At 66.6% G+C, this 110814-nt stretch carries 108 protein-coding genes, 1 tRNA gene and 3 pseudogenes (2 of these 112 cut by a window edge); 53 read left to right on the forward strand and 59 right to left on the reverse strand.

The genetic code is table 11. The annotated features are described in order from the left end of the window. On the forward strand, positions 1-783 hold the 3' portion of the coding sequence (locus ACFQRC_RS10255; RefSeq protein ID WP_379960849.1) for a tetratricopeptide repeat protein. 123 nt of this gene lie to the left of the window's left edge; only the last 783 of its 906 coding nucleotides appear in the window; its start codon lies off the left edge, out of view; its stop codon occupies positions 781-783. 31 nt (positions 784-814) lie between these two features. On the opposite strand, the gene ACFQRC_RS10260 is transcribed toward ACFQRC_RS10255, so the two are convergent. Together ACFQRC_RS10260 and thiS are read right to left on the reverse strand one after the other, a co-directional pair. After that, positions 815-2782, reverse strand: coding sequence for a protein-L-isoaspartate(D-aspartate) O-methyltransferase (locus tag ACFQRC_RS10260; protein ID WP_379960851.1), 1968 nt, complete (start codon positions 2780-2782; stop codon positions 815-817). A gap of 72 nt (positions 2783-2854) precedes the next feature. Continuing rightward, positions 2855-3073, reverse strand: coding sequence for a sulfur carrier protein ThiS (gene thiS, locus ACFQRC_RS10265; RefSeq protein ID WP_379960853.1), 219 nt, complete (start codon positions 3071-3073; stop codon positions 2855-2857). A gap of 47 nt (positions 3074-3120) precedes the next feature. On the opposite strand from thiS, the gene aroQ reads away from it, so the two are divergent. The 3 genes from aroQ to accC are packed head-to-tail and all read left to right on the forward strand — an operon-like array spanning position 3121 to position 5431. Then, complete coding sequence (gene aroQ / locus ACFQRC_RS10270) at positions 3121-3561, forward strand: type II 3-dehydroquinate dehydratase (protein ID WP_379960855.1); 441 nt, start codon at positions 3121-3123, stop codon at positions 3559-3561. 31 nt (positions 3562-3592) lie between these two features. Continuing rightward, positions 3593-4075 carry an acetyl-CoA carboxylase biotin carboxyl carrier protein gene (gene accB / locus ACFQRC_RS10275; RefSeq protein WP_379960857.1) on the forward strand — a complete coding sequence of 161 codons (483 nt, stop codon included), beginning with the start codon at positions 3593-3595 and terminating at the stop codon, positions 4073-4075. A 6-nt stretch (positions 4076-4081) separates the two neighbouring features. Then, the gene (gene accC / locus ACFQRC_RS10280; protein WP_379960859.1) at positions 4082-5431 is read left to right on the forward strand and encodes an acetyl-CoA carboxylase biotin carboxylase subunit; all 1350 of its coding nucleotides are present in this window, start codon (positions 4082-4084) and stop codon (positions 5429-5431) included. Between the two features lie 164 nt (positions 5432-5595). On the opposite strand, the gene ACFQRC_RS10285 is transcribed toward accC, so the two are convergent. The 5 genes and pseudogenes from ACFQRC_RS10285 to ACFQRC_RS10305 all read right to left on the reverse strand — a co-directional run bounded on the left by ACFQRC_RS10285 (position 5596) and on the right by ACFQRC_RS10305 (position 13062). Next, on the reverse strand, positions 5596-8019 hold the full coding sequence (locus ACFQRC_RS10285) for a beta strand repeat-containing protein (RefSeq protein WP_379962418.1): 2424 nt from the start codon (positions 8017-8019) through the stop codon (positions 5596-5598). Positions 8020-8190: 171 nt separating this feature from the next. Continuing rightward, positions 8191-9129, reverse strand: a pseudogene (locus ACFQRC_RS10290) (hypothetical protein); the annotation flags it as partial. Positions 9130-9330: 201 nt separating this feature from the next. Continuing rightward, positions 9331-11724, reverse strand: a complete 2394-nt coding sequence (locus tag ACFQRC_RS10295; protein ID WP_379960861.1) for a protein kinase — start codon at positions 11722-11724, stop codon at positions 9331-9333. Continuing rightward, on the reverse strand, positions 11717-12277 hold the full coding sequence (locus ACFQRC_RS10300) for an ECF-type sigma factor (RefSeq protein ID WP_379960863.1): 561 nt from the start codon (positions 12275-12277) through the stop codon (positions 11717-11719). Before ACFQRC_RS10300 ends, ACFQRC_RS10295 begins: the two co-directional genes overlap by 8 nt. A gap of 98 nt (positions 12278-12375) precedes the next feature. Further along, on the reverse strand, positions 12376-13062 hold the full coding sequence (locus tag ACFQRC_RS10305; protein ID WP_379960865.1) for a L,D-transpeptidase family protein: 687 nt from the start codon (positions 13060-13062) through the stop codon (positions 12376-12378). A gap of 196 nt (positions 13063-13258) precedes the next feature. On the opposite strand from ACFQRC_RS10305, the gene ACFQRC_RS10310 reads away from it, so the two are divergent. From ACFQRC_RS10310 to aat, 6 genes are all read left to right on the forward strand, one after another. Continuing rightward, positions 13259-15325 (forward strand): TonB-dependent siderophore receptor, encoded by a 2067-nt coding sequence (locus ACFQRC_RS10310; protein WP_379960867.1) that lies wholly within the window; start codon positions 13259-13261, stop codon positions 15323-15325. A gap of 2 nt (positions 15326-15327) precedes the next feature. Next, a complete protein-coding gene (locus ACFQRC_RS10315) occupies positions 15328-16494 on the forward strand; it encodes a PepSY-associated TM helix domain-containing protein (RefSeq protein ID WP_379960869.1) in 1167 nt (388 codons plus the stop codon). Next, positions 16491-16676, forward strand: a complete 186-nt coding sequence (locus ACFQRC_RS10320; protein WP_379960871.1) for a hypothetical protein — start codon at positions 16491-16493, stop codon at positions 16674-16676. The genes ACFQRC_RS10315 and ACFQRC_RS10320 overlap by 4 nt, the downstream gene beginning before the upstream one ends. 49 nt (positions 16677-16725) lie before the next feature. Beyond that, entirely contained in the window at positions 16726-17073 is a 348-nt protein-coding gene (gene arsC / locus ACFQRC_RS10325) for an arsenate reductase (glutaredoxin) (RefSeq protein WP_379960873.1), read from the forward strand. 133 nt (positions 17074-17206) lie between these two features. Then, entirely contained in the window at positions 17207-17950 is a 744-nt protein-coding gene (locus tag ACFQRC_RS10330; RefSeq protein WP_379960875.1) for a ParA family protein, read from the forward strand. Between the two features lie 32 nt (positions 17951-17982). Further along, on the forward strand, positions 17983-18702 hold the full coding sequence (aat, locus tag ACFQRC_RS10335; RefSeq protein WP_379960877.1) for a leucyl/phenylalanyl-tRNA--protein transferase: 720 nt from the start codon (positions 17983-17985) through the stop codon (positions 18700-18702). Between the two features lie 35 nt (positions 18703-18737). Here the strand turns inward: aat and ACFQRC_RS10340 are convergent. From ACFQRC_RS10340 to ACFQRC_RS10365, 6 genes and pseudogenes are all read right to left on the reverse strand, one after another. After that, positions 18738-19124: pseudogene (locus ACFQRC_RS10340) on the reverse strand (DUF2155 domain-containing protein); the annotation flags it as partial. After that, positions 19121-19645, reverse strand: coding sequence for an outer membrane lipid asymmetry maintenance protein MlaD (locus ACFQRC_RS10345; protein ID WP_379960879.1), 525 nt, complete (start codon positions 19643-19645; stop codon positions 19121-19123). The pseudogene ACFQRC_RS10340 and the gene ACFQRC_RS10345, both read right to left, overlap by 4 nt. 3 nt (positions 19646-19648) lie before the next feature. Further along, positions 19649-20029: an NADH:ubiquinone oxidoreductase subunit NDUFA12 gene (locus tag ACFQRC_RS10350; RefSeq protein ID WP_379960881.1), complete on the reverse strand. Its 381-nt coding sequence runs from the start codon at positions 20027-20029 to the stop codon at positions 19649-19651. A gap of 47 nt (positions 20030-20076) precedes the next feature. Beyond that, positions 20077-20574, reverse strand: a complete 498-nt coding sequence (locus tag ACFQRC_RS10355) for a DUF192 domain-containing protein (protein ID WP_379960883.1) — start codon at positions 20572-20574, stop codon at positions 20077-20079. Beyond that, positions 20571-21176 carry a cold shock domain-containing protein gene (locus ACFQRC_RS10360; protein WP_379960885.1) on the reverse strand — a complete coding sequence of 202 codons (606 nt, stop codon included), beginning with the start codon at positions 21174-21176 and terminating at the stop codon, positions 20571-20573. The genes ACFQRC_RS10355 and ACFQRC_RS10360 overlap by 4 nt, the downstream gene beginning before the upstream one ends. A 75-nt stretch (positions 21177-21251) precedes the next feature. Next, entirely contained in the window at positions 21252-21788 is a 537-nt protein-coding gene (locus ACFQRC_RS10365; protein ID WP_379960887.1) for a regulatory protein RecX, read from the reverse strand. A 117-nt stretch (positions 21789-21905) separates the two neighbouring features. On the opposite strand from ACFQRC_RS10365, the gene ACFQRC_RS10370 reads away from it, so the two are divergent. The 6 genes from ACFQRC_RS10370 (at position 21906) to ACFQRC_RS10395 (ending at position 27835) form a co-directional block, all read left to right on the forward strand. Next, positions 21906-23681 carry a fatty acyl-AMP ligase gene (locus ACFQRC_RS10370; protein WP_379960889.1) on the forward strand — a complete coding sequence of 592 codons (1776 nt, stop codon included), beginning with the start codon at positions 21906-21908 and terminating at the stop codon, positions 23679-23681. Between the two features lie 57 nt (positions 23682-23738). After that, complete coding sequence (locus ACFQRC_RS10375; protein WP_379960891.1) at positions 23739-26075, forward strand: putative bifunctional diguanylate cyclase/phosphodiesterase; 2337 nt, start codon at positions 23739-23741, stop codon at positions 26073-26075. Positions 26076-26148: 73 nt separating this feature from the next. Then, positions 26149-26224, forward strand: a tRNA-Trp gene (locus ACFQRC_RS10380). 131 nt (positions 26225-26355) lie between these two features. After that, entirely contained in the window at positions 26356-26559 is a 204-nt protein-coding gene (gene secE, locus ACFQRC_RS10385) for a preprotein translocase subunit SecE (RefSeq protein ID WP_379960893.1), read from the forward strand. A 16-nt stretch (positions 26560-26575) separates the two neighbouring features. Beyond that, positions 26576-27115, forward strand: coding sequence for a transcription termination/antitermination protein NusG (gene nusG, locus ACFQRC_RS10390; protein ID WP_379960895.1), 540 nt, complete (start codon positions 26576-26578; stop codon positions 27113-27115). 75 nt (positions 27116-27190) lie between these two features. Beyond that, a complete protein-coding gene (locus ACFQRC_RS10395; protein WP_379960897.1) occupies positions 27191-27835 on the forward strand; it encodes a YoaK family protein in 645 nt (214 codons plus the stop codon). A 292-nt stretch (positions 27836-28127) separates the two neighbouring features. On the opposite strand, the gene ACFQRC_RS10400 is transcribed toward ACFQRC_RS10395, so the two are convergent. Then, a complete protein-coding gene (locus tag ACFQRC_RS10400; RefSeq protein ID WP_379960899.1) occupies positions 28128-28418 on the reverse strand; it encodes a hypothetical protein in 291 nt (96 codons plus the stop codon). Between the two features lie 261 nt (positions 28419-28679). Here ACFQRC_RS10400 and ACFQRC_RS10405 point away from each other — a divergent pair, with 261 nt between their 5' ends. Both ACFQRC_RS10405 and ACFQRC_RS10410 read left to right on the forward strand, forming a co-directional pair. Continuing rightward, positions 28680-29750, forward strand: a complete 1071-nt coding sequence (locus tag ACFQRC_RS10405; protein WP_379960901.1) for a type ISP restriction/modification enzyme — start codon at positions 28680-28682, stop codon at positions 29748-29750. After that, on the forward strand, positions 29747-30187 hold the full coding sequence (locus ACFQRC_RS10410) for a hypothetical protein (RefSeq protein ID WP_379960903.1): 441 nt from the start codon (positions 29747-29749) through the stop codon (positions 30185-30187). The genes ACFQRC_RS10405 and ACFQRC_RS10410 overlap by 4 nt, the downstream gene beginning before the upstream one ends. 226 nt (positions 30188-30413) lie before the next feature. Here ACFQRC_RS10410 and ACFQRC_RS10415 read toward each other — a convergent pair whose 3' ends face one another. Further along, positions 30414-31442 (reverse strand): hypothetical protein, encoded by a 1029-nt coding sequence (locus ACFQRC_RS10415; protein WP_379960905.1) that lies wholly within the window; start codon positions 31440-31442, stop codon positions 30414-30416. Between the two features lie 140 nt (positions 31443-31582). Here ACFQRC_RS10415 and ACFQRC_RS10420 point away from each other — a divergent pair, with 140 nt between their 5' ends. From ACFQRC_RS10420 to rplL, 10 genes are all read left to right on the forward strand, one after another. After that, the gene (locus ACFQRC_RS10420; protein WP_379960907.1) at positions 31583-32068 is read left to right on the forward strand and encodes a hypothetical protein; all 486 of its coding nucleotides are present in this window, start codon (positions 31583-31585) and stop codon (positions 32066-32068) included. A gap of 186 nt (positions 32069-32254) precedes the next feature. After that, entirely contained in the window at positions 32255-32686 is a 432-nt protein-coding gene (gene rplK / locus ACFQRC_RS10425) for a 50S ribosomal protein L11 (protein WP_379960909.1), read from the forward strand. 2 nt (positions 32687-32688) lie between these two features. Next, positions 32689-33387, forward strand: a complete 699-nt coding sequence (gene rplA, locus ACFQRC_RS10430) for a 50S ribosomal protein L1 (protein ID WP_379960911.1) — start codon at positions 32689-32691, stop codon at positions 33385-33387. 90 nt (positions 33388-33477) lie between these two features. Beyond that, positions 33478-33813, forward strand: a complete 336-nt coding sequence (locus ACFQRC_RS10435; RefSeq protein ID WP_379960913.1) for a DUF6894 family protein — start codon at positions 33478-33480, stop codon at positions 33811-33813. After that, on the forward strand, positions 33810-34529 hold the full coding sequence (locus ACFQRC_RS10440) for a Crp/Fnr family transcriptional regulator (protein WP_379960915.1): 720 nt from the start codon (positions 33810-33812) through the stop codon (positions 34527-34529). Before ACFQRC_RS10435 ends, ACFQRC_RS10440 begins: the two co-directional genes overlap by 4 nt. 155 nt (positions 34530-34684) lie before the next feature. Then, positions 34685-35176, forward strand: a complete 492-nt coding sequence (locus ACFQRC_RS10445; RefSeq protein WP_379960917.1) for an Hsp20 family protein — start codon at positions 34685-34687, stop codon at positions 35174-35176. A gap of 281 nt (positions 35177-35457) precedes the next feature. Next, the gene (locus ACFQRC_RS10450; RefSeq protein WP_379960919.1) at positions 35458-37758 is read left to right on the forward strand and encodes an EAL domain-containing protein; all 2301 of its coding nucleotides are present in this window, start codon (positions 35458-35460) and stop codon (positions 37756-37758) included. Positions 37759-38771: 1013 nt separating this feature from the next. Then, a complete protein-coding gene (locus tag ACFQRC_RS10455) occupies positions 38772-39224 on the forward strand; it encodes a CHRD domain-containing protein (protein WP_379960922.1) in 453 nt (150 codons plus the stop codon). Between the two features lie 329 nt (positions 39225-39553). Beyond that, the gene (gene rplJ, locus ACFQRC_RS10460) at positions 39554-40069 is read left to right on the forward strand and encodes a 50S ribosomal protein L10 (RefSeq protein WP_379960924.1); all 516 of its coding nucleotides are present in this window, start codon (positions 39554-39556) and stop codon (positions 40067-40069) included. 130 nt (positions 40070-40199) lie between these two features. Further along, positions 40200-40574, forward strand: a complete 375-nt coding sequence (gene rplL / locus ACFQRC_RS10465; protein WP_379960927.1) for a 50S ribosomal protein L7/L12 — start codon at positions 40200-40202, stop codon at positions 40572-40574. Positions 40575-40749: 175 nt separating this feature from the next. Here the strand turns inward: rplL and gspN are convergent, their stop codons facing one another. From gspN to ACFQRC_RS10525, 12 genes are all read right to left on the reverse strand, one after another. Continuing rightward, positions 40750-41466 (reverse strand): type II secretion system protein N, encoded by a 717-nt coding sequence (gene gspN, locus ACFQRC_RS10470; protein ID WP_379960929.1) that lies wholly within the window; start codon positions 41464-41466, stop codon positions 40750-40752. After that, positions 41466-41948 (reverse strand): type II secretion system protein GspM, encoded by a 483-nt coding sequence (gene gspM / locus ACFQRC_RS10475; protein WP_379960932.1) that lies wholly within the window; start codon positions 41946-41948, stop codon positions 41466-41468. Before gspM ends, gspN begins: the two co-directional genes overlap by 1 nt. Further along, entirely contained in the window at positions 41945-43069 is a 1125-nt protein-coding gene (gene gspL, locus ACFQRC_RS10480) for a type II secretion system protein GspL (protein WP_379960934.1), read from the reverse strand. The genes gspM and gspL overlap by 4 nt, the downstream gene beginning before the upstream one ends. Next, positions 43066-44058, reverse strand: a complete 993-nt coding sequence (gspK, locus tag ACFQRC_RS10485) for a type II secretion system minor pseudopilin GspK (protein WP_379960936.1) — start codon at positions 44056-44058, stop codon at positions 43066-43068. The genes gspL and gspK overlap by 4 nt, the downstream gene beginning before the upstream one ends. A 2-nt stretch (positions 44059-44060) precedes the next feature. After that, positions 44061-44666: a type II secretion system minor pseudopilin GspJ gene (gene gspJ / locus ACFQRC_RS10490; protein WP_379960938.1), complete on the reverse strand. Its 606-nt coding sequence runs from the start codon at positions 44664-44666 to the stop codon at positions 44061-44063. Then, complete coding sequence (gene gspI / locus ACFQRC_RS10495; RefSeq protein WP_379960940.1) at positions 44663-45070, reverse strand: type II secretion system minor pseudopilin GspI; 408 nt, start codon at positions 45068-45070, stop codon at positions 44663-44665. The genes gspJ and gspI overlap by 4 nt, the downstream gene beginning before the upstream one ends. Continuing rightward, the gene (locus ACFQRC_RS10500) at positions 45057-45596 is read right to left on the reverse strand and encodes a GspH/FimT family pseudopilin (RefSeq protein WP_379960942.1); all 540 of its coding nucleotides are present in this window, start codon (positions 45594-45596) and stop codon (positions 45057-45059) included. Before ACFQRC_RS10500 ends, gspI begins: the two co-directional genes overlap by 14 nt. After that, positions 45574-45957 carry a type II secretion system major pseudopilin GspG gene (gene gspG / locus ACFQRC_RS10505; protein ID WP_379960944.1) on the reverse strand — a complete coding sequence of 128 codons (384 nt, stop codon included), beginning with the start codon at positions 45955-45957 and terminating at the stop codon, positions 45574-45576. The genes ACFQRC_RS10500 and gspG overlap by 23 nt, the downstream gene beginning before the upstream one ends. 107 nt (positions 45958-46064) lie before the next feature. Then, positions 46065-47288, reverse strand: coding sequence for a type II secretion system inner membrane protein GspF (gene gspF / locus ACFQRC_RS10510; protein WP_379960946.1), 1224 nt, complete (start codon positions 47286-47288; stop codon positions 46065-46067). 96 nt (positions 47289-47384) lie between these two features. Next, positions 47385-48935, reverse strand: coding sequence for a GspE/PulE family protein (locus ACFQRC_RS10515; RefSeq protein WP_379960948.1), 1551 nt, complete (start codon positions 48933-48935; stop codon positions 47385-47387). Further along, positions 48932-51103: a type II secretion system secretin GspD gene (gspD, locus tag ACFQRC_RS10520; RefSeq protein ID WP_379960950.1), complete on the reverse strand. Its 2172-nt coding sequence runs from the start codon at positions 51101-51103 to the stop codon at positions 48932-48934. Before gspD ends, ACFQRC_RS10515 begins: the two co-directional genes overlap by 4 nt. Beyond that, positions 51100-51942 (reverse strand): type II secretion system protein N, encoded by an 843-nt coding sequence (locus tag ACFQRC_RS10525; RefSeq protein ID WP_379960953.1) that lies wholly within the window; start codon positions 51940-51942, stop codon positions 51100-51102. The genes gspD and ACFQRC_RS10525 overlap by 4 nt, the downstream gene beginning before the upstream one ends. A 124-nt stretch (positions 51943-52066) precedes the next feature. On the opposite strand from ACFQRC_RS10525, the gene ACFQRC_RS10530 reads away from it, so the two are divergent. Continuing rightward, positions 52067-52684: a prolyl hydroxylase family protein gene (locus tag ACFQRC_RS10530; protein WP_379960955.1), complete on the forward strand. Its 618-nt coding sequence runs from the start codon at positions 52067-52069 to the stop codon at positions 52682-52684. Between the two features lie 81 nt (positions 52685-52765). Here the strand turns inward: ACFQRC_RS10530 and ACFQRC_RS10535 are convergent, their stop codons facing one another. From ACFQRC_RS10535 to ACFQRC_RS10590, 12 genes are all read right to left on the reverse strand, one after another. Continuing rightward, positions 52766-55009 (reverse strand): calcium-binding protein, encoded by a 2244-nt coding sequence (locus ACFQRC_RS10535; protein WP_379960956.1) that lies wholly within the window; start codon positions 55007-55009, stop codon positions 52766-52768. Between the two features lie 537 nt (positions 55010-55546). After that, positions 55547-58246 (reverse strand): TonB-dependent receptor domain-containing protein, encoded by a 2700-nt coding sequence (locus ACFQRC_RS10540; protein ID WP_379960958.1) that lies wholly within the window; start codon positions 58244-58246, stop codon positions 55547-55549. A 65-nt stretch (positions 58247-58311) separates the two neighbouring features. Continuing rightward, the gene (locus ACFQRC_RS10545) at positions 58312-59832 is read right to left on the reverse strand and encodes a hypothetical protein (RefSeq protein ID WP_379960960.1); all 1521 of its coding nucleotides are present in this window, start codon (positions 59830-59832) and stop codon (positions 58312-58314) included. Positions 59833-60032: 200 nt separating this feature from the next. After that, positions 60033-60794 carry a PDZ domain-containing protein gene (locus tag ACFQRC_RS10550; RefSeq protein ID WP_379960962.1) on the reverse strand — a complete coding sequence of 254 codons (762 nt, stop codon included), beginning with the start codon at positions 60792-60794 and terminating at the stop codon, positions 60033-60035. A gap of 57 nt (positions 60795-60851) precedes the next feature. Continuing rightward, a complete protein-coding gene (locus tag ACFQRC_RS10555; RefSeq protein ID WP_379962419.1) occupies positions 60852-61586 on the reverse strand; it encodes a prepilin peptidase in 735 nt (244 codons plus the stop codon). Between the two features lie 3 nt (positions 61587-61589). Then, positions 61590-62432: an HpcH/HpaI aldolase/citrate lyase family protein gene (locus ACFQRC_RS10560; RefSeq protein ID WP_379960964.1), complete on the reverse strand. Its 843-nt coding sequence runs from the start codon at positions 62430-62432 to the stop codon at positions 61590-61592. A gap of 106 nt (positions 62433-62538) precedes the next feature. Continuing rightward, the gene (locus ACFQRC_RS10565; RefSeq protein ID WP_379960966.1) at positions 62539-62991 is read right to left on the reverse strand and encodes a MaoC family dehydratase; all 453 of its coding nucleotides are present in this window, start codon (positions 62989-62991) and stop codon (positions 62539-62541) included. Positions 62992-63193: 202 nt separating this feature from the next. Next, positions 63194-65083 (reverse strand): acetyl/propionyl/methylcrotonyl-CoA carboxylase subunit alpha, encoded by a 1890-nt coding sequence (locus ACFQRC_RS10570; RefSeq protein WP_379960968.1) that lies wholly within the window; start codon positions 65081-65083, stop codon positions 63194-63196. Further along, positions 65080-65565 carry a DUF4262 domain-containing protein gene (locus ACFQRC_RS10575; protein ID WP_379960970.1) on the reverse strand — a complete coding sequence of 162 codons (486 nt, stop codon included), beginning with the start codon at positions 65563-65565 and terminating at the stop codon, positions 65080-65082. Before ACFQRC_RS10575 ends, ACFQRC_RS10570 begins: the two co-directional genes overlap by 4 nt. Next, a complete protein-coding gene (locus tag ACFQRC_RS10580) occupies positions 65565-67160 on the reverse strand; it encodes a carboxyl transferase domain-containing protein (RefSeq protein ID WP_379960972.1) in 1596 nt (531 codons plus the stop codon). Before ACFQRC_RS10580 ends, ACFQRC_RS10575 begins: the two co-directional genes overlap by 1 nt. A gap of 115 nt (positions 67161-67275) precedes the next feature. Beyond that, a complete protein-coding gene (locus tag ACFQRC_RS10585; RefSeq protein WP_379960974.1) occupies positions 67276-67530 on the reverse strand; it encodes a hypothetical protein in 255 nt (84 codons plus the stop codon). A gap of 121 nt (positions 67531-67651) precedes the next feature. Continuing rightward, positions 67652-68803, reverse strand: coding sequence for an isovaleryl-CoA dehydrogenase (locus ACFQRC_RS10590; protein ID WP_379960976.1), 1152 nt, complete (start codon positions 68801-68803; stop codon positions 67652-67654). 222 nt (positions 68804-69025) lie between these two features. Here ACFQRC_RS10590 and ACFQRC_RS10595 point away from each other — a divergent pair, with 222 nt between their 5' ends. Next, complete coding sequence (locus ACFQRC_RS10595; RefSeq protein WP_379960979.1) at positions 69026-70210, forward strand: acetyl-CoA C-acyltransferase; 1185 nt, start codon at positions 69026-69028, stop codon at positions 70208-70210. 88 nt (positions 70211-70298) lie between these two features. Then, positions 70299-71366 (forward strand): mechanosensitive ion channel family protein, encoded by a 1068-nt coding sequence (locus ACFQRC_RS10600; RefSeq protein WP_379960981.1) that lies wholly within the window; start codon positions 70299-70301, stop codon positions 71364-71366. Here ACFQRC_RS10600 and otsA read toward each other — a convergent pair. Genes otsA through otsB form a run of 3 tightly spaced genes read right to left on the reverse strand, consistent with a single transcriptional unit; the run spans position 71363 to position 75287 of the window. Next, positions 71363-72766, reverse strand: a complete 1404-nt coding sequence (otsA, locus tag ACFQRC_RS10605; protein ID WP_379960983.1) for an alpha,alpha-trehalose-phosphate synthase (UDP-forming) — start codon at positions 72764-72766, stop codon at positions 71363-71365. The two genes, ACFQRC_RS10600 and otsA, sit on opposite strands and share 4 nt — an antisense overlap. Beyond that, positions 72763-74553, reverse strand: a complete 1791-nt coding sequence (locus ACFQRC_RS10610; protein WP_379960985.1) for a glycoside hydrolase family 15 protein — start codon at positions 74551-74553, stop codon at positions 72763-72765. Before ACFQRC_RS10610 ends, otsA begins: the two co-directional genes overlap by 4 nt. Beyond that, on the reverse strand, positions 74550-75287 hold the full coding sequence (gene otsB / locus ACFQRC_RS10615; RefSeq protein WP_379960987.1) for a trehalose-phosphatase: 738 nt from the start codon (positions 75285-75287) through the stop codon (positions 74550-74552). Before otsB ends, ACFQRC_RS10610 begins: the two co-directional genes overlap by 4 nt. 204 nt (positions 75288-75491) lie before the next feature. Here otsB and ACFQRC_RS10620 point away from each other — a divergent pair, with 204 nt between their 5' ends. After that, positions 75492-75962, forward strand: a complete 471-nt coding sequence (locus ACFQRC_RS10620; protein ID WP_379960989.1) for a DUF6916 family protein — start codon at positions 75492-75494, stop codon at positions 75960-75962. A 4-nt stretch (positions 75963-75966) separates the two neighbouring features. Further along, positions 75967-76476: a GNAT family N-acetyltransferase gene (locus ACFQRC_RS10625; protein ID WP_379960991.1), complete on the forward strand. Its 510-nt coding sequence runs from the start codon at positions 75967-75969 to the stop codon at positions 76474-76476. Here ACFQRC_RS10625 and ACFQRC_RS10630 read toward each other — a convergent pair. From ACFQRC_RS10630 to ACFQRC_RS10640, 3 genes are all read right to left on the reverse strand, one after another. Then, positions 76473-76754 (reverse strand): DUF6916 family protein, encoded by a 282-nt coding sequence (locus ACFQRC_RS10630; RefSeq protein WP_379960993.1) that lies wholly within the window; start codon positions 76752-76754, stop codon positions 76473-76475. The two genes, ACFQRC_RS10625 and ACFQRC_RS10630, sit on opposite strands and share 4 nt — an antisense overlap. Before the next feature lie 22 nt (positions 76755-76776). Further along, the gene (locus ACFQRC_RS10635) at positions 76777-77256 is read right to left on the reverse strand and encodes an SH3 domain-containing protein (RefSeq protein WP_379960995.1); all 480 of its coding nucleotides are present in this window, start codon (positions 77254-77256) and stop codon (positions 76777-76779) included. 86 nt (positions 77257-77342) lie between these two features. Further along, positions 77343-77792 (reverse strand): RrF2 family transcriptional regulator, encoded by a 450-nt coding sequence (locus tag ACFQRC_RS10640; protein WP_379960997.1) that lies wholly within the window; start codon positions 77790-77792, stop codon positions 77343-77345. Between the two features lie 84 nt (positions 77793-77876). Between ACFQRC_RS10640 and ACFQRC_RS10645 the strand changes: the two genes are divergently transcribed. Genes ACFQRC_RS10645 through ACFQRC_RS10655 form a run of 3 tightly spaced genes read left to right on the forward strand, consistent with a single transcriptional unit; the run spans position 77877 to position 78892 of the window. After that, the gene (locus tag ACFQRC_RS10645) at positions 77877-78311 is read left to right on the forward strand and encodes a group III truncated hemoglobin (RefSeq protein WP_379960999.1); all 435 of its coding nucleotides are present in this window, start codon (positions 77877-77879) and stop codon (positions 78309-78311) included. After that, the gene (locus ACFQRC_RS10650) at positions 78308-78562 is read left to right on the forward strand and encodes a hypothetical protein (protein ID WP_379961001.1); all 255 of its coding nucleotides are present in this window, start codon (positions 78308-78310) and stop codon (positions 78560-78562) included. The genes ACFQRC_RS10645 and ACFQRC_RS10650 overlap by 4 nt, the downstream gene beginning before the upstream one ends. A 60-nt stretch (positions 78563-78622) precedes the next feature. After that, positions 78623-78892: a YMGG-like glycine zipper-containing protein gene (locus ACFQRC_RS10655; RefSeq protein ID WP_379961003.1), complete on the forward strand. Its 270-nt coding sequence runs from the start codon at positions 78623-78625 to the stop codon at positions 78890-78892. Between the two features lie 41 nt (positions 78893-78933). On the opposite strand, the gene ACFQRC_RS10660 is transcribed toward ACFQRC_RS10655, so the two are convergent. Continuing rightward, positions 78934-80340, reverse strand: a complete 1407-nt coding sequence (locus ACFQRC_RS10660) for an NAD(P)H-dependent flavin oxidoreductase (protein WP_379961005.1) — start codon at positions 80338-80340, stop codon at positions 78934-78936. Between the two features lie 92 nt (positions 80341-80432). Next, positions 80433-81572 carry a glycosyltransferase gene (locus ACFQRC_RS10665; protein WP_379961008.1) on the reverse strand — a complete coding sequence of 380 codons (1140 nt, stop codon included), beginning with the start codon at positions 81570-81572 and terminating at the stop codon, positions 80433-80435. Positions 81573-81733: 161 nt separating this feature from the next. Here ACFQRC_RS10665 and ACFQRC_RS10670 point away from each other — a divergent pair, with 161 nt between their 5' ends. Further along, positions 81734-83902, forward strand: coding sequence for a putative bifunctional diguanylate cyclase/phosphodiesterase (locus ACFQRC_RS10670; RefSeq protein WP_379961010.1), 2169 nt, complete (start codon positions 81734-81736; stop codon positions 83900-83902). Between the two features lie 8 nt (positions 83903-83910). On the opposite strand, the gene ACFQRC_RS10675 is transcribed toward ACFQRC_RS10670, so the two are convergent. Continuing rightward, a complete protein-coding gene (locus ACFQRC_RS10675) occupies positions 83911-84663 on the reverse strand; it encodes a hypothetical protein (protein WP_379961012.1) in 753 nt (250 codons plus the stop codon). Between the two features lie 285 nt (positions 84664-84948). Between ACFQRC_RS10675 and ACFQRC_RS10680 the strand changes: the two genes are divergently transcribed. Further along, positions 84949-85791, forward strand: coding sequence for a hypothetical protein (locus ACFQRC_RS10680; protein WP_379961014.1), 843 nt, complete (start codon positions 84949-84951; stop codon positions 85789-85791). Between the two features lie 70 nt (positions 85792-85861). Here ACFQRC_RS10680 and ACFQRC_RS10685 read toward each other — a convergent pair whose 3' ends face one another. Further along, positions 85862-86719 carry an alpha/beta fold hydrolase gene (locus ACFQRC_RS10685; RefSeq protein ID WP_379961016.1) on the reverse strand — a complete coding sequence of 286 codons (858 nt, stop codon included), beginning with the start codon at positions 86717-86719 and terminating at the stop codon, positions 85862-85864. 36 nt (positions 86720-86755) lie between these two features. On the opposite strand from ACFQRC_RS10685, the gene ACFQRC_RS10690 reads away from it, so the two are divergent. Together ACFQRC_RS10690 and astD are read left to right on the forward strand one after the other, a co-directional pair. Next, positions 86756-88237 carry a protein adenylyltransferase SelO family protein gene (locus ACFQRC_RS10690; RefSeq protein WP_379961018.1) on the forward strand — a complete coding sequence of 494 codons (1482 nt, stop codon included), beginning with the start codon at positions 86756-86758 and terminating at the stop codon, positions 88235-88237. Between the two features lie 48 nt (positions 88238-88285). Then, complete coding sequence (gene astD / locus ACFQRC_RS10695) at positions 88286-89722, forward strand: succinylglutamate-semialdehyde dehydrogenase (protein ID WP_379961020.1); 1437 nt, start codon at positions 88286-88288, stop codon at positions 89720-89722. A 17-nt stretch (positions 89723-89739) separates the two neighbouring features. Here astD and ACFQRC_RS10700 read toward each other — a convergent pair whose 3' ends face one another. Then, positions 89740-91251 (reverse strand): replicative DNA helicase, encoded by a 1512-nt coding sequence (locus tag ACFQRC_RS10700; protein ID WP_379961022.1) that lies wholly within the window; start codon positions 91249-91251, stop codon positions 89740-89742. Between the two features lie 96 nt (positions 91252-91347). Here ACFQRC_RS10700 and ACFQRC_RS10705 point away from each other — a divergent pair, with 96 nt between their 5' ends. The 4 genes from ACFQRC_RS10705 (at position 91348) to ACFQRC_RS10720 (ending at position 93150) form a co-directional block, all read left to right on the forward strand. After that, complete coding sequence (locus tag ACFQRC_RS10705; RefSeq protein WP_379961024.1) at positions 91348-91812, forward strand: UPF0262 family protein; 465 nt, start codon at positions 91348-91350, stop codon at positions 91810-91812. Positions 91813-91880: 68 nt separating this feature from the next. Next, a complete protein-coding gene (locus tag ACFQRC_RS10710; protein ID WP_379961026.1) occupies positions 91881-92285 on the forward strand; it encodes a hypothetical protein in 405 nt (134 codons plus the stop codon). Continuing rightward, complete coding sequence (dcd, locus tag ACFQRC_RS10715) at positions 92285-92839, forward strand: dCTP deaminase (RefSeq protein WP_379961028.1); 555 nt, start codon at positions 92285-92287, stop codon at positions 92837-92839. The genes ACFQRC_RS10710 and dcd overlap by 1 nt, the downstream gene beginning before the upstream one ends. Before the next feature lie 8 nt (positions 92840-92847). Continuing rightward, positions 92848-93150: a hypothetical protein gene (locus tag ACFQRC_RS10720; protein WP_379961030.1), complete on the forward strand. Its 303-nt coding sequence runs from the start codon at positions 92848-92850 to the stop codon at positions 93148-93150. 10 nt (positions 93151-93160) lie between these two features. Here the strand turns inward: ACFQRC_RS10720 and ACFQRC_RS10725 are convergent, their stop codons facing one another. Then, positions 93161-93724: an NADPH-dependent FMN reductase gene (locus ACFQRC_RS10725; RefSeq protein ID WP_379961032.1), complete on the reverse strand. Its 564-nt coding sequence runs from the start codon at positions 93722-93724 to the stop codon at positions 93161-93163. Between the two features lie 89 nt (positions 93725-93813). On the opposite strand from ACFQRC_RS10725, the gene ACFQRC_RS10730 reads away from it, so the two are divergent. Beyond that, on the forward strand, positions 93814-94212 hold the full coding sequence (locus tag ACFQRC_RS10730) for a DoxX family protein (protein WP_379961034.1): 399 nt from the start codon (positions 93814-93816) through the stop codon (positions 94210-94212). A 3-nt stretch (positions 94213-94215) separates the two neighbouring features. Here the strand turns inward: ACFQRC_RS10730 and ACFQRC_RS10735 are convergent, their stop codons facing one another. The 6 genes and pseudogenes from ACFQRC_RS10735 to ACFQRC_RS10760 all read right to left on the reverse strand — a co-directional run bounded on the left by ACFQRC_RS10735 (position 94216) and on the right by ACFQRC_RS10760 (position 101101). Continuing rightward, on the reverse strand, positions 94216-94902 hold the full coding sequence (locus tag ACFQRC_RS10735; protein ID WP_379961036.1) for a hypothetical protein: 687 nt from the start codon (positions 94900-94902) through the stop codon (positions 94216-94218). Beyond that, the gene (locus ACFQRC_RS10740; protein WP_379961038.1) at positions 94899-95555 is read right to left on the reverse strand and encodes a hypothetical protein; all 657 of its coding nucleotides are present in this window, start codon (positions 95553-95555) and stop codon (positions 94899-94901) included. Before ACFQRC_RS10740 ends, ACFQRC_RS10735 begins: the two co-directional genes overlap by 4 nt. 113 nt (positions 95556-95668) lie before the next feature. After that, a complete protein-coding gene (locus ACFQRC_RS10745) occupies positions 95669-96019 on the reverse strand; it encodes a DUF2171 domain-containing protein (protein WP_379961040.1) in 351 nt (116 codons plus the stop codon). Positions 96020-96672: 653 nt separating this feature from the next. Next, positions 96673-98034 (reverse strand): annotated as a pseudogene (locus ACFQRC_RS10750) (RNB domain-containing ribonuclease); the annotation flags it as partial. A 605-nt stretch (positions 98035-98639) separates the two neighbouring features. Next, positions 98640-100046, reverse strand: coding sequence for a M28 family metallopeptidase (locus tag ACFQRC_RS10755; RefSeq protein WP_379961042.1), 1407 nt, complete (start codon positions 100044-100046; stop codon positions 98640-98642). Positions 100047-100093: 47 nt separating this feature from the next. Continuing rightward, the gene (locus ACFQRC_RS10760) at positions 100094-101101 is read right to left on the reverse strand and encodes a fumarylacetoacetate hydrolase family protein (protein ID WP_379961044.1); all 1008 of its coding nucleotides are present in this window, start codon (positions 101099-101101) and stop codon (positions 100094-100096) included. 239 nt (positions 101102-101340) lie between these two features. On the opposite strand from ACFQRC_RS10760, the gene ACFQRC_RS10765 reads away from it, so the two are divergent. The 7 genes from ACFQRC_RS10765 (at position 101341) to mmsB (ending at position 107717) form a co-directional block, all read left to right on the forward strand. After that, positions 101341-102771, forward strand: coding sequence for an aldehyde dehydrogenase family protein (locus ACFQRC_RS10765; protein ID WP_379961046.1), 1431 nt, complete (start codon positions 101341-101343; stop codon positions 102769-102771). 90 nt (positions 102772-102861) lie between these two features. After that, positions 102862-103107: an AbrB/MazE/SpoVT family DNA-binding domain-containing protein gene (locus ACFQRC_RS10770; RefSeq protein ID WP_379961048.1), complete on the forward strand. Its 246-nt coding sequence runs from the start codon at positions 102862-102864 to the stop codon at positions 103105-103107. Continuing rightward, complete coding sequence (locus ACFQRC_RS10775; RefSeq protein ID WP_379961050.1) at positions 103104-103532, forward strand: PIN domain-containing protein; 429 nt, start codon at positions 103104-103106, stop codon at positions 103530-103532. Before ACFQRC_RS10770 ends, ACFQRC_RS10775 begins: the two co-directional genes overlap by 4 nt. Next, positions 103529-104671: an acyl-CoA dehydrogenase family protein gene (locus ACFQRC_RS10780; protein WP_379961052.1), complete on the forward strand. Its 1143-nt coding sequence runs from the start codon at positions 103529-103531 to the stop codon at positions 104669-104671. The genes ACFQRC_RS10775 and ACFQRC_RS10780 overlap by 4 nt, the downstream gene beginning before the upstream one ends. A 37-nt stretch (positions 104672-104708) precedes the next feature. Further along, positions 104709-105758, forward strand: coding sequence for an enoyl-CoA hydratase/isomerase family protein (locus tag ACFQRC_RS10785; protein ID WP_379961054.1), 1050 nt, complete (start codon positions 104709-104711; stop codon positions 105756-105758). A 102-nt stretch (positions 105759-105860) separates the two neighbouring features. Continuing rightward, positions 105861-106637, forward strand: coding sequence for an enoyl-CoA hydratase (locus ACFQRC_RS10790; protein WP_379961056.1), 777 nt, complete (start codon positions 105861-105863; stop codon positions 106635-106637). Positions 106638-106778: 141 nt separating this feature from the next. After that, on the forward strand, positions 106779-107717 hold the full coding sequence (mmsB, locus tag ACFQRC_RS10795) for a 3-hydroxyisobutyrate dehydrogenase (protein ID WP_379961058.1): 939 nt from the start codon (positions 106779-106781) through the stop codon (positions 107715-107717). 104 nt (positions 107718-107821) lie between these two features. On the opposite strand, the gene wecB is transcribed toward mmsB, so the two are convergent. Then, positions 107822-108928: a non-hydrolyzing UDP-N-acetylglucosamine 2-epimerase gene (wecB, locus tag ACFQRC_RS10800; RefSeq protein WP_379961060.1), complete on the reverse strand. Its 1107-nt coding sequence runs from the start codon at positions 108926-108928 to the stop codon at positions 107822-107824. A 34-nt stretch (positions 108929-108962) separates the two neighbouring features. Then, complete coding sequence (locus tag ACFQRC_RS10805) at positions 108963-110429, reverse strand: FGGY family carbohydrate kinase (protein WP_379961062.1); 1467 nt, start codon at positions 110427-110429, stop codon at positions 108963-108965. Positions 110430-110532: 103 nt separating this feature from the next. Between ACFQRC_RS10805 and glpD the strand changes: the two genes are divergently transcribed. Then, positions 110533-110814, forward strand: partial view of a glycerol-3-phosphate dehydrogenase gene (gene glpD / locus ACFQRC_RS10810; RefSeq protein ID WP_379961064.1) — the 5' portion only. 1179 nt of this gene lie beyond the right edge of the window; 282 of the gene's 1461 nt are visible here — the first part of the coding sequence; the start codon lies at positions 110533-110535; its stop codon lies beyond the right edge, outside the window.

Raw genomic sequence — 110814 nt, forward strand, 5'->3', positions numbered from 1 at the left:
ACGGAAGAGAAAATGACGGCCGCCGAGGAGCCCGCGGCCGAAGGCGAATCGCTCGCCGCGCTGGACGCTGGCGCGGAGGCGGGGAACGCCCTGGCGACGAAGCTCGCATCGCTGGCGGCCGAGGGCAATGGCGAGGCCGCCTACCATCTCGGCATCATGCATCTCGCCGGAATGAACGGCCTCGCCAAGGATCCGCAGCGCGCGTTCGAATTGTTCCAGGCATCGGCCGAGGCCGGCGATCCGCTCGGCGCCTACCGGCTCGGCGCCTTATACGATGGCCAGGGCGAAGGCGTTGTCGAGGACGATCCGGCGCTGGCGCTGAAGCACAAGCTGGTCGCCGCCGAGGCGGGCTATGCCCTCGCCCAGCACGACGTCGCGCGCTTCTTCTACGAGCAGGGCGATACCGACAAGGCGCTCGAATATCTGCTGGCGTCGGCCAAGCAGGGTTACCAACCGTCGCTGCAGGCGCTCGCCTCGCTTTACAGCGGCGAGGGCAAGGTCGCGAAGGATCCGGTCAAGGTCTATGCCTATGTCGCCTTGCTCCAGGCCAGCGACAAGGGCCTTCCCTCCAAGCGGCTGGAGGAATGGCGTGACAAGACGCAGGCCGAGCTCGGCCCCGAGCAGGTCGCCGAGGCGGTCGAGATCGTGACCAAGTGGAAGGAGACGCCGAGCGCGCTGACCCTCAAGGCGCTGGCCGGGGAAGCCTCGGCGATGCGGCTCGCGGGCCTCGATGACGCCGCCCTGATCGCCCCCGCCGATGGCACGAAGCCCGAGGGACGGTAACGCGGCGCTCGATCCGCCGGCGCTGCCGGTACTACAGGCCGAAGGGGTAGGTCTCGTCCTCGCCCGCCTCGACCGCGCCGGATAGCGGCGTCACCGCCTCGGTTTCGTCGAACCAGACCCAGGCATCGAACTGGCCGGGCAGGATCGCCCGCGAATAATGGCTCCAGCGCTCGGTTTCCGGGCGGTAGATGACGCCGATGAAGCGCTCCAGCCTGGGTTCTTCCAGGAGGCCGCGAAGATTCTCTTCGGCGCCGCGCAAGTCGAGGAGGAAAGACTCCAACTCCGCCTCGTGGGACAGCCTTTCGTAGCTGCCCGGAAGCGACGGCTTCACCTTCTTCACCTCCATCGGCCCGTCCCAGTCGGTCGCGGCGGCGACGGTGCCTTTATGGGTGCCGAAGCCGATCAGCGCCGCGTCCTTGCCGAACCGCTCCCGGCAGAGCTGGCCGATATTGAGCTCCTCCCGCACCTGCCCCATCTCGGTGTGCGAGGCGTCGCCGATATGGCTGTTGTGCGCCCAGACCACCGCCTTGGCGTCCGGCCCCTTCGCATCGAGTATCTGGCAGAGCGTCTCGAACATGTGGGTGTCGCGCAGGTTCCAGCTCTCGGCGGCGCCGTGATACATGATCCGATAATATTCCTCGGCATTCTTGACGAGCCGGGCATTGGCCGCGGCGTCCAGCCACTCGTCGCCATCCTCCGCCATATAATCCAGGCGCTTGCGGTGCATCTCGCGAAGCATTTCGACGACCGGCTGCTCGCACCGCGCATATCCTTCGGTGATCGCCATCCGGCCATAGCCCTGCGGATTGCGGGCATAGGGCATAAGGCAGCCATAACGTTCGCGCGCCGCCGCCGCCGCTTCGGGATCGACGCCGTCGAGATAGTCTATCACCGCCCGCATGGAACCGCCAAGATTGTAGAGATCGAGCCCGTAAAAGCCCGCCATCCGGTCGGGTGCGCATCCCTCATTGTGCCGCCGCAGCCAGCGGATGAAGGCATCGACGTCGGTGTTGCGCCACATCCAGGTCGGGAAGCGCTGGAACGCCGCCTCCTCGCCGTCACGGTGAGGACGATGGCGAACATAGCGGTCGATCGCGGCGGCGTCGGGCCAGTCGGCCTCGACCGCGACGATCGAGAAGCCGTGATGCTCAATGAGGCGCTGCGTGATCGCGGCGCGGGCGCGGTAGAATTCTGACGTGCCATGGCTCGCTTCGCCGAGCAGCAGCACCCGCGCGCCGGCATAGCGGTCGAACAAGGCGCCGAACGCCGGGTCGCCGATGGCCGGGAGCGGTTCGGCGGCGTCGCGGACCATCCGCGGCAGCGACGGCGGCGCGCCGCCCTTGCCGGCGGCCTCCCGCCAGCCATGCGCGCCGATCAGCGGCACGAAGCGGACGGCGCCCAGATCCTCCTGCTCATATTCCTCCTCGCTCACCCGAAACACCCTGACGAGGCTCTGGACGGAATGCGGCTCGCCGACCGGCATCACCAGCCGCCCGCCGATCGCCAGCTGCTCGACCAGGGCTTCGGGCACATGGCTCCCGCTCGCCGCCGCGATGATCGCGTCGAACGGCGCTTCCTCGGGCAGGCCTTCGGAGCCGTCGCCTTCCAATATGTCGACATTGGAATAGCCGAGCTTCGCCAGCCGCGCGCCGGCGAGCATTGCGAGCTCGTGGTGGCGCTCGATGGCGAGCACCTCGCCGGCCACCTGCCCCATCACGGCCGCCGCATAGCCGGAGCCGGCGCCGATCTCGAGCACCCGGTCGCCGGGCTTCACCCCGGCCGCGTCGATCATCAGGGCGACGATATAGGGCTGCGAGATGGTCTGGTCGGATTCGATCGGAAGCGGCGAATCGTCATAGGCGAATTCGGCGAGGTCGGGCGGCACGAACAGCTCGCGCGGAACCTTGCGCATCGCGTCGAGCAGAAAAATGTCGGATATGCCGCGCCCGGCGATCTGGCGCGCGACCATCTTCTCGCGCGCGGCGGCGAAGTCGGCCATGATCGGCTCCTCTTCGGCTGGGTTCCGATCCTACAACCTGCCGCGCCGGGTGCCGTTCCGAATTCCGCTCCTTCAGCCGCCGCCAACGAAGGTCACAATCTCGAAATCGTCGCCATCCTCGACCCGCACGTCGGTCAGCGTCGAGCGCGGCACGATCTCCATATTGCGTTCGACCGCGACCTTGGTCGGCTCCAGGCCGAGCTCCGCGGCGAGCTCGGCGATCGTCATGCCGGCCATCACCCGGCGGTGCCCGCCATTGACGCTGATCGATACCGTGCCGTCGTCGTGCATATGCTTGCCTTTGCCTAACCGAACCCATCGCCATATAGGATGCCGCCATGGCGAAACCACCGACAGTCTATGTCCTCAACGGCCCCAACCTCAACCTGCTGGGCGTACGCGAGCCGGAAATATACGGCACGGACACGCTCGACGACATCGCCGGCGCGCTGGAAGACCGGGGCCGAGAACTGGGCCTCGGCATCGACATGCGCCAGTCAAACCATGAGGGGCATCTTATCGACTGGCTGCACGAAGCGCAGGCCGAAGGCGCCCGGGCGGTGATCCTAAACGCCGGCGCCTTCACCCATACTTCGGTGGCGCTGCACGATGCGGTGAAGGCGATTTCGGTGCCGGTGATCGAGGTTCACCTCTCCAATCCGCAGGCGCGCGAATCCTTCCGTCGCCGCAGCTTCGTCGCGCCGGTCGCCCAAGGAACAATCGCCGGCTTCGGGGCGCTGGGCTACCAGCTTGCTCTGGACGCCGCCGCCCGTCTCTGACAGGACGCGCCGCAAACAGGGATAGAATATGATGACCGACAAGACCGAGGCCGAAGGGGCGATGCGGGTCGATACCGATCTGGTGCGCCGCCTCGCCGAGATGCTGAGCGAGAACGACCTGACCGAGATCGAGGTCGAGGATGGCGAGCGCAAGATCGTGGTCAAGCGCAAGATCAGCGCCGCCGCCGCGCCGATGATGATGCAGGCCGCTCCGCCGATGGCCGCGCCGGCTGCGGCAGCCGCCGCGCCCGCCGCCGACGCGGCGTCGCCGGCCGCGCATCCCGGCGTCATCAAATCGCCGATGGTCGGCACCGTCTTCCTTGCCGGCGAGCCCGGCGCCAAGCCGTTCGTCACCGCCGGCCAGAAGGTCAATGCCGGCGATACCCTGCTCATCGTCGAGGCGATGAAGGTGATGAATCCGATCGTCGCGCCCAAAGCGGGAACCGTCAGCCAAATGCTCGTCCAGGACGCGCAGCCGGTCGAGTTCGATCAGCCGCTCGTCATCGTCGAGTAAGCGGCGATGGCCATCAAGAAGGTCCTGATCGCCAATCGCGGCGAGATCGCTTTGCGCATCCACCGCGCCTGCCACGAAATGGGCATCAAGACGGTCGCGGTCCATTCCACCGCCGACGCCGACGCGATGCATGTCCGCCTCGCCGACGAGGCCGTCTGCATCGGCCCGCCGCCGGCCGGCGAGAGCTACCTCAACGTCCCCAACATCATCTCGGCGGCCGAGATCAGTCACGCCGACGCGATCCACCCGGGCTACGGCTTCCTCAGCGAGAACGCCCGCTTCGCCGAGATCGTCGAGCTCCACAACATCATCTGGATCGGCCCCAAGCCCGAGCATATCCGCGTGATGGGCGACAAGGTCGAGGCCAAGCGCACCGCCGCTCGGCTCGGCCTGCCGCTGGTTCCGGGCTCCGACGGCCCGGTCGACGGGGTCGAGGAGGCCCGCGCGGTCGCGGCCGAGACCGGCTACCCCGTCCTCATCAAGGCCGCGTCGGGCGGCGGCGGGCGCGGCATGAAGGTGGTGCGATCGGAGGACGAGCTCGAAACGCAGATCAGCCAGGCACGCTCCGAAGCCAAGAACGCCTTCGGCGACGACACCGTCTACATGGAGAAATATCTCGGCGACCCGCGCCACATCGAGTTCCAGATTTTCGGCGATGGCGAGGGCAACGCCATTCACCTGGGCGAGCGCGACTGCTCGCTCCAGCGGCGTCATCAAAAGGTGCTGGAGGAAGCCCCCTCCCCCGTTATCACGCCCGAAGAGCGCGACCGTATGGGCGGCATCGTCGCCAAGGCCATGGCCGACATGGGCTATCGCGGCGCCGGCACGATCGAGTTCCTCTACGAAAATGGCGAATTCTACTTCATCGAGATGAACACCCGTCTCCAGGTCGAGCATCCGGTGACCGAGATGATCACCGGCATGGACCTGGTCCGCGAGCAGATCCGCATCGCCGAGGGCAATCCGCTCTCCTGCACCCAGGATCAGGTGCGCTTTTCCGGCCATGCGATCGAATGCCGCATCAACGCCGAGGATCCGCGCACCTTCGCGCCTTCGCCCGGCACCGTCACCGGCTTTCACGCGCCGGGCGGCATGCACGTCCGCGTCGATAGCGGCCTGTATGTCGGCTACAAGGTGCCGCCTTATTACGATTCCATGATCGCCAAGCTGATCGTCTACGGCAAGACCCGCGAAGGCTGCATCATGCGCCTCCGCCGCGCGCTCGAAGAGTTCGTCATCGAGGGCATGAAGACGACCATCCCCCTCCACCAGAAATTGATCGACGATCCCGAATTCCAATCGGGCGACTATACAATCAAATGGTTGGAGGACTGGCTGAGCCGCGACAGCGGGTAGGGACGTCCGGGGGACGACCCTAAAGCCATTCTTCCAACCATCTGGAGGAATGGTTGGCCCGCGACGGCGAATAGGGCGGTTCACAGGACCGGTCCCGTCTAACCGTCGGATACGCAGCCGACTGGCCGGAGACGCAATAGGCCCCCGGCCAGCGCCGGCTTGCTTCAGCCCGTATAAGCGACGAAATCGAGCTCGGTGAGGACCGTGCCCGCCGCCACCCTGGCGAACAGCACGGCCGCCCCGGCGCCGGAGCCGTCGGCATCGTAGAAGATTCTGCCCATCGCCTCGTCATAGACGATCCGGTCGTCGGCATCCTCGGCCCTCTTTCCCAGGTTGAAGGCATCGGCGCTGAGGACCCCGTCCGTGACGATGGCGGCGAAGATGTCTCTGTCCAACTGGATGCTGTCGTTGCCTGTGAAGCTCACGATCCTGTCGACATTGCCCGCGCCGAGCGCCGCGTCGAAGAAGAATTTGTCGGAGCCGCCGCCGCCGCTCAGGCTATCGTTGCCGGCGCCGCCGAACAGCTCGTCATTGCCGCCGCCGCCCGTCAGCCGGTCGTTCGCGCCTCCGCCGTTCAGCACGTTGGCGCCAGCATTGCCGGTGAGGCTATTAGCGAGATCGTTTCCGGTCCCGCTCAACGCCGGGCCGGTCAGGATTAAATTCTCCACATGGGCCCCGAGCGTGAAGCTCGCCGTGCTGCGAACGACGTCCCGGCCGGCTCCGGCGGTCTCCACGACCACATCGCCGACATTGTCGACATAATAAGTGTCGTTACCGGCGGCGCCCACCATCTGGTCGGCGCCACCAAGGCCGTTGAGGACATTCGCGCCCGCATTGCCGCTCAGGACGTTGTCGAGACCGTTGCCGGTGCCGCGAAGCGCTCCGTCGGCCAGGGTCAGATTCTCGACATTGTTGCCGATCCTGAAATTCACCGAGCTCGTGACCGTGTCGATGCCCACGTCGGCAGCCTCGATAACCCGGTCGAGGGCATGATCGACCTCGTAGCTGTCATTCCCCTCGCCGCCGTACATCCGGTCGGCGCCGGTCCCGCCGATCAGACTGTCATTCCCCGTTCCGCCCTCCAGCCTGTCCGCGCCCGCGCCGCCGTCGAGCGCGTCGTGGCCGGCAAAGAGCGAGATGACGTCGGCGCCGGCGCCGGTGCTGATGATTTCATTGTAGGCGCGGGTCTCCGAGCCGTAGATGGTGAAATGCTCGACGCTGGCGAACGTGACCTGCTCGGATCCCGTCCGTGAAACCACGGCTCCCCGGAGGCCGCCATCCTCGTCGGCTTCCATGGTCATCCTGAGGGCGCCATAAGCATTGCCATTGGCGCGATAATCGACAACCAGCCGGTCGCTTCCCCGGCCTCCGTCAAAATCGTCGACGCCGCCGAAGAAGGTAGCAATATCGGAGCGCGCGCCGGTCGAGACCGTGTCGGCGTAGCTGCCGCTGCCGCTAACGATCCTGTCCGCGCCCGAACCGGTCTCGAGATCAAGGAAATATTCCAGATTGGTAAAGTCGCCGGCTACCGACAGCGCGCCAGTGGAGAGATTCCACGAGATGGCCTCGGCCCGGTCGGAGAAGTCCTTGGCAATGCCGTCCACGCCGACACCGCCATCGACGCTGTCGACGCCGCGACCGACATCGATCCTGTCGTTGCTGATAAAGCTGGCGACGATATCGTCGCCGTCGCCGGTCACGATATTGTCGGCGAGGTTGGACCCGTTGCCGCCGCTGGTCCGGGTCATGATAGTGAAATGCTCGACTCCCGCGAATATCGCGTTGGCGGCGCTGGGATCGCCGTTGAAGGTCCCCGAGAAGCTGCCGCCGGCATCGCGGTTCAGGACCATGTTGGTGTTGCCGGTGAAGCTCGCATTCCTGTAATCCAGAATGAGCCGGTCGTCGCCGAGGCCGAGGTCGACGGTGTCGGTGCCGTTCATCAAGGTCAGCAGGTCGTCGCCGCCGCGCGTGTGGATGACCTCGTCGCCACGCCCGCTCGAATCGTTCGCCAGCGACGTGACGATCACGTCGTTGCCGTTGGTGGCGCGCAGGTCGATGAACCAATCCAGGTTGGTGTAGCTGCCGGGGCCTGAATAGGTGTTGGCGGCAAGATCGATCTGAATGCCCGCGGCGGCTTCGCCAAAGTCCTTGGCGAGGCCGTCGGTGCCGACGCCGCCGTCGACGCTGTCCACTCCGCGCCCGACATCGATCCGGTCGTTGCTGATATAGGTCGCGACAATATCGTTGCCGTCGCCGGTCACGATATTGTCGATGAGATTGGTGCCGTTGCCGCCGCTGATGTTGGTCAGGATGGTGAAGTGCTCGGCGCCGGTGAACGTCACGCGCGGCGCATCGCTATGGGTCCCGGCGTAGGACCCGGAATAGCTCCCGTCCGAGCTCCTTTCCAGAGTCATGCTGGCATCGCCGGTGAAGCTCGAAGTCTCGTAATCGATAATGAGACGATCGTCCCCGCCGCCGAGGTGAACGGTATCCGCGCCGTTCATCACAGTGACCGTGTCCCGGCCGCCGCGCGTGCGTATCAGGTCGTCGCCGAGGCCGGAGCTGTTATTGGCCTCCGTCGTCACCACGGTATCGCCGGCGTTACCGGTACGCAGGTCGATGAACCATTCGAGGTTGGTATAGGCGCCATGCCCCGAATAGGTGTTCGCCAGCAGGTCGATCGCGATTGCCGCCGATCCGGTGCCGAACTCCTTGGAAAGGCCATCGATTCCGGCGCCTCCGTCGACCCGATCGACGCCCCGGCCGACATTGATGATGTCGTTGCTGATGAACGTCGAGATCACGTCGTTGCCGTCACCGGTGACGATATTGTCGACGAGGTTGGTGCCGTTGCCGCCGGAGACGGTGGTGGAGATGGTGAAATGCTCGACTCCGGAGAAGGTCGCGCCCGCCGCGTCGGCGAAGACGCCCGTCAGGGTCCCGGAATAGCCGCCGCCCGCGTCGGGCGTGAGCGTCATCGTCGTGTCGCCGCTGAACGGGGCTCCGGTCCAGTCGAGGATCAGGCGATCGTTGCCGGCGCCCATATGCGCGGTGTCTTTTCCGCTGAAGAACGTGACCTCGTCATTGCCCCCGCCGGTCGAAACCAGATCGTCGCGATTGATGCCGCCGCCGTCGCGCACGTTCATCGTGACAATCGTATCGGCGCCCGAGCCCGTGATCAGGTTCGTGAAGAATTCGACATTGGTGAAAGCGCCAGGACCGGCAAAGCTGTTCGCCGACAGATCCCAGACGATCGCCGTCTCACGATCCGAAAAGTCCTTGGCGATGCCGTCAATCCCCTTGCCGCCGTCGACATCGTCATCGCCCTTGCCGGAATCGATGAAATCCACGCCGGCAAAGGTCTTGATAACATCGTTGCCGAACCCGGTGCGGATAATGTCCTCGCTGCCGTGGTCGTAAACATTGCCGTCGGTCCAGGTATAGGTGTTGGCCGTCAGGATGGTGACGTTCTCGATATTCGTGATCGTCACGACTTCGGCGGGATTGCTGCTGGTGTTGAAATTCCGGTAGGTGGCGCTGAAGGTGCCGTCGACATTCTCCGTGAACTCGGTCACCACCTGCGGACCCGTTGCGTATCCGGAGCCGAAATCGGCCACCAGCCTGTCATTGCCGTCGGCCCCGTCGAACGTCACGACATGCTGCGGCCCGAAGGTGTCGAAATGAAAAATTTCGTCCATGTCCTGATCTCCCCTGGCGCTCGCGCGCAGCCCGTGGTCGGAGACGTCAGCCGCCTCTCAACAGAGTAAGCGGCGCCGCGAGCGATTCCGGATCAGCAACCGGCGAATTTTTTGAAGAAATCGGTTTCGACAGCCCTTCCGAGGTCCCGCCGGCGATCCGCGCCTTGGGAGAGGCGGGAGGGAGAGCCACCGGCGCGCCGGTCAGATCTCCTCGCCCAAGCCAGCGCGGGGCGGGCCGTTCTCGCAGCTTTTGGCGAGATAATTCCTGAGGTCAGCGAGGCTGGTCTTGTGGAATTCGGACAGGTTGCCGCTCTTGTCGAGACGCCCATAGATCGCCGCGGCCTCGCGCCAGGCGCCGCAGGCCTGGGCATAGTCGCCGCCATTGTAGAAATTGCCGCCGCGGGTGGTGATCGCGTCCGCCATGCTGCGCACCGCGCCCGGCGCGTCCTCGGCCAGCTCCACCAGCCGGCGGTGGGCGTCGATCACCTGATCGCTGACGGCGTAGCTTTCCCGGAAGCGGCCGAGATCGCCAAGCACCTGCGCCTGGACCTCGGAGGTGATCGCGAAGAGTTGCAGGCCACCGGCGTCGTTCCGGTCGCGGTCGCGGAGCTGGCGCGCAAAATCCACCGCCTCCTCGATCGACTGCCTGGCGAGTTCGTCGCGCTCGTCGGTGCGGTGGACGACGGCGCGGTACCACAAGGCGATGGCCAGCTTTCGGACCAGCGCCGGATCATCGGGGTCGGCGCGCACCAATTGCCGGTTCAGCGCGACGGCCTGATCGAGCACGCGCCTGGCGTCGTCATGCTGGTCGAGATTGTGATGCGCCTCGCCGAGGAGCCGGAGGATGGCCGATCGCACCATCAATATCGGCTGCTGCGCCTGCATCGCCGGCGGGAGGCTGGCGATGAACGCCTCGCCGCGAAGGTGCGCCGCCCGGGCCTTGGTATAATCCTCGTCCCAGCCGTAGGTGTCGGCCTCGCCCTGGACCGCGGTCGCGTAGATGCGCGCCGTCTCGACGTTGCTCTCGGCGATGCCCGCGAGCATTTGCTGAGCCGCGATCGCCTGTTTCCGGGCGAGCGCTATCTCGTTATTATTGTAGAGATTGGCCGCCGCCTGCTCGAGAAGCAGCAAGGCCGTCGCCTGACGGACGCGCGGATCGTCCGGATAGCGTTGGCGCGGACCGCTGAGGATCGACTCGGCACGGGCGAGCAGGGCGTCGGCATTTTTATACTGGCCGAGCTGGCTCGCCTCGCCCCCGCCGAGCACCTTGGCGAGCCGGATGAAGCCGGTTGCGGCCTCGAGCCGGACATCGAGTGGAGCGTCCCCGTCGGCCGCCAGCGCTTCCAGATAGGCGAGGCCGGTCTTGGCCAGCGTCTCGCGCGCCGCGGTCGAGCCGGGAACCCGACTGACCTGATCGAACGCATCGAACAGCATCGCCTTGGCGATCGACCGGGTTTCCTGAAACCGACCCTCCGCCTCCGCCCGGGCCTCCAGCGCCCGCGCATTCGACACCAATGCCGCCGTGAGCGCTCCGACCAGCATGAGCAGGGCCAGGCTCGCGGCGGCGACGCCGAGGCGGTGCCGGCCGATGAACTTGCGCGCGCCATAAAGCTTTCCGGCGTTGAAGGCGGCGACGGGGAAGCCGCGGTGCCAGGCGTTGACGTCGGCGCCCAGCGCTTCGGCGGTCGGATAGCGCGCGGCGGGATCCCGCGCCGTCGCCCGTTCGACGATTGCCCGGAATTCCCGGTCTCCCGGACTGGCCGGGATCAGCCTTTCGAGCAGCTTGCCGAGCGAATAGGTGTCCGCCGCCGTCGTCACGTTGGTGCTGGTCATCCGCTCCGGCGCGGCGAAACCGGGCGTGAGGCTGAGGCCGCCGACCGAAGCCGATCCCCCATCGTCGCCCCTTCCGTCCTCGCCGTCGGCGATCTTGGCGATTCCGAAATCGATGAGCTTGGCGACCCCGTCGCGGGTGACGAGCACGTTGGAGGGTGTGAGGTCGCGATGGACGATGAGGTTGCGGTGCGCGAATGCGACCGCGCCGCATATGTCCTCGAACAGGCGCCTGCGCTCGTCGCGGGAGGGCTGGCGTTCGTCGACCCATTGGAGGAGGGGCAGCCCGTCGACATATTCCATGATGATGTAAGGCGATCCCGCCTCGATCTCGCCCCCGTCATAGAGGCTGGCGATGTTGGGATGGGTCAGTCCGGCCAGCAGCTGCCGCTCGCGCTGGAACCGGTCGACCAGCGCCTCCGAGAGAAGACCCGGCTTGATGATCTTGATCGCGACCGCGTGGGCGAAATCTCCGGTCTCCCGCTCGCCGCGATAGATGGAGCCCATGCCGCCGCGGCCGATACGCTCGACGATGCGATAGGCGCCGATCCGTTCCGGCGCTTCCTCCTCGTCGAGCGAATCCACCGCCGCCCCCGTCCGCATCGCCGCCAGACGGTCGGCGTCGCGCAGGGCCTGGATGCGGCTCAGCAATTCGGGCCGTTCGGCCGCGACCCGCGCCAGCCAGGCGTCACGCTCCGGCTCTGGGATTTCGAGCAACTGCTCGAACAGCCCGATCGCCTCGCGCTCGAGGGTCGAGTCAGGCATCGTCGATCGGATTTTCGAGCGCGTCGGTCAGCCAGGCGCGCGCCGTCTGCCAGCGCCGCTTGATCGTTGGTTCGGACAGTCCCGTGACGATGCCGATGTCGGCCACCGTCATGCCCCCGAAATAGCGCATCTCCACCAATTCCATCAGCTGTTCGTCGATCGCCCCCAAACGGATAAGCGCGGATTCGAGGCAATTCAGATCAAGCCGCTGTCCGCCCTCGACTGCCGTGCAGAGCTCGACCTTGACGTGCCCGCGTTTGGCGGAGCTTTTCAGCCGGGCATGATCGACCAGGATATGCCGCATCATGCGCGAAGCGAGCGCGATCAGGTGCGCGCGATCGGCCAGGTTGTTCTGGTCCATCGCCATGATCTTGAGGACGGCATCGTTGATGAGATCGCCGGTCGAGAGGGAGGAGTCGCGCTCGCCGCGCAGCCGCGCCGCCGCGATCATGACGAGCTCCGGATGGAGCCGGGCGATCAGCCGGTCGCGGGCGCTGCTCTCGCCATTTTGCCAGCGGGCCAGCAGTATGTTCGTTTCCGGCTCGCTCCCCATGCGGCCTCCCCGATCGACAGCCTAGGGCCGCTCTCCCGCTACCGCAAGATGGACCCCGTTTCCCCTCGACGCGCGGGGCCTGGACGATCCTGGACCGGTCACGCCCCGGAGCCGTAGATGTCCGTCATCCACCCGTGGGTGACCATCACGCGGTCGCCGAGCTCGGCCTCCGAGAACAAAATCTCGGCGAAAGGTTCGGGAATGCCGACGCAGCCATGCGTCGCATATTCCTCGTCGACCTCGCTGCCGTGGATGGCGACGCCATCCCAGGTCAGCCGCAGCATGTACGGCATCGGCGCGCCGTCATAGATGTTGGACACATGATCCGCATTCTTCTGCAGGATGGGAAAAGTGCCGGTAGGCGTCGGCTTCTCGTCGGCGCCGTAGATGAGCGACGATCGCCCGATCTCGACGCCCGCGCGATAGACGTACAGCCGCTGCACCGCGAGATCGACGACGATCGTGGTCGGCCCCTCGGGCGCGCCCTCCCCGTTCCAGGCATAATCCCCCGCCTCGATCGGCTGATCCAGCGAGAGCACGGTGTTGACCGGGAAACCCTTGTCCGGCGCGCCATAGGTGATGACAGGCGCGGGGGGCGCGGCCGCCGCAACCGGCGCGGCGGCGGGCTTCAACAGAGCCACGGCCGGATCGGCCGCGGGGGAAGGCTCGGTCGCGAACATCGAGGGGATGACCGGCGAAGCCGGCGAGCACGCCGCCGCCAGGGCGATGAACAGGAACATCCAGCAGCGTTCGGATACGCGGCGGCGGGTCAGCTTCCTTGCCATCGAAATCTCCTCCTTTCTGGCGGATTATCGCGGAAGCGCGGGCTCTGGCTACAGGGCTGTCCGGGCTGTGCCCGTTCGGGACGGTCGCCGTCCCATTGCTGAACGCGACTGGCGGTTCAGACAGCTGCCAGCGCCGCCGGCTTCGATTGCTATTGCGAAAGAGTTGCAATAAGAGGCGCGAAACGGGAGGTTCTTCATGCAGTTTCGCTTCGTCACCCTCATGCTGCTCGGCGCGGCGACTTCGGCTCTCGCGCAACCGGCCGCCGACGAGGCGAGCGAGGATATCGTCGTCACCGCCGGACGCGCGGTCACGGCGACCAAGACCGAGACCCCCATCATCGAGACGCCGCAGGCGATCAGCGTCGTGCCGGCCGAGCTGTTCCTCGATCGCGGCGCCCGCAATGTGCAGGAGACATTGCGCTATTCCGCTGGGGTCACCGCCGAGGCGTTCGGCCTCGACACCCGATCCGACACCATCTCGGTCCGCGGCCTCGATCCCGTCCAGTATCAGGACGGGATGCGCAAGAACTACAATTTCAGCCCCATTCCCCGCATCGACGTCCACACGCTGGATCGCGTCGAGGTTCTGCGTGGCCCGTCCTCGGTCCTCTACGGCCAGGGCGCGAGCGGCGGCATCGTCAATATCGTCAGCAAGCGTCCTCTGTTCGAGACCGAGGGTGAGGTCGCGGTCGAATATGGCAGCTTCGACCGCAAACAGGCGCGAATCGACGTCACCGGTCCGCTCGACGAGGCCGGCATCCTCGCCGGACGTCTCGTCGCCGTCGTGCGGGATGCGAACCAGCAGACGGACCGGATCGGCGACGACCGGATCGGCGTCTCGCCGTCGCTCACCTGGAACATCGGCGATCACACGACGCTGACCGCCATCGGCCTCTACCAGCGCGACCGGAGCGCTTCGAGCCAGCAATTCCTGCCCGTCGTCGCGACCCTCGCCGCCCCGCCCGGCCGCCGCGTCGACATCGACACGTTCCTGGGTGACGAGGATTATGACCGTCTGAACGCACGCCAGTTTACGGGCACCTTGCTCGCCGAGCACAGGTTCAGCGACGCCGTGACCTCGCGCAGCCGGCTCCGCTTCGTCGATGCGAAGACGACGTTCCAGGAGATTTTCCCGGATGTCTATTCCAACCCGCTCGACCCGTTCATCGACGACGAGGACCGGGTGGTCAATCGCGACGCCTACCAGATCAAGCCGCGCATCCGCGTTTTCACGAACGACAACAATCTGGAGCTGGACTTCGCCACCGGGCCGTTCACGCACAAGCTGCTGGTCGGCGTCGATTACAGCGACTTCCGCCAGCGCTCCCGCTCGGGCTTCGGTCGGGTGACCCCGATCGACATTTACGATCCCGTCTCGGCCGGCGTCGTCTCGCCCGATTATTTCGACGATCCCCGGCAGCGCAACACGCAGCTCGGCATCTATGTGCAGGACCAGATACGCTATGCGGATCGGGTGACCCTGGTGGTCGGCGCCCGCCGCGACAGGGCGCGATCCAAGACGGAAGGCAGTGCCGGGCAGGTCGACCAGGCGACGACCTTCCGCGCGGGCCTGATCGGCGAGATCGGCTGGGGCGTCGCGCCTTATGTCAGCTATTCGGAATCCTTCCTCCCCGTCGCGGGCCTGGATTTCAACAACGTCGCTTTCGTGCCCGTCCGTGGTCGCCAATATGAGGCCGGGGTGAAATGGCAGCCGGCCCGCGGCGCCCTGCTCACCGCGAGCGTCTATGACATCGTCGAAAGCAATCGCCCGACCAACGATCCCGAGAACGTGCTGAACACCGTCCAGACCGGCGAGATCCGGTCGCGCGGCTTCGAGCTGGAGGGCGCCTGGGCGGTCGCCGACGATTTCCTGGTCACCGCCGCCTACAGCCACACCGACGCGGAAGTAACGAAAAGCAATTTCGCGCCGGAGGTCGGCCAGCGGCTCAGCGACGTGCCGCGCGACCTCGCCTCCTTGTGGGGAATGAAAAGCTTCGCGATCGGCGGCGACAGCGAATTGCGGCTGGGCGGCGGCGTCCGCCATGTCGGCGCGACCGTCTCCACCGGCGTCGCCGGAGCGCTGCGTACGCCGAGCTACACGCTCGTCGATGCGCTCGCCGAGTTCGACTGGCGGCAATGGACGGTATCGCTGAGCGCCACCAACCTGTTCGACGAGACCTATTACGCGCCCTGCCGCGCCTTCGGCGACTGCTTCACCGGCAACAAGCGCAGCGTGATCGGCACATTGGCCTACCGGTTCTGATGATGAACAGGGGAAAAGTGCGCGGCTGGTATTGGGTTCACAAATGGACCAGCCTCGTCTGCACCCTGTTCCTGCTGATCCTGTGCGTCACCGGGCTGCCGCTCATCTTCGGCGACGAAATCTATCACCTCTCGACCGGAGGAGTCGAAGAGGTTCCGCCGCCTCCGCCGGGCGGGACGCCTGTCGATCTCGACACCTTCATCGCCCGCGCGACCGCGCTCTATCCGGGCGACGTCCCGCTCTTCCTCGGCTGGGATGCGGACCATCCCACCGTCTACGTCAATACCGGCGCCCGCCCGGACACGCCGCCGGCCGAGATGCACACCGCCGTCTTCCACGCCTTCACCGGCGAACGGATCCCGGTTCCGCAGTTCAACGAAGGGCTGATGTACACCCTCTTCGTCATTCATACCGAGATGTTCGCCGGCCTCCCCGGCAAGCTGTTCCTCGGCGCGATGGGCATCCTCTTCGCCGTCGCGATCGTCTCGGGTGTGGTCCTCTACGCCCCCTTCATGCGCAAGCTCGATTTCGGCACCGTCCGGACGGCGCGGAGCCGCCGACTGAAATGGCTCGATCTCCACAATCTGCTCGGCATCGTCACCGCGATGTGGGCCGGCGTGGTGGCGCTGACCGGCGTCCTCAACACGCTGGAGCGGCCGCTCTACGACAGCTGGCAGGCGGGCCAGCTCGCCCGTATGACCGCGCCCTACGAGGGGCTGCCGCCGCCCGAGCGGCTCGGCTCGATCGATGCCGCCGTCAGCGCCGCGCGGGCCGCCGTGCCGGACATGCGCCCGAGCTTCGTAAGCTATCCCGGCACCGGCTATAGCGGCCTTCACCATTATGGCGTGTTCATGCAGGGCGACAGTCCGCTGTCGAAACGCACGTACCAGCCGGTGCTGGTCGACGCCGCCACGTCCCAATTCACCGCCACCGCGCAATGGCCGGCCTTCATGCAGGCCCTCTATCTGTCGCAGCCGCTCCATTTCGGCGATTATGGCGGGCTGCCGCTCAAGATCATCTGGGCTTTGCTCACCCTGGTCACCATTGTCCTCCTGTCGAGCGGACTCTATCTCTGGCTCGGCCGTCACCGGCGCCCGATCGACGCGCTGGTCGCCGAGATCGAGAGCGGCGGCCGAATTGAAGCCGATCCGGTCAGGGAGGCGGCATGATACGCCGCGCGAGCCGGCGAGCCCGCCGCATCTTCGCCATCCCGGCCGCGATCGCCGCCGTGACGCTCATAGGCCTGATTGCCGGACTTCTCGGCGACGGCGCCGCCGACCTCCTCTCCTGGCTCGCTCTAGGATCGTGCCTGGCGGTGATCGCCTGGGCGCTGTCGGCGCGTCGGGATTGAGCCACCGGCTTGGAGCGGATAAGCAGCGGAGCGGAGGAAGGGAAAGACGATGAAGGCGACCATCTATCACAATCCTGCCTGCGGCACCTCGCGCAAGACGCTGGAGATATTGCGCGAATCGGGCGCCGACGTGACGGTGATCGAATATCTGAAAGCGACCCCGGCCAAGGCGGAGTTGAAGCGGCTCTACGAGCGCGCCGGCATCGCGCCGCGGCAGGGGCTGCGGGCGAAGGAGCAGCTCGCGTCGGACCTCGACCTTGTCGAGGGCGCGGTCAGCGACGAGGCGATACTCGACGCGATGGTGGAAAATCCGATCCTGATAAACAGGCCGCTGGTCGAGACGGACAAGGGCGTCCGCCTCTGCCGTCCACAGGAGGTGGTGCGGGAAATCCTCTGATTCCTCACCCTCCCGCCGGCGGAGGGGACGCATGTCCCGAAAGTGTCACTGAACCGCATTAGTCCCGCCACGAACGGGAGAGCGGCTTGCGCGGCGGGCGGCGGCCTCCCTATCAGGGCGGATGCAGCGCAGGATGAGATCGATCGCCGTCTACAGCCTCAAGGGCGGGGTCGGCAAAACCAGCATCGCGGTCAACCTCGCCTGGGCGGCGGCGGCCTTGTCGTCGCGCAAGACCCTGCTCTGGGACCTGGACGGGCAGGCCGCCTCCTCCTTCCTGCTCGGCGCTGAGGCGGCCGGCTCAGAGGAAGCGCAGGCGGTATTCTCGCGCGATGTCGCGCCCTCGAAGCTGGTCCGGCCGACCGCGACGCCGCGCCTCGACCTTCTTCCCGCCGACGCCTCGCTGCGCGGGCTCGACCGATTCTTCTTCACCCTCGCCCGGAAGAAGAGGCTTGAGAAGCTGCTGGGCCGGCTCGCCCGGGATTACGACCGGATCGTGCTCGATTGCCCGCCGGGCCTCGCCGAGACCAGTGAGCAGGTGCTGCGCGCCGCCCACATCGTCATCGTGCCGGTCATACCCTCGCCTTTGTCGCGGCGGGCGCTGGACGAGGTGGTCGATTATCTCGACCGCCATTCCATCCGCCGCGGCGCGATCCTGCCCGTCTACAACATGGCCGACCGGCGCCGCTCGATGCACCTCGCCGCGCTGGAGGCGAATCCGTCCTGGCCGGTCATTCCCATGGCGAGCGCGGTCGAGGCCATGGCGGCCCGGCGCGAACCGCTAGGCGCGTTCGCGCCGCGCTCGCCCGCCAGCCTCGCGCTCAACGGCCTGTGGACCGCGATCGAGCGGCGGCTGGCGCGGATGCCCAAAGACGGTTGACCGGCACCGCGCGCCCATCCAAGCGAAAAGCCATGGCGGTTCTCGATCCGGACCTGTTGCTGAGAGCCTATGCGATCGGCGTCTTCCCGATGGCCGACAGCCGCGACGCCGCCGAAATCTTCTGGGTCGAGCCGCGCAAGCGGGCGATCATGCCGCTGGACGGGTTCCGCCTCTCCCGCTCGCTCCGGAAGAAAATCCGCTCGGGAGCCTTCACCGTCACCCGCGACCGGGCCTTCGCCGCCGTCCTGCGCCGCTGCGCCGAGCGCGACGAAACCTGGATCAACCGCGAGATCGAGCAGAGCTACAATCTGCTCCATCGCGTCGGCCGCGCCCACTCCATCGAATGCTGGCAGGATGACCAGCTGGTCGGGGGGCTTTACGGCGTCAGGCTGGGCGCGGCCTTCTTCGGCGAGAGCATGTTTTCATTGAAGCCCGATGCGTCCAAGGTGGCGCTGGCCTGGCTGGTGGCGCGGCTGATCGTCGGCGGCTTCCGCCTGCTCGACTGCCAGTTCATGACCGATCATCTCCGCCGCCTCGGCGCGGTGGAGATCGACCAAAAGGATTATGTCGCGATATTGGCGTCGGCGCTCTCGGAAGGCGCTTCGGCGGGGGCAGCGGGCGCGGGCGACGCCTCGGGCGCCGGCGCGGAGTTCGGCGCGCTCGACCGGCTGCTCGCCGCCGACCCTTCCCGCTCCGTCGACGGCGCCGCGTCGGGATGCGTCATCGCGCAGCTCTTGGGCCAGACGTCGTAGACCGGATGCTCGACGACGTTGAGCGACGGCGATTCCTTGTACAGCCAGCCCGAGAATACCCGCTCGAACTGGTCCTGCGCATTGCGCACGTCGAGCTGGACGAAAGCCCCGGTCAGCGGCTGGATTTCCCACGGCGCGGTGGTTTCGCAGGCCCGGAGGCGCACGACCACGTCGCCGACGCGAACCGCCTCGCCCGGCTTCATCTCGAGATCGCGCGAGATGCCGTTGCGCTTGTTGAGCAGGCCGATCACCGCCACCCGCTCCGCCATCGGCGTCGTGCCGGGCGCCATCGCCGTCACCGTCTGAGGAATGTCGACGGTCTGCGGTTCGGGCTCGGCATCCGGCCGCGCCTGCTGCTCGGGCACGCCGCGGTCGCAGCCGGCCAGCAGGGCGAGGCCCGCAAGGATCAGGCGGCGGCTCATTGCGCGGGTGATTCTTCCATGGTGCCGAGCCCCGGTTCGCCGGCATTGGCCGGAGGCGTGGTGGCCGAGCTGCCCGAACGGTTGATGAACGAGCCGATCAGCCCCATCATGTCAATCGAGCCCTGGGTGTCGAAGATCGCGTCGCCGTCCTTGAGCGGCGTCGGCGATCCGCCGGGCAACAGGGCGATATAGGTTCCGCCGAGCAACCCTTCGGCGGTGATCGCCGCGCTGCTGTCGGACGGTACGTTTACATCCTCGTCGAGGGCGAGGATCACTTCGGCCTGGTAGCTTTCCGGGTCGAGCCGCTGGCCGGCGACGCTGCCGACCTTCAGGCCGGCGATGCGGACGTCGGTTCCGACCGATACGCCGTTGGCGGCGGGAAAGAGCGCGGTGACCCGGATCGAATCGCGCATGCCGCCGCCGGTCCGCCCCCATGCGAAGATGATGAACCAGGCCGCCAGCAATACAACGAAAAGGCCGACCACGGCCTCGATCAGATTGTCACGGAGCAGGCTCTTCATGGCCTATTCGGGCGTCCAGGCCTGATAATCCCCGCTCGCCGCCTGGCGGCGGCCGCCCCGCTCGAGCGAGCCCGACGGGCGGTACGCTCCGGCAGTGCCGGTAAGGTTGGCCGTCGCCGGCGCCTGGAACTTGCGCGGGGGCGGCAGGGCCTCGTCGGGATGACCGTCTATCTGATGGTGGATCCAGCTATACCATTCGGGGGGAATGCGGCTGGCGTCGTTCGCGCCATTGTACATCACCCAGCGCTTGTCGCCCTTCTTCGAATGGAAATAGACATTGCCCTGGGAATCGGCGCCCACGCGGACGCCGTTCCGCCAGTTGAACAAAGTGGTGCCGATGGTCGCGCCATCCCACCAGGTGAAGATTTTCTTCAGCAGGCCCATGGCCGTCCGCCTAGCGCCGATGGGCGATGCTGCGCAAGCCTTTGCGGCTAGAGAGCGGGACCGCCCGCCCAGGTCACCCGGTCGCCCTCGTCGATGCCGAGTTCGACGGAGCGTCCCCCGGCGATTTCGAGAACCGCGGCGACCGGCTCCCCCACGCCTACCGGGCTGAGCGAATGCGGCACCGTATTGACGGCGATGCGGGCGATGCTGCCATCGGCGCGGACGAAGATCATGTCGAGCGGGATGAGCGTGTTCTTCATCCAGAAGCTCGCCGGACGCGGCTCCGGGAACGGAAAGAGCATGCCTTCGCCCGCCGCCAGGCTTTCACGATACATGAGACCGCGGGCCTGCTCGTCCTCGCTGCGCGCCACCTCGACCGTGAAATCGTGGGTATTCCCGTCGCTCCGTATCTGGAGCGGGATCCGGTCAAGCGCGGGCCGGCTGTCCCTTGCCGCGGCAATCTCGCCCGCGGTCGGGGGTTCGCCCCGGCAGCCGAGCAGGGCCAAAGCCAGCACGGCCGCGACGATCGCCCTCCCCATCGTCATCGCGGCTCGACCTCGACCGCGAGCGGTCCCTTTCGTCCCGTCGCGATTCGGGCCCGGAGCGGTTCGTCGGGTCCGAGATCGGTCAGGCCGCCCCGGCGCACCGTTTCCATGTGGATGAAAATATCCTCGGAATCATCATCTTCGCGCACGAGAAATCCATAACCTTTCAAACGGTTGAACCATTTGACCCGAACCGGCTCGAAGGCCCCGGCTTCAGCGATCAGGGCGGAAGGATCGACGCGATCGCCGCCGATCCTGGCACGCCCTAAATCGGGCGTAACCGCATGGCTGAGATCAATCGAGAGAATTTTGCTCGCCTGAAGCCCGCGCTCCTGCTCGACGACCAGGCATTCGACAATGGCGCCCTCGGGCAGGCTCCGTCGGTCATGCTCCTTGAGCACGCTGAAGTGGACAAGAACGTCGCCCTTGGCCTGATCGCTCACCAGAAAGCCGAAACCACGCGTGGCATCGAACCATTTCATCGCGCCCGTCAGCTTGACTAATGCCGCGCCGCCGCCGTCATCCACTTTAGGCGGCACGGTCTCCCCGTCATCGCAATGCGGAGCCTGTTGGTCTGCAAGCATTTCACGGCGTGAAGTCATTAACCGCCAGTCTACCACGATTTTAGCACGGAGTATCATGGCTTTTGCTATGTTTGAACCGTCCGGCGCGGAAATCTAAAAGATGTCGCATTCCGGGATTTGGCCTGGCGGCGCATCGAGTATTCGGCGGACGAGGTCTAGCGAGTGACCCGCCCGCACCATCGCGGCGAAGGCCTTCTCCCGAGCCGCGCGCTCCGGCACCGCCGATGCATAGGGGCCGATCCGCCGCCGCTCCGCGAAACGGAGCGCGGCGTCGAAAGCGCCGTCCCGCGCCTGCTCCTTCGCCCGTTCGGCGTCCGCCGCTTCGATCCCCGCCGCGTGGAGAGCCTGGCCCACCCGTCGCTCCCCATAGCCTCTTCGCTGGAGCGACGCCGTCCTCGCCACCGCGAATGCGCCATCATCGACATAGCCGAGGCTGGAGAAGCGCTCCACGAGCGGCTCAATCGCCGGCTCCCCTTCCCCTTCCCATCCCCGCTCGCGCAGCTTGCGGGCGAGATAGGAACGGAGCTTCGCCCTGGTCGTGGCGTAGCGGCCCACATAGAAAAGGGCGATCCGCTCCAGCGAACCCCCGTCGAGCGGAGGACGGGGCTTTTTGTGTCGTTCCGCGTTCACGCGCCTTGATTGTGCCATAGTCGAGCCAGAATATGAACGCGCCTTGTGCCGTAAGGCGGAGCCGAGACCCAGAGAGCTCCCCCTCCGGACGCTCGAAAATTAAGGATTCCGCCAGCAGTGCTCCATCAAGGTGAAGCCACGCACCCAAAGCCCGCCTCCGGCAACCTGCTCGTCCCCACCCCCACTTCGGACGATTTGCCGCGCCGTTTCTCGGACTTCGAGACGCTTGGCGAGGCGCTGGACTATGCCGCGCAAGGCGTCAGGGGTCTCAATTTTCATGATCCCCGCGGGACGCTGGCTTTGGTCTATCCGTTCAGCGAGCTGCGCCGCGACGCGCTTGCCGCCGCCTATCGCCTGATCGCGAGCGGCGTGAAGCCCGGGGATCGCATCGCACTGATCGCCGAGACGGGCCCCGAATTCGCGTCGCTCTTCTTCGGAGTCATTTATGCCGGCGCCTGGCCGGTCCCGCTGCCGCTGCCGACCTCGTTCGGTGGCAAGGACTCCTACATCGATCAATTGAGCGTCCAGCTCAAAAGCGCGGATCCGACATTGCTCTTCTATCCGGCCGAACTGGCGGGAATGGCGGACGCCGCGGCCGCCGCCGCCGGAGTCGGGGGGATCGACTGGGACAGCTTCGCGACCCGCGACGGTCCCCGGGCGGCGCTCCCGAAGGCGGTTCCGGACGACATCGCCTATCTCCAATATTCGAGCGGCTCGACGCGCTTCCCGCACGGCGTCGCGGTGACGCACCGGGCTTTGCTCAACAATCTCGCCGCCCACGCGCACGGCATGCGCGTCAACGGCACCGATCGCTGCGTCTCCTGGCTGCCCTGGTATCACGACATGGGCCTCGTCGGCTGCTTCCTGTCGCCGGTCGCCAACCAGGTTTCGACCGACTATCTGCGGACCGAGGATTTCGCGCGCCGCCCGCTGGCCTGGCTCGACCTCATCAGCCGCAACGAGGGCACGACGCTCAGTTACTCGCCGACCTTCGGCTACGACATCTGCGCGCGCCGCATCGGCAGCCAGACCAAGGTTTCCGAGCGACTCGACCTGTCGCGCTGGCGGGTCGCGGGCAACGGCGCCGACATGATCCGGCCGGATGTGATGCAGGCCTTCGTCGATGCCTTCGCCGACGCCGGTTTCGACGCGCGGAGCTTCCTGCCCAGCTACGGCCTCGCCGAGGCGACGCTCGCCGTCTCGATCATGCCGCCCGGTGAAGGCATCGTCGTCGAGCTCGTTGAGGAGACGTTGCTCGCCGGCGGCGGCGCCGCGCAACGCGACCGGCCGCAGCGCTACCGCGCCATCGTCAATTGCGGCAAGCCGGTCAGGGACATGGAGATCGCGATACGGGACGAGGAAGGCGGCGACCTTCCCGAACGGGCGATCGGCAAGGTCCATGCCCGCGGCCCGTCGATCATGCACAGCTACTTCCGGGACGAGGAGGCGACCAGAGCATGCCTTTCGGACGACGGTTGGCTCGACACCGGCGACATGGGCTATCTCTCCGACGGCTACATCTACATCGTCGGCCGCGCCAAGGACATGATCATCATCAACGGCAAGAATCACTGGCCCCAGGACATAGAATGGGCGGTGGAGCAATTGCCGGGGTTCAAGGCCGGAGACATCGCCGCTTTCTCGATCACCACGCCCGGAGGCGAGGAAACTCCGGCGGTGCTCGTCCAGTGCCGGACCTCCGACAGCGACGAGCGCGGCCGGCTGCGCGATGAAATCCGGGAGCGGGTGCGGGCGATCACCGGCATGCACTGCGTCGTCGAACTGGTGCCCCCGCGGACGCTGCCCCGCACCAGCTCCGGCAAGCTGAGCCGCGCCAAGGCCCGCAATCTGTATCTTTCCGGCGAGATCCAGCCCTACGACATCGCCGCCTGACGCGCGGCGACTAACGCTTCTCTAACGCTTGTGCGGCTATCCTCCCCGAGGAAAGCCATGACCGACGTCACGCTGCCAAAACTCGATTGGCGGGTTGTTTTCAACCGCGCCTCCCCTCCCGGCCGCAAGGGGTGGGGACGCGTGCGCGCGGCCCAGCTTACCGACATGGGCCGGGCGGTCAGCGCGGCGGCCTGGGGCCAGGCGTTCAACGCGGTCCTGCTGATCTTCATCCTTGTCGACAGCGTCAGCGTCACCATGCTGGCTCTGTGGCTCCTCGCCTTGACCATGCTGATGATGCTGGCCTTCTCGTTCCTGAAGCGATTCCAGGGCCGCATGGTGCATTCGGTGTCGCGCCGGGCGATCGACCGCGCCGGCTATCATAGCTGCATATTCGGCTTCCTGTGGGCGGTCCCCGCTCTCTACTTCTTCCCCTTCGCCAACCATCCCGAACAGCTTGCCATCTGCATCGTCACGGCGAGCATGATGGCCGGGGCGGCCTTCATCCTCTCCAACGTGCCGCCGGCGGCGGGCGGCTATGTCTGCGTGATGGGCGCCGCAGCCACCAGCATGCTGACGCGTACGGGCTGGCCGATCATCGCCGCGATCGGCCCGATCTACACGATCGGGCTGCTCGTCATCATCTACTCCAGCGGCCGCGCTTTCATGCAGCGCAAATGCGTCGAGCTGGCGCTGGAAGAGCGGTCGGAGACTGTCAGCCTGCTGCTGCGCGATTATGAGAGCAGTGATGCGGACTGGCTGTGGGAGATCAACCGCAACTTCGTCTTCACCAGCGTTTCGGCGCGCTTCGCCCGCGCTATCGGCTATAGCAAAGCCGAGTTGGAGCGCATGTCGCTGCTCGATCTTCTCTCGCGGGGTACCAAAAGCGACGCCGCGACGGATACGGCGTCCAGGACGCTCGCCGACCTCCTCGCGCGCCAGGCGCCGTTCAGCGAGATGACCGTGCCGATCAGGGGCAATGGAGGCACCCGATGCATCGAGCTTGCCGCGCGGCCGCGTTACAACGGCCACGGCCGCTTCATCGGCTATCGCGGCGTCGGATCGGACGTCACCGAAGCCCGGCAGGCGGCGGACCGCATCGCCCACATGGCGCGCCACGATGCGCTCACCGGACTGCCGAACCGGACGCAGCTGCTGGAGGCGCTCGATCTGGCTTTGGCCCGCTCGCGCGATACGGGCGGCCTTTGCGCCATGGTGCTGATCGATCTCGACCGGTTCAAATCGGTCAACGATTCGCTCGGCCATGTCGCCGGCGACCATCTGTTGCGCCAGGTTCCCTCTCGTTTCGACCCGATACTCACGCGCGAGATGACGGTTGGCCGCCTCGGCGGCGACGAATTCGCGCTCGTCATACCCGATGCCCCCGATGTCGCGGCCCTCGAGCGGATCTGCCTCGACATGATCGAAGGGCTGCAACAACCGTTCATCTATCGCGACCAGCATCTGTTCGTCGGCGCCAGCATCGGTATCGCGCTCGGCCTCAGGGACGGCGATTCCGTGGAGGAACTCATCCGCAACGCGGACCTCGCTTTGTACCGGGCCAAGGACCAGGGCGGAAACGACATCTGCTTCTACGAGCCGTCGCTCCACGCGCAGGCGGAAGAGCGGCGCCGGATCGAGCTGGCGCTGCGCACGGCGCTCGACGACGAGGAGTTCAGACTCCTCTATCAGCCGGTGGTCGATTCCGGCACGTCGAGGATCAAGAGCTTCGAGGCGCTGCTGCGCTGGCGCAATCCGGAGCTCGGCGATCTGTCGCCGATGAAGTTCATCCCCATCGCCGAGGAAACCGGCCTCATTGGCGCGATCGGCGAGTGGGTGTTGAGGACCGCCTGCAGCGCGGCCGCTCATTGGTCCGGTAACGTCGCGGTCGCGGTCAACATCTCGCCGCTCCAGCTTCAGGAGCCGGGCTTCGTGCCCATGCTGATGTCGGCGCTGTCGGACAGCGGCCTTGATCCGCGCCGGCTCGAGCTGGAGATCACGGAGACCGTGTTCCTCCACATCACGCCGCGGACGCAGGAGGTTCTGCGCCAGATCCACGGGCTGGGCGTAGGCCTGGCCATCGACGATTTCGGAACCGGCTATTCGTCGCTCGGTTATCTGCGCGACATCCGCTTCGACACGATCAAGATCGACCGCAGCTTCATCCAGTCGGTACGCGCCGACGATCCGGAGAGCGGCGCGATCGTCAAAGCCGTGGTCGCGCTCGCCGGCAGCCTCGGCATGAAGACGGTCGCAGAAGGGGTCGAGACGGCCGAGCAGCTGGCGCTGGTCCGCGAACTCGGCTGCGACCGCATCCAGGGCTTCATCTTCTCGGACGCCGTGCCTGGATCGGCGGTCAAGACGCTGCTGAGCCAGGCCGTCCTCCGCGCCGCATGACGCCACAAGCGAGGAGCGCCATCGCCCCTTGCGCTCCCTCCGGCTCCCGGGTAATGGGCGGGCCTCCGGCTCTAGGAGTGTAGCTCAGCTGGTAGAGCATCGGTCTCCAAAACCGAGGGCCGTGGGTTCGAGTCCCTCCACTCCTGCCAGCTTCGCGTTCGGTGAACCTGGGTAAGAAAGCCCAGGCTTTCGGGGGCCGGAGGAACATTCAAGGTCGAGGCGGCTCCGGAAGCCCGGGTGGCGGCCTCTGGCCTCTTTTGTGTTGTTGAGCGAAGGCAGGATGCACGTGGCGAGAGTCAATCCCGGCGAATTCTTCCGGCAGGTCCGCGCCGAGACCGCCAAGGTCGTCTGGCCGACCCGCAAGGAAACCGTGACCACCGCCATCATGGTGGTGATCATGACCACCCTGCTCGGCCTGTTCTTCTTCGCCGTCGATTCCGGCTTCAGCGCGGCCGTCAAGGCGCTGCTCGGCCTGCTCAGTTAAGGATCACAAGACGATCATGTCCCGCTGGTACATCATTCACGCTTATTCGGGCTTCGAGAACAAGGTCCGCGATTCGATCCTGTCGGAGGCGAAACGGCTGGGCCTGGAGCCTCTGGTCGAGGCGGTCGAGGTGCCGACGGAGAAGGTGACCGAGGTCCGCCGCGGCAAGAAGGTGACCAGCGACCGCAAATTCTTCCCCGGCTACGTGCTCGCCAAGCTCGCGATGAACGACGACGTCTACCACTTGGTCAAGAACACCCCCAAGGTGACCGGCTTCCTCGGCAGCATGGGCAAGCCCCAGGCGATCAGCGAGGCCGAGGCCGCGCGCATCCTCAGCACCAAGGAGGAAGCCGCCGCCGCCGCGCCCAAGACCAAGGTCTCGGTCGATTACGAGATCGGCGACAACGTCAAGGTGCTCGAGGGCCCGTTCGCGAGCTTCAACGGCATGGTCGAGGAACTGGATTTCGACCGCGGGCGGGTGAAGGTCGGCGTGAGCATCTTCGGCCGCGCGACGCCGGTCGAGCTCGAATTCGAGCAGGTCGAGCTCAGCAAGTAATCGCGCCTTGGTGACGGTGTCGGCTCAGCGGCCGTACGCGCGGCGCCTCCCCCGCCCCAGGGCGCGCCGAATCCGATGATCCGCCACGACCGGCGCGAGCAGACCCTCGCCGTTTGCCTGTCGGCGCTCGCCGGCTATGTCGATGCGATCGCCTTCATCCAGCTCGGTGGCTTCTTCGTCTCCTTCATGAGCGGAAACTCGACGCGCCTCGGTGTCGGGCTCGCGGACAATGCGGGCGCCGCCGCTTTGGCCGGCGCGCTCATCGCCGCCTTCGTCGCCGGCGTCGCGACCGGTTCCGTCCTTGGCCATTTCGCGGGGCCGCGCCGGCGGACGACCGTACTCATCCTCATCGCTGTCCTACTCGCTTTTGCCGCCGGCCTCGCGCTCGCCGGGGCCCCGATGGCCGCCGCCCTCGTGGCGGCGATCGCCATGGGCGCGGAGAATGCGGTGTTCGAGCGGGAGGGCGAGGTCCGCATCGGCCTCACCTACATGACCGGCAGCCTCGTCAAGCTCGGCCAGGGCCTTGCCGGCGCCGTGCTCGGAAGGGAGCGAAACGGCTGGCTCTCCTATCTCATCCTGTGGGCCGGCTTTCTCGCCGGCGCCCTCGCCGGCGCCGCCGCATTCCCGCATTTCGGCTTCGGCGCCATCTGGGCCGGGGCGGCCGGAGCCTTCGCTTTGACGCCACTGGCGGCGCGAACGGAACGGATGGAGCGGATGTGAGGTCGGCGTGTCGATCTTCGGGCGGGCGACGCCGGTGGGGATTCGAGCAGGTCGCGCTGAGCTAGTGACGCGCTAGAGCGTCATCCCGGACTTGATCCGGGATCTCGTTGTCCCCTCTTGAGGAGGAAGCGAGATTCCAGCTTTCGCTGGAATGACGCAGATATTTCAAGCGAAGACGCGAAAGCGCGAGGGGCCGGGGCAGAAGCTCCTTTCTCTTGCTTCGGCTATCCCGGCGTAGAATAGCGGCCGCGACGCCGTTATGACTGATTGAAAGCCAAGCCGGCCCGTCTCGTCAGGCGGCCATCAAGCGCTCGATCCGCTCGATCTCCGCCGAAAATTCGAAGCAGAGTTGCGCCGCCTCATCCTCCGGCAGCCAATTCGCCATCTGGGGGAAGACCACCTTGTGATATTTATGGGTGCGAAGGTCCCAAGGTGCCTCGTCCCGCGCCGCGCGGGCCATGGCCAGGATGCCGTTCAGCTCCTCCCGCACGCTCTGCGGATCGACGTGGGTAGGGTCGGGACGCGTATCCTCCAGCCCCAGGCCTAGCTGAGACGGTCCGAAATGGTCTGATTTGTCGGGCATGTTGGCACTCGCCTACTCTGGCTCATCACGACAGTTGCGACCGGGGTGGGGCGCATGCAACAGTCGCACGAGAGAAATATCGGGGTGGTTCTGTGGAGATGCTGTGGGGGATTGTGTGAGTAAATCGGTCCTCGCCGAGGCAATCTCCGCTTTTGGCTCAGCGGCGAAAGAAAAGCTGTCGAACCCCTCCGTGACCGGTCAGCCCGAGGACCAGCTCCGTGGCTAAAGCTCAAGGGAGAACGCGACGAGACGAAGAAAGAGTTGCTCTTTCATCCGCAACTTCGGAAGGGAAAGGTAGCAGCACGCCACGTTCGCAAAATCGTCGAGCAGCACCTAGGGCGCTTTCAAACCCGACCGATTTCAATAATTGACGACAAGGGACCGCTTGTTGACCCAGTCCGCTACGGCTTTCGCTCTTTTGATCGACAGTGGCTTCCCCCCGATAACCGCCTGCTCAATGATCCACGGCCTGACCTCTGGCCGACACTCAGTGAAAAGCAGGTATTCATAACGGCGCTCAGTGAGACGAGTCCGAAAAAGGGGCCCGCTATCACGTTGACGAGCGCTATCCCCGATCAGGATCATTTTTCCGGTCGCGGAGGCCGTGTCTTCGCGCTCTGGAAAGACGCCGCCGCTATCGAAACCAATGTCTCCGCCAAGACCATCGCCGCGCTCACCCGCGCCTATGGCAGCGCGCCCGATCCGGTCGACATCTTCGCCTATGTCGCGGCCTTGGTCGCGCATCCTGCCTACACCGAAACTTTCAAGGCCGACCTGATCCGCCCCGGCCTGCGCGTGCCGTTGACCGCCGACAAGACATTGTTCGCCGAAGCCGCCGCGCTCGGCCGCGAGGTGATCTGGCTGATGAGCTTCGGCGAACGCATGAACGAGGGCCGCCCGCCGGGCGAGCCACGCCTCCCTCAGGATCGCCGGCCGATCTATCCGAAGGAAGGCAAGATACCCGACACGCCCGAAGGCTTTCCCGACAGCCTCGACTATGATCCCGTCCTCAAGCGCCTCAAGGTCGGCACCGGCTACATCGACAATGTGCCGCAGGCGGTTTGGGACTACGAGGTTTCGGGCAAGAATGTTCTTCGCCAGTGGTTCAGCTATCGTAGGAAGAATCGCGAGCGCCCGCAGATCGGGGACCGGCGCCCGCCCTCCCCGCTCGGCGACATCCAGCCGGACCGCTGGCTGCCGGAATATACGAGCGAGCTAATCAACGTCCTCAACGTGCTGGCGATGCTCGTGGAGCTTGAGCCGAGGCAGGCGGATTTGCTGAAGCGGATCGTGGAGGGGCCGCTGATTCCTGCGGTGAAAGTATCGTCATGAATGGGCCTTTCGCCGATGTCTGCGATACGCAACTCCATCGCGCCGTCCGGGCCTATTCGAGAGCGCGGCTGTTGAAGGTGGCGCGACTGGCCAAGCACCGGATGCAGCGCTGGCCTGCATCAGGAATTTTTGGTGGCGATGAACACGAGCGGCTTTGGCACGAATATCGATACGAGGTCGAGAACGGCCCTACGCCAATGCTCGAAAGCGCCTGGGAGAAAACGATACATGATTTCGTCGGCGGGGCGCTCTTGGCGCTCACCCCGGATGAGGCTATCCTTTGCTCAATCGGCGCCAGCTGGGATATGGATGACGATGAAGCCGATCTGGCGAACGAACCCGCGATCTTTGGCGGTGCACTGAAGAATGTGGTTAGCGCGATATTGCACGAGATGGCCGACAGGGAGAATTTCGGCGGCGGGGCTGCGGGGCTCTGAATGTCCAGCACCGCGTCCGCCTGTCGGAAGGCGAGGCGGACCTTGGCTCACGAGGGAAGGTGCGCCCCGCTATCACGCCCGAGCTAGATTGCTTCGCTGGCGCTCGCAATGACGAAAGGCTAGCGCCCAGCCGCTTCCAATCCGTGATCCGCCAGCCGTCCTTCGACACGCGCTCTCGACCAGCTCGATCGCTGCTCAGGATGAGCGGAAGGGGCATCAGCGCCCGTTAGCCTTTGTCGCGCTTGCGCCAGTCGCTAAGCCGCCAGCCGCCGAACATCGCGATTTCGGCGTTATGCGGCTGCTTCTTCGGGTCGGCCTTGCTCCACCCCGTGACCTGCTCCAGCGCGGGGAGTTCCGGCGGCGGCGGTTCGTCGTCAGGGCTCCAGTCGCCGGCCTGCTCCTCGCGCGCGGCGGCGCGGAGGGCGGCGTCTTCCGCCTCGCGCGCCTTTTCCGCCGTCCACATGGCGCGCAGGCGTTCGGTGTAGGTCTCCCAGGGCTCGCCCCGGCGCTTGCGGCGGTGGGGCTGGTCCCAGCTCTGGCGGACGCTCTTTTCGTGCAGGCAGAGCAATTGCAGCGCCTGGCCGGCGGTCAGCGGCGGGATCGGCGGGGGATCGTTGCGGCGCCAGCCATCGTCGGCGTGGGATTGCGGCGAGGCCGCCATCAGCATCGCCGCCTCCAGCCTTTCATAGCCCATCGCCAACGCGAGGCGCATCTCGCGGGCGAAGGCCCTGGAAGCGCGGGCGCGGGCGTAGAAGCTCGAATGGGCGAAGCCGGCGGCGGCGGCCGACAGGCGAATGTTGGCGCTGGCGGACAGGGCGCGGAGGAAGCTCTGCTCGGCCGCCTTGGTCATCCGGCCGGGCGGGGCGAGACGGAGCTGGAGGCGGCCGGAGCGGAGGCGGGTGATGGTGGGTTCGCCGCCCGTGGTTTTCAGATTCCTGGGCTCGCTCGGGGCAGGACGTGGCGCGCGGAGGCCGTCCGGTCGCTTCGCTCCCGGCCCCTCCACCGCCTTGCAGGCGGTCCCCCTCCCCTGCAAGGACATGGGAGGATTTTTCTGCCGGTTCAACGCGGCCTGGGCGGCGACCAGGGCGGCGTCCCACTGGGTGGCGAAGGCGGGGTGCTTGGAGCGGCGCTTGGTGAAGGTGGAGCGGTGCAGCCCCAGGCGGCGGGCGGCGAGGCGGGCATTGCCGGTGCGCGCCAGTTCGGCGAGGAAGGCGGCGTTCTGGGCGGCCTGGCGGCGGGTGAGCAAGCGCGGCATGTTCGCCTCATGTTCCGCGTCGATTCCCTATTCGTCAAGGGCCGAAAATATCGGATGACGGGCCGCGGAAAGCGACATAGCCTCGCGGCCTTCGACGGCGTGGCGCGGACGCGGGCGGCCTGCGGGCAAAGGGGGGATATATGAGGCATTTCCTGATCGGCGGCATGGCCGCTTTCGCTTTGGCGAGCTGCAATTCAGGGGGCGAGGAGGCCGAGGCGGCGCCGGCCGCGGAGAATGCTTCCGCGGCGGCTTCGCAGGCGACGCCGGCCCCGGTGCGGCTGCCGATCGAGACCGGCTCCTATGTCAATGTCGGGGAGGAATGCGGCGCGCCGATCGTCGCGACCCATTATGACGGCGAGCGCATCCGGTGGCTCTATCCGGACCCGGCCGAGAGCTTCGCGGAGACGCCGCGGGCGGTGGCGCAGGACGGCAATGTCTATACGCTCGAATCGATGGAATCGTACGAAATGCCCTCCAATTCCGACGAGCCCGAAATGGCGCCGATCCAGACGCGCATCGAGGTCAAGGCACGCGACCGCATCCTGATCAGCGTGCAGGACGATGTCGAGGCGCGGCTGTGCGCGCCGGAGAGCCTGCCCGAGGCGATCCGCCGGCAGATCGGGTAAGGGCGCGCGCGCCTCGGCACGGCTCCGCAGGGGAATTGCCTTGCGGGGCGGGTTGCGCTAAGGGCGCCGCTTCCAGCGCAACAGCCTTGGAAAATTGCGGGAGACGGGCTTCGGCCGGTCGTCTGGACCGCTAAACTTGAACCCGGCCGGAAGTATCCCTTCCGGACGACCTACAGAGTGAGACACATGGCTAAGAAGATAACGGGCTATATCAAGCTCCAGGTGCCCGCGGGCGCCGCCAATCCGTCGCCGCCGATCGGCCCCGCTTTGGGCCAGCGCGGCGTCAACATCATGGAATTCTGCAAGGCGTTCAACGCCCAGACCGGCGATGTCGAAAAGGGCATGCCGATCCCGACCGTGATCACCGTCTATGCCGACCGCAGCTTCTCGTTCGAGACCAAGTCGCCGCCGGCGAGCTTCCTCATCAAGAAGGCGGCCAATTTGAAGGCCGGTTCCAAGGAGCCGGGCAAGCAGATCGCCGGCAAGATCAAGCGCTCGGCGCTCCGCGATATCGCCGAGACCAAGATGAAGGATCTGAACGCCAACGATCTCGACGCGGCGACCAAGATCATCGAGGGCAGCGCCGTCTCGATGGGCCTCGAAGTGGTGGAGGGTTGAACATGGCCAAGCTGACCAAGAAGGCGAAGGCCCTCGCCGGCACGATCGACCGCGAGAAGCTGCACAATGTCGATGAGGCGATCAAGGTCGTCCGCTCCAACGCCACCGCCAAGTTCGACGAGACCGTCGAGGTGGCGATCAACCTGGGCGTCGATCCGAGGCATGCGGACCAGATGGTGCGCGGCGTCGTCACCCTCCCCGCCGGCACCGGCAAGGACGTCCGCGTCGCCGTGTTCGCGCGCGGCGACAAGGCCGAGGAAGCCACCAAGGCGGGCGCGGACGTGGTCGGCGCCGAAGACCTGATGGAGAGCATCCAGGGCGGCACGATCGATTTCGACCGCGTCATCGCGACGCCCGACATGATGGGCATCGTCGGACGGCTCGGCAAGGTGCTCGGCCCCAAGGGGCTGATGCCGAACCCGAAGCTCGGCACCGTCACGCCCAACGTCACCGAGGCCGTCAAGGCGGCCAAGGGCGGCCAGGTCGAGTTTCGCGTCGAGAAGGCCGGGATCATCCATTCGGGGATCGGCAAGGCGAGCTTCACCGAAGCCGACCTCCGGAAGAATTTCGACGCGTTCGTCGATGCGATCGTCAAGGCGAAGCCCGCCGGCGCCAAGGGCAAATATGTCCGCAAGGTCGCCCTCTCCTCCTCGATGGGGCCGGGCATCAAGGTCGACGTGGCGGAAGTCGCGAGCGCCTGAGCCGACGACCAAGCTGAAAGAGCGAAGGGCCGGGGGAAACTCCGGCCCTTTTCCTTTGCGATGACGCCGTGTTCATCCCTAAAGTGATTGATGCAGATCATCGTCGGGGACCGACAGCGCGCGATGGGCGTTGGGGGCGCGATGCCGCATTTCTATTTCCACGTCAGCAACGGCACCGGCTTCGTCAGGGACGAGGAGGGGCGCGAGCTCGCGGACGTCGGCGAGGCGCGTGAACGGGCGCTGCACGACATTCGCTCCATCCTCTCCGAGGAAATAAAGGGCGGCGTGGTCGACCTTCGCGGGCGGCTGGACGTGGCGGACGGTTCAGGGAACGTGATCGTCGCTATCCCGTTCGAGGAGGCGGTGGAGCTGCATGTAGAAGACGCGGTGCCGCCCACCGGCGACGACGGACGGGAAGGCCCATGATCGAGAAGCTGCTGATGAAGCTGCGCGCCCGCGATCATGTCGGGCCGGACGAGGAACGCGCGCTCCGGGGCGCGATCGCGGATACGGCCATAGCCCCCGCGGACCGCACCATCATCCGCGCCGGCGAGGAGCTGGACCATTGCGTGCTACTGCTCGAGGGACTGCTCTGCCGTTACAAGGATCTGCGGAACGGTGAGCGCCAGATCATGGAACTCCACGTTCCCGGCGACTTCGCCGACCTCCACAGCTTCACGCTGAAGCGGCTCGACCATAATGTCATGGCGCTTACGCCCTGCCGCCTGGCCTTCGCCCCGCACGAGCGGCTGGAGGCGATCAGCCGGGAGCATCCTCACCTCACCCGTCTGCTCTGGTTCTCCACCAACCTGGACGCCGCCATCCACCGCGAGTGGGTGCTGTCGCTCGGCCGCCGCACCGCCAGCGCGCGCATCGCCCACCTCTTTTGCGAGCTGCACGTGCGCCTGGACATGGTAGGTCTCGCCGACGGACTGGAATATCGGCTCGATCTCACCCAGGCCGATCTCGCCGAATGCATGGGCCTCACCTCCGTACACGTGAACCGAACCCTGAAGGACTTGCGGGAGCAGGGCCTGGTGAGCTTCAAGGGCGGCACGGTCCGTATCGACGACCTGTCGGGCCTCCGGCACGTCGCCGAATTCGACCCTGGATATCTTTACCTCGACCGCCGGCCCCGCTGACTGGATTTCGCGCTTTCGACCCCTCTTGAAATCGATCTTTCCAATAATAGATTCTCGAGCGCCGGCCGCCGTTCCGGGACCGGCATTGCTCTTGAGGGCGTCCGCTCTCTCGGACGCACCTTGTAAACATCGTTGCTCAAAGGAGGACTTTGAATATGAGGACCAACTTCGACCTTTCCGGCTTCCGCCGGTCGACCATCGGCTTCGACAGGCTGTTCGACCTGCTTGAAAGCAGCGCCGCCGCCCAGAATGCTGACGGCTATCCGCCGTTCGATCTGGAATATGACGACGCGGACAGCTATCGCATCACGCTGGCGGTCGCCGGCTTCAAGCCCCAGGAAATCGAGGTTACTGCTCAGCAGAACCTCCTCATCGTCTCCGGCCGCAAGGCGGACGATGAGCAGAATGACGGACGATATCTCCATCGCGGGATCGCCCGCCGGGGCTTCGAGCGCCGCTTCGAACTTGCCGACTTCGTGCAGGTGAAGAGTGCCGACATGAAGGACGGTCTCCTGACGATCGACCTCGCGCGCGAAGTCCCCGAGGCGATGCGGCCGCGCAGGATCGAGATTGGCGGCAATGTCCACCAGCTCGAAACCGGCGCGAACGACGGCGATGCCAAGAAGGGTAGCCGCGAGGCCGCCTGATCGAGGCCCAGAACCGCCCCGGTGCCGACAGGCGCCGGGGCACGCCGCCAGGAAGCCTGCCCGCTCCGTCCGGGGGGCAGCGTCGTGGAGGCCGCGGAAAGAGCCGCGATCAGCTGGCCGGCGCTCCGTTGGCAGCGAAAAATCCCCTGTGCATGAAGGTGGGCGCGAGCTTCCGGTCCCGTTCGATCGCGCGACGGCGCGGCTCCCCGGCCCATTCCTATCCATTTTGATAATGAATTGGTGTTACGGGAGGAGCGTTCACAAAGAGCGAAGCGCCCAAGTTGAAGACCAAAAGCATCCGTTTTGGCAGTGCACCGTTCAGGGCGTTCCTCCTCGCGCTCTGCATCGGGCTGGCCTTCGGCGCACTCCAGATCGGCGAGCCGCTCGAAAACGCGATGAAGATCGCGCGCAACAAGCTGCGCGACCATCAGGCGAGCGGATCGATCATCCTGGTCGCGATCGACGACCGCAGCGTCGCCGAATATGGGCGGACCCCCTGGCCGAGCGACCAGCTGGCCGAGCTGGTCGAGCGGGTGCGCGGGGCCGGCGCGCGGCGCATCCATGTCGATGTCGAGCTTCCGGCTGGCGGCCCCAGCCGCGAGACGGCGCGGCTGGAAGCGGTCTTCCGCGCCATGGGCCGCGACCTCCTGCTGCCGGCGCGCTTCGCGATCGACCCCGTGACCGGGCGGCGATCGGAACACCGGCCGGCCGAGCGATTCTCGCGCGACGCCCGGCTGGTGAACACCAATCTGCTGTTCAACTGGGACGACAATGTCTGGCTCCACCCCTATTCCGCCGAGATGGGGGGCGGGCGGCTGCCCTCGCTGGGAAGCGTGCTCGGCCAGACGGAATCGAAAACGACGAGCCTGTTTCCGATCGACTATGCCATCGACGCGCGGTCCATCGCGACGATCAGCGCGGGCGACGTGCTCGACCATCGCTGGCCAGCCGGATCGGTGGCCGGCAAGGATGTCGTGATCGCCCGGACCGATTTCACCGCCGAATATTATCGCGCGCCGGGCTATCGGCCGGTGCCGGCGGTGACCTTGCACCTCCTCGCGGCGGAAACATTGCTGGCCGGGCGCCCGCTGGTGGTGGGATGGCTGCTTCCGGTCGCCGTCGCCGCCCTGATGGCCGGCCTCATCCTTTACAAGAAGCGGCGCGGACTCGCCGCCGGCCTGCTCGCCACCGCCGCGACCGGTTTCCTCGCGCTGCCCATCCTGCTGGAACATCACCATGTCCACGCCCAGGTCGTGCCCGCCATCGCCGTCATCGCGACCGCCACCCTGGCGCGCCTGTGGAAAAGCCTGCGCCGATCCTACCAGGCGCGGGGAACCACCAACATGGTTTCCGGACTGCCCAATATGGAGGCACTGCGTTACTCGCGCGGCGTCAGCGGCGGCACCGTCGTCGCCGCCCGGGTCCAGAATTACACCCAGATCACGACATCGCTTCCGCCGGAGCATGAAAAGGAGCTTGTCGAGCAGATCGTGGCGCGGCTCAATTTCGGCACCGCCGGCTCGGTCATCCACCAGGCGGACGAAGGCATCTTCGTCTGGCTTATGGAACAGACGCTGGAGGAAAGCATCGTCCAGCAGCTCGAAGGGCTCCAGGCGCTGTTTAGAAGCCCGATCGTCGTGGCGACCCGCCTCATCGACCTCTCGGTCACGTTCGGCCTCGACCTCGACGGATCGCGCGCTTTGATGCAGCGCGTGTCGAGCGCGCTGGTCGCCGCCGACAAGGCGGCGCGCGACGGCAAGAGGTGGGGCAGCTTCAACCCGGCCAGCATCGAGGATGCGGAATGGGCGATGTCGCTGCTGACCCGGCTCGACCATGCGATCGACAATGGCGAATTGTGGGTCGCCTACCAGCCCAAGGTCGATTGTCAGACCGGCCGCATCGTCGGCGCGGAAGCGCTGGTCCGGTGGACCCATCCGGAGAAAGGCGAAGTCTATCCGGACCAGTTCATCGGCGCCGCCGAGCAGGGCGGGCGCATCGGGCGGCTGACCTTCTTCGTGCTGGACACGGCGCTCGCGGCGGCGGCCCGGGTGAACCGTTCCGGGCGCCGTTTCGTCGTCGCCGTCAACCTCTCGGCGATCATGCTCGGCCAGGACGATCTCATCCCGGCGGTGGACGCGCTGCTGAAGAAGCACCGGCTCGCGCCGGACCTGCTGATGCTGGAAGTGACCGAAACGTCGACCCTGGGAAGCTCGGCCGATGCGATCGGCAGCCTCACCCGGCTGAGCGAGATGGGCGTCCAGCTCTCGATCGACGATTACGGGACCGGATTCTCGACGCTCGAATATCTGCGGCGGATCCCGGCCTCCGAGATCAAGATCGACCGCAGCTTCATCGGCATGCTGCACAAATCCCAGAGCGACCGCATCATGGTCCATTCCACGATCCAGCTCGCCCACTCGCTGGGCCGCAAGGTCGTCGCCGAGGGCGTCGAGAGCGAAGACATATTGGACGAGCTGAAGCGCATGCAGTGCGACATAGTCCAGGGCTATCATAGCGGCCGGCCGAAAACCCTCGCCGCATTGCTGGAGCGGCTCGAGCATGAGGGCCGCGAGGCGGCCTGACGAAGGACCGTCTGATCTGATGCATCATTGCCGTGGAGGTTGAGCGTCGAAGCCTTGCCCTTCCTGCACTGGTGGTGGCGAAGGACAGCCCTTCAGCAGGCTCAGGGCGAACGGGTCAGGTTCAATGCTTCCCACTCCAGCTTCCGGCCATCCCGGACCAGCCCTTTCGCGCGCCACCCCTTTCCTGGAGCGTTTGATGGTCGGCCCGCGCCTGGATTGCGTCGCTTCGCCCCGCGATGACGGTGTCGGCCAAGCCAGTCGGCTGACATTCACTTCCTCGGGTCGGCGGCTCCGTGGCGGCAGCAGCACGCCTTCTTGGTTAACGCCGCGATAATGTTTAACCCCTTGTTAAGCAGCCTGGTTAGGGTTACGCCTTCGTTAGCAGATTTTTCCTGCTGGCGAAAAAAGGGGATTTGTTATGTGGAGCTGGCTTTTTGGCGGAAGCTATTGGCGCTGATTTTTCAGTAGCCTAGACGTTGAAAAGCCCCGCCTTCGCGGGGCTTTTTTTGCGCGCAAGCGATTCGCGATTCGGCGGTCTCGCCTTTCCAATCGTGAAGGCGCACGCGCCTTTCCCCCCAGAAGAACGAACTTCGACCCCGGAAAATGAGGCGCCAGCGCTATCCGCCACGTTCCGTTTCGGAACGGAAACGTATCGGCGGAGTTGGATGGCTATCGCATTTTCTGGAGGCGTAAGATGAACCGCACCATTGGAATCAGCATCGGTGGATTGATCCTCTTGCTGGTGATCGTCGCGATCATCTTCTGATCCGTTCGGGTAGCCAGGTCCGGCGCGGCTGCTTCGCTCGACTTGCAATAGCCGTGTCCCCACCCCGTCATCGCGGGGCGCGGCGGCGACGGGGTGGTCCAGCCGGCGCGGCGGTTGGCCGACCCTTTGGGCGCCTTCGCCGCATGTCGCGGAACCATCGGGCGCGCTCCGGCTTCTCGCTTGGGGCCGCCCCCCGCGACTTCACGCGCAACGTGGCGGCCATTCCCCAGGCAGAAAGGAATGAACCATGCTGAAGGACCACAAATGCCGCATGCTCCTGACGGCTTTCGGGGGGCTCGCCATGCTCGCCGGCGCAGGCACCGCCAGCGCGGCGATGGCCGCCGAATTTCGGGCGGTCCTGACCGGCGACAACGAACTCGCGACCGGCGATGCGGACGGCTGGGGCCGTGCCCGGATCGAAATTTCGGATTCGAGCGATCGGCTCTGCGTCGATCTCGAGGTGCGCAGCGTCGGGGACGTGACCTCGGCGCAGATCTACCGCGGCGCGGCCGGGGAGGACGGCTCGCCGGTCGTCAAGCTCGATACGCCGGACGACAATGACAGCGACGATTGCGACAATATCGGCGACGCGCTGGCCGACGACATCCAGGCCAATCCTGGCGAATTCTACGTGAGCGTCCAGACCGCCGAGCATCCCGCCGGGGCGATCCGGGGCCAGCTCGTCCCGAACAGCGACTGAACCCGCGCTCCGCCTCCCTATGCTTGCGGCATGGGGAGGCGGAGCGATCTGCTCTTCGGCTTGACCCCTGTGGCCAAGACGCTATAGGCGCGGCTTCGCTTGTCGGCATGAGGCCGCAAGCACCGTCCGAGACAGTTGGCGGGGGCATTCGCCCCCTTAATCTCCAGCCTAGACGGGGAAGAGTTTTCACCGGGCCGTCGCGTCCGGGTCTGCCTGCGATCAATCAGGCCGGCGACCCCTCCCCTCACGGACAGCCAGCGCGCGGACGTTCCGCGCATTGGTTCACCACGCCCGGCGCATGTCGCTCCGGGTGAACCGAAGGAAGAGGCATGGATAGAGCTCAAAAGGCCGAAGCCGTCGCCACGCTGAAGCAGACGTTCGAAGAGGTCGGCGTGGTGGTCATCACCCGCAACCTCGGCATGTCGGTGGCCCAGTCCACCGCCCTGCGCGGACGTATGCGCGACGCCGGCGCCAGCTACAAGGTGGCCAAGAACACGCTCACCCTCATCGCCGTCGAGGGCACCACCTACGCGCCGATCAGCGACATGCTGACCGGGCCGACCGCGCTCGCCACCTCCACCGACCCCGTCGCGGCCGCCAAGGCGGCCGTCGACTTCGCGAAGACGACCGACAGGTTCGAAATCGTGGGCGGTGCGATGGGCGACACGCTGCTCGACGTCAATGGAGTGAAGGCGCTCGCCGAGCTTCCGTCGCTCGACGAGCTGCGCGCCAAGATCATTGGCCTGGTCAACGCACCGGCCACCAAGATCGCGCGCGTGCTCAACGAACCGGCGGCCAAGCTGGCCCGGGTGTTCGGCGCTTACGCCACCAAGGAAGACGCCTGATTTAACGACAACCCTACCCGTCACCCTGAACTTGTTTCAGGGTCCATCCGACCACCCGCCGAGAGGCTCGAAGATGGATGCTGAAACAAGTTCAGCATGACGATTTGAAGAAACGAACTGGAGACTTAAAATGGCAGATATCAATACCCTCGTCGAACAGCTTTCCGAGCTGACCGTCCTCGAAGCCGCCGACCTCGCCAAGGCGCTCGAAGAGAAGTGGGGCGTTTCGGCCGCCGCGGCCGTCGCCGTTGCCGGTCCGGCCGGCGGCGCCGCCGCTCCGGCCGCCGAAGAGCAGACCGAATTCGACGTGATCCTCACCGGCGACGGTGGCAAGAAGATCAACGTCATCAAGGAGGTCCGCGCGATCACCCAGCTCGGCCTCGGCGAAGCCAAGGCGCTGGTCGAGGGCGCTCCCAAGCCGATCAAGGAAGGCGTCTCCAAGGCCGAGGCCGAAGAGATCAAGAAGAAGATCGAGGAAGCCGGCGGCACCGTCGAGCTCAAGTGACCCAGCGCGCCGTCAGGCGCGCGCGGAGTCATCCCGGCGAAAGCCGGGATCTGGTGAAGAAGCGCTGAGCCCCTTCTTCGCTGGGATGCCAGCCTTCGCTGGCATGACGATCTTGAAAAGGGGCGGTCCCGCGAGGGGCCGCCCTTTTTTCATGCGCCGCCCGGGTGGAAGCGCTTCAGAACCCCCCGGAAACGGAGAGGACGTAGCCGCTGTTGGTCAGCGCGAAGCCGGAGGCGAGGAGGCGGTCGCGCATCGAATCGTCGGAGGGGCGCACCGCCAGCTCCAGCCCGTAGCCGCCGTCCTCGAACAGGCGGACGTTCAATGCCTCCATGCCCGACTGGCTGACCAGAGGCAGGAGCAGGGCGCCGCCATCGCAGCGCGCATTGCCGCCGAGGCCGGCGGGCTGAGCGAGGCCGGCGACGTCGCCGGCGATGGTCGCCTTGACCAGGCCTTCGGCGGCGGCGCACTGGCCGTCGGCGAAACGGGCGGTGACGTCGGCGAGATCGAGCGTGGCGACCGGCAGCGGCGCCAGCGCCGAGCCGACGTCGAGGCTCGCCGTCACGTCGTCGATGCCGAAATCGTGGCGCGACAGGGTGGCCGAGCCGGCGAACCTGTTGCCCTCCTCGTTCCGCTCGAGATCGATCCGCGCGCGGCCGACGAACAAAGGCAGGGTCCTGAGCCCCGCCTCCAGATCGCCGAGATCGACCGAGCCGAACTGGGCCTCGCTCAGCCCGCCCAGCCAGATGCTGCCCCTCGCCTCGCGCGCGGCGAAGCCCTTGTCGTCGAGCCCGAGCCAGTCGAGCGCCAGCCGGAGCGGCAGCAAAGCGACGAGCGCGAACAGGAAGGCGCAGAGGAAGAAGAGGCTGCGGCCCAGCGGAAGCCTGATGCGCATCAGCCGCTCCTTGCCCGAAAGGTGACCTGGACGGCGAGCGTCCGGTCGCTGTTGGTGGTGGCGGTGAGCCGCTCGACGACGAGGCCGCGATCCGCCTCCATCTGTCCGATCCAGCCGAAAAAGGCCTGGGGACGGACAGTGTCCATGACGATTGTCGCCTGGCGGGGCCCTTCGCGCTCGATGCGGGAGATGGCAAAGCCGGATTCGGCCGCCGACTGGCTGACGACCATGTCGACGGACGAGGTGAGGCGAACCGGCTCATCCTGTTCCATGCCGGTGATCAGCGCCGCTTGCGCCTTCGCTTCGGCGAGGGCGACGACGGCGTCGCCATGCCGCTCGCGCGCCTCCGACAGAGCGTCGCCCAGGGGGCGGACGACCAGCAGCCAGGCGAGGACGATGGCGGCGATGCCGGCCAGCGCGAGGAGGAGGCGCTGCTCGCGCAGGGTCCGCGTCCGCCACCAGAGCTTGAAGCCGTCCCTCATCGCGTCCGCACCGTCAGCTCCGCGGTCGGCTGGCCGCCGCCGCTCCGGATGGCGCCCAGCTCGGCCTCGAAGCCCGCCGCCTCGATCCGCTGCTCGAGCGAGGAGAAAGCGGCTGGCGTGTCGCCCTGCACCGTCGCGCGCAGGCTGCCGTCGCGGTCGAACGTCATCGCGGTCAGCTGGACGTTCGGCGTCGCCTGGACGGCCCCGAACAAAGCCGCCGCCAGCCCGCTGTAGCCCGCCCCGCCGCCGCCCAGATCGGCCAGCCGCCGTTCGAGCGCCGCCGATGGATCGGAGACATGGCCCATCCCGGGGAGCGCGGCCGCGGCGACGGCGGCCGTCTCGGCCTCCAGCGCGTCGGCGGCATAGGTATAGCGCAGGATCGCGGCGATCTGGATGGCGAGGGTGACGAGCAGGATGGCGACGCCGAGCATCGCCACGCGCCGCACCCACGGCCATTCGATCGCCCAGCGCCGCCGCTTGGCGAAGGCGCCCTGGCGCAGGTCGACCGGCGGGGCGGCGACGGCGGCAGCGAGACCGGCCTCGAAGCGGCTGGCGTCGATCGTCTCGACCGCGGCTTCGCCGATGACGAGGGACGCCAGTCCGGGCTCGACGCTGAACGCCTCGGTCGGCCCGCGATAGAGGGGAATGGACCCGCGATCGTGGCGGACGAGTCCTTCGGCGGGCGGCTGGAGCAGCAATGGCTCGGGAATGACGACATCCGGATCGAGCCCGCGCGCCTGCAGGCGCCCGATCCAGCCCGCCATGGTCAGCGCCGGCACCAGCGCCACCGCGCGCAGGACATCGCCCTCGGCCTCGGGGCCGACGGCGACATGCATGTCGGAGACCGGCTGCGCACTTACCTCCGCCGCCATCAGGCGGGCGGCGGCGGCGGCCTGGGCGGGGGCGAGGCCGGCCGGGACTTCCAGCCAGTGGACGGTCACCGCGTCCCCCGGAACGGCGGCCGCGACCCGCACCTGGGCTCCGTTCTCGGGATCGACGAGATCGGGCAGGCCCTCGAGCTCCGCGCCGCGTCCGACGACGGCGCCGTCGCGCAGCCTCAGCCAGCCTTCGAAGCCGTCATTCCCGTCGAGGAAGATAAGAAGGGCGTCGTCGGCGCTCAATCGTCACTCCCCCACCGTCTCACCGCCACCCGTGCCGGCGACAGCCGGGCATCGACCAGGGCCGTCTCGCGCAATTCGGCGCCGCTCAACTCGATCACCAGCTCGACGGCGAACCAGGTCGTCCTTAGCTGAGGTTGCATCTGAACGTCGAGGGGAAGCAGCACGCCTTCCATCGCCGGCCCGCGATAGAAATCGGTGAGGCTGTCCCAACCGGCGGCCGGACGGCCCGCTATCGCCTGCCGCGCCCTCGCGATGCCGATCTGCTCGGGCGCGAGCATGACCAGGAGCGGCGCCTGCTCGGGCATGAGCGTATTGACGTTGACCGGCGACAATTCGGTGGTCGGCAGGGCGCAGAGCCAGGGCTTCACCCGATCATATATCTCCGCCGTCATCCCGTTGACCGCGCGAAGCTCGCTCACATCGGCGAACAAGGTGTTGGCGGCGCGATAAGGCTGCTCGGCGCCGGCATAGACGGGGTCCTCGGCGCCCTGACGATTGGGGTTCGCGTCCGAATCGACCCAGTCGCCGGCGGAATCGGCGATCCGCACGGCGATGCCTTCCGGCACTTCGAGCAGGCGCAGCAGGGCCGTGAACTGGGCCATTCCGGACGCGCGGGGCGTGAGCGCGGTGGCGAGCCGGCCATCGGCGACGCTGTTGATGTTGAAGCAATTGCCGCCGTCGCGGATGGTCGCGAGGGCGAGCCCGCCGCCGGGCAGCGGGACCTGCCGGGTCTCGCCGTTCCATCCGCCGGCCAGCGTGGTCCGTTCCGGGCTCGCCGCGATCAGATCGTCGATGCGCAGCGCGAGCAGGGATTCGACGCCGATCGCGTAAGCGCGCGCCTGGTCGAGCGCGGCCGTATTGACGGCGAGTGCGGTGGAAAGCCGCAATTTCTCCAGCGCCGCCGCGGTCAGCGCGCCCATCACCGCGACCAGCAGCAGCACCGCCAGCAAGGCGGCGCCGCGCTCTCCGGGGCGGACGGGCGCGCGCATGCTCAGGCGCCCGCGCCGACGAGGAAGAGCTGGCGGATAGAGCCCTCGCCCTCGATCGCGACCAGCAGCTCGACCGCGCGCGGCAGCATGGTGATGTCGGTCGGATCCCAGCGCTCGCGCCACTGGCCGTCCTCGTCGCGGTAGCGCAGGCGCAGGGACGCGACGCCGTCGAGAATGGTGACCGGCTCCATCGCCTCGGCGCCATCGAGGAAGCGCCAGGCGCGGCGTTCGAGCCGGTCCTCCACCAGCCGATATTCGACCTTTTGCAGCGACGGGCGCCCGGCGCCGTCGAGATTGTCCCAGCCGCGCCGCACCAAAGCGAGCGCGACCGCGTCGCCTTGTCCCGCGCCGCCCTCGAACGCCGGCCGAAGGGCGCCCGCCTCGTCGCGGACGATGCGCGGCGCGGCTTGGGCGAGATCAGCGGTGAGCAGGGCGCCCGCCCGGCGAATGTCGGCCAGCTGCCCCAGCCGCTCGCCGGCCACATCCTGGGCGCGGACGCTGAACGAGAGCAAGGCGACGCCGGCGGCCGACAGCATCCCGAAGATGAGCAGGGAGACGAGCAGCTCGACCAAGGTGAAGCCGCGCTCGGAGACTGGAGCGCGGATCATTGTTCCGCGCGCCTGAACAGGGTGAGGGTCGCGGAATCGGCGCCGAGTGCGCTCTGGACCCGGATCGTGATCATCTGAATGCGAGGCTCGGGCGACAAAGCGACCAGCCGGGTCCAGGCCCAGCTTCGCCCGCCATTCTCGACCTCACCGCCGTCCTGGCCAAGCGACGGCGGCACCGGATCGGTCATCGTCTCGACCGCGATATTGCGGGCGACGATCTGCGCCATCGCCTGGTCGTGGAGCCGGGCGGTGTTGGAGACCGTGGCGCCCTCCAGCCGAAGCAAGGCGAGCGCGGCCAGGCTGAAGACGGCGAGCGCCACCAGCATCTCGATCAGGGTGAAGCCGTGTTCGGCGGAACCCCACGAAGGCGTGAAGCCCTCTTGTCCCGGCCTAGCGGACGACATCGATCTCGCCGTCCGCGCCAATGGTCACGGCCATCGTCTCGTCATCGCGTACCAGGGTCACCCGCGCCGGTTCGGCGATGCCGGTCGGATCGAACACTATCCGCATCGCGCCCTCCCCCGCGATCGCCGCTTGCGTGCCTTCCTTCCAGGCCTGTTCGACGAACGGCTTGCTGTCGAGCGGGCGCCATTCCGATCCGTCGCGCCGGTCGAAGCCATAGCCCGCCGCCGTCACCCGCACCGACATCGCCGCCGCGTCGACGATCGCCTTGTCCCGCGCCGCCGCCGACCGCGCCGCGAAGCGCTCCGCCTCGGCCGCGAGCGTGCCGCGCGGATCGGGCATGGCGAGAATCACCGCGGCCGACATCAGGCCAATGAGGGTCAGCACGACCAGCAGTTCGACGAGGGTGAAGCCGAGGGCATGGACACGCGATCGCGCCCCGGCGAAGGCCGGGGTCCAGCGAACAGGAACAAACTGGACCCCGGCCTTCGCCGGGGAACGATCCTTACCAGTTGCCGAGATCCGCATCGTCTTCCTCGCCGCCTTCCCGGCCGTCGGCGCCATAGGAATAGATGTCGAAGGCGCGGCCGTCGCCGCCGGGCGCGGCATAATGATAGGGATTGCCCCAGGGATCGTCGGGAAGGCGCTTGACGAAGCCTTCGCTGACCAGAGCCTGGAGGCCGTCGCTTGTGGTCGGATAATCGAGCTTGTTGAGGCGGTACATCTCCGCCGCCTGCTCCAGCAAGGCGATGTCCGCCTCCGCCTTCTTCACCCGCGCCGTGTCCTGCGCCGGCATGACATTGATGGCGACGACGGTGGCGAGCAGGCCGATGATGACGATCACCACCATCAGCTCGACGAGGGTGAAGCCGCGCTCCGCGTCGTCCACTCCGTCATTCCCGCGAAAGCGGGAACCCCGCTTGGCCTTGGGCGGATGAGAGGAAGAAGTGGGATCCCCGCTTTCGCGGGGATGACGGGGAAGGGCGTATTTCATCTTCAAACTCCGCTTGCGAGCGTGTCGAGTTGCAGGATCGGGAGCAGGATCGACAGGACGATCAGGGCCACGATCGCTCCCATGATGACGATGATCGCCGGCTCCAGCAACGACAGGGCCGCCGAGGTGAAGCTGTCGAACTCGCGCTCCAGATAGTCGGCGGCGCGGGCCAGCATCACGTCGAGCTTGCCCGACGCCTCGCCGCTGGCCGCCAGATAGACCAGCAAGGGCGGAAACACGCCGGCGCGCTTCAGCGCCGCCGAAAGGCTGCCGCCGATCCGGATCGCCTCGGTGATGTCGCCCGATGCCTCGCGCAAGGCCCGGTTGTGGACGGTCTGGGTGGTGAGCCGCAGCCCCTCCAGCAGGGGAAGGCGGCTGCCGACCATCGTCGACAGCGTGCGCGCCATGCGGGCGGCGTGGAGATCGCGCAGCAGCCGGCCGAGCAGAGGCAGGCGAAGAAGGCGGCGGTCGAAGCGGAGCCGCAGCGCCTCGTCCTGGAGCGCGCGGCCGAGAAGCAGCGCGAACGCGGCCAGGCCGAGCAGCAGCGCCCACCACCAGCCGGCGAGGAATTCGGAGAGGCCGATGACGATGCGGGTGAGCAAGGGCAATTGCTGGCCGACATCCTCGAACTGCTCGACCACCTTGGGGACGACGAAGATCATCAAGGCGAAGACGACGAAGGTGGCGACGATCGCGAGGATCACCGGGTAAGCCAGGGCACTCAGCACCTTGCCGCGCACCTGCGCCTGCCGTTCGAGAAGGTCGGCGAGGCGCTCCAGGATCAGCGGCAAGGTGCCCGAGCTCTCGCCCGCCGAGACCATCGCCCGGTAGAGCGGCGGGAAGCTCGCCGCCTCGCGGGTCATCGCTTCGGAGAGACGACGGCCTTCGACCACCGCATTGTGGACCGACAGGAGGATCGTCCGCACCTGCTCCTGCTCGAACTGGCGGGCGATGGTGCGCAGCGATTCCTCGAGCGGGCTGACCTGGACCAGGGTCGCGAGCTGGCGCGTGAACAAGGTGAGTTGCTTGCCGCTCAATTTCTTGCGCAGCAGCGCCCGGCGCGACAGCAAGGGCGCCGCCGAGGCACCGGTCGCGGCCTCCATCCGCACGACGTAGAGCTTGCGCGCGCCAAGGGTCGCGCGGGCATCCTCGGCGCTGGCGGCGCGTACCGACCCCCGCCTTTCCCGGCCGGCGGTGTCGAGCGCGAGATAATCGAAATCGCTCATGGCGCTTGCCGCCGTGAGCGCCCCGGCGAAAGCCGGGGCCCAGAGACCCGGACTGGTGGACCCCGGCTTTCGCCGGGGAAAGCATGGACGGCGATGCTAAACATGTTCGGCTTCGGTTTCCCGGCGCGAAATCCTGACAGCTTCCTCGGCGGTCGTCACCCCCTCGCGGACCAAAGCGCGGGCGGCGGAGCCGAGATTGGGCGCGTCGCGGAAGGCGTGGCTGGCGATCACCGCCTCGTCGCCATTGGCGTTGATCAGGCGGCGAATGGGCTCGTCGATCCGCACCGCCTCGAACACGCCGATGCGGCCCTTATAGCCGCTGTTCGCGCATTCCGGGCAGCCTCGCGCCTCGTGGATGACGGTGCCGGGATCGAAGCCGAGGAGCGCGCTGACCGACCCGCTCGCCTGGACCGGCTCCCGGCAATGCGGGCAGAGCCGCCGGACGAGCCGCTGGGCGATCACCGCACGCAGGGTCGAGGCGAGCAGGAAGGGCTCGATCTTCATGTCGCGCAGCCGGGTGATCGCGCCGACCGCGTCGTTGGTGTGAACGGTCGAGAGGACGAGGTGGCCGGTGAGCGACGCCTGGACGGCGATGTCGGCGGTCTCGCGGTCGCGTATCTCGCCGACCATCACCACGTCCGGGTCCTGACGCAGGATGGCGCGGAGGCCCGTGGCGAAGGTGAGGCCGACCTTGTCGTTGACCTGGGTCTGGCCGACCCCTTCGACCGCATATTCGACCGGATCCTCGACGGTGAGGATGTTGCGCGTGCCGTCGTTGAGGGTGCGAAGGCCGGCATAAAGCGACGTCGTCTTGCCCGAGCCGGTCGGCCCGGTGACGAGGACGATGCCGTTCGGCTCTGCCAGCGCGTCGAGATAGACCTTGTGGATGGCCGGCGGCATGCCGAGCACGTCCAGGCCGATGCCGGCATTGTCCTTGTCGAGGATGCGCAGCACCACCCGCTCGCCGGCCCGGCTGGGCAAAGTGGAGACGCGGACGTCGAGCAATTTGCCGCCCAATGTAAGCCCGATGCGCCCGTCCTGCGGCACGCGGCGCTCGGCGATGTCGAGCCGCGCCATCACCTTGATGCGGCTGACCACCACCGGCGCGACGTGCGGCGGCATTCTCAAGGTCTCGCGCAGTACTCCGTCGACCCGCATCCGGATGACGAGGCCGGTCTCGTAGGGCTCGACATGGATGTCGGAGACGCCCTGGCGGGCGGCGTCGGCGATGATGCCGTTGATGAGGCGGATGGCGGGCGCGTCGTCGGCGCTGTCGAGCAGGTCGTCCGCCGTGGGTAGGTCCATCGCGAGGTGGCTCAATTCGTCGCCGAGGCCGAGCGAGCCCGCCGCGTCGGCCGCCGCCTGGCCGTCCATTGCATAGCGTTCGGAGAGGATGCGGTCGAACTTGTCGGCGGGCGCGAACTGGACGTCGAAGGGGCGCGAGAGGAAGCGGCGGACCTCGATCAGGGTGCGCGGATCGGCGCCCTCGCGCACGACGACCGCGAGATGCCCGTCCTGCTCGCCGAGCAAGGCCACTCCGAACCTCTTGGCGAAGCCGTAGGGGATGTTGACGGGCAGCGAAGCCTCGCCCGCCGCGGCCACGATCCCGTCATCTCCCGGTTCGTCGTCGCCGCGGCGTATCTTCATTGCGGCACCTCGCTCGGGGGAACCGGCACCGGCGTCACGACCTGGTCACCGGGCTGGACCGCGGGCGCGTAGAGGCGCGGATCGACCGGCGGCGGAGCGAGGGCCGGCGGCGCGGGCGGGACCGCGCCCATATATTCGCGGACCAGCTCGTCGATGCTCGGCTCGATGTCCGGATTGCGCCGATATTGCATGCCCCGGATATAGCCGTAGCGCCGCTCGGTCATGTTCCGCGCATCGCCCGCCGAGCGCAGGATGGTCGGCCGGATGAAGACCATGAGGTTGGTCTTGGCGCGCGAACGCCCGCGCGACTTGAACAATTCGCCGATGAGGGGGATGTCGCCGAGCAAGGGAATCTTCTCCAGGGTCCGCCGCTCATTGTCGTCGAGGAGGCCGCCGATGCCGACGATCTCGCCGTCGTCGACGGTGATCGTCGTCTCGATCTCGCGCTTGTTGAGGATGAGGTCGCTGAAATCGGCGGAGACCGGCCCGGCGATCGAGCTCACCTCCTGGCGCAAATCGAGCTTGATCGTGCCGCCGGCGTTGATCTGCGGCTTCACTTCCAGGCTGATGCCGACATTCTGGCGCTGGACGGTGCGGAAGGCATTGTCGAAATTGTCGGACAGAGCCTCGCCCGTGGTGATCGGGATCTCCTGACCGACGAGGATGCGCGCCTCCTGATTGTCCAATGTCATGATCGAAGGCGTCGACAAGATGTTGGAATTATTGTCGCGCTGGACGGCGTTGACGATCGCGCCGAAAATGGCGTTGCCGCTTCTGAAGGCGATGCCGCCGAGGCCGCCGGTCGCGCCGAGAATCTCCGCCGCCGCCGCGTCCTGCAAGGCATCGGCGATGCCGCTGCTCTGGTTGGTCGTCACCACCTCGCCGTTGACGGTGGTGGTCGTCGTGCGCAGCTCCTCCGCCGCGATCGCGCCGGCGACGGTCAGGATGTTGGGCGAGGCGTTGGAATAATTGGTGACGGCGAAGGGGATGTTGCTGCCCTTCAGCCCCGACAGCAAAAGCTGCACACCGAGCTCGCGGGCGGCCGTTTCCGAAATCTCGACGATGATCGCCTCGACCAGAACCTGGGCGCGGCGCGTGTCGAGCTGGCGGATGACCTCGCCCAGCTGGCGCTGGACGTCGGCGGGCGCGGCGATGACGATCGCGTTGGCGCCTTCGAAGCGGGTGACGAGCGCGGCCTTGTTGCCGAACACGCTGTCGCCCGAACCGGAGGAGACGGACGTGGCGGCCGCCGGCTGTGGCCGCGGCGCGGCATCATTGCTGTCGCCGTCGCCGTTCGACCTCGACCGCGAAAGGCCGGACGAGCCGCCGCCCGAGGACGGCGTTACCGCCTGCCCGAGCAATTGCTGGAGCACCGGCAGCAATTGCTCGGCGTCGGCATGTTCCAGGAAGACGACGCGCAATTCGGTGCCGCTGGCGGCGCGGCGGTCGAGGTCGCGGGCGATCTCGATGAGACGCGAGACCGTCGCCGCGTCGCCGCGCAAGGCGATCGAATTGGAGCTGTCGATCGGCACCACCGATACAGCCGCACCCTCGCCACCCTCGCCGACCAAAGCGGTCAGCGCGTCGGCGATCTCGCGCGCGCCGGCATTTTCGAGCGCGACCAGCTGGGTCGAGGCGGTGTCGCGGTCGATGCCCGAGAGGATCTGGCGGATGCGCGCGACATTGTCGGCGAAATCCGCGACCACCAGGGTGTTGCGATTGGCGGTGACCGAGCCGTCCTTGCTGACCAAAGGCCGCACCGTCTCGGCGGCGGAGGCGGCGTCGATATTCCTCAGGCGGAAGATCTCGGTGACGAAGCCGTTGGGGCTGCTAGGCCGGCCGACACGCCCCCCGGACGCGACGGCGGTCGCGATCGGCTGGATGCGCAGCGCCCCACCCGCGCCCGGCACGGCGACGAGGCCGTTGGCGCGCAGGGTCGACAGGAACACCTCGAAATATTCCGAGCGCGACAAGGGCCGCTGCGTCACCACCGAGACCTTGCCCTGCACCGATCCGTCGATGATGAAGGTGCGGCCCGTCACCCGCGCGGCATCCTCGATGAAGGCGCGGATGTCGGCCTCGCGGAGGTTCAGCACATATTGCGACCAGGCCGGCGTGGCGGAAACCGAGGCCAGGGCCAGCGCGAGCGCGATCCGGAAACGCTTCATTGGCCGGGCCTCACGCGGAGCGGCACGACGCGCCCGTCGCGCTCGACCTGGACGACGATCTCGCGCGCCCCGCCGAGCTGGCCCGCCAGCCCGCGCGCCTGATCGGCGGATCGGATCCGGCGTCCGTTGACCGAGACGATGACGTCGCCCGGAGCCAGGCCGGCGGCGCGGAAGGCTTCGCCGCTCCCCTGCGGCTGGACGGTGACCCCGGTCACCTCGGCGCCGTCCATGCGCGGCTGGAACTGGACGTCGGATGCGATCGACCCGCTCGACGCCGGCTGAGCGGGGACGGGCGCTGGAACGCTGAACGAGGGCTGGGTCACGACCGGCGCCGATGCCTCCGGTCCCACCATCGTCGCGGGCGGGCTCTGGTCGAGGAACAATTGCTCGGCGGTGCCGCCGCGCGAAATGGTGACTCCGTCGAACGTCACGGCGGTCAGCGTCACGCCGGGCACGATCTCCTCACCCACGGCGAAGCTGCGCTGCTGGCCGTCCGGAGTGCCGATAATGGCCGAGCCGCCGCCCGTGGCGCGGTCTTCCCTGACGCCGAACAGAATCAGGTCGAGCGAGGTGACGACCACCGGGCCGGCGTCGCCGCTCAGGCGAAAGAAGGGATCGAACTGGCCCAGCAAAGCCGCCGAGCCGGGCAGCGGCGCGCGGACCGCGCCCGGCGCGCGCCAGTCGCCGACCGGATCGACCGGCGTTACCAGGGTCCAGGCCAGCCGCGCGCCCTGCAACGCGAGCAGCGACAGGAGGATGAGCTCCAGCGCCGTGTAAACGGTATTGCGCGGAACCCGCCGCAACAGGCGGCGGGCTCGCGGATCCAAGGCTAAACGCATGTGCGACTCCCACCCCAAAGGCCCTAAGAGCCTTACATGACACAGCGATTGTGGAATTGTGACAGGAATCTGAAACGATCGAACGGGGCTGGTTTTCGTTTCCGGCTCGATTAAACCCCGCCCCATGGACACCGCCGACCGCCTGGCCCGGACCCCGGGCGTGCAAAAGGTCCCCTCGCCGAGGCTGGACCTGTTCATCCGCAAGGCCTTCCTCGCGCCGGACGAATGCGCGGCGCTGGTCGCTCTCATCGACGCCCGGCGGCGGCCCTCCACCCTCGCCGACGACAGCGGCGACGGTCTGTTCAGGACCAGCGAGACCTGCGATCTCGATTCGCGCGAGGCCGCCGTCGCCGCGGCGGAGGCGAAGATCGCCGCCTTCACCGGGCTCGATCCGCGGCACGGCGAGCCGGTCCAGGGCCAGCGCTACGCCGAGGGCCAGGAGTTCAAGGCCCATACCGACTATTTCGAGCCGAACGGCGGCGACTTCGCCCGTTATTGCGCCGTTTCGGGGCAGCGGACCTGGACCGTGATGATCTATCTGAACGAACCGGCCGCCGGCGGCGCCACCCGCTTCAAGACCATCGCCAAGACGGTGCAGCCCGAGACGGGCAAGCTCCTCGCCTGGAACAATCTCCGCGCCGACGGCCGCCCCAACGTGAACACCCTCCATCACGGGATGAAAGTGCGCCGGGGCACGAAATATATCATCACCAAATGGTATCGGGAGCGACCCTGGGGGTAGCGCGTCCCGCCGCTCCGGTTCTTGCCCGCCGCTTCATGTGGAGGCGGAGGACATGCGCCCTTCGCCTCCACCAGCACGCGATCAGATCTCGGGAAGGTAGGCGATGAAGTCGGCCCTGGTGAGCGCGAGCCCCGGATCAAGTTGCGCGAAGAAGAGCGCCGCCGTGGAGCCGCTGCCGTCCGCGTCGTAGAAGAGCCGGCCGGTCGCGTCATCGTAGAGGATACGGTCCTCCGCGTCGCCGGCAGAAGCACCGACGTGGAACGCGTCCGCCCCCAGACGGCCGTCGGCGAGGATCGCTTCGAAAATGGTGCGATCCAGGTAGATATAATCGTCTGCCGTCGAGAAATCGGCGATCGCATCCACATTGGCGATCCGGTGGAGCGCGGTGTCGAAATAGAAGCGGTCGGTTCCCGCGCCGCCCTCGAGGCTGTCATTTCCGGTGCCGCCGTACAATTTGTCGTTTCCGCCCCGACCCTTCAGAACGTCCGCGCCCGAGCCGCCGTCGAGTAGGTTGGAGCCATTGTTGCCGGTGATCGCGTTGGCGAGATTGTTGCCGATGCCGTGGGCCGAGGCGATTCCCGTCAGCGTCAGATCCTCGATCTGGCCCCCAAGCCTGAAGCTGGCCGCGGCCCGCACCGTGTCGATGCCGCCCCCCGCGACCTCCGCAATCCGGTCGGCGCTCGAATCGACGATATAAAGATCGTCGCCCGCCCCGCCCCTCAGCAGGTCCGCCCCCCCTGAGCCATTGAGGACGTTGGCGGCATCGTTGCCGGTGATCCGGTTGGCAAGGCTGTTTCCGGTGCCGTCGATCGCGGCCTCGCCGGTGAGGATAAGATGCTCGACATTGGCGCCGAGGCGGTAGGCGACCGAGCTCTCGACCGTGTCGGTCCCCTCGCCGCCTCGCTCGACGGCGCGATCGGAGCCGTGATCGGCGACATAGCGGTCGTTGCCGCCCCTCCCCCGCATCGTATCGATCCCGACCCCGCCGTCGATCCGGTTGGCGGCGGCGTTGCCGGTGATCGTGTTCGCCAGATCGTTTCCGGTGCCATCGATCGCGCTGTTCCCTGCCAGGATCAGATGCTCGACGTCGACGCCCAGAGCATAGTCGATGACGCTGCGAACGGTGTCGATGCCGGCATCGGCTTGCTCGATCACGACGTCGCCGGCGTCGTCGACCGTGTAGGTGTCGTCTCCTATGCCGCCGCGCAGGTCGTCCGCGCCCGTGCCGCCATCGAGCCGGTCCGCGCCTGCGCCGCCTTCCAGCACATCGTCGCCGCCGTTGCCGTTCAAAACATCGTCGCCGGCCCGCCCTTGGATCAGGTCGTCGCCCTCCATGCCGGTAAGATTATCGGCGTCGGCGGTGCCGGACATGGCGTTGACGGGAGACAGTAGCTGAAGCTTTATCGAGCTGCCGCTGCCGTCACCACCAAGACCGCTATAGTCGGTCCATGTCGAAACGATCTCGCCCGATTTGAGAACGACAAGGTCCGGATCCTGCTGATTGCCCTGGGTTGTCGTGTTGACGAGAAACTCATCTCCGATTTTCGCTCCCCGCTCATCATAGGCTTGGGCGCGAACGCCAAAGCTGCTCGCGTCCCCGCCGCGGCCGCTACCATCCGTCCAGCTGACGATGAAACCGCCCGACGGAAGCGCGGTCACCGTCTGTTCCATCTGTACGTTATTGTTCGCGTCGCCGATCTGGAACTCCGCGCCAACCTTCGAACCATTCTTATCGAACATCTGGCCCGCGACGTTCCAGCGGCTGCGATCGAGATCGCTGCCGACTGTGCCGGTATCGTAGGTCCAGGTCACGACGAAGCCGCCCGAGGCAAGCGTAGTCACCGCAGAGGTGAACTGGTCGCCGGCAACAGTGCGATTGACCAGAAATTCACCGCCAACCTTGGATCCGGAGTTGCTGAACAGCTGACCTTTGATGCCTGATCCGCTGGCATCTCCACCCGTTCCGCTACGATCCGTCCAGGTCAGGACAAAGCCGCCGGATTCGAATGAGGCCATCGAAGGGTTGAATTGCCGGCCCGCAAGCGCAGCGGCTACGTTGATTTCGCCGCCTGTTCGCGCCCCGCTGCCATCAAAAATCTGAGCTTTGACGTCGGAATCGATATTGTCTCGATAGTCAGCCCACGCGATCGCGAATCCCCCGGACGAGAGGGACGTCACCACGGCGCCGGACTGATCGCCGGCGGTCGTGGTGTTCACCAACATTTCCGGTCCGACCTTCGATCCATCGGCGTCGAATATCTGCGCTTTGACGCCCGATGTGCCCATCACTTCCCCGGCGCCGTCCCCACTCTGCCAGGTGGCCACGAAGCCCCCCGAAGGAAGGGCAGTCACAGACTGGAATGCCTGGGATGCCCCCGTCATCGTGTTGATTAGGAACTCTCCGCCCACGGCCTGGCCGTCACTTCCATAGAGCTGTCCCTTGATACTGGACGAGCTCCGGTCGATTTCCTCCTCGACTCCACTCCAATCCGTCCAAGTGACCAGAAAGCCGCCGGATGTAAGGGCAACCGCTTTGGGACTCGTCTGGTCGAAGTGGCTGGAAAAGAAATCTGTGTTGACCAGCACTTCGTTGCCGGAACGCTTGAAAGCGACTGCCATCATTACCCCCCAAAAAAACAAGCGCCCCGATCGAGGCGCCCGCTCGATATCCGGGCAAGTCCGTGAAAGGGCAAGTGGCATTTCCGGTTGCCCGGCTTTGTGAAAATCGCGCCTGGAACGACCTGAAGGGGGAAGAGGGCATCAACGCGAACACGCTCCATAACGGCGTAGGACGCGCAGGAGCGTTGGCTTGATGGAGGTTGGGCGGCGCCTCTAGGGAAGAGCGCCGCCCAGGCCTGCTTCCTAGAAGGTCACACCTAGACCCAGGCTGAACATGCGGCCCAGGTCATAGGTGTTGGTGTCGATGCGGCTGCCGTTCAGCGTCTGATACTCCTCGTAATTCTCGCCGGTGAGGTTCCGCGCCTCGAACTTCAGCTCCAGGTCGGCGCCGAACAGGCGGACGCTCTCGCGCGCGACGAAATCGAGGCGGAGGCCCGGTTCCTCGATCAGGTCCGGCTGCCCCGAAGGGCCGCGGTTGGTGACGCGGCGGCCGGCATAGGTCAGCATCAGGGTCTGCTGCGACAGACGATCGACATTCTCCAGGCCGACCTGGAGGTTGGCGAGATGCCGCGATTGCCCGGTGAGGCGTGATCCATCCTGGAAGAAATTGGCGGCCGGCACGGGCATGCCGCCGCTTCCGACCGGAATGGTCGTGTCGTCGGGCCCGACCTTTATCTTGGAATCGGTGAAGGTGTAATTGCCGATCAGGACAAGGCGGCGCTCGGCGAAGAAGTCACCGCCCACCCCGTCCAGCGGCACATATTTCTGTACCTCGATCTCGCCGCCGACGAGGGTCGCCTCAGGAGCGTTGGCGAAGGTCGTGAAGAAGGTACCGCCCTGCTCGAACGCCACCGCCTCGATCGGCCGGTCGATCTTCTTGTAGAAGCCGGCGAGGCTCAGCCGCTGGTCGCGTCCGAAATAATATTCGTAGCGCGCTTCGGCGTTGAGCAATTCGCTGTCGGTCAGGAACTGGTTGCCGAAGAAGGTGCGGTCGGTCTCGGTGTCGAGATATTGCTGCGGCGCCAGCTCGCGGAACTGCGGACGGGCGATGGTCTTGGAGGCATGGAAGCGAAGCTGCATGTCCTCCGCGAAATTCCACGTCAGCGTCGCGGCGGGGAGGAAATAATCATTCTCCACCTTGGTCGGAACGACATTGGCGCCGCCAAGACCGAACAGGTCTATGGGCGTCACCGTCTGCTTGCCGTCCTCGAAGCGCACGCCGGTCTGCAGCCGCACTTGCGGAACGATCTCCGCCTCCACCTGCGCATAGGCGCCGAACACTTCGAGATCGGCCTCATAGGCGGCGACGCCGGCCGCGCTCGACACGTCGGTGAGGACGATGTCGTAGGTATGGATATTATAGTCGGAGAGAAGATAGTCCGGCCGCTGCTGGGTCACCAGGAAAGGCAGCGCGCCGAGCGGCGTGTAGCGGAATTCCCGGCGGGTCGCCGCGCGGTCGTTCAGATAATAAGACAGGCCCGCCGACGCGGTCACCGCCCGCGCGGTCGGCAGCTCGTAGGCGAAATCGGCGGAGGCCGCATAGACGTTGTCGCTGAGGTCGCTGAAGGCGATCCGGGCATATTGGCCGTTGGAGCGCAGGTCGTTGACGAAATCGTCGGCGATCGAATTGTACCGATAGCCGATCGTCCGCTCGTACGGCGATTCACGCTGCGAATTCGCGTAGGTGGCGCGGACGTCGACGCTGACCGGATCCCAGTCGAACTCGCCGACCAGCTGGGTGTCGATCAATTGTCTTTCGAACCAGGCGGTATTGCCGATGTTGAGCGCGTCGTCGCCGACATTGATCTGGTCGGTGCCGGTCTGGATCCGCGCCTCCTTGATGGTGTCGCGTATGTAGAGGTTGGTCCAGCGCAGCTTGTGCTCGCCGAAATCCAGGCCGAGGCCGAGAAGACCGTTGACCACGATCCGGTCCTCGGTCGACAGGAAGCGGAAATCCTGGTCGGGCTTCAATATCTCGGTGCCGTCGTCGCCGACCGCGGTTCCCCCGGCGAGCTGCTGGAGGCCGCCTTTCGTCTGCCAAGTGTTGCTGTATCCGGCCGCGGCGATGATGCCGAGGCGGGCGCCGCCTATGTCCACGCTCGTGCCGCCGCTGACGTTGAGGCTGCCGTTCACCGGAATGTTCTCATTGCGCTGGATGAGCGTCGTCGAGGCGTTGGCGAGGCTGGCGGTGAAGCCCTTGACCTGCTCTTCGGTGAAATTGGGCCCGATGACGATGAGGTTGCCGCTTTTGAGCGCGCCCGCGAGCGACCCGGGAATGTCGCGGCTGCCGTCGTCGAAGCCGCTCCAGTCGGTGTCGCTGCCATAATAAGTGTAACCGAGCTCGCCGGTCGTCTCGGTGTCGAAGCCGATGCTACCGCCGACTTTGAGGTAGGTCTCCTCGGGCATGGACCGGGTGGTGAGGTTGACGAGGCCGCCGCCAAACTCGCCGGGGTAATTGACCGAATAGCTCTTCTGGACGACCGAGCTGGCGATCACGTCGGTCGGGAAGATGTCGAGCGGCACCACGCGGCGCAGCGGCTCGGGCGAAGGCAAAGGCGAGCCGTTGAGCAATGCCAGCGAATAACGCTCGCCAAGGCCGCGCACGTAGACGAAGCGGCCGCCGACGACGCTGAGGCCGGTGACCCTCTGAAGTGCTCCGGCGATGTCGCCTTCGCCGGTGCGCGCGATGTCGTCGGCCGATAGGACCGAGATGACCTCCGGCGTGCGACGGATCGCGTTGGGAATGTTCCGGCCGACGACGACGATTTCGGCTGCCGCGGACGGCACGCCCGGCGCCGAAATCTCGATCTCCTCCTCGACGGGCTCGGGCCCGGTCTCTTCGGCGACCGTCGGCGCCTCCACCACCTCCTGCGCGAGCGCCGCCGGCGCGGTGAGAGCCGTGGTCAGGAGCAGCATGCCCCCGAAAGCAGCGATAGTCCTCATGGTTATTTCCCGGATATGAATGAGGGCGGCGGCCGGAGCCGCCGCCCGAAGCAGGTTTACGAAGTTCAGCTGTCGGTGCTGGGCACCGGCACCGCCGCGCAGGACGGCGAGCCGGTTCCGAGCCCGCAGGTCCAGCCCTGCCACCAGGTGTCGCTCGCATCCCGGACGGCGCCGATATAATCGGTGTCGACGAAGAAGCTCCGGACCGAGCTGGCCGCGATGGCGTCGACCGCATTCTCGTTGGCGCCGTTGATGAAGACGCTGGTGAGGGTCGAGGTGCCGCTGGCGACGTTGTTCGATCCGCTGTTGAAGATCTGCGCGATCGTCGCGGCGGGGACATCGCTGTCGTCCCGGAACGGCGTGTCGGAGCAGGACAGGAACACCGAGTCGAACCGCGGCGGACCCTTCTCGTCCGGCCCCGCGCCGGCGGCCTGGACGGTCGCGTTGCCGTCCACGTCGAGGCAGACCGGAGCGCCGGTCACCACCGAGTTGACGATGGTGAAGTCCGTGCCGCCGCGCAGCAGGATCGAGTCCGGCGCGTCGGCCGTGCCCTGGCTGACGAAGGTCGCGTTGGCGATCGCCGTGTCCTGGCGCGGCGTGGCGTTCTCGTTGCCCGAGCTGTCCGCCTCGATGATCCGGTCGCCGCCGGTATTGCGCTGGACGACGATCGCGAACTGGATGCCGCCCTTGAAGCCGATATCGGTGTCGATGCTGTCGTCGTCGATGCCGGTCAGGACCAGGTTCTTCTGGTTGACGGTGCCGCCGAACCATTCGATGCCGTCGTCCGAGCTGTTGTGAACCTGGACATGGTCGATGGTCGTGCCGGCGCCGACGCCCGCCAGGGTGATGCCGTTCAGCTCGTTGCCGGGCGATACCTCGAAGCCGGGATAGCGGACCTGGAGATAGCGCAGGCGGCCGCTATTGTCGTTGGGCGAGGCGCCGCCGAAGAAAGCATCGCCCGAAGTGCCTTCGACCGCGCCCTGGCAGCCGACCGTGCCGCCCTCGACATTGCCGATGCAGTCGCTGATCGGCGCGCGGCCGAGGATGACAAGACCGCCCCACTGGCCGATCGAGTCGGCGCCGGACGTGCCTTCGACATTCTGACGGCTGGTCATGATGATCGGCCGGGTGGCGGTGCCTTCGGCGAAAATCTGCGAGCCGCGATTGACCAGCAGGAAGTCCGCGCCCGACGAGCCGAACAGGACGACGCCCGGCTCGATGGTGAGAATGCCCTGCTGGCCGCCCGGCGCGTTGCCGTCGCCGCCGACATCGACGCCGACCTGCACGCCGCCCGACAGCGAATAGATGACGCCGTCGAGATTGCGCAGAGCGACATTGCCGGTGATCCGGCCCGATATCTGGCAGTTGCGAAGATCGTTGATGATGCCGACATTGGCGGTTCCGGTCGGGCAGTCCGCGGCCGGGCCCGGGGTGGGCGTTGGGGTCGGCGTGGGCGTCGGAGTCGGCGTGGGCGTGGGAGCCGGCGTCACGATGACGCCTTCGCCCGGTGAGGCCACGTCATCGGCTCCGCAGGCCGCGAGCGGGATGGCGGTGCCGACGAGAAGAAGGGTACGAAGAAAAGACATGGAGAATCCCCCTTGTGAAGAAGTTGCGAGACTCGGAGCCGCTGGATGCGATTCCGTTCTTCCGTCGGGGAGCTAGGCTTATTCTGTGATGCTTATATTACAGATGGCACGATAGCGGAGACTGACCCAAGTTTATTATTGCCGTAACCTTGGCGTCATTTAAATTACATCGCTACGTAACATGGTTGTAATAAAGTCTATTAGCCGGGCTGTTTGTTGACTTCGAGCGTGCCCTTGAGCCTGCGGCCGCCGCGCAGGAACTCGATCTCGGCGGTGTAGGAACTGGCGAGTTCGTCCGACAGTTCGAGCACCTTCTCCTCGCTCCGGAACGCCTGTCCGTTGACCGCGACGATCATATCGCCCGCGCGGATCCCGGCGCGCTCGAGAATCTCCAGCTTCGCGCCGGGGCGAACCGCGAAGCCGGCGATCCGGCCATTCTCCAGGCGCGGCGCGAGACCGGTCCGGAATTCGATCGTCTCGCGTCCGGCGCGCTCCGCCCGCGACGCATCCAGCGGAGACGGCGGCGCGGCCTGGACCGCGGTGGCGGCCTTGTTGAACTCCAGCCGGGTGTCGCCCGACGCGGTGGCGAAGATCACATGGTGCAGCGCCACTTCCTTGAGGACGATTCCCGGAAGGGCCGCGCGGCCCACCCGAACCACGCGCTCGCCGCCGTCCGGAAAGGCGATGATCGCCGCGCCCCCGCCGAGGACGCCGCGCAGCGCGAGACCGGAGACCGAGGCGGCCGGAATGGACGGCGGCGGTGGCGAGGGCGGCGGCGCGGCGGGGACGGGCGCGACCGAGACCGGAGCATCGACCAGCTCTATTTCGGGTTCGGCGTCGGCGGGGGTGAGGACGTAGACGAGGAACGCCAGCAATGCGATCGCCCCGGCGCCGAGGAATAGCCGCTCGCGGCGGTCGAGAGCAGCGAGTCTCGCTTTCAAGGACAGGACGAACGGCGTCACCGAGGCAGATCCCATCCGATCAGGATATGGCCCCACGATGACAGGTCCATGACCATGTCATTTCGCCACCACCAGCCAGATCGGCCAGGCGGTGATCGCCATCAAGGTGCCGAGGGGCAGCCGGTCCGTGGCCGCTACCGACTTGCCCCTGAGGCGCGATGCCAGGATCGCGGCGAGCCCGACCAGCCCGGCGCCGAGCAGCACCATCGGCAATTGCTGCCAGCCCAGCCACGCGCCCAAAGCCGCCAGCAGCTTGGGATCGCCGCCGCCCATTCCGTCGCGTCCGCGCAGGCGGCGATAGGCCCAGGCGATGGTCCAGAGGATCAGGAATCCCGCCGCCGCCCCGATCGCGCGCTCGTCCAGCGGCGGCCCGACGCCCGCCCAGGCCGCCACGAGCCCGAGCGGCAGCAGCGGCAGCGTCAGGCGGTCCGGAAGCCAATGATGCTCCAGATCGAGCGCGGCGATCAGCAGCAGCCACCAGCCCAGCAAAGCGGTGACGATTGCGGTTTCGGGCGGGTGGGCCAGGAAGGCGACGAGGCCGATGAAGGCGGCGCAAAGCTCGACGGCGACATGGCGTGGGTCGATGACGGCTCCGCAGCGCCGGCAGCGGCGGCGGGCGAGCAGATAGGAGAGGATCGGAATCAGCTCGACCGGGCGAAGCGCAGCGTCGCAAGCGTCGCACCGCGAGCGGCCGCCGAGCGCGGATCGGCCTTGCGGCCAGCGGATCAGCATGACGGCGCCGAAGCTGCCGATGATGGCGCCGAGGAGGAAGCCGAGCGCCGGGTACAGGATGGCCTATTCCGCGACGGCGGCGAGCATGCGCTGCGCCTGGAGGAGGTGCGGGCGGTCGATCATCCGCCCATCCAGCGACAGCGCGCCCGCGCCGGGATTCGCCTCGAACGCCGCCACGACGGCACGGGCATGGGCGATCTCGGCCTCGGACGGGGTGAAGGCCTGGTTGATGACCGGCACCTGGTCGGGATGGATCGCCATCATGCCGGTAAAGCCGTCGCGGCGGGCGCGGGCGGCGTAGGCGGCGAGCCCCTCCAGATCGCGAAAGGCGGGATAGACGGTCTCAATCGGGGCGACTCCGGCCGCCGCCGCGCCGAACAGGCAGAGCGAGCGGGCGAGTTCGTAGGGCGGCGTGTAGCGTCCGTCGGGCTCGCGCGAGGTCGCGGCGCCGATCGCGGCCGGCAGATCCTCCGCGCCCCAGGTGAGGCCCGCGAGCCGCCTGGCGCCGCCATAGGTACCTAGCTGGAACATCGCCGCCGGCGTCTCGGTGGCGATGGCGAGGATTTTGGCGGTGGCATTGCCTTGGCTTGTCAGGCGGCGGGCGAGCTCGGCAACCGACGCGCCTCCCTCCGCCTTGGGGAGGACGATGCCGTCGGGATGGCTGTGCAATATGGCGGCGAGGTCACGATCCGCCTCGCCGCCGTCGAGCGGATTGATCCGCACCCAGAGCGAGGCGTTGAGATTGGCCGCGACAAACGCCGAGACATGCCGTCGCGCCTCGGGCTTGGCCGCCGGGGCCACCGCATCCTCCAGATCGAGGATCAGCGCGTCGGCGCCCGAGCGCAGCGCCTTCTCCATCCGGTCGAGCCGGTCGCCGGGCACGAAGAGGAGCGAACGGAGCTTCATAGGACAACAGACTCGTTCGTCCCGAGCGTAGTCGAGGGGCGGATGCGATGAGTCCGTGCCAGCGCCCCTCGACTTCGCTCGGGACGAACGAATGTTTGGAAGCTGGTCACTTTGGCCTCCGCTGCATGAGCGCCGTCCGCTCGCACACGCAGACTAGTTCATCCCGCTGGTTCAGCATTCGATGCTCGAAGGTGACAATGCCGGCCTCGGGCCGCGATTTCGACTCCTTGAGGGCGATCACCTCGGTCTCGGCGCGGAGCGTGTCACCGATGAACACCGGCTTGGGCATCCGCACCTTGTCATAGCCAAGGTTCGCCACCAGCGTCCCCAGAGTCGTGTCGCCCACCGACAGCCCCACCATCAACGCAAAGGTGAAAGTGCCGTTGACGACGATCCGCCCGAACTCGGTGGCGGCGGCATATTCGGCGTCGAGGTGGAGCGGCTGGGCATTATGGGTCAGCGCGCTGATGAGGAGATTGTCGGTCTCCGTCACCGTGCGATGCGGCTGATGCTGAAGGCGATCGCCGACGGTCCATTCGTCATAGTAGCGGCCGGGCATTATCTTTCCTCCCCCCTTGCGGGGGAGGGATGCGGAGACTTGGCAGCGTGCTGCCTAGTCGTAGCTGGATGGGGGGTGGCGCTGCGCAGCAGCGCCGCGCTCCTCCGGAGCGCACCCCCCATCCAACCTCCGCTAAGCGGCTTCGCCCCTAAGCTGCGGTATCCTTCCCCCGCAAGGGGGGAAGAGAAGGCTGTAGCTAACGTCACTCCGCCTTCTCCACCCGCACCAGCACCATCCCCTCGCTCACCTGCGCGCCCTCGACTGCTTCCAGCTCCGCGACAATGCCATCGAATGGCGCCACCAGGCCATGCTCCATCTTCATCGCCTCCAGGGTCACCAGCTTCTGCCCCTTCGTCACCTTGTCCCCCTGCCGCGCCTCGACCGCGATCACCCGGCCCGGCATCGGCGAGACCAGGGCGCCGTCGGACGCGGTCGCGCCCCCTGCCCCTCCGCCCACGCCCGGCAAGGTGAAGGCGAAGGCCTGGCCCTCCGAAAAGACCAGCATCGTATCGCCATTGGCCGTGGCGACGCCTTCCAGCGCCTGGTCCTCGGCCACCGTCACATTGCGCGTCTCGCCGCCGTGGCGGAGGGCGACACGAAGGTCCGCATCGGCATTGGACCGGAAGCCCTGCAGGGACCGCCACGGATCGCCCGCATCGGAGCGCCCGCCGAAATCCGAGGCCAGCACGGCTTCCGCCGCCAGCTGCCAGACACCGTCGGTGGGCGACGCGTCGGGAACGAGACTGTCGATCTTGGACGGGATGAAGCCGGTGTCCACCTCTCCCGCACGGAAATCCGGATCGGCGGCGGCGCGGGCGAGGAAGGCGGCGTTGGTCCGGACCGGCCAGACCTCGACCTGCTCCAGCACGTCGACCAGCGCGTCGATCGCCTCGTCGCGCGTGTCGCCGGTGGCGATCAGCTTGGCGATCATCGGGTCGTAATAAGGGCTGATCCGGTCGCCCTCCTCCACGCCCGTATCGATGCGGATGCCGCGCCCGAGCACGAAATGGTCGAGCCGCCCGGTCGAGGGCAGGAATTCGTGAGTGGGATCCTCGGCATAGAGCCGCGCCTCCATCGCCCAGCCGTTGATCGACAACTCCTCCTGCGTCTTCGGCAGCTTTTCGCCACTCGCGACGCGGAGCTGCCATTCGACCAAATCCTGCCCGGTAATCTCCTCGGTCACCGGATGCTCGACCTGGAGCCGCGTGTTCATCTCCATGAACCAGATGCGGTCGGCGCGAAGCCCTTCGGACGCGTCGGCGATGAACTCGATCGTCCCCGCCCCGACATAATCGACCGCCTTGGCCGCCTTGACCGCCGCCGCGCAGATCGCCGCGCGCGTCGCCTCGTCCATGCCGGGCGCCGGCGCTTCCTCGATCACCTTCTGGTGGCGCCGCTGGAGCGAGCAGTCGCGCTCGAACAGGTGGACGACTTGGCCGTGGCTGTCGCCGAACACCTGCACCTCGATATGGCGCGGCCGCTCGATATATTTCTCGATCAGCACCCTGTCGTCGCCGAACGAAGCCGCCGCCTCGCGCTTGCAGCTCGTCAGCATGTCGGCAAATTCAGACGCGGCGTTGACCTTGCGCATCCCCTTGCCGCCGCCGCCGGCCACCGCCTTGATCAGCACCGGATAGCCGATCGCGTCGGCCTCGGCCTTCAGCCGCTCCGCCGCCTGATCCTCGCCGAGATAACCGGGCGTCGTCGGCACTCCGGCCTCGTCCATCAGCCTCTTGGCCGCGTCCTTCAGCCCCATCGCCCGGATGCTCGCCGGGCTCGGCCCCGCCCAGACCAGCCCCGCCGCCATCACCGCCTCGGCGAACTCGGCATTCTCCGACAGAAACCCATACCCCGGATGCACCGCCTCCGCCCCCGCGGCCCTGGCGGCGACGAGTATCTTCTCCCCCACCAGATAGCTCTCCCGCGCCGGCGAAGCCCCGATATGCACCGCCTCATCCGCCTCCCGCACATGGAGAGCATGCCGATCGGCATCGGAGAAAACGGCGACGGTGCGAATGCCCATCCGCCGCGCCGTGCGGATGATCCGGCACGCGATTTCGCCGCGATTTGCGATGAGGAGGGATCCAATCATTCGGATTCCAATGGGATTTGATCCGCGCGGACGTCGGCGGCGCAGGTCGGATCATTGGGAAACCGCCCTTGGTCATCCGGCCAGGTCAGCTGTAAATACTTTGGAGGCACCAATGCTCCTGTGTAGCGCGCATACCAGGCGGCAGAACCCAGGTAACTGTCTGGAATTACTGCGTCGATGAACCGCACGGGATAGTTGTTGAGAACGCCGTCCAGTTCTAAGCCGGCCTCAGGCGCTATCCTGCGTTCGCGGAGCTCCTCGACTGCGTTGTTCAACATTCTGACCCTCACGTCAGTCGCCAATCCGAAGCAGATCAACTCCGGCCAGCTAAAGGTCTTGGGTAAGCCGATCGTGTAAGACCACCACTCCTGCGGATCATCACTACCGGCAGCCGGGGCGACCGAGAGCACGAACCATCCGTGGCTATCGACCACGTCAACGATTTTCTGTTCGAAGGCGTCGAGTACTCTCTTGCCCATCATCACATCCTGAACAGGCCGAACTGGGCCCGCTCCGGTATCGGCGCGTTCAGCGTCGCCGCGAAGGCCAGGCCCAGCACGTCGCGCGTCTGGGCCGGATCGATGATGCCGTCGTCCCACAGCCGGGCGGTGGCGTGATACGGATTGCCCTCATCCTCATAACGCTGGCGGATCGGGGCCTTGAACGCCTCCGCCTCCTCCGGCGTCCAGGCCTCCGCATCCTTGTGCACCGTCGCCAGCACGCTCGCCGCCTGCTCGCCGCCCATCACCGAGATGCGCGAATTGGGCCAGGTGAACAGGAACCTCGGCGAGTAAGCCCGCCCGCACATGCCGTAATTGCCGGCGCCGAAGCTGCCGCCGATCAGGACGGTGATCTTGGGCACCTGCGCCGTCGCCACCGCCGTCACCAGCTTGGCGCCGTTCTTGGCGATCCCTTCCGCCTCATATTTGCCGCCGACCATGAAGCCGGAAATGTTCTGGAGGAACAGCAAGGGCGTCCGCCGCTGGCAGGCGAGCTCGATGAAATGCGCGCCTTTCAAGGCGCTCTCACTGAACAATATGCCGTTATTCGCCAGGATCGCCACCGGCATGCCCCAGATGCGGGCGAAGCCGCAGACGAGGGTGGTGCCGTAAAGCGCCTTGAACTCGTGGAACTCGGAAGCATCGACGATGCGGCCGATCACCTCGTGCACGTCATAGGGCGTGCGCACGTCGTCGGGGATGATGCCGTAAAGCTCCTCCGGATCGAGCTTCGGCTCGACCGGGTCGACAATATCCAAGTCGACGGACTTTACACTGTTGAGCCGCGCCACGATGTCGCGGACGATGGCCAGCGCATGATCGTCATTCTCGGCGACATGGTCGACGACGCCGGATTTCCGCCCATGCAGGTCGCCGCCGCCGAGATCTTCCGCGGAAATCACCTCGCCCGTCGCCGCCTTCACCAGCGGAGGTCCGGCGAGGAAGATCGTGCCCTGGTTGCGGACGATCACGCTCTCGTCCGACATGGCGGGCACATAGGCGCCGCCCGCCGTGCAGCTTCCCATCACGCAGGCGATCTGCGCAATACCCATGCTGCTCATCTGCGCTTGGTTGAAGAAGATGCGGCCGAAATGGTCGCGGTCCGGAAACACCTCGGCCTGGTGCGGCAGGTTGGCGCCGCCCGAGTCCACGAGGTACACGCACGGCAGCCGGTTCTGCAGCGCGATCTCCTGGGCGCGGAGATGCTTCTTCACCGTCATCGGGAAATAGGCGCCGCCCTTCACGGTGGGATCGTTGGCGACGATCATCACCTCGCGGCCCGACACGCGGCCGATCCCGCAGATCATCCCCGCGCCGGGCGCTTCGCCTTTGTACATGTCGCAGGCGGCGAGCTGGCCGATCTCCAGGAATGGCGAGCCCGGATCGAGCAGCCGCGCCACGCGGTCCCTCGGTAGCAATTTGCCCCGCGCCACGTGCCGTTCGCGATGCTTCTCCGATCCGCCCAGCGCCGCCTTCGCCACACTCTCGCGAAGGTCGTCGGCGAGCGCGCGATTGTGCGCGGCATAGCGGCGGAAGGTGTCGGAGCCCTCGTCGGTCTTGGAGATGATCTGCACCATCAGCCCCCCAACCCGCTCAGGCTGAGCCTGTCGAAGCCCTGCCTTTTCCTTCCGCCCATGAAGAAGAGCAGCCCTTCGACACGCTCAGGGTAAGCGGTGGTGAGCGCGCGTGACCTCACGCCCCCGTCTCCACCGGCCGCTTGCGGATGAGGTAGCGGTAAATGCCGAGCAGGTTGATGCCGAACAAAACGATATTCTGGGTCAAGAGCCCCCCTTCCTCGTCCATCAGCCCGTAGCCGATCCAGGCGAGGCTGGCGAAGGTGAACAAGACGAAGCCCCACCCGGTGATCCGCCGCCCGAAATCGAGCGAGATCATGAACGCCGCGACGATCCCGCCGATGGTGGCGAACCATTCGAGGACGGGGATCATTCGGCCATCCCCATCTTCGTCATCCCCGCGAAAGCGGGGATCCCGCCTCTTCTTTTCCGGCTCCGGCGCGGAAGTGAAGCGGGATTCCCGCTTTCGCGGGAATGACGAAAGAGGTTGCACGTCATGCCCCGATCAACTCCCGACCGATCAGCATCCGCCTGATCTCGTTGGTGCCCGCACCGATGTCGAGCAATTTGGCGTCTCGCGCATAGCGTTCGACCGGCCAGTCCTTGGTATAGCCCGCGCCGCCCAGCGCCTGGATCGCCTCCAGGCTCGTCTTCACCGCATTCTCGCTCGCGAGCAGGATCGCGCCCGCCGCGTCGAACCGCGTCGTCTTGCCGGCGTCGCAGGCCCGCGCCACCGCATAGACATAGGCCCGCGCCGAATTGAGCGCGACATACATGTCCGCCACCTTGGCCTGGATGAGCTGGAAGCTGCCGATCGGCGTCCCGAACTGCTTGCGCTCCCGCACATAGGGAATGACCACGTCGAGGCAGGCCTGCATGATGCCGAGCTGGATGCCCGCCAGCACCGTCCGCTCGTAATCGAGGCCCGACATCAGCACGCCGACCCCGCCATTTTCCGGCCCCATCACCTGGCTTTCGGGCACCTCGCAATCGTTGAAGACGAGCTCGGCGGTCGGGCTTCCGCGCATCCCCATCTTGTCGATCTTCTGGCCGATCGAGAAGCCTGGCATGTCCTTCTCGATGATGAAGGTGGTGATGCCGCGGCTCCCCTCCCCCGTCTTCGCATAGACCACCAAAGTATCGGCATAAGCCGCGTTGGTGATCCAGAATTTGGTGCCGTTGAGAATGTAGCGGTCGCCTTTCTTCTCGGCCCGCATCTTCATGCCCACCACGTCCGAACCCGCCCCGGCTTCCGACATGGCGAGCGATCCGACATGTTCGCCGGAAATCAGCTTGGGCAGATACTTCGCCTTCTGCTCCGGGCTCGCCCAGCGCCTGATCTGGTTGACGCACAGGTTCGAATGCGCGCCGTAGCTGAGGCCGATCGAGGCGGAAGCCCGCGCCACTTCCTCCTGCGCCACGACATGCTCCAGATAACCCAGGCCGAGTCCGCCATCCTCCTCCGCCACCGTGATCCCGTGCAGCCCGAGCGCCCCCATTTCCGGCCACAATTCGGTCGGGAACCAGTCCTCCGCGTCGATCCGGGCGGCGAGCGGCGCGATGCGGTCGGCGGCGAAGCGGCGCGTCGTGTCGCGGATGGTGTCGGCCATCTCGCCCAACGCGAAATCGAGCCCGAGTTCGGACATACATGGTCTCCTGTTGGCCCCGGCCCTAGCAGAGCGGCGAGGATTTGAACAAGCGAAGGCATCGCCTTATGTGCGGGTCCAATCCTCCCGCTCATCCTGAGGAGGGACCGAGCCTGGCGAAGTCCCGTCTCGAAGGACCGGCCTGCGTGCGTCCTTCGAGACGCCGGTTCGACAGGCTCACCGACTCCTCAGGATGAGCGGCTCTGAATTGGAGCTACTTGAATGACCGATCCCATCGTCATCCTCTCCTACGCCCGCACCCCGATGGGCGGCTTCCAGGGCAACCTCTCCGGCGCCAGCGCGACCGACCTCGGCTCGACCGCCGTCAGGGCCGCGGTCGAGCGCGCGGGAGTCTCCGCCGCCGACATCGACAAGATCTTCATGGGCTGCGTCCTTCCCGCCGGTCTCGGCCAAGCCCCCGCGAGGCAAGCCGCATTGGGCGCCGGCCTCCCCCGCTCGGTGGAAGCCACCACGGTCAACAAGGTCTGCGGCTCAGGCATGCAGGCGGCGATCTTCGCCCACGACATGCTCGCCGCCGGCTCGGCCGACCTGATCGTCGCCGGCGGCATGGAATCGATGTCCAACGCCCCCTACCTCATGAAGAAGCACCGCGCCGGCGCCCGCATCGGCCACGACATGGTCTACGATCACATGATGCTCGACGGCCTCGAGGACGCCTATGATTCAGGCCGCGCCATGGGCACGTTCGCCGAGGATTCGGCGCGCGAATATCAATTCACCCGCGAGGCCCAGGACGAATATGCGATCGAATCCCTCCGCCGCGCGACCGAAGCGATCAGGAGCGGCGCCTTCGACCGAGAGACCACGCCGGTCACCGTCAAGACCCGCAAGGGCGAGGAGATCGTGGCCGTCGACGAGCAGCCCGGCAAGTCCAACCCCGAGAAGATCCCCGGCCTCAAGCCCGCCTTCGCCAGGGACGGCACCATCACCGCCGCCAACGCGTCGAGCATCAGCGACGGCGCCGCCGCCTTGGTCATCACGCGGGCGAGCATCGCCGACCGCCTAGGCGTCAAGCCGGTCGCCCGCATCGTCGCCCACGCCGCCCATGCGCAGGAGCCGAGCCAGTTCACCACCGCCCCCGTCCCCGCCGTGCGCAAGGCGCTGGAGAAAGCCGGCTGGAGCATCGGCGAGGTCGACCTGTTCGAAGTCAACGAAGCCTTCGCCTGCGTCGCCATGATCGCCATGCGCGACCTCGGCATTCCGCGCGAAGTCCTCAACGTCCACGGCGGCGCGACGGCGTTGGGCCACCCGATCGGCGCCAGCGGCGCGCGGTTGCTCGCGACCCTGCTCTCAGCCCTGGAAACCCACGGCCAGCGCCGCGGCCTGGCCACCCTGTGCATCGGCGGCGGCGAAGCTACGGCGATGGCGGTGGAGTTGGTGGATTAGGCATTTCGGCGGGTCGAGACCGGCCGCCCGCGTCTATCCCCGCAGGGGAGAATCGGAACCCCGCGTCCGCGCATTCGCTTGACGGGGCATGGACGAACTCATCCTCCAGCCGCTCCGCGACTGGCTCCCCGCATGGGCGGAAGGTCCGGCGACCCTGGGCGCGGCGCTGGTGCTGGCGCTGGTCCTGCACTGGGCGCTGATGCGGATCGCAGCGCGCGTCGCGCGCCGCTCCTCCGGCCTCAGTCCCGACGTGGTGACCTGCGCGGGGACACCGCTTCGCCTCCTTTTCATGGTAGCGGCCTTCATCGCGATGCTCCCCGCGCTCGATCTGGATGCGCGGATGGAGGAGGTGGTGCGCCGCGTGCTCGCGCTCGCCATCCCGGCTCTGCTCGGCTGGCTCGCGATCCGCCTGCTGAAGACGATCCGCGGCATCGTCGAGCATCGCTCCGACATCTCCGTGCCCGACAATCTGCGCGCCCGCCGCCGCCGCACCCGCGTCGCCATCCTCTATCGCGTGTCGGTGATCCTGGTCGGCGTGGTCACGCTCTGCTTCATGCTGATGACCATCCCCGCGGTTAGGGCCGTTGGGCTCACCCTGTTCGCATCGGCCGGGATCGCCGGCCTCGCCGTCGCGGCCGCCGCCCAGCCGGCGCTCAAGAATTTGATCGCCGGAATCCAGCTCGCCTTCACCGAGCCGATCCGCATCGACGACGTCGTCATCATCGAGCGCGAATGGGGCCGGATCGAGGAAATCCGCCTCACCTACGTCGTCGTCCGCCTCTGGGACGACCGCAGGCTCGTCGTGCCGGTCTCGCGCTTTCTCGAATCGAGCTTCCAGAACTGGACGCGAGAATCGGCGCATCTGCTTGGCGCTGTCCATCTGCACCTCGATTCGACCGTCGACGTGCCGCCGATCCGCGACAAGCTGCTGGCGCTGGCCGAGGCGCATCCCCTCTGGGACCGGAGGGTGGCGGTCCTCCAGGTCGTCGAGGCGAGACCCCAGGCCGTCGAGCTCCGCGCCCTGGTCAGCGCCCGCGACGCGGGCCAGGCATTCGACCTGCGCTGCGACCTGCGCGAAGCGCTGCTCGCTTATGTCCGCGACACCCAGCCGGGCGCCCTCCCCCGCAGCCGGACTGAGCTGGTCGGCGAAGCTTAGGCGGGTTCCACCGCGACGGCGGGCTTGGCATTCTCCAGCGCGCTGACGAAAGCGTGGCGCCAGGCGACCACGTCTTCGCCGCGCACGCTCTCGATCATGCCGCGCCAGCGCCGGATGCGCTCTTCCTTCGGCATGGCGAGGGCAGCGAAGATGGCGTCGCTGATCTCGTCGGGGCTGTAGGGGTTGACCATCAGCGCGTCCTTCAATTGGAGCGCGGCGCCGGCGAAGCGCGACAGGATGAGCACGCCGGGATCCTCCGGATCCTGGGCGGCGACATATTCCTTGGCGACGAGGTTCATGCCGTCGCGCAAGGGGGTGATGAGCGCGATCGGGGCGGCGCGGTAGAAGCCGGCCAGCTCCTCGCGCGGATAGCCCTGGTTGACGTAACGGATCGGCACCCAGTCCACTTCCGCGAACTCGCCGTTGATCCGCCCGGAAAGCTCGTCGAGATTCTCGCGAATCTCCTCATAGGTCGCGACCTCGCCGCGGGACGGCGGCGCGATCTGGAGGAGGAATATCTCGCTCCTCTGCTCGGGATGCTTTTCGAGGAAGCGCTGATAGCCATGGAAGCGCTCGGCCAGACCCTTCGAATAATCGAGCCGGTCGACGCCGATCACGACCCGCTTACGCTCCGCGCTGCCGCGCAGGCGCTCGCATGCTTCCTTCGCGACCGGGGTTTCGACCGCTTCGCTGAACTCCGCATAATCGATGCCGATCGGGTAGGCGGCGACATGGACGGTGCGGCCCCGGACGTGCACCGTGCCGTCCTCGTCGACCCGCCCGTCCAGCTCGCGCTCGACATAATGGCGGAAGCTCTCGAGCCACTCCTCGGTCTGGAACCCGATCACGTCATAGGCCAGCAGCGATTCGACCAGCTCCTGGTGGTTGGGGAGCGACACCAGCAGCCGCGAGGGCGGCCAGGGTATGTGGAGGAAGAAGCCGATCCGGTTCTTGAGCCCGCGCGCGCGAAGCTCCTGGCCGAGCGGGATCAGATGGTAATCGTGGACCCAGACGAGGTCGTCGGGATCGATCAGCGGCGCGACGGTGTCGGCGAACCTTTCATTGACCCTCTTATAGCCGCTGCCGAAGCCGCGGTCATATTCGGCGAGGTCGATCCGGTAGTGGAAGAGCGGCCACAGAGTCCGGTTGGCGTAGCCGTTATAATATTCGTCGACATCCTGCTCTTCGAGATCGACGGTGGCGGTGGTCACGCCCCCGGCGCGCTGCATATCGATATGGCCGGTAAATTCCTCGATCTTGTTGCCCGACCAGCCGAACCACAGGCCGCTATATTCCTTGAGCGCGGCGGCGAGCGCGACGGCGAGGCCGCCCTGCGCGCCCGCGCCGCTCTCGGTCCTGGGCGGCGAAACGCGGTTGGAAATGACGATGAGGCGGCTCATCGGATGGCGCTCCAGGGTTTGGACAAAAGGCCCGCGCAATTGATCAGCCCTACCAGCGAATAGGTCTGCGGATAGTTGCCCCACAATTCGCCGGTCGCGATGTCGCTATCCTCCGAAAGGAGGCCCGCCGGCGTCAGCCGCGCGAGCATGCCTTCGTAGAGCTCGCGCGCCTCCTCCTCGCGGCCGACCAAATGGAGCGCTTCGATCAGCCAGAAGGTGCAGAAGTTGAAGGCGGTCTCAGGCAGGCCGAAATCGTCCTCGCTGGCGTAGCGGAGCATGTGCTCGCCGCGCCTCAGGCCCTTCTCGACCGCGTTGAAGGTGGAGACGAAGCGCGGATCGTCGGCGGCGAGAAAGCGCATGTCGATCAGCTGGAGCAGGCTGGCGTCGAGCTCGTCGCCGCCGAAGCTGGCGGCGAAGCGCTGCTCGCCCTGGTGCCAGGCGCCTTCCTCGATATGGGCTCGGATCGTCCGGGCGCGCTCCCGCCACAACATCGCCCGGTCGTCGAGGCCGAGCACGCCGGCCGCGTTGGCGAGCCGGTCGCAGGCCGCCCAGGACATGACCGAGCTGTAGGTATGGACCGAGGTTCGCGTGCGGAATTCCCACAGGCCCGCGTCGGGCTGGTCGTGCATTGCCCACGCCCGCTCCCCGACCTTCTCCAGCGAAGCGAAATCGTCCCGCGTCGCCTTGCGGAACAGGCGCTCGTCGAAGAAGGCCTGGACGTTGGAGAGGACAATCTGCCCGTAGGCGTCGTGCTGCACCTGGGTGTAGGCGGCGTTGCCGACCCGGACCGGCCCCATGCCGCGATAGCCGGCGAGCGCCTCCGCCTCGCCTTCGTCGAGCTTCGGCTCGCCCGAGACCGCGTAGAGCGGCTGGATGTGGCCGCCCTTCGATTCGTCGACGATGTTGCGGAGATAATTGAGGTAGTTTTCGAGGACGTCGAGCGCGCCGAGGCGGTTCAGCGCCTGGACGGTGTAATAAGCATCGCGGATCCAGCAATAGCGATAATCCCAGTTGCGGCCCGAATCCGGCGCCTCCGGGATCGAAGTGGTGAGCGCGGCGACGATCGCGCCCGTCTCCTCATGCTGGCAGAGCTTCAGGGTGATCGCGGCCCGGATCACCACCGTCTGCCATTCGAGCGGAATGGCGAGGCCGCGCACCCAGTCGCGCCAGTCATCCGCCGTCTGGTGCAGCATCGCCGCCAAGGTGTGGCCGACATTGCCGCTGAACGGCTCGTCCGGGCCCAGAAAGAAATGGACCGGCTTCTCGACCCGGAAGCAACGGCCTTCGAGGATGTGTCCGACGGGCGCGTCGGTGGTGAGCCGGAGCGGCTGGGGTTTCAGCAAATAGCGGATATGATTGGTGCCGCTGGTCCGCTCGGCGTCCTTGGCGCCCCAATTGGTCGCGGGATTCAGGCACACCTTGATGCGCGGCGCGCCCGCCATCGGCCGCACGATCCTGACGAACGCCACCGGGCGGTACATCCGTCCCGAACGCGGAAAGCGCGGACAGAAGTCGAAAATCTCCACCGCGCCGCCGTCGCCGTCGGTGAGCCGGGTGACGAGGATCGGCGTGTTGCGCAGATAATATTGCTCGACCCTGGCCTGGCTCTCGAGCGCGATCCGCCATTCGCCGCGCGGCACGGGGCTTTCGCCCTTCGGGTCGAGCAAGGAGCAGAAGAGCGGATCGCCATCGATGCGGGGTTGGCAGCCCCAGACAAGGCCGGCCGCCTCGTCGATGAGAGCGCTCACCTGGCAATTGCCGATCGGCCAGAGCGAGAGGTCGGTCATCGCGCCTCCTCGCCCAGCCAGGCGGCGACGGCCGCGACACCGTCCAGGCGCCAGAGCGCGGCGGTGGCGCGCGGAGGCCCGACGAGGATCCCCGCCCCTCCCAGTCCGGCCGCCGCTTCGAAGGCGCTTTCGTCGGTCACATCGTCTCCCACGAACACAGGACGCGCGCCGGCGAACTCCGGTTCCGCCATGAAGGCGCGCACCGCGTCGCCCTTGTCGGCTCCGCCCGGGCGGAGCTCGACGACCATCTTGCCCGTCTGGACGACCAAGCCCGCATTTGCCGCCAGCGCTTCCATGAAGCTGCGCGCGCTTTCGGCCCGTTCCGGCGCCCGGCGGAAATGGAGCGCGACCCCATAAGGCTTGTGCTCCGCCAGCAGTCCGGCGACGGACGCGGCGAACCGGTCGACTTCGCGCCGCGCCTCCGCCAGCCCCGCCGGCGCGGCGAGCGGCAACTCGGTGCCGTCGCGGAGGCGAAGCTCGAGCCCGTGCGAGCCCGAGACGGCGACCGCCGAGCAATCGAGATGGCGTTCGAGGTCGGCGATGGCGCGTCCGCTGACGATCGCCAGCCGGCCGTGCAGCCGGTGGGAAAGCCGGCTCAGCAGGGAATCGAGCGCCGGCGAAACGCGGATCGCCTGCGGCGTCTCCGCCAGCTCGACGAGCGTTCCGTCGAAATCGAGGAAGAGCGCCGCGCCCTCCGCGAGCGAGGGGGGCGGGGCCAGGATTGGGCTGGGCATATCCGTCCCGTGGCAAGACAGCGGCCGAATCTCAAGGGGGCATCCACGCGCGGAACCCGCCTTTGGGACAGAGGCGTGCCGATCGGGCAAAAATAAAGTTGCCGTTCCGCTATGTCGCCGGCCGATTATCTCGTATAAAGCGGCCGGAGGGGGAGCGCACCGCTGATTGCCGTGCTCGCGATGCCTTGGGGAAGGTGACTGGCGATGACCAAGGAAGCGGAAATTGTATCGCGTCGCGGCGTGATGGCCGGGCTGGCGGGAACGGCGCTGGCCGTCGGCGGCGCCGCCGTCTGGGCGCTCCCGACCGGATGGTATGACAGCAAGGTAGCGGCGGTCTCCGCGAGCTGGTGGGAAAGGCGGCGCTGGACGTTGGCCACGGCCGGAAGCCGGGAATGGACGCGGCTCCTCGGCGGCGCCTTCGTCCTCTTCGCCGGCGGCCGCGAGATCCGCTTGTGGCTGTCGGAGGTCAATGCGCTGCCTTCGCCCGGCACCCGGCCGCCCGAAGTATCGCGTAAGCAAGCGTTCGTGGCGGTGTTCGATTCCCGCGGCGTCAGGCTGCCGGTCGAGGATCGCATCTATCGCGTCGCGCATGTCCGCTACGGCGACCTGCAGGTTTATTTGAAGCCGTTCGGAGACCCTTCGCGGCCGAACCTGATGGAAGCGGTCTTCAACTAAGCCGATGCCGCCTCCGCTGCGCGCGGCCGCGCCCTTCGCCATCGCCTACCGTCCGACGACCGACGACGATTTGCCTTTCCTGGCCGCGCTCTACGCCTCCACACGCGCCGAGGAAGTCGCGGTTACCGGCTGGCCGGAAGATATCCAGCGCCAGTTCCTCGCCCAGCAGTTCGAGGCACAGCACCGCCACTACAGGGCGCATTATCCCGACGCCGAGTGGCTCGTCGTCGAACGGGGCGGCGAACCAGTCGGGCGCCTCTATCTCGAACAATGGTCCGGCGAGTTGCGCATCATCGACATAGCGCTGATGCCGCAGGCCCGCGGCCTCGGCCTCGGCGCCGCGATGCTGGAGGATATTCTCGAACAGGCGCGGCACAAGGGAAGCGGCGTCTCGATCCATGTCGAAAAGAACAATCCGGCGATGCGCCTCTACCGGCGGCTTGGCTTCGTGCCGGTGGCCGACAAGGGCGTCTACGATTTGCTCTTATGGTCCGGAGAGCCGGCTGGAGCCTAGTTGAAGATCGCTTCGTAGCGCGTGCCGCCCGGATCCTGGCCGATCGGCACGAGGAAGATATCGATCGGATCGCCCTCGTTTCGCAGCGTATAGATGCCCTGCGGCAGCAACGGTTCGAGCGGGCCACGGAACAGCAGGCTGAACGATCCGCCCTCGCGCATCGATTGGCCCAGCGCGTTCGCCTCCTCCAGGACCAGGCTCAGCCGGCTGCCGCCCGATTCCAGGCTGTAGGCGGCGCCCACATTGGCGGCGAAATCTTCGAGCGTCAGACCGCGCATGTCTCGTCCTTCGCCGGCATGGTCAGTCGATCCTCTCGCCGGGATCGGTGCCCCAGACATGCGCCGCGCGGATATAGCCCTTGCGCCCCTTCACATCCAGGCGGCACCAGTCGGCGGCGCAATCGGAGAGCCGTCCGACCACGCCCGGCTCCGCCAGGAAACGAACCTTCGCCCCCTCGTTCGGCTCTTCGTGCAACGGCCGGGGCTCGTCGCCGATGACGATGGCGGTACGCGTGTCGCTGAGCAGGTTGACGAGCATCCAGCCGGTCGTCCCGTCGGGATCCTGGACCTTGCGCCAGTTCGGATAGACCTCGACCACCTGGATCGGGAGATCGGCACGCCGGTAGAGCCAGGTGGCGGGATAATTCCGGCCCGGGCCGGTCCGCATCATCGCTTCACCGGCCGAGATCGACGCCCAATAGGGGGTCTGCCGTTCGTCCTGCGCCTGCGCGGCCGGAGCCAGCGCCGCCAGTGCCACGCTCAATAGCCACGCCTTGCGCATTTCGAACCTTTCTCCTTCGCTCTCCCCTACCCTCTAAGCCGCCTGTCGTGCCGGCTTCAACCCGTCATCTTTCCCGAGGCCACGGGTCAGGGAATGGCGTCGGCGGGGCGCCCGTCGCCGCCACCGCCGAGCAGGAGGGCCAGCTCCGACGGCCGATCGACCAGGTCGGCGAGCGTATAGCTATCGAGCACGGCGATGAACGCCGCCATCGCCTGGCCGAAAATTCCGGTCAGGCGGCATTGGCTCGCGATCCGGCACTGGCTGCAATCGAGCAAGGCGAAACCGTCTTCGGTGTGGCGCACCACCTCTCCCACGCCGATCGCTGCCGGCGGGCGCGCCAGCCTGATGCCGCCGGCGCGCCCGCGCGCGCTCTCCAGGAAGCCGCCCTTGCCGAGGCCGTGGACCACCTTGGTCAGATGATGACGCGATATCCCATAAGCGACGGCGATCTCCGAAACGGAGCAAAGCCGCCCTGCGTTGGCACCCGCATAAGTGAGCACCCGCAACGCATAATCGGTGTAGAGGGTCAGTCGCATTCTTCTCCCGTGGCGACGCCAGCTATTCTGTTTACATTTTTAGCCAATAAATTATGTATCCGCCATACATGATTTCGGGACTCGATGATGGAAGCCCTTACCGCCCCTGCTGAGCTCGACGAGGAACGGCTGAGCGAGGTCGTCCATGCCTTCTACGCCCGCGTGCGCGGCGACGACGAGATCGGGCCGCTGTTCAACGCCGCCGTTGAGGATTGGGACGAGCATCTCGACAAGCTGACCCGCTTCTGGTCCTCGGTGATGCTGACCAGCGGGCGCTACAAGGGCAATCCGATGGCCGCGCACCAACGCCACGCGGACGCCATCGCCCCGGCGATGTTCGACCGCTGGCTCGCGCTTTGGGCGGAGGTCACATCCGAGCGCCTTCCCGGCCCGGCCGCGGCCGCCCTCCAGCACAAGGCCGGGCATATCGCCGAGAGCCTCAAGCTTGGCCTGTTCTTCAAAATTCCGCCTTCCGTCTCATCACCGTCGCGCCCATCGGGCGAAGGAGACATCGCATGACCAACAAGCCCGGCGCCGATCCCGCCGATTCCCGCACCGCCTTTCGCCGGCTGATGGTCTGGACCGGCGTGGCGGCCCTGGTCTCGATTGCCGCCGCGCTCGGTTACCTCGCGCTCGCGGGGGTCGAGATGGCCTGGCACATGATCATCGCCACCACATTGGGTGTCGGCTTCACCGTCCTGCTGGGCGGCGGGCTGATGGCCCTCGTCTTTCTCAGCGCCAATAGCGGCAGGGACGACCAGGTCCGTTAGCCCGTGTCGATCGGAACCCCTCCCTTTCCCGCCGGTTGAGTCCGGCGAAGGAGAAGTGGAGTGAGTAAGATTATCCTGATGGCCGGCGCCATGGCGCTGGCCCTTCCGCTGGCGGCCTGCGCCGACAATCGCCTAGTCGAAGGCGCCGCGATCGGCGCTGCGGGCGGCGCGGTGGTGGGCGCGATCGACGGCAATGACGGCATTTCGGTCGGCGAGGGCGCCGCGGCCGGCGCGGCGGTGGGCGGCGCGGTCGGCTATTTCATCGACGATGACGGCGATTGCGACGGCTACGACCGCTATGGCCGCTACGATCGCGACTGCTACGACTGAGGAAATTTCCAGCCCCTGGCGCACGCGGCAGGGGCTGGACCTCAGTCTCCCGTCTGGATGCGCTCGACCAGTTGCTTCACCGTCGGCACGAAGCCGTTGGAGTAGAAGGGATCCTTCTTGAAGCGGAAGGCGGCGTGCCCGGCGAACATCAGATTGTTATCGACCGGGCCGCCATGGGCGATGTCCTGGAGCGTCTTCTGGATGCAGAAGCTGCGCGGATCGGCGAGGCGACCCGTCGAATTCTTCTCGTTGTCGGCCCAGCTTGAGAAGGCGCACTGGCTGAGGCAGCCCATGCAGTCGGCCTGATCCTTGCGGATCATCGTCTTTTCCTCCGGCGTCACGAAGACCAGGGTCTCATCCGGCGTTTTAAGCGCTTCGGTATAGCCCTGCGCATACCATTCGCGCGCGTGGAGGAGGTCGCCGCGCGTGACCCAGTAATTCTTCTTGCCCGCGACGCCGACGTCGAGCTGAAAGCTGTGGTCGCCCAGTTCCTCCTTGGTGAAGGCGATCTGGCGGTGCGAGCGCGCTTCGAGGCCGCGCAGGAATGGGGTGCGGACCGCCGAACTGTAAAAGCCGGTCGGGGAGAATTTGTGGAGGAGGACATCGCCTTCCTCCAACGTCATCAACCGCGCCTTCCATTCCTCGGGAATCGGGCTCTCCCGGGTGAGCAGCGGCCGCGTTCCGAACTGGAATGCGATCTGGCCGAGCTCGGGATTGTCGATCCAGTCGTTCCATTCCCTCAAATTCCAGACGCCGCCGGCCATGACGATCGGCACCTCGTCCGGAATGCCGCCCTGGCGCATCGTGTCCCTCAGCGCCTTGACGCGCGGATAGGGATCCTGCGGCACCAGCGGATCCTCGGCGTTGGACAGGCCGTTATGGCCGCCGGCCAGCCAGGGATCCTCGTAGACGACAGCCGCGAGATAGTCGGCGAATTTGGAATAAGCCCGCTTCCACAGCGCGCTGAACGCGCGGGCGGAGCTGATGATGGGAAGGTAGTTGACGCCGTAGGAGGCGGCGATCTCGGACAATTTGTAGGGCATGCCGGCGCCGCAGGTGACGCCGGCGACCATGCCCTTGGTCCTGTCCAGAACGCCGTGGAGGATGCGCTGGGCTCCGCCCATTTCCCACAGCACGTTGATGTTGATCGCGCCCTGGCCGTTCGACATCTCAAACGCTCGGCGCACCTGCGCGACGGCGCCTTCGATGGCGTAGTGGATCAGCTCTTCGTGGCGGTCGCGGCGGGTGAGTGCGTGATAGACCTGGGGGATGATCTTGCCTTCGGGGTCGTAGCTGTCGGCGTTGACCGCGGACACCGTTCCGATGCCGCCCGCGGCCGCCCAGGCGCCCGAGCTCGCATGGTTGGTCGCGGAGACGCCCTTGCCGCCCTCGATAAGCGGAAGCACTTCGCGACCCGCATAGCGGATCGGCTGGACACCCTTGAACATCATTCCTCCAAAAAACACCGGCGCCGGTCGGGGGCGCCGCATTCGTCCGGTTCCGGCCTATAGGGGCTATATAGACGAATTGGGCAATTTTTTCATGCCGCCGACCCCATGAACGCGCGAGGGGCGCCGATGGCTTCACCATAGAGCCGGGAATAGGCGCCGATCATCCGCGCCTCGTCGAAGTCGGCGGTCGCCTTCTCGCGGTTGGCGCGGCCGATGCTCCGCCGCAGATCGCGTCGTTCGGCCAGCGTGTCGAGCGCGGCCGCGAGAGCCGCCTCGTCGCCGCGCCCCACGATCAGCGGACGATTGTCGGGCGACACCATGGACGGGATGTCGCCCACGACCGTCGCCGCGACGGGCAGCCCCGCCGCCATCGCCTCGACCAGCGAAATAGGGAATTGCTCGCTGTCGGAGGAAAGAGCGAAGATATCGAAGCCGCCGATATAACGCGCGGGATCGGCGAGGAAGCCGGGAAGGATCACGCGGTCGGCGATATTGTGGGCGCGGGCCTCGGCGGCGATGCGGTCGCTCTCCGGCCCCTCGCCGACAATCACCAGGCGGACGTTGCGCGCCTTCATGGCCGCAACGGCGCGGACCAGGCGGGGCAGGTTCTTGACGGCGCGCAGGCCGGCGACGGTGCCGACGACGATCTCCCCTTCACGGCGCTCGAAGCCTGGGATCACGCCCTCGGCCGGTTTGGCGGCATAGCGGCCGACGGGGATGCCGTTCGGGATACGGACGATGCGAAAGCGCGGCTGCCCCCAGGCCTTGCGGGCGATTGCCTCGAGCCGCTCCGATGGCACGACCAGCCGGTGGGCGCCGGAGAGCCCCAGTCGGCGGTAGAGGTTGCGACGGGTCTTGAGCTGATCGGCCTCGTCCTCGTTGAAGCCGTCCTCATGATGGATGAGGGCGGGCCCGCCGAACAGATGATGCGCCATGACCGCGTCGAACGCGCCCCAATTGTAGGTGAGGACGAGGTCGAACTTCTTCATGAGGCGCGAGAGCCGGAACAGGCGGCGCAGGCTCGGCCGGCCGGTCAGCGCCGGCGCGTCGGCCGGAAAGTCGGCGCTGATATCCTTCGCGATCGCTTCGCGCGCGGAAAGCTGACCCGGCATGCCGCTGAGGATCGTGTGCTCCGCCGCCTCGCCGAACGCGTTCATCAACCGCACCGCCCGCGCCTCCTTGCCGCCGAGCGAGAAGGTCGAGTGAGCGTGGAGGATGCGGACGGCCATGAGATCCTTATGGAGCAGGGCGCGCCGATCGCAAAACCCGCGGGAACGCACGCTTCGTAACAAGAGCCGCGCCAAGACAGGATTAACCTATGGAAGGTAAGGCCGGAATATAGCGGATAGCGGCTGGGGCCGAAGAGCCGAGTCGCGTCCAGGGAGAGCCGATGGGGGATTTGGGGCACAAGCGAGGAAAGGCGGCGCGCGCGGCCGACAAGGGCCGCGACGGCGGCGGCCACCCGGTACCCGGCGACAGGCTTGGGCTGCGCGCGGAAGCCGAGCGTTGGCGGCGCACGCTCGACACCGTTCCCCAGATGATCTGGGCGATGCGGGTCGATGGCGGCGAAGATTATTACAACCGCCACTGGATCGAATTCGTCGGACAAATGCCCGACGGGCCGGATGGCGTCGCGCGCATCGATCTCGTCCATCCCGACGATCGCGAACAGGCCGGCGCCATCTGGCGGAAATGCCGCGCCACCGGCGAGCCTTACGAAGCCGAATACCGCCTCCGCCACAAATCCGGCGAGTATCGCTGGATATTGAGCCGGGCGCGGGTGGAGCGCGACGAGGCGGGAGAGATGGTGCGGTGGTGCGGCGCGTGCACCGACATTCACGACCATGTGCTCGCGCAGCAGGCGCTGCGAGCGAGCGAATCCCTCAACCGCGGCATTATCGAAGCCAATCCCGATTGCGTCGCGCTGCTCGATCTGGACGGCACCATCCTGTTCGCGAACCAGGCCACGCTGCGCGCCCGCGAGGCCGAGGATTCGGCCGCGCTCGTCGGGCGCCGGTGGGAGGACGGGTTCGACGCGACCGGGGGCAGGCGCGGTCTAGCCGCGAGGGCGCTGGCCGCGGCCCAGAAAGGCCGGCTGGGACGCGCCGTGCTGAGACGCCCGGGCAAGCGTACGAAATGGTGGGACGCGGTGGTCGCGCCAGTGCTCGATCCCTCCGGCCGCCCGATCAAGCTGGTGTCGGTGTCCCGCGACATCACCCGGCAGAAAGCGGCGGAGACCAAGGTTCGCTGGACCGCGCTCCACGATTCGCTGACCCGGCTTCCCAACCGGCTCCAGCTCCAGCAGAAGCTGGACGAAGCGATTGCCGGCGCGCGCGCGTCGGCGGGGACTTTCGCCCTGCTCCTGCTCGACGTCGATGATTTCAAACAGGTCAACGACACGCTTGGCCACGATTCCGGCGACGCCCTGCTCCGCGATTTCGCCGCGCGCCTCGCGGCCGCCGCCCGCCCGGGCGATCTCGTCGCCAGGCTAGGCGGCGACGAGTTCGCGGTCCTGATCGGCGACAGGCCCAGCGAAGGCATAGAGGAAGCCGTTTCGGCGACGGTCGACCGTCTTCGCGCGCCCTGCGGGCGCGGCGACCGCGTGATGGACTGTCAGGCGAGCGTCGGCGCCAGCCTCTACCCGATCCACGGCGAGAGCCGTGCCGAATTGATGAAGAATGCGGATATCGCCCTTTACGCGGCCAAGGCGGCGGGAAGGGGCAAGCTCCGGCTGTTCACGCCGGAGATGCGCCACGAAATGCAGAAACGCGCCTCGATGCTGACCCTGGCTCGAAACGCGCTCAGGCACGAACGTATAATCCCTTACTACCAGCCCAAGGTCGAACTCAGGACAGGCCGCGTCGCCGGCTTCGAGGCCCTGCTGAGATGGGACCATCCAGGCCGGGGAATGCAGGCGCCCGACACGATCGCGGCCGCGTTCGAGGATCTCACGCTCGCCGCCGCGATCAGCGACCGGATGATCGACGGGATCGTCGCCGACATGCGCCGCTGGATCGACCAGGGCGTCGATTTCGGCCATGTCGCGATCAACGCCGCCGCGGCCGAATTCCGGCGCGGCGATTTCGCCGAACAATTGCTCGAGCGGCTGCGGCACGCCTCGGTGGCGACGGGGCACGTCCAGATCGAGATCACCGAGACCGTCTTCCTCGGACGCGGCGCCGAACATGTCGAGCGGGCGCTCAAGATGCTGAGCGCGGAAGGTATCCGCATCGCGCTGGACGATTTCGGGACCGGCCATGCCTCTTTGTCGCATCTCAAGCAATTTCCGGTCGACATCATCAAGATCGACCAGTCGTTCGTGCGCGACCTGGAGCAGGATCCGGAAGACGCGGCGATCATCAATGCGGTCATCAACCTTGGCCACAACCTCGGCATCCGGACCGTCGCCGAAGGCGTGGAAACGGTGACGCAGCAGGAGTTCCTGATGGCGCTGGGCTGCGACTATGGCCAGGGCTTCCTCTACGCCAGGCCCGCTCCGGCCTCCGACGTCCCTGCCCTGCTGTCCCTGCCCCGCCCGACCAGGGCGCTGGTCGCCTGAATAGAATCTCACGTACAAAGGGCGAGATAGGCGATTTCCATTACCGTCCCGCCCTCGATCGGCCCCGCCTCTTCGGGGCCATATTCGAGATAGTCGGAGACACCGCCAGCCGCATCCTGCCGGCGGTGCGCGAGCGGAGCGATGATCTTTCCGGCGCAGTCGATCTTCAGGCGATAGGAAACGCCGGTAGGCTCGGTCGCGCCGGGATCGTTCATCCGGAACCAGGCGGTGCGGGTGGTCGCCCCTTTCTCCACGGACGCCGCATCGACCGATATTTCCTGTCCCGAAAGGGCGGCGCCGAGATTGACCCAGGTGGCGGCGCCGCCCGGAGCGGCGGCCGTCCCGGCGGCCGAGGCGCCGCTGGTCGCCGCCGCCGGCGCGGAAGCTTCGGGCGGGCCGAGGGGAGCGGCGACCGCTACCGGGGTCATTCCGCATGCATCGGCGGCGCGAGCATATTCGAGCGGCACCTGGGAATCGCCGAAGGTGGTCGCCACATGCCGAAAATCGCGCGGCGTCAGCCGGCTCGGGTCGAAATAGCCGCGCTCCACGGCGCTCGCGGCGCGCTCCAGCCGGCGCAGCTGCAAAGGACTGAGGCCCGTCGCCAGCCGCTCGCCCATGCATTGGGATTCGCCCGCGTCGAAACCGTAGCGCGTCAATTGGTCGGCGACGATGCCGGTCTTCGGCCCGATATGATCGGCGATGTTGCCGGCGCATCCGGCAAGCAGGCCCAATGACAGCAGGGCCAGCAATGATGAACGCATAAACAGCCTCCCGGCCACGCTGACTAACAACGCCCGTGCGCGATTGCACCCCCCTATCGCGCCGAGGAGCGGCGCTGGCGCGCCGGTCGCGCGGCCGGTAACAAATTCTTTATCCCTTCCCTTCGGCCGCATCCCGCGAATACTTGTCATCCAAATACAAGGAAGTAGAAGTGCCCCCGGGGGCAAGATGAGCGGCAGCCTAACGAAGCCGCCACGCGCCGTTCAGCTTGCGAGGCGCTAATGGGCCTCGTCCGCCGCTTGGCGGCTCAGTCAAGGAGGCCTAGCATGAAACGTCTTTTGCTTCTCGCAACCGCGGCCTCGGCCGTCGCGCTCTCAGTGGCAGCGCCCGCCGCCGCCCAAAGCTGGCAGGCGATCAACCAGCGTCAGGCGAGCATTGACCAGCGTATCGACCAGGGAATTCGCAGCGGCTCCCTGACGCAGCAGGAGGGAATTCAGCTGCGAGGCGAATTTCGCGCCATCGCCAATCTCGAGGCGGACTATCGCCGCACGCAGGGCGGACTTTCCGCCGGCGAGCGCGCCGACCTCGACCGTCGGTTCGATCAATTGGCCCGGCGCGTCTACGCCCAGAAGCAGGACTGGCAGAGCCAGGGCAGCGACTGGAAGACGATCAACCAGCGGCAGGCCAGCCTCGAAGAGCGGATCGAGAACGGCGTGCGCAGCGGCGCGCTGACGTCGCAGGAGAGTATCCTGCTGCGCGGGGAATTTCGCACGATCGCCAATCTCGAGGCGCAATATCGCCGTACCGACGGAGGGCTCTCATCCGCGGAACGGGCCGATCTCGATCGTCGCTTCGACAATCTCAGCCGGCGCGTCTACGCCCAGAAGCAGGATCAGCACGGCAGGCCCGGCCAACAATGGCTGACCATCAACCAGCGGCAGGCGGGCCTCGACCAGCGGATCGATCAGGGCGTTCGCAATGGGGCGCTGACGCAACAGGAGACGATCCTCCTGCGCGGCGAGTTTCGCACGATCGTCAATCTCGAGGCGCAGTATCGCCGCACGGACGGCGGCCTATCGACGGCCGAGCGCGCCGACCTCGACCGGCGCTTCGACGATCTCAGCCGGCGCATCTACGTGCAGAAGCAGGACCGTCAGAACCGGCGGTAAGGTCTGCGCGGATCCCCTCTCCCATCGCGGGAGAGGGGATCACCGTCAGCGGCCGTGAAATCGCACAGGTTCATCCAACCCGCGCCAGCAGCCTTTCCACGGCCGCCACCGCCTCCGGTTCGTCCAGTGTGGGAGCGTGGCCGACGCCGGGGACGGTGACGCTTTCCATCAGCGGCATCCGCGCCTCCATCGCCGCGACCGTCTCCGTGGTGAGGAGGTCTGAAATCTCGCCGCGCACGAGGAGCGAGGGAATGGGCTTCAGTCCCGAAAAGGCGCCCCAGAGGTCGAAACCGGTCTCCCCGCCCGGCACCTTGAACGGCTCGGCGATGCGCATGTCGTAATCGAGGGCGATGCGGCCGCCGGCGTTCAGCCGGCACAGCCGCTTGGCGAAGATCAGCCACTGATCGAGAGTCCAATGCGGATAGCGGTCGCTCTGGGCATCGGCGAAGAAGCGGGCGGCGTGGAGCCAGGTCGGCCAGCTTTGGGAGCGGCCGACATAGCCACGAATGCGCTCCAGCCCGCGCGCGTCGAGAACCGGGCCGATATCGTTGAGCAAGGCGGCGGCGATGCGGTCCTGGTGGCCGGCCGAGAGCAGCATCGTCATCAGTCCGCCCAAAGAGGTGCCGAACAGGATGAACCGCTCCAGCGCCAGTTCGCGCAGCAGGGCATCGAGGTCCTGCAGATAGGTGAGCGGCACATAGCTCAACGGGTCCTTCGCATAGGCGCTCTCACCGCGGCCGCGCAGCTCGACGCAGATCAGGCGCCAGTCTCCGGCGAGGCGGTCGGCAACTCCTTCGAAGTCGCGAGCGTTACGTGTGAGGCCGGGAATGCAGATGATCGGCGGACGGGTGGGATCGCCCGCATAGTCGCGATAATGGAGCCTTAGCCCGTCGTTCGACCACCAATAGCCATCGGACCAAGCCACCATGCGTCATTCCCCTGCTCTTGCCGACCCTATCGCCCGATGACGCAGCGCCCGCAAGCCGGCGCATACCGGCCCGAAAGAACAATCCTGTCGCTGGGCGACGCCTTCTACGACGATGTGGAGCCCGCGCATTTCCCACAGACGATCCTGAGGTTCCGCAACCAGCGATGGGCGGAGGCGGTCGGGCTGGCCGATCTGAGCGAGGCGGAGTGGCTCCGGCATTTCGGCCGGTTCCAGCCGCTGCCCGATAATCTGGAGCGACCGCTCGCGCTCCGGTATCACGGCCACCAGTTCCGCGTGTACAATCCCGACATCGGCGACGGGCGCGGGTTCCTGTTCGCGCAGCTCCGGGACAAGGCAGGACGCCTGCTTGATCTCGGCACAAAGGGATCCGGACAAACGCCCTACAGCCGCTTCGGCGACGGGCGGCTGACCTTGAAGGGCGGTGTCCGCGAAGTGCTGGCGACGGAAATGCTGGAGGCCCTGGGCGTCGAGACCAGCAAGAGCTTCTCGCTGATCGAGACGGGCGAAGCGCTGGAGCGGGGAGACGAGCCATCGCCGACGCGTTCGTCTGTGCTGGTGCGGCTCCAGCACAGCCATATAAGGATCGGCACCTTCCAGCGCCTCGCTTATCTCGGCGACGCGGAGAGTATGCGGAGGCTCGTCGATTACAGCCTCGCGCATTACTACCCGCAACGTCATTGCGAGGAGCGAAGCGAGGCGGCAATCCAGGCGCCCGCTGGATTGCTTCGCGACGCTCGCAATGACGATGCTTCGGATGCTTCGAGCGCGGCGGCCCGGCTGCTGGGCCATGTCGCCGAGGCCGCGGCCAAACTCGCCGCTTCCTATATCGCCGCGGGGTTCGTGCATGGCGTGCTCAACAGCGACAATATCGCGATCACGGCCGAGAGCTTCGATTACGGACCATGGCGGTGGACGCCCTATTGGGACGGCGGGTTCACCGCCGCTTATTTCGACCATGCCGGCCTCTATTCCTTCGGGCGCCAGCCGGAGGCTATCCATTGGGACGTGGTCCAACTCGCCGCCGCGCTGCGGCTGATCACGGAGCCGGAGGCGCTGACGCCGGCGCTGGAAGGTTTCCCGGAGGCGTTCCAGGACGCGCTGGCGGAGGCAGTGTGCGCCCGGCTCGGCGTCGTACCGAAGGGAGCGACGAAAGACCGCGAATTGCTGGTCGCGCTGGAGGAAGCGCTGGCGGCGAAGAGCGTCGAGATCGACCGCTTCTTCTTCGACTGGCGCGGCGGCGGGCGGCGCGGCCCCTCCCCGGCCGACGCGGCTTACAAGGCGCAGGGCTTCGCGTCTCTGCGCGCGCTGATCGAGACATACGAAGCCTCGGCGGCGCTGGACCATCCCTACTGGTCGGGCGACGGCCCCTGCTCGATGCATATCGACGAGGTGGAAGCGATCTGGGCGCGGATCGACGAGGCCGACGACTGGTCCCGTTTCGAGACGAAGATCGCCGCCGTCCGCCGGATGGGCGAGGCGATGGCTGCCCGCCCTTGACCGCCCGACGCAAAAATGTTGGGGCTGCCAAAGGAGATGGCTGACCGCATGACCGATATTCTGACCTCGACCGAACCGGCCACGGGGAAAACACTCTGGACCGGCGCCGTCGGCGATGCCGACGCGGAAGTCGGAGCGGCGCGCGCCGCCTGGGCGGGCTGGGCGTCAAAGCCGCTGACGGTGCGCGTCGAGACGCTGCGTCGCTTCGCCAATGTGGTGCGCGGCAAAAAGGACGAGTTCGCCGACCTCATCGCGCGCGAAACCGGCAAGCCGCTCTGGGAGGGGGCGACCGAGGTCGACGCGGTCGTCGGCAAGGTCGACATCTCGATCTCGGCATATTCGGAGCGCACGTCCCAGCGCAAGCAGGAGGGCGCGCTCGGCGCCCGCGTCGCCGTCCGCCACAAGCCGCACGGCGTGCTGGCGGTGCTCGGCCCCTATAATTTCCCGGCGCACCTGCCCAACGGCCATATCGTCCCGGCGCTGATCGCCGGCAACGCAATCGTGTTCAAGCCGTCGGAGAAGACGCCGGCGGTGGGCGAGTATCTGGTCAGGCTCTTCCACGAGGCGGGCGTGCCCGAAGGCGTGGTGCGCTGCCTGATCGGCGGCCCGGACCAGGGACGCGCGCTGGCGGGCCATCCCGGCATCGACGGTTTGCTCTTCACTGGATCGGCGCGCGCCGGCATGGCGCTCCACCGCCAGTTCGCGGAGACGCCGCACAAGATCCTGGCGCTGGAGCTGGGCGGCAACAATCCGCTGGTCGTGTGGGATGCGCCGGACGCCTATGCGGCGGCGGTAATCGCGGTCCAGTCGGCTTTCCTCAGCGCCGGCCAGCGCTGCACGGCGGCGCGGCGGCTGATCGTCCGCGACGGCGCGCATGAAGAGCTGATCGGCAATATCCGCAAGCTCGCCGAGCGCCTGATCGTGGACGCGCCGCACGCCAATCCGGCGCCGTTCATGGGGCCGGTGATCGACAACCAGGCCGCCGACCAGCTCCAGGAAGCCTTTCTCGACCTGATGATGAAGGGCGGCAGGCCGATCATGCACCTCGATCGTCAGGCCGAGGACAAGCCCTTCCTGTCGCCGGCCGTGATCGACGTGACCGACGTCGGCGAGCGCGCCGATGTGGAGCTGTTCGGGCCGATCCTGCAGGTCGTCCGCGTGCCCGATTTCGATGCCGCCATCGCCGAGGCCGGCGCCACCCGGTTCGGCCTCGCCGCCTCTTTGGTCGGGGGAAGCCCGCAGCTCTACGACAAGTTCTGGGCCAATATCCGCGCCGGCGTCGTCAACTGGAACAAGCCGACCAACGGCGCCCCGTCCAACGCCCCGTTCGGCGGCGTGGGGCTGAGCGGCAACCACCGGCCGAGCGCTTATTATGCCGCCGATTATTGCGCCTATCCGGTAACCAGCTCCGAAGCGGATAATGCCCGTGCATCGATCGGTGTCGGGCTCAGGGATCCCTACGCGGCGAACGAGCTGGAGGGCTAAACAAGCCTCTGTGAAGGCTAGCCCCGCATTTCGGGGACGTAGCTGTCCTCGATATAATCCGAGAATTTGGTGATCTTGCTCTCGAACCTGAGCTTGACCTTGCCGGTCGCGCCGTGGCGCTGCTTGGCGATGATCAGCTCCGACAGGCCGTAAGCGCGTTCCATGTCGCGGGCCCAGGATTCGTGGGCTTCGAACGTCTTGGAATCGTCGCCGTCGATCGGCCTTTTGGGCTCGCGGGAGGCGACATAATATTCCTCGCGATAGACGAACAGCACGATGTCGGCGTCCTGCTCGATCGAGCCGGATTCGCGAAGGTCGGAGAGCTGGGGCCTCTTGTCCTCGCGCTGCTCGACGGCGCGGCTGAGCTGGGACAAAGCGAGGACGGGGACGTTGAGCTCCTTGGCCAGCGTCTTGAGGCCGCGCGAAATCTCGGAGATTTCCTGGACGCGATTCTCGTTGCCGCCTTTGCCGCTGCCCTGGAGCAATTGGAGATAGTCGACGATGATGAATCCGATATTGCGCTGCCTCTTCAGGCGGCGCGCGCGGGTGCGCAGCGCGGCGATGGTGAGGCCGGGCGTGTCGTCGATATAGAGCGGCAGATTCTCCAGCTCGGCGGCGGCGCGGGCGAGGTTGCGGAAATCCTGCTGGCTGATCTTGCCCATGCGCAGATTCTCGCCGCTGATGCCCGACGATTCCGCGAGAATGCGGGTAGCGAGCTGATCGGAAGACATTTCGAGGCTGAAGAAAGCCACGGCCGCGCCCGCCGATTTCTCGGGGGCTATGCCGTCTTCGAGGTCGCGGACATAGCGCGCGGCGGCGTTGAAGGCGATGTTGGTGGCGAGCGCGGTCTTGCCCATGCCGGGGCGTCCGGCGAGGATCAGGAGATCGCTGTGGTGGAGGCCGCCGGTCTTGGCGTTGACGCTGTCGAGGCCAGTGGTGACGCCCGAGAGGCCGCCGCCGGTGTTGAGCGCCTTCTCGGCCATCTGCACGGCCATCTTGGTGGCCTGGGCGAACGTCTTGACCGAGCCTTCGCCGCCGCCTTCCTCGGCCACCCGATAAAGCGCGCTCTCCGCCGCCTCGATCTGGGCGAGCGGGTTGACCTCCTCGCTCGTGTCGAGCGCCTGCTCGACGAGATCGCGGCCGACGCCGATCAAGGCACGCAGCAAGGCGAGCTCATAAACCTGGCCGGCGAAATCGCGGGCGCCGATAATGGCCGCGCCGCTGCCGGTCAGCTGGGCGAGGTAAGCGGGGCCACCGAGCTCCTTCATCTCCTCGTCGGACTCGAACATCGGCCGCAGGGTGACGGGCGACGCGATCATGTTGCGGTCGATGAGCTTCAGGATCGATTCGTAGATGCGGGCGTGGAGCGGCTCAAAGAAATGGTCGGGCCGAAGCTTCATCTGAATGTCTTCGGCGAGCCGGTTGTCGATCATCAGCGCGCCGAGCAACGCCGCCTCGGCCTCGACATTCTGCGGGAGAGCGGGCGCTTCGGGCGCGGGGGATTCGATGAGCGTGAGCGGATGGGCCATTTGCGCCTTGTGGGCCTTAACCCCTTCCGCCTCAAGACACATTAACTCTGTGGATGCGGTGTGGATAAGCTTTGCTGCACCCGCTAACAAGCGCATATGGGCGATCCGCGCATCATCGACGTGACCTTGGACGACCGCACGATCATCCGGCGCAATGCCGATGTCGAGCAGGAGCGGCGCATCGCGATCTTCGACCTGCTCGAGGCGAATCGCTTCGCGGCCAACGGCCATGAAGGGCCGTTCCGGATCCTGCTCCGCGTCGAGGACAATCGGCTGGCCATCGACCTCAAGGACGAGGGCGACGCGCCGCTGGAGACGATCCGGCTCGGCCTCGGCCGGTTCCGCCGGCCGATCCGCGATTATTTCGCGATCTGCGACAGCTATTTCAAAGCGGTGCGATCGGACAGCGCCAACGGCATCGAGACGATCGACATGGCCCGCCGCGCGCTCCACAACGACGCCGCCGACCTCCTCAAGGAGTGCCTGGAAGACCGGATCGACATGGATTTCGACACCGCCCGGCGCCTGTTCACCCTGATCTGCGTCCTCCACATCAAGTAAGGAGGATCGCTTGACTCGGTCGCCCCCTCCCCGTCATTCCTGCGAGGATGACGATATTGGATAATTCAGTGAAATTCCTGATCCCGCTTGCCCTGCTCGCCCTCGCCGGCTGCGCCACGCCGGCGACCACGCCGTTCAGCCCGGTCCGCGACTTCCAATATGGCGCGCTTGGCCACGATCCCTTCTGGATGGTGGCGATCGGCGACGACCAGATCGTGCTGACCCTGGGCCCGCCGGGGGGCCGGGCCGACGGCGCGTTGAGCAGCGCCAGCTACCCGCGGGTGCTGCCCCGCGAGGTGGATGGCGCCCGCCGCTGGGAATCGGGCGAAGGCACCCAGGTGATCGCGATCGAGGCGCGGCCGGCGGACTGCACCGCCGGCGGGCGGCGCTACGAGGATCGGGTGACGGTGACCTTGAGCGGACGGATGCTGCAAGGCTGCGGCGGGCGCGAACTCGCCGAGAGCCACGGCTGATGGCGATCATGTCGGACCGGTGGATCCGCGAGCGGGCGCTCTCGGACGCGATGATCGAGCCTTTCGTCGACGGGCAGAAGCGCGAGGGGACGATCAGCTACGGCCTGTCGAGCTACGGCTATGACGCGCGGGTTTCGGACGAGTTCAAGCTCTTCACGAACGTCGACAACGCGATCGTCGACCCCAAGGATTTCAAGGCCAACAGCTTCGTCGACCGCAAGACCGACGTGTGCATCATTCCGCCCAACAGCTTCGCGCTGGCGCGGACGGTGGAATATTTCAGGGTGCCGCGCGACGTGCTCGTCATCTGCCTCGGCAAATCGACCTATGCGCGCTGCGGGATCATCGTCAACGTGACGCCGCTGGAGCCGGGCTGGGAAGGCCATGTGACGCTGGAATTCTCCAACACGACGCCGCTTCCGGCCAAGGTCTATGCCAATGAGGGCGCGTGCCAGTTCCTGTTCCTGCAAGGCAACGAGCCGTGCGAGACGAGCTACGCCGACCGCGCCGGCAAATATATGGGCCAGCGCGGCGTCACGCTGCCCAGGCTTTAGGGAGGCCGGTGGGACCGGTCACGCCGACCAAGATCGCGTCCTACGGCCTGTGCATCGCCGGCCTGCTCCTGCTGCTGGCGGGGCGGCTGGTTGAGCCGTTGCAGGGCGGATATTGGGCGGGGATCGCGGTGCTGCTGCTCGGCCTGTCGTGCGTCGTCGACATATTGCCCGGCGGATCGGAGATCAGCGCCGAGCACGTCACCATGATCCGGCACCTCGGCATCCCCTATCGCGACGGCTGGGAGAAGATCGCGAGCGCCATCCTGGGTGTGCTGCTGATCGCGGGGGGCGCGTACCTGATCGCCGCGTGATTGTTCCAACCTACGACGCGAGTATCTTCTCCACCCACGCGGCATAAGCGGTCATGAACTTGCGCAGGAATCCGGCCGTGCGTGCGTTGAGTTCTCCCTGCTCGTCGAAACTGTCGCCGGCGCCGGCGACATAGGCCTCGGGCATCTGCATCATCGGCACGTTCAGGAACACCATGGACTGGCGCAGGTGATGGTTGGCGCCGAAGCCGCCCATGGCGCCCGGCGACACGCTGACGACGCCGCCCGGTTTCCCCTCCCACGCGCTCTGCCCGTAGGGGCGAGAGCCGACGTCGATCGCGTTCTTGAGGACGCCGGGGACCGAGCGATTATATTCGGGCGTGACGAAAAGGAGCGCGTCGGCTTCTTTCACCCGTTCCCGAAAATCCGTCCACTCCGAAGGCGGCCGCCCCTCGTCGTCCAGATCCTGGTCGTAGAGCGGCAGCCGGCCGATCTCGACGATCCGCAGCGCCAGGCTATCCGGAGCGAGTCGCGCAAGCCCCTCCGCGGTCATGCGGTTGAGCGAGCCCTTGCGCAGGCTGCCTACGAGAACGGCGACATCGCGGGATTGGGCCATGATTATCCTCCTCCCGGTCAAAAGCCTGTAGACGCGGGCGGTTCCCTGCTTATGTTACGCCACCGACACGAGCAGGGGAGCATTGCGCGATGAATTCCACGACCCTCACCTTGTGGGCGCCGCGCGCGCTCAGCATCCTCCGCATCGTCGCGGGGCTCATCTTCATGGAGCATGGGACGCAGAAATTCCTCGCCTTTCCGATGGGCGAACATGCAGGGCCGGAGGCGATGAGCCTGGGTTGGATAGCGGGAATCATCGAGCTGGTCGGCGGCGCGTTGATCGCGCTCGGGCTGTTCACCCGACCGGCGGCGTTCATCGCCTCGGGCACGATGGCGGTGGCTTACTGGTATGCCCACGCGCCGCAAAATCCCTTCCCGGTCAACAATGGCGGCGACGCGGCGATCCTTTACTGCTTCGTCTTCCTCTATCTCGTCTTCGCCGGGCCGGGGCCGTGGAGCGTGGACGCGAAGCGGGGCCGCGCCTACTGACCGTCATTCGGGCTCGGCGCAGATATCGACGCCCAATTCGTCGAAATCCTCGGCGAGGGCGTCGGTAAGCGCCTTCAGCGAGGATTCGATCTCCGGCACCCATTTGAAGCCGGCGTCGACGGCGGGCGCGTCGTCATTATAGGCATTCTTGTCGTCATTGCCGCTGATGAGCGCCGTCGCCACCGCCGGCATGCCCATCCGGTCGACGCGCGTATAGGCGTCGGAGGCATCGGTGCGGATGTCGTAGGGCGGCGCGCCCGGCCGGGCCTGGGGCGGGTTGCCGTTGGCCGAGGCGAGCCAGGGAAACTGGGTGCGGAACCGGCGGTCGTTGCGCGGCGGGCCGAGCGGCATGCTGTGCAGCACCGAAATGGGATGCTCGGTCAAGTCGACGAACAGCATCGCCAGCGTATAGTCGATCACCGGGTCGGGCAGGTTGCGGCCGTTGGGGAAGACCGACGGAAGGCGGAAATCGAGCTTCAGCGTGTCGGGGACGTAGAGTATCGCGACCGTCTGCCCCGGCCGGACGACCTGGACCAGGCACGGCTCGACATCGAAGCTCGCGGCCCCCGGTGGCGGCGGCGTGGGGGTCGGGGTGGGCGTCGGCGCCGGCGTGCTTCCGCCCTGGCAGCCGCCGAGCGCCAGGCCGACGGCGCAAACCAGGGCCAGGGCGGAGGTGCTCCCGCGCATCATATCTGGCCTCCGAAGCGGCGCGTCTCGCCCCAGATGTCGAGCGGGCTGTTGCCGCGCTGGATCATCGATCGGGGAAATTGGATGACGATGCCGGTGTCGTTCTGGCCCCGGAAGAAATCGCGCCGGTTGTCGAAGGACAGCTCTCCGGTCGCGCGGGTTTCGCGGAAGCCCTGGAGGTCGAAGACGAACGGATCGTCGAAATTGCCGGCGCGGACGAGGATGCCGTCTTTCTCGATATTGGTCTCGACCGGCCCCAGCATCTCCCGGCCGCCGGGAAGGTTGGTCACGGAAAGTCCGAAGCCGCCGCTGCCGGGACCGAAACGGAACTCGACCGGGAATTCGGTGTTGGTCGGATCGCCATCGTTGGAGACGTTGATCCGGTAGAGCACGTCGCGATCGAAGGTCGGCGCGCGATCGTTCGGCACCGGTCCCGCGAAAGTCAGCGCGATGACGACCGCATCGTCGGTGTAGAAGGCATAGACGTCGGCGATGTCGGCGGCGAGATCCGGCGTCGGATCGACCAGCGGGTCGGTACGCGGCGGCGAGTCGAAATGGTCGGCCGCGCCGACCAGGCGATGACCGGCGAAGAGAAGCAGTCCGAACAGAATGACCGAGGCGACGACGCCTTTGACGCTGCCTGTATGCAGTCCCATGACGCCCCCCGGGATCGTCCCGCCAGCGAGTCCAGACCGGAGTCTATATCCTTTTTCGCGGGCCGGCGGAAGACGAGCGCAATGAAGGCGAGGCGCCTATATTTGCGGGACCTTCAGAACAGCAAGATCAGCAATAGAAGGATCAGGATGGCGACCGCGCCCCATATCCAGATTTGCCTGCCCGGCGCTGGTTCGGCCGTGGCGGAAGTGGACTTTCCGGGCGCATGTTCGGCCTCGAACCGGGCGGTGCGCAGCCCGACCTCGATCTCCGCCCCGGCGCGGTTGAGGTGAACATGCTCGTCGACCCGTTCGATCCAGCTCATCGGAACGGATTCGACCTCGCCGCCGGCCAATGCGGGCCGCACCTTGATGCTCTCCCCCTCGACCCGCTCGACCGTGCCGAACAACTCGCGGTCGGACGTCAGCACCTGCATCCCGGGGGTGATAGGGGGATTGCTCGCCATCGGATGAACTCCCTTGTTCAACCGTGGCAACGGCCGGAACCGTCGCCGCGTTCCCTCGTCTAGCGGCGTCCCTGGTGACGAACGTTTCCCGGGCGGCCGCGGCGGCCCTGCTGGCGCTTGCCGACGGGCTTGTCGCGCTTGCCGTCGCGCCGGGAGCTGCGACCGTCGAGGTTGGCGGGCGGTGCGTCGGGTAGCTCGAAGCGCAGGCCGCCGCTGACGGGATTGGCTTCGACCAAGCGGAGCTTGAGCCGTTGCCCCGAAGCGAAGGTCACCCCTGTGTCGTCGCCGCTCAGCGTCTGGCTCGCCTCATCGTAGCGGAAATATTCGGTGCCGAGCGTGGAGACGGGGACGAGGCCGTCGCCGCCCAGGCCCTCCACGGTGGCGAAGAAGCCGAACGGCTGGACGCCGGTGATGCGGCAATCGACCAGATCGCCGACGCGCTCGGACAGATAGGCGGCGACGTAGCGGTCGAGCGTCTCGCGCTCGGCGACCATCGCGCGGCGCTCGAGCTGGGAGATGAGCTCGCCGGTGACTTCCATCGCCTCGCCTTCGGAATCGGAGAGGCCGCCCTCGCCCAGTCCGTTGCTCCGGACGAGCGAGCGATGGACCAATATGTCGGCATAGCGGCGGATCGGGCTGGTGAAATGGGCGTAGGAGCCCAAAGCGAGGCCGAAATGGCCGTGATTTTCCGGCCCGTAATAAGCCTGGGTCTGGGTGCGGAGAATCTGCTCCATGATCTGCGGCTTGAATTCCTCTTCGCCGACGCGTTCGATGATGCGGTTGAAGGTCTCCGGGCGGATGACCTGGCCGAGCGCGAATTCGATTTCGAAGGTCTTGAGATAGTCCTTGAGCGCGACCAATTTCTCGCGGCTGGGCGGTTCGTGGTCCCGGTACATGACCGGCGCCTTCTTCGCCTCCAGCGCCTTGGCGGCGGCGACGTTGGCGGCGATCATGTAATCCTCGATCAATTTGTGCGCGTCGAGACGCTCGCGCGGGGCGACCGAGAGGATGCGGCCTTTTTCGTCGAGCACCACGCGGCGCTCGGGCAGGTCGAGATCGAGCGGACCGCGCTTTTCGCGGGCGGCGTAAAGCGCGCGCCAGCAGGCCCAGAGGGGTTTGAGGGTGGTCTCGACCAGTTCGGGCGAGACTACGGGGGCGGTCGGCTCGATCTCGGGCATCGAACATGGTGAGGAGGCGACCTCGATTGGTTCTTCCCCCTCCCCGTTCGTGCCGAGCGAAGTCGAGACACCCTGTCGAGCGGAGCCGAGACCCGGGTCGGCTTCGTCCCTCGGCTTCGCTCGGGCGGACCCCTCGACTTCGCTCGGGGCGAACGGAATGGTGGCCTTATCTCCTGACGCGTCGATCGCAGCCTGGGCGTCCTCATAGGCGATATTGGCGGCAATGCGGACTCGGGCGCGGGTGAAGCGCCAGCTTTTAAGCTGGCCGTCCTTCGAGATTTGCAAATGGCACACCATCGCCGCGCGGTCCTCGCCCTGCTTCAGCGAGCAGACGTCCGCGCTCAAGGTCTCGGGCAGCATCGGCACCACCCGATCCGGGAAATAGACGCTGTTGCCCCGCTTCCGCGCTTCCTTGTCGAGCGCCGAGCCGGGGCGGACGTAGAAGCTGACGTCGGCGATGGCGACGATCGCCTTCCAGCCGCCGGCGTTCGATGGATCGTCATCGGCCGCCGCCCAGACCGCGTCGTCATGGTCGCGCGCGTCGGCCGGATCGATCGCGACGATCGGCATATGGGTGAGGTCTTCCCGTTTGCCGAGATCGAGCTTGGCCACCCGTTCGGCCTCTTCGATTACCCCATCGGGAAATTCATGCGGGATGCCGTGCTTGTGGATGGCGATCAGGCTGAAGCTGCGCGGGGCAAAGGGATCGCCCAATATGTCGGTGACGCGGGCGGCGATGCGGGGCGGGCGGCCGGTCTTCTCGGCGAGGACGAGATCGCCGACCTGGGCCTTGCCGGCGTCGGAGACGGGCAGCTCGCGCCGTTCCTTCTTCTCGACCGGGCGGAGCCAGAGCGATTCGCCTTCCTTATGGAGGACGCCGAGCACCAGCTCGCTGCCCTTCAGCAATTTCTTCATCGGATGGGCGACGATGCCCGTCCCCTTTTCCTCGGTGCGCGCGAGAACACGGTCGCCGACGCCGAGCGCGCCCCTGCGGCCGCGCTCCTGCAAGCGAATGCGCGGCTCGGGGGCATCGCTCTCCCAGCGCTCCGGAACAGCCCATGCGGTGCCGCTGTCGTCCACATCGGTGACGCGCAGCACCGTCACCTTGGGCACGCCGCCCATCTTGTGGAAGGCGCGGCCGGGGGCGCTGTCGATCAGCCCCTCGTCGCCCATGTCGCGCAGCAATTGCTTGAGCGCGATCTTGTCGTTGCCGGAAAGGCCGAAAGCACGCGCGATCTCCCGCTTGCCGGCGGGCACATCGGAGGTCTCGATGAAATCGAGGATCTGCTGGCGGGTCGGGAGACCTGCGCGGATTTTTCTAGCCATGCGCTCCCTAACACCCGTCACCCCGGACTTGATCCGGGGCCCATCTTGCTGTCGCGCCATTCAAAGGCAGAAGGTGGATGCCGGATCAAGTCCGGCATGACGAAGAGGGTGACGGCTTATTGAGCAGGCGCCGGAGCGACGTACGGCTCGAACGCGCCACCCGGCACGGCGGACGCAACCGGGCTTTCATAGCCCTTTGCCGACACTGCGGACACGCCGAACACCCAATCGTCGACACGGATGCCTTTTAGGATATGGCCGAGGGTACCCCCGGGCACGCGGACGCTTTCCTGCCAATTGGCCGAGTCGGTCGGTCGCCAACGGACGATATAGTCGGCGGCACCCACGCCGCGCCATTTTATCGTGGTATCGGTCGAGACGGCACCTTCCACGATTGGCTCCGGCGGCATCGGCGCGCGGGCCAACGCCGCCAACGCGGCGACGTTCAGCTTAGTCACCTTCGCGAGATAGCTAAAATCCATCTCGTCGATCGTGTCGCCATATTCGACGCCGTTCTCGACCCGCAGATCCTGATGCTGGTGATCGTAATCCTCGACCGCCACCGAAAAGCGGACGGCGGGGTAACCAGCGTTGAGCATCTCCGTATGGTCGCCGCCGCGGCCGAAACGGTCATTGCGCCAGATCTGGCGGACGTCGAGGCCGAGCGACAGGTCGTCGGCCAGCGTGTCGATCCGGCGCGAGAGGTTGCGAGAGGGGGAATCGTTCTCGCCGCCTTGGCTGCGCTGGGCCGCGGCCAGATCGTCCCTCCCTTGCCAGCGCGGACCTTCGGAGAAGACGCGGACATGGGCGGCGTCGCACTTGCCGTCGGAGCCGCAGCTGTTGCCGATGATGTCGTTGTTCAGATTGGCCATCACCTGCCAGCCCTGCTCCTTCGCGTAATCGGCCATGATCTTTCCACCGAGCAGGCCTTGCTCCTCGCCCGAAAGAACGGCGTAGACAATGGTCGCCGGAAATTTGAGCGCGGATAGAACCCGCGCTGCCTCGATCACAGCGGCGGTTCCCGAGCCGTCGTCGTTCGCTCCGGGCGCGTCCGACGTGAAATCCATCACGTCGGTGACGCGGCTGTCGATATGGCCGGAGATGATGACGACGCGGTTTGGGTCGGTGGTGCCGCGCTGGATCGCGAATACGTTGGTCACCGTGGTGGGATTAGGAACACGTCGGCCCGTAACCGTGTCGGATGGAGTGACGATTTCGAGGCAGCCGCCGCACGCGTTCGCGTAGCGCTCGAATTCTTCCTCAGTCCACCTGAGCGCCGCGCCAATGCCGCGTTCGGGGTCGGTGGGAGAAGAAAGCGTGTGGCGTGTGCCGAAGCTCACGAGCTTTTCGACATTGGCGCGAAGCTTTTGCTCCGACACGGCCCCGGTAAGCTCGGACGGATTTCGATTTCGAGCCCAAGCCGCGAATTTCTCGACATCCTCATCGGTCACGGTGGCGGGATTGTTGCCCGCGAGGAGGAGGGGGGCAAAGGCAAGCAGCCAGACGAGATTCTTCATCGCCATACCGTGCAGGCGCCATAAGGTTCTGGCAACCCTTCATCCCCTCGATTTTATGCCGCCACCACTTCTTGCTCGATCGTACCGAAGGTGGCGTGGCCGTGCTCGTCCTCCATCCAGATGCGGACGGTGTCGCCGGCTTTCAGGAATTCCGTCGTCGGCTTGCCGTCGAGGATGGTCTCGACCGTCCGGACCTCAGCGAGGCAGGAATAGCCCCTGCCCCCGCGGGCCACCGGCTTGCCGGGGCCGCCGTCGGCGTCGCGGTTGGAGACCGTGCCCGAGCCGATGATGGTACCGGCGCCCAAATTGCGGGTCTTGGCGAGATGCGCGACGAGGGTGCCGAAATCGAAGGTCATATCCTCTCCCGCGTCGGCGCGGCCGAAGGGCTGGCCGTTCAGATCGACGTTGAGGGCGCCGCGCAGCTTGCCGTCCTTCCACGCATCGCCGAGTTCATCGGGCGTGACCAGCACCGGCGACAGGGCCGAGGCGGGCTTGGACTGGACGAAGCCGAAACCCTTGGCGAGTTCGGCCGGGATGAGGTTGCGCAAGCTGACGTCGTTGACGAGGCCGACCAGACGGATGTGGCCGAGCGCGTCCTTGGCCGAGACGCCGCGCGGCACGTCGCCCGTCACCACCACCACCTCGGCTTCGAGATCGCAGCCCCATGCCTCGTCGACAAGGGGGATCGGATCGCGGGGGGCGAGCATCTCGTCGGAGCCGCCCTGATACATCAGCGGATCGGTCCAGAAGCTTTCGGGCATCTCGGCGCCGCGCGCTTTACGCACCAATTCGACATGGTTCACATAAGCCGAGCCGTCGGCCCATTGATAGGCGCGAGGCAAAGGCGCGGCGGCCTGACGCTCGTGAAAGCGCATCATGGGGATCGCCTCATGGGCGAGATCGGTCGCGAGCAATCCGAGCCGCGGAGCGACCCGCTCCCAATCGTCGAGCGCGGCCTGCAGGGTCGGCGCGATATGGGTCGCGTCGGCGCACCAGGCGAGATCGTGGCTGACGACGACGAGGCGCCCATCGCGGCCCGATTTGAGCGATCCGAGTTTCATAGGTCGTGCATTCCCTTCGTGGGCATTCCAGCCCTTCGACGTCATTCCAGCGAAAGCTGGAATCTCCCTGCCCTGAAGTGAAACGGGATTCCAGCTTGCGCTGGAATGACGGACAGGGCTCATCGGTTGACTGGCATTTGCTTGCCGGCTTGGCTAGGGGCAGCGCACATATTGGTTGCACCGCATGTTTTGCGGCGTGCCCCGGCTTCCTATGTTGGGGCGTGTAAGGAGCTTTTGAAATGGGCAAGCAGGAACGGATTTTCGCCAGCGACGAGGCCGCCGCGGTGGCGGAAGAGGTCGGCGCTCTCATCGAACGGTCGCGCGCCGCGCAGCGCCAGATCGAGAATTACAGCCAGGAGCAGGTCGATGCGCTCATCCGGGCGATGGTCTGGTCGGTCGCCCGGCCCGAAATCGCCGAGAAGATCGCCCGCTTCACCTTCGAGGAAACCCAGCTCGGCAACGAGGAAGGCAAATATCTCAAGATCTTCCGCAAGACCCGCGCGGCCTTGATGGACATTATCGACGACAAGTCGGTGGGCGTCATCCTCGAGGACCCGGAGCGCGAGATCAAAGTCATCGCCAAGCCGGTCGGCGTGATCGGCGCCTTGTCGCCCTCGACCAACCCCGAGGCGACGCCGGTCATCAAGGCGATCAGCGCGGTCAAGGGCCGCAATTCGATCATCGTCGCGCCGCACCCGCGCGCCAAGCTCACCAACAAGATGATCTGCGACTATATGCGCGAGGCGATCGTCGCGATGGGCGCGCCCGCCGACCTCGTCATCTCGATCGACACGCCGTCGGTCGAGAAGACCAACGAGCTGATGCGCCAGTGCGACCGCGTTCTCGCCACCGGCGGCGGCGCGATGGTCCATGCCGCTTATTCGAGCGGCACCCCGGCGCTGGGCGTGGGCGTCGGCAACGCCGTCATCACCGTCGACGAGACCGCCGACCTCGACGATGCGGCCGAGAAGATCCGCATTTCCAAGACGCTCGACAATGCGGCCTCCTGCTCCTCGGACAACAGCGTGCTGCTGGTCGAGCCGATCTATGACGAGATGCTCGCCAAGCTGAAGGCGCAAGGGGGCTATGTCCTCGATGAGGAGGAGAAGGCCAGGCTCCAGTCCATCCTGTGGATCGACGGCGCGCTCAACGCCAAGGTGGTCGCCCAGCCGGCCGAGGCGATCGCCGGCATGGCCGGGTTCGAAATCCCCGAAGGGACGCGGTTCTTCATCGTTCCGGAGACGGGCGCCGGGCCGGACTACCCCTTTTCGGGCGAGAAGCTCACCGTCACCATGGCGCTCTACAAGGTGAAGGACATCGACGAGGCGATCGCCCGCACCAACGAAATCCAGGCCTATCAGGGCCAGGGCCATAGCTGCGGCATCTATTCGACGAGCGACGCCAACATCATGAAGCTGGCCAACGCGACCAAGACCTCGCGGGTGATGGTCAACCAGCCGCAGGCGGCGTCGAACAGCGGCAATCTGTGGAACGGCATGCGCCAGACCTTCTCCCTGGGCTGCGGATCGTGGGGCGGCAACGGCACCAACAACAACATCACCTGGCGCGACCTCATCAACGAAACCTGGGTGTCGAAGCCCTTGAAGACGCCCAAGACGCTGCCGAGCGACGAGGAACTGTTCGGGGATGCAATCGCGACGCTGGGATGATTCCAGGAAATGGCACGCGCTCCCGCGGGCACCCTTGCCGCGGCGATGCCCGGGACGTATATCCGTTCGGATATCTTTAGGAGAGGCGCGATGAAGATGCAGATCGGCCGCTGGGGCAATAGCCTGGCAGTGCGCCTGCCCAAGGCGCTCGTCGAACGCTTTCGTCTGAACGAGGGCGACGAGATTGATTCGGCCGCGATCGAAGCTGCGCTGGAAAAGGTTCGCGATGGGGACGTTCAGAAGCGTCGGGCGGAGGCCTTGCGGCGCATTGCCGAGCGTCGATATCCCATGCCTCCCGATTACAGGTTCGACCGAGAAGAGGCGAACGCGCGTTGACCGGTCGAGTGGGGCTGGCCACGATCGACACCAACGTCGCCGTCTACGCTCTTTTAAGGCAGGCGAAGGCCGAGACGGCTGCGGCGGCGCTTGGCGCTTCGGGCTTTCTGAGCGTTCAGGTGCTGAACGAATATGCCAATGTGGCGTCCCGTAAGTTGCGGCGAAACTGGCTGGAGATCGATGGCGACCTGGCGGCGCTCCGGGACGCGGTGCCGATGATCTTGCCGATTGACGACCGCACCAATGCCGAAGGCAGCCGCATTGCCGAACGCTATCGCCTTTCCTTCTACGACGCCCTGATGCTCGCCACCGCCTTGATCGGCGGCGCGCGCACCTTTTACAGCGAGGACCTGCAGGACAACCTGGTTATCGATGGCGTCCTGCGGGTGATCGACCCTTTCCGAAGCGGAGCAATGCTTCAATGACCCAATTCGACCTCAACGACGAGCAGCGCCAGATCCAGGAGATGGCGCGGGCGTTTACCGCCGATGCCATCACCCCCCACGCCGCGGAATGGGACGAGAAGCATATCTTTCCCCGCGACACGATCCGCTCGGCGGCGGAATTGGGCTTCGGCTCGATCTACGTGTCCGAAGAGAGTGGCGGGATCGGGCTTGGCCGGCTCGAGGCGGCGCTCATCATGGAGGCGATGGCTTATGGCTGCCCCTCCACCTCGGCCTTCATCTCGATCCACAATATGGCCGCCTGGATGATCGACCGGTTCGGCTCGGCCGGCGTGAAGGCGAAATATCTTCACTCGATGGTGACGATGGAGCGGATCGGCTCTTATTGCCTCACCGAGCCCTCCTCGGGCTCCGACGCGGCCGCGCTCAAGACCAAGGCGGTCAAGGACGGAGACCATTATGTCGTCTCCGGCTCCAAGGCGTTCATCTCGGGCGGCGGCGAGAATGAGGTTTACGTCACCATGGTCCGCACCGGGGGCGAGGGGCCGAAGGGCATTTCCTGCCTGGTCATCGAAAAGGACATGCCTGGTGTCAGCTTCGGCGCGCAGGAGAAGAAGCTCGGCTGGCATTCGCAGCCGACCGCGCAGGTGAATTTCGACGAGGTCCGCGTCCCCGCCGAGAATCTCGTCGGCGGCGAGGGCGAAGGGTTCCGGATCGCGATGATGGGCCTCGACGGGGGCCGGCTCAACATCGGCGCCTGTTCGCTCGGCGGGGCGCAACGCTGTCTCGACGAGGCGGTCTCTTACACAAAGGAGCGCAAGCAGTTCGGCAATCCCGTCGCCGAATTCCAGAACACGCAGTTCATGCTCGCCGACATGGAGACGGACCTTCAGGCCGCGCGGATGCTACTCTACGCGGCGGCGGTGAAGGTCACCGAGAATGCGCCGGACAAGACCCGGTTCGCGGCGATGGCGAAGCGGCTCGCCACCGACAGCGGATCGAGAATCGTCGATCAGGCGCTCCAGCTGCATGGCGGCTATGGCTATTTGCAGGATTATCCGGTCGAACGCTTCTGGCGCGACTTGCGCGTCCACTCGATCCTGGAAGGGACCAACCAGATCATGCGCGTCATTATCGCCCGCGACTTGCTGCGCCAGTGATGTCCGAATGGCAGTGTTCGCCGGGGAACGGGGCGGTATGAGCGAAGACGTCGTGACTGAAGTCGAAGGCAGGATCGGTCGCATCCGCCTCAACCGGCCCAAGGCGATTCACGCGCTGACGAGGGATATGTGCAGCGCGATGATTGCCGCGCTCGTCGCATGGCGCACCGACGATAATGTCCAGGCCGTAATGATCGACCATGCCGAGGGCCGCGGCTTTTGCGCCGGCGGCGACGTCCGGATGCTGGCGGAGAGCGGCGCATCGGACGGATCGGACGCGCGCGCTTTCTTCCACGAGGAATATCGCCTCAACCATCTGCTCTTCACCTACGCCAAGCCGATTGTGGCCTTCATGGACGGGATCACGATGGGCGGCGGCGTCGGTATCTCGCAGCCCGCGAAATATCGCGTCGCGACCGAGAATACCCGCTTCGCCATGCCCGAGACGGCGATCGGACTGTTTCCGGACGTCGGCGGCGGCTGGTATCTTTCGCGACTTTCGGGACGCGCGGGGCAGTTCCTGGCGCTGACCGGAGCCCGGCTCGACGGGGCCGAATGCCATTATCTCGGGCTCGCCACCCATTATGTGCCGCACGCGGCGCTGGATGAGGTGAAGGAGAGGATCGCCGAGCATCCCGACCGGATCGAGGGCATGCTCGGCAAGGCGAGCATCACGCCGCCGCACGCGAAGATCGCCGGCAACCTCGCCCGCATCAACAAGATTTTCGCGTCGGACCGGCTCGAGGACATTTTCGTGGCGCTGGAGAAAGACGGATCGGAATGGGCGGAAACGGAGCTCGCCACACTCCGCGCCAAGAGCCCGCAGGCGTGCAAGGTTTCGCTCCGCCTCCTCTCCGATGGCGCTAATATGGCCGATTTCGCCGACGAGATGCGGCAGGAATATGCGGTCGCCGCCCATGTCGTGCAGCGCCCCGATTTCGCCGAAGGCGTCCGCGCGCTGCTGATCGACAAGGACAATAGCCCACATTGGAACCCGGCGACGCCGGAAGGGGTCACCGACCACATGATCGACACGATTTTCGCGCCCATGCCGGACGGCGAGGAATGGACGCCGCTCAAGGCGTGAGGCGGCTTGCATCGTCATTCCAGCGAAAGCTGGAATCGCCCTTCCGGGGAGCGAGAGAAAGAAAAGAGATCCCGGCTTTCGCCGGGATGACGAGAGGTGAGAATGGCTGATTACGCAAACATCCTGGTCGAGCAGCGCGGGGCGGTGACGTTGATCACCTTGAACCGGCCGAAGGCGCTGAATGCGCTGAACACGGCGGTGCTGAAGGAGTTGATCCACGCCTTCGCCGCCTATGACGCCGACGACAGCCAGCATTGCGCGGTGCTGACCGGCAGCGAGAAGGCGTTCGCCGCCGGCGCCGACATCAAGGAGATGGAGAGCCAGGGCTTCGCCAGCATGTACGCTTCCAACTTCTTCCAGGGCTGGGAGAGGGTGACGGCGACGCGCAAGCCGTGGATCGCGGCGGTGGCCGGCTATGCGCTGGGCGGCGGTTGCGAGGTGGCGATGATGGCTGATTTCATCATCGCCGCCGACAATGCCCAGTTCGGCCAGCCCGAGATCAAATTGGGCGTCACGCCCGGCATGGGCGGATCGCAGCGCCTGACCCTCGCCGTCGGCAAGGCCAAGGCGATGGAGATGTGCCTGACCGGCCGCATGATGGGCGCGGAAGAAGCCGAACGCTCGGGCCTCGTGGCGCGCGTGATCCCCGCGGACCAGCTTCTGGACGAGGCGCTCAAGACGGCCGCGACGATCGCGTCGATGGGGCCGCTGGCGGCGATCGCGACCAAGGAGATGGTCAACGCCGCCTTCGAGATGTCGCTCGCCCAGGGCATCAATTTCGAGCGCCGCCTGTTCCACGGCCTGTTCGGCACCGAGGATCAGAAAGAAGGCATGGCCGCCTTCGTGGGCAAGCGGAAAGCCGAGTGGACGGGGCGGTAGCTCGCAACGGCTGACCCACCCCGTTCGGGCTGAGCCTGTCGAAGCCCTGCCCTTGATTTCTTCCGGGGCCAGGAGAAGGACAGCCCTTCGACAAGCTCAGGGTGAGCGGTGTTTCTTTAGCCTTATTTCGGAGTTCTCAGCATGGCACGCGTAGCATTTATCGGGCTCGGCAACATGGGCGGCGGCATGGCCGCGAACCTGGCGAAGGCGGGGCACGACGTGCGCGCCTTCGATCTTTCCGCCGAGGCACTCGACCGGGCGAAGAAGGCCGGGTGTCTTCCCGCCGAATCGACCGAGGCGGCCGTGGCCGAGGCCGAAGCGATCGTCACCATGCTGCCGGCCGGCAAGCACGTCCGCGACGTTTACGAGACCGGCATCATCGGCAAGGCGCCGCCGAGCGCGATCCTGATGGATTGCTCGACGATCGATGTCGTCACGGCGCGCGAGGAGGCCGAGAAAGCGCAGGCCAAGGGCTATCAAATGGTCGACGCCCCCGTATCGGGGGGCATCGCGGCCGCCGAGGCGGGGACGCTCACCTTCATGGTCGGCGGCACGAGGGAAGCCTTCGAGCGCGCCGAGCCCTTCCTCGACATCATGGGGAAAGCGGTGATCCATGCCGGCGGCGCGGGCGCGGGCCAAGCTGCCAAGATCTGCAACAACATGCTGCTCGGCGCGTCGATGGTGGCGACCTGCGAGACTTTCGTGCTCGCCCGGAAACTGGGACTCGATCCGCAGACCTTCTTCGACATTTCCAGCCAGGCGTCGGGCCAATGCTGGTCGATGACCAGCTATTGCCCCCTGCCCGGCGTCGGCCCGGAAACGCCGGCCGACCGCGACTATGATGGCGGCTTCGCGGCCGCCTTGATGCTGAAGGACCTCAGGCTGGCGATGGAGGCGGCGCGGAGCGTCGATTCCTACACCCCGATGGGCAGCGACGCCGAGGAACTCTACACACGCTTCGCCGAGAAACTAGGCGGTGGCGGCAAGGATTTCTCCGCCATCATCAAGATGATCGACGACAGCTGGCAGGCGGAAGGCGCCGTGCCTCCTCCCCCGCCGGGTGTGCAACTGCCCAAGTAACATCGTCCGGCTATTAACCGTCACCCCGGCGAAGGCCGGGATCTCGGCCACGGAAGGGCGCCTGCGTCGTTGCCTCGCTGAGACCCCGGTTCGCCGGGGTGACGTTAGGCAGCGCGAGAAAGTCGGACGCTGGTCCGCCGCTGCAAATCCTCAACGCAGCGTTGGGCCGTCCGCCCGTCCCAAAGGTCCGGCCGACGCCGCCGCGCGGGGGGTTCGGCTAGCGCCTGTTCCAGTTCGCCTGCCAAAGTCTCCGCCCGCACCAGCCGGTTGGTGCCTTCGCTGAGCGTGATCGGCCGCTCGGTATTCTCGCGCAATGTCAGACAGGGAATGCCGAGATAGGTGGTCTCTTCTTGGATGCCGCCGCTGTCGGTGATCGCCGCGGTCGCGCCGGTGACGAGGCTCATGAAGCGGACATAGGGGAGCGGCTCGACGAGCCTCACGCCGGCATGTTCCAGCATCGCGTCCAGGCCTCCGGCCCGCAAGCGCTGCGCCGTTCGGGGGTGAACCGGAAAGACGAGCGGAAGCCGCGTCTGCACCGCGATCAAGGCTTCGACGAGCCGCCGCAACTGCCCGGGATCATCCACGTTCGACGGCCTGTGGAGGGTGACCACGCCATAGCGACCGAGGCCCAGATCGCGCGCGGCATCGGCCGCTTCGATCGCGGGCCGGACAAGCTCGAAGCTGTCGAGCATGATATTGCCGACGCGGGTGATGCGCCCAGGCGCCACGCCCTCCGCCAAGAGATTTGCGTCGGCGTCGGGCGACGGGGTCCAGAGCACATCCGAGATCGCGTCGGTGACGAGTCGATTGATCTCCTCGGGCATGGCGCGGTCGCGGCTGCGCAGGCCCGCTTCTAAATGGACGACCGGGAAGCGAAGCTTGGCCGCGACCATCGCGCAGGCGGCGGTCGGGTTGACGTCGCCGACCACCACCAGCCAGTCCGGCCGGTCCAGCATCGCGATCTTCTCATAGCCTATCATCACGCCGCCGGTCTGCTCGGCATGGGAGCCGGAGCCGATGCCGAGATGGTGATCCGGCTCGGGCAGGCGCAGATCGGCGAAGATCGCGTCCGACATGTTGGCGTCGTAATGCTGGCCGGTGTGGATCAGCACCGGATCGAAATCCGGCGCCGCGACGAGCGCGTGCCAGAGCGGCGCGACCTTCATGAAATTCGGGCGTGCGGCCGCGACCAGATGAATCCGCTGGGTCATGGGCGCTTGATAAGGAGGAAGGCTTAAAAAGCCGTCAGTGAGGGCCGAGAACGTGGCCCAGGGCGGCCTTCCAGCCGGAGAGGCGCCGTTCGCGCTCCTCCTCCCCCATCCGGGGTTCGAACCGCTCCACCTGCCCGCGCATCGCCGCCGCTTCGGCGAGCGAGGCGAAACATCCGCACCCCACCCCCGCCAGCATCGCGGCGCCGAGGGCGGTCGTCTCGACGAAATGGGGGCGCTCGACCATGAGGTTGAGCATGTCCGCCAGGTCCTGCGCCAGCCAGTCGTTGGCGACCATGCCGCCGTCGACCTTCAGGCATTCCCAGGCCGCTCCGTCGGAAGCGAAGGCGGCCATCAGGTCGCTCGTCTGGTGCGCCATCGCCTCCAGCGCGGCGCGCACGATATGCGCCCGGCCGGTCGAGAAATTGAGGCCGGAAATGGCGGCGCGGGCGGAAGGGCGCCAGTACGGCGCGCCGAGGCCGGCCAGAGCGGGTACGAGCTGGACCCCGCCATTGTCGGGCACCGAGCGCGCCAGCGCCTCGCTCTCGGCGGCGGAGGAAAGCAGCCCGAGATCGTCGCGCAGCCACTGGATCAGGCTGCCGGCGACGAACACCGAGCCTTCCAGCGCGTAGGCGCGCGCGCCGCCAAGCTGCCAGGCGATGGTCGAGAGCAGGCGATGGCGGGAGACGGGCCGGTCCGCGCCGGTGTGGGTGAGGACGAAGGCGCCGGTGCCGTAGGTCGCCTTGGTGTCGCCGGGATTCGTGCAAGCCTGGCCGATGGCCGCCGCCTGCTGGTCGCCGGCCATGCCGCAAATCGGGATCGGCGCGCCGAACAGAATCGTCTCGCCGAAGCGGCCGGCGCAGTCGACGATCTCCGGCAAAGCGGCGCGCGGGACGCCGAACAGGTCGATCAGCCCGTCGTCCCAGCGGCCGCTGTCGATATCCATCAATGCCGTGCGCGACGCGTTGGTGGCGTCGGAGACGTGAAGCCCGCCGGTGAGGCGGTGGACGAGCCAGCTCTCGACCGTCCCCACCGCCAGATCGTCGCCCACCGCGCGGAGCTGTGGCCAATGGTCCATCGCCCAGGCGATCTTGGTGGCGCTGAAATAGGGGTCGAGGAGAAGGCCGGTCGTCGCTTGCAGCGCCGCCTCGTGCCCTGCCTCCTTGAGGGCGCCGCAGAACTCGGCGGTGCGGCGGTCCTGCCAGACGATGGCCGGGGCGAGCGCCCTGCCCGTCCGCTTCGACCAGAAGACGATCGTCTCGCGCTGGTTGGTGATGCCGATGGCCGCGATCCGCCCGGCGCCCCCCGCCTGGGCGACCATGGCGGCGGCCGCGGCGCGGCTCAGGCTCCAGATCTGCTCGGCGTCATGCTCGACCAGGCCGGGCGCCGGATAATGCTGGGTCAGGTCGCGCTGCTCGGAGCCGAGGCAGGTCCCGTCCGCCGCGAACAGCATCGCGCGGGTGCTGGTGGTGCCGGCGTCGATGACGAGCAGCATATCGCCCAAGACTTTCCCCCGTCACCCCAGCGAAGGCTGGGGTCCAGACGGTGTTGGTGACACGAAGGCCGTCTGGATTCCAGCTTTCGCTGGAATGACGTAGGGGAGCAAGATGGACAGCTTCGATCTCCTCATCGTCGGCGGCGGCATCAATGGCGCAGCCATCGCCCGCGACGCCGCAATCCGGGGAGCGAAGACTTTGCTCGTCGAAAGGGACGACCTCGGCCAGCATACCAGCTCGGCGTCGTCGAAGCTGATCCACGGCGGGCTGCGCTATCTCGAGCAATATGAATTCCGTCTCGTCCGCGAGGCGCTGAAGGAGCGCGAGATATTGCTCAGGACGGCGCCGCACATCGTCCGGCCACTGCGCTTCGTGCTGCCCGATGGCGAGGCG

The organism is Enterovirga sp. GCM10030262, from assembly GCF_042666435.1.
Lineage (GTDB): Bacteria > Pseudomonadota > Alphaproteobacteria > Sphingomonadales > Sphingomonadaceae > Allosphingosinicella.

What these genes read in the sequence shown, in the direction of transcription:
- ACFQRC_RS10260 (WP_379960851.1), bottom strand. Translation starts at nt 2,782, where the DNA reads ATGGCCGACTTCGCCGCCGCGCGCGAGAAGATGGTCGCGCGCCAGATC.
- thiS (WP_379960853.1), bottom strand. Translation starts at nt 3,073, where the DNA reads ATGCACGACGACGGCACGGTATCGATCAGCGTCAATGGCGGGCACCGC.
- aroQ (WP_379960855.1), top strand. Translation starts at nt 3,121, where the DNA reads ATGGCGAAACCACCGACAGTCTATGTCCTCAACGGCCCCAACCTCAAC.
- accB (WP_379960857.1), top strand. Translation starts at nt 3,593, where the DNA reads ATGACCGACAAGACCGAGGCCGAAGGGGCGATGCGGGTCGATACCGAT.
- accC (WP_379960859.1), top strand. Translation starts at nt 4,082, where the DNA reads ATGGCCATCAAGAAGGTCCTGATCGCCAATCGCGGCGAGATCGCTTTG.
- ACFQRC_RS10295 (WP_379960861.1), bottom strand. Translation starts at nt 11,724, where the DNA reads ATGCCTGACTCGACCCTCGAGCGCGAGGCGATCGGGCTGTTCGAGCAG.
- ACFQRC_RS10300 (WP_379960863.1), bottom strand. Translation starts at nt 12,277, where the DNA reads ATGGGGAGCGAGCCGGAAACGAACATACTGCTGGCCCGCTGGCAAAAT.
- ACFQRC_RS10305 (WP_379960865.1), bottom strand. Translation starts at nt 13,062, where the DNA reads ATGGCAAGGAAGCTGACCCGCCGCCGCGTATCCGAACGCTGCTGGATG.
- ACFQRC_RS10310 (WP_379960867.1), top strand. Translation starts at nt 13,259, where the DNA reads ATGCAGTTTCGCTTCGTCACCCTCATGCTGCTCGGCGCGGCGACTTCG.
- ACFQRC_RS10315 (WP_379960869.1), top strand. Translation starts at nt 15,328, where the DNA reads ATGAACAGGGGAAAAGTGCGCGGCTGGTATTGGGTTCACAAATGGACC.
- ACFQRC_RS10320 (WP_379960871.1), top strand. Translation starts at nt 16,491, where the DNA reads ATGATACGCCGCGCGAGCCGGCGAGCCCGCCGCATCTTCGCCATCCCG.
- arsC (WP_379960873.1), top strand. Translation starts at nt 16,726, where the DNA reads ATGAAGGCGACCATCTATCACAATCCTGCCTGCGGCACCTCGCGCAAG.
- ACFQRC_RS10330 (WP_379960875.1), top strand. Translation starts at nt 17,207, where the DNA reads ATGAGATCGATCGCCGTCTACAGCCTCAAGGGCGGGGTCGGCAAAACC.
- aat (WP_379960877.1), top strand. Translation starts at nt 17,983, where the DNA reads ATGGCGGTTCTCGATCCGGACCTGTTGCTGAGAGCCTATGCGATCGGC.
- ACFQRC_RS10345 (WP_379960879.1), bottom strand. Translation starts at nt 19,645, where the DNA reads ATGAAGAGCCTGCTCCGTGACAATCTGATCGAGGCCGTGGTCGGCCTT.
- ACFQRC_RS10350 (WP_379960881.1), bottom strand. Translation starts at nt 20,029, where the DNA reads ATGGGCCTGCTGAAGAAAATCTTCACCTGGTGGGATGGCGCGACCATC.
- ACFQRC_RS10355 (WP_379960883.1), bottom strand. Translation starts at nt 20,574, where the DNA reads ATGACGATGGGGAGGGCGATCGTCGCGGCCGTGCTGGCTTTGGCCCTG.
- ACFQRC_RS10360 (WP_379960885.1), bottom strand. Translation starts at nt 21,176, where the DNA reads ATGACTTCACGCCGTGAAATGCTTGCAGACCAACAGGCTCCGCATTGC.
- ACFQRC_RS10375 (WP_379960891.1), top strand. Translation starts at nt 23,739, where the DNA reads ATGACCGACGTCACGCTGCCAAAACTCGATTGGCGGGTTGTTTTCAAC.
- secE (WP_379960893.1), top strand. Translation starts at nt 26,356, where the DNA reads ATGCACGTGGCGAGAGTCAATCCCGGCGAATTCTTCCGGCAGGTCCGC.
- nusG (WP_379960895.1), top strand. Translation starts at nt 26,576, where the DNA reads ATGTCCCGCTGGTACATCATTCACGCTTATTCGGGCTTCGAGAACAAG.
- ACFQRC_RS10395 (WP_379960897.1), top strand. Translation starts at nt 27,191, where the DNA reads ATGATCCGCCACGACCGGCGCGAGCAGACCCTCGCCGTTTGCCTGTCG.
- ACFQRC_RS10400 (WP_379960899.1), bottom strand. Translation starts at nt 28,418, where the DNA reads ATGCCCGACAAATCAGACCATTTCGGACCGTCTCAGCTAGGCCTGGGG.
- ACFQRC_RS10410 (WP_379960903.1), top strand. Translation starts at nt 29,747, where the DNA reads ATGAATGGGCCTTTCGCCGATGTCTGCGATACGCAACTCCATCGCGCC.
- ACFQRC_RS10415 (WP_379960905.1), bottom strand. Translation starts at nt 31,442, where the DNA reads ATGCCGCGCTTGCTCACCCGCCGCCAGGCCGCCCAGAACGCCGCCTTC.
- ACFQRC_RS10420 (WP_379960907.1), top strand. Translation starts at nt 31,583, where the DNA reads ATGAGGCATTTCCTGATCGGCGGCATGGCCGCTTTCGCTTTGGCGAGC.
- rplK (WP_379960909.1), top strand. Translation starts at nt 32,255, where the DNA reads ATGGCTAAGAAGATAACGGGCTATATCAAGCTCCAGGTGCCCGCGGGC.
- rplA (WP_379960911.1), top strand. Translation starts at nt 32,689, where the DNA reads ATGGCCAAGCTGACCAAGAAGGCGAAGGCCCTCGCCGGCACGATCGAC.
- ACFQRC_RS10435 (WP_379960913.1), top strand. Translation starts at nt 33,478, where the DNA reads ATGCAGATCATCGTCGGGGACCGACAGCGCGCGATGGGCGTTGGGGGC.
- ACFQRC_RS10440 (WP_379960915.1), top strand. Translation starts at nt 33,810, where the DNA reads ATGATCGAGAAGCTGCTGATGAAGCTGCGCGCCCGCGATCATGTCGGG.
- ACFQRC_RS10445 (WP_379960917.1), top strand. Translation starts at nt 34,685, where the DNA reads ATGAGGACCAACTTCGACCTTTCCGGCTTCCGCCGGTCGACCATCGGC.
- ACFQRC_RS10455 (WP_379960922.1), top strand. Translation starts at nt 38,772, where the DNA reads ATGCTGAAGGACCACAAATGCCGCATGCTCCTGACGGCTTTCGGGGGG.
- rplJ (WP_379960924.1), top strand. Translation starts at nt 39,554, where the DNA reads ATGGATAGAGCTCAAAAGGCCGAAGCCGTCGCCACGCTGAAGCAGACG.
- rplL (WP_379960927.1), top strand. Translation starts at nt 40,200, where the DNA reads ATGGCAGATATCAATACCCTCGTCGAACAGCTTTCCGAGCTGACCGTC.
- gspN (WP_379960929.1), bottom strand. Translation starts at nt 41,466, where the DNA reads ATGCGCATCAGGCTTCCGCTGGGCCGCAGCCTCTTCTTCCTCTGCGCC.
- gspM (WP_379960932.1), bottom strand. Translation starts at nt 41,948, where the DNA reads ATGAGGGACGGCTTCAAGCTCTGGTGGCGGACGCGGACCCTGCGCGAG.
- gspK (WP_379960936.1), bottom strand. Translation starts at nt 44,058, where the DNA reads ATGCGCGCGCCCGTCCGCCCCGGAGAGCGCGGCGCCGCCTTGCTGGCG.
- gspJ (WP_379960938.1), bottom strand. Translation starts at nt 44,666, where the DNA reads ATGATCCGCGCTCCAGTCTCCGAGCGCGGCTTCACCTTGGTCGAGCTG.
- gspI (WP_379960940.1), bottom strand. Translation starts at nt 45,070, where the DNA reads ATGTCGTCCGCTAGGCCGGGACAAGAGGGCTTCACGCCTTCGTGGGGT.
- ACFQRC_RS10500 (WP_379960942.1), bottom strand. Translation starts at nt 45,596, where the DNA reads ATGCGGATCTCGGCAACTGGTAAGGATCGTTCCCCGGCGAAGGCCGGG.
- gspF (WP_379960946.1), bottom strand. Translation starts at nt 47,288, where the DNA reads ATGAGCGATTTCGATTATCTCGCGCTCGACACCGCCGGCCGGGAAAGG.
- ACFQRC_RS10515 (WP_379960948.1), bottom strand. Translation starts at nt 48,935, where the DNA reads ATGAAGATACGCCGCGGCGACGACGAACCGGGAGATGACGGGATCGTG.
- gspD (WP_379960950.1), bottom strand. Translation starts at nt 51,103, where the DNA reads ATGAAGCGTTTCCGGATCGCGCTCGCGCTGGCCCTGGCCTCGGTTTCC.
- ACFQRC_RS10525 (WP_379960953.1), bottom strand. Translation starts at nt 51,942, where the DNA reads ATGCGTTTAGCCTTGGATCCGCGAGCCCGCCGCCTGTTGCGGCGGGTT.
- ACFQRC_RS10530 (WP_379960955.1), top strand. Translation starts at nt 52,067, where the DNA reads ATGGACACCGCCGACCGCCTGGCCCGGACCCCGGGCGTGCAAAAGGTC.
- ACFQRC_RS10540 (WP_379960958.1), bottom strand. Translation starts at nt 58,246, where the DNA reads ATGAGGACTATCGCTGCTTTCGGGGGCATGCTGCTCCTGACCACGGCT.
- ACFQRC_RS10545 (WP_379960960.1), bottom strand. Translation starts at nt 59,832, where the DNA reads ATGTCTTTTCTTCGTACCCTTCTTCTCGTCGGCACCGCCATCCCGCTC.
- ACFQRC_RS10560 (WP_379960964.1), bottom strand. Translation starts at nt 62,432, where the DNA reads ATGAAGCTCCGTTCGCTCCTCTTCGTGCCCGGCGACCGGCTCGACCGG.
- ACFQRC_RS10565 (WP_379960966.1), bottom strand. Translation starts at nt 62,991, where the DNA reads ATGCCCGGCCGCTACTATGACGAATGGACCGTCGGCGATCGCCTTCAG.
- ACFQRC_RS10570 (WP_379960968.1), bottom strand. Translation starts at nt 65,083, where the DNA reads ATGATTGGATCCCTCCTCATCGCAAATCGCGGCGAAATCGCGTGCCGG.
- ACFQRC_RS10575 (WP_379960970.1), bottom strand. Translation starts at nt 65,565, where the DNA reads ATGATGGGCAAGAGAGTACTCGACGCCTTCGAACAGAAAATCGTTGAC.
- ACFQRC_RS10580 (WP_379960972.1), bottom strand. Translation starts at nt 67,160, where the DNA reads ATGGTGCAGATCATCTCCAAGACCGACGAGGGCTCCGACACCTTCCGC.
- ACFQRC_RS10585 (WP_379960974.1), bottom strand. Translation starts at nt 67,530, where the DNA reads ATGATCCCCGTCCTCGAATGGTTCGCCACCATCGGCGGGATCGTCGCG.
- ACFQRC_RS10590 (WP_379960976.1), bottom strand. Translation starts at nt 68,803, where the DNA reads ATGTCCGAACTCGGGCTCGATTTCGCGTTGGGCGAGATGGCCGACACC.
- ACFQRC_RS10595 (WP_379960979.1), top strand. Translation starts at nt 69,026, where the DNA reads ATGACCGATCCCATCGTCATCCTCTCCTACGCCCGCACCCCGATGGGC.
- ACFQRC_RS10600 (WP_379960981.1), top strand. Translation starts at nt 70,299, where the DNA reads ATGGACGAACTCATCCTCCAGCCGCTCCGCGACTGGCTCCCCGCATGG.
- otsA (WP_379960983.1), bottom strand. Translation starts at nt 72,766, where the DNA reads ATGAGCCGCCTCATCGTCATTTCCAACCGCGTTTCGCCGCCCAGGACC.
- ACFQRC_RS10610 (WP_379960985.1), bottom strand. Translation starts at nt 74,553, where the DNA reads ATGACCGACCTCTCGCTCTGGCCGATCGGCAATTGCCAGGTGAGCGCT.
- otsB (WP_379960987.1), bottom strand. Translation starts at nt 75,287, where the DNA reads ATGCCCAGCCCAATCCTGGCCCCGCCCCCCTCGCTCGCGGAGGGCGCG.
- ACFQRC_RS10620 (WP_379960989.1), top strand. Translation starts at nt 75,492, where the DNA reads ATGACCAAGGAAGCGGAAATTGTATCGCGTCGCGGCGTGATGGCCGGG.
- ACFQRC_RS10625 (WP_379960991.1), top strand. Translation starts at nt 75,967, where the DNA reads ATGCCGCCTCCGCTGCGCGCGGCCGCGCCCTTCGCCATCGCCTACCGT.
- ACFQRC_RS10630 (WP_379960993.1), bottom strand. Translation starts at nt 76,754, where the DNA reads ATGCGCGGTCTGACGCTCGAAGATTTCGCCGCCAATGTGGGCGCCGCC.
- ACFQRC_RS10635 (WP_379960995.1), bottom strand. Translation starts at nt 77,256, where the DNA reads ATGCGCAAGGCGTGGCTATTGAGCGTGGCACTGGCGGCGCTGGCTCCG.
- ACFQRC_RS10640 (WP_379960997.1), bottom strand. Translation starts at nt 77,792, where the DNA reads ATGCGACTGACCCTCTACACCGATTATGCGTTGCGGGTGCTCACTTAT.
- ACFQRC_RS10645 (WP_379960999.1), top strand. Translation starts at nt 77,877, where the DNA reads ATGATGGAAGCCCTTACCGCCCCTGCTGAGCTCGACGAGGAACGGCTG.
- ACFQRC_RS10650 (WP_379961001.1), top strand. Translation starts at nt 78,308, where the DNA reads ATGACCAACAAGCCCGGCGCCGATCCCGCCGATTCCCGCACCGCCTTT.
- ACFQRC_RS10660 (WP_379961005.1), bottom strand. Translation starts at nt 80,340, where the DNA reads ATGTTCAAGGGTGTCCAGCCGATCCGCTATGCGGGTCGCGAAGTGCTT.
- ACFQRC_RS10665 (WP_379961008.1), bottom strand. Translation starts at nt 81,572, where the DNA reads ATGGCCGTCCGCATCCTCCACGCTCACTCGACCTTCTCGCTCGGCGGC.
- ACFQRC_RS10670 (WP_379961010.1), top strand. Translation starts at nt 81,734, where the DNA reads ATGGGGGATTTGGGGCACAAGCGAGGAAAGGCGGCGCGCGCGGCCGAC.
- ACFQRC_RS10675 (WP_379961012.1), bottom strand. Translation starts at nt 84,663, where the DNA reads ATGCGTTCATCATTGCTGGCCCTGCTGTCATTGGGCCTGCTTGCCGGA.
- ACFQRC_RS10680 (WP_379961014.1), top strand. Translation starts at nt 84,949, where the DNA reads ATGAAACGTCTTTTGCTTCTCGCAACCGCGGCCTCGGCCGTCGCGCTC.
- ACFQRC_RS10685 (WP_379961016.1), bottom strand. Translation starts at nt 86,719, where the DNA reads ATGGTGGCTTGGTCCGATGGCTATTGGTGGTCGAACGACGGGCTAAGG.
- ACFQRC_RS10690 (WP_379961018.1), top strand. Translation starts at nt 86,756, where the DNA reads ATGACGCAGCGCCCGCAAGCCGGCGCATACCGGCCCGAAAGAACAATC.
- astD (WP_379961020.1), top strand. Translation starts at nt 88,286, where the DNA reads ATGACCGATATTCTGACCTCGACCGAACCGGCCACGGGGAAAACACTC.
- ACFQRC_RS10700 (WP_379961022.1), bottom strand. Translation starts at nt 91,251, where the DNA reads ATGGCCCATCCGCTCACGCTCATCGAATCCCCCGCGCCCGAAGCGCCC.
- ACFQRC_RS10705 (WP_379961024.1), top strand. Translation starts at nt 91,348, where the DNA reads ATGGGCGATCCGCGCATCATCGACGTGACCTTGGACGACCGCACGATC.
- dcd (WP_379961028.1), top strand. Translation starts at nt 92,285, where the DNA reads ATGGCGATCATGTCGGACCGGTGGATCCGCGAGCGGGCGCTCTCGGAC.
- ACFQRC_RS10725 (WP_379961032.1), bottom strand. Translation starts at nt 93,724, where the DNA reads ATGGCCCAATCCCGCGATGTCGCCGTTCTCGTAGGCAGCCTGCGCAAG.
- ACFQRC_RS10730 (WP_379961034.1), top strand. Translation starts at nt 93,814, where the DNA reads ATGAATTCCACGACCCTCACCTTGTGGGCGCCGCGCGCGCTCAGCATC.
- ACFQRC_RS10735 (WP_379961036.1), bottom strand. Translation starts at nt 94,902, where the DNA reads ATGATGCGCGGGAGCACCTCCGCCCTGGCCCTGGTTTGCGCCGTCGGC.
- ACFQRC_RS10740 (WP_379961038.1), bottom strand. Translation starts at nt 95,555, where the DNA reads ATGGGACTGCATACAGGCAGCGTCAAAGGCGTCGTCGCCTCGGTCATT.
- ACFQRC_RS10745 (WP_379961040.1), bottom strand. Translation starts at nt 96,019, where the DNA reads ATGGCGAGCAATCCCCCTATCACCCCCGGGATGCAGGTGCTGACGTCC.
- ACFQRC_RS10755 (WP_379961042.1), bottom strand. Translation starts at nt 100,046, where the DNA reads ATGGCGATGAAGAATCTCGTCTGGCTGCTTGCCTTTGCCCCCCTCCTC.
- ACFQRC_RS10760 (WP_379961044.1), bottom strand. Translation starts at nt 101,101, where the DNA reads ATGAAACTCGGATCGCTCAAATCGGGCCGCGATGGGCGCCTCGTCGTC.
- ACFQRC_RS10765 (WP_379961046.1), top strand. Translation starts at nt 101,341, where the DNA reads ATGGGCAAGCAGGAACGGATTTTCGCCAGCGACGAGGCCGCCGCGGTG.
- ACFQRC_RS10770 (WP_379961048.1), top strand. Translation starts at nt 102,862, where the DNA reads ATGAAGATGCAGATCGGCCGCTGGGGCAATAGCCTGGCAGTGCGCCTG.
- ACFQRC_RS10780 (WP_379961052.1), top strand. Translation starts at nt 103,529, where the DNA reads ATGACCCAATTCGACCTCAACGACGAGCAGCGCCAGATCCAGGAGATG.
- ACFQRC_RS10785 (WP_379961054.1), top strand. Translation starts at nt 104,709, where the DNA reads ATGAGCGAAGACGTCGTGACTGAAGTCGAAGGCAGGATCGGTCGCATC.
- ACFQRC_RS10790 (WP_379961056.1), top strand. Translation starts at nt 105,861, where the DNA reads ATGGCTGATTACGCAAACATCCTGGTCGAGCAGCGCGGGGCGGTGACG.
- mmsB (WP_379961058.1), top strand. Translation starts at nt 106,779, where the DNA reads ATGGCACGCGTAGCATTTATCGGGCTCGGCAACATGGGCGGCGGCATG.
- wecB (WP_379961060.1), bottom strand. Translation starts at nt 108,928, where the DNA reads ATGACCCAGCGGATTCATCTGGTCGCGGCCGCACGCCCGAATTTCATG.